The following is a 115,343-nucleotide window of genomic DNA, read 5'->3' as shown; positions in this document are numbered from 1 at the left end:
CCGCCACGGGTCGCAGACCGCCACCCACGGCCGCGTCGGGTGCGCCGCCAAGGTGTGGGCGCGCTCCGGGCCGAGGGCCCACGTCCGCACCGTCGCCCCGGCCGGGTTCCACACGCGGACGGTACCGTTGTTGTCGAGCGACAGCAGGTTGCCGTCGCCGAGGAAGACGACGTGCGCGACCCAGGCGTCGTGGCCGGTGAGTGCCGGCGGCGCGGCGCGGCGTAGGCCGTCGAGGTACTTCCACTCCCACCCGCGGTGCTCGGGCGGGCACTGGTCGAGCAGCTTCCACGCCTGCGGCAGCTGGTTCGACGACACCAGCCGCCCGGCCGACGCGACGCGCTCCAGGTAGAGCGTCTGCTGCTCGCGGGCCAGCGCGTCGGACAGCTTGTACTTGAGGGCGCACTCGCGGAGGTACGCCTCGTGCGTCTCGCGCTCCTTCGCCTGAATCTCGGCGTTGCTGCGGGCCAGGACGCCCACCGCCAGCAGCAGCGCCGCCGCGGTGACGGCGCCCATCGCCGCCACCACCGGGTGCCGCCGCGCCCATCGCCAGCCGTGCTCCCAGCCGGGCGTCGGCCGTGCCAGCACCGGCCGGCCGGTCCGCCACCGCTCCAGGTCGTCCGCGAAGTCCAGCGCCGTCGCGTACCGGCGGGCCGGCTCCTTCTCCAAACACTTCAGGCAGATCGTCTCCAGGTCGCGCGGCACGGCCGGGTTCACCGCCGTCGGCCGCTCGGGAGCCGCGTTCGCCACCAGCTCCAGCGTCGAGAGGGGCGTGGCGCCGACGAACGGCGGCTTGCCCGTGAACTGGTGGTACAGCACGGCGCCCAGCCCGTACACGTCGGCGGCGACGGTCACCTCTTTCGGCGAGCGGGCCTGCTCGGGCGACATGTACGCCGGCGTGCCGACCACCTCCGCGGTGAGCGTGCGCGGGTCGGTCGGGTCGAACCGGCCGGCGAGGCCGAAGTCGGCGACGTGCGGCCAGCCGGCGTCGTCGAGCAAGATGTTCGACGGCTTCAGGTCGCGGTGGAGGATGCCGCGCTGGTGGGCGTGGTGGACGGCCCGCGCGATCACCTCCACGGTGCGGGCCTGTGCCGCGGGGTCGGTGCCGGGGCCGGCGGGGGCCGCGTCGAGGCTGCCGCCGGGGTAATACTTCATGACGAAGAACGGCACCGGGGGCATTCCGGGTACCGTCCACTCGCCGACCTCGTAGACGGGGACGATGTGCGGGTGGTCGAGCGCGGCGATGGCCTCGGCCTCGCGGGCGAAGCGCGCCTTACTGTCCGCCGCGGGGACAGACCCGAGCGTCTTCAGGGCCACCGTGCGGCGGAGGATGAGGTCGTCGGCCTTGTACACGACGCCCATGCCGCCGCGACCGAGCTCGGCGACGACGGCGTAGCCGGGGATGGTGGGCGCGACCGTGAGCGGCTCGGCGGACGGGCCGGCGGGGCGGGTCGGCGAGAGCGGGCCGGGCTTCTTGTGACCGACGAACTCGGACGCGTGCTCGGGGAAGCGGCGCGCGAAGTCGTCGGGCGCGGCCGGCGGGCGGTGCCGGCCGCGGAGGGCGAACTCGGCGCGGATCAGGTCGAGCAGTAGCGCGTCGGCGGCAAGCGCCGGGAAGCGCGGCAGGTAGTCCTCGACGCGGGCGTCGTCGCCGCTGCGGAAGCGGAACTCGAGATCGACGTGGACGAGCTCCAGGAGCAGCTCGGTCGGCGGTGGCGTGTCGGTGGGGAGGAACGCCGCGAGGTCCGGCCGGCCGGCGCGCCAGGCGTTCTCGAACTGGCGGATGACGCCTTCGCCGTCGGAGTGGAGTGCGCTCGACATCGGGGCGGTCCGGGGGCGGGCGATGCTCTCATGTATGCGGCCGCAAGCTCCGGCCGGCGCTCCGAAGGGCACACGCCAAGGCCGCCGGCGACCAGCCTGAATCCGGGCGTCAGACGGCGCCCGTTTGCATCCGTTCGAGCCGCTTGCGGAGCCGCTCGCGCAACCGCCGGACCGAGCGCTCGGCTCGGCCCAACTGCTCCGCCACCTCCGCGGCCGTGAAGCCCTGTAGGCTCAACTCCAGGATGGCCCGCTCGTCGGGGTCGTCGAGGCTGCGGAACAGCTCCTCCACGGTCTCGGCGAGCGCCGCGGCTTCGTCCGGCTGCGGCTCGCGGTCCAGCACCAGGTCGGCCGGCGTCACGCTGTCGTCGGCGTTCGTCACCGTCTCGCGGGCCACGTCGCGCTTCCCCGCACGGTAGTACGCCGCTCGGTCGGCGCACTTGCGGAGCGTGATCATCGTCAGCACGCCCCACAGGCCGTCCCAACTCCCCACGTCCAGGCCGCCGTCGCGCTGGCGGAGGAAGAAGCTCTTGTAGGCCGACTGCACCACGTCTTCCGGGTCCAGCTTCACCGCCAGCCGGCCGCCGAGGTTCTTCCTGGCGAGGCCGACGAGGCGGTGCGTGAACAGCTCGAACACCTCGCGGGCGGCGCCGTCCTCGCCGGAGCGGAGCCGGTCCATCAGGATCGCCACCGAGTCGTTCGCGGCCATGCCCGCCGCCTCAAAAAAATCTTGGCCGGCCCGCGCCCGTTCGCGGATTAGCCCGGTACGCCCGACACGACACCCGCTGTCCGGTCTGTTGTACCCCCTGTACCTGGAGGCCGCCATGCTGCGCGCCCTGTTCCGTGCCCTCCTCCGCGGCTCCGCCCGCCGCTCGTACCGTAGCGGCCGGCCGGTGCGGTTCGCCCCCGCCGTCCACGGCCTCGAGGCCCGCGAGGTGCCGGCCGTGGTTGCCACCTTCTCCGCCGGCGTCCTCAGCGTCTTCGGCGACAATTTCGACAACACCATCACCGTCAGCCGCGACGCGGCCGGGAAGGTGCTCGTCAACGGCGGCGCGGTCGCCGTCACCGGCGGCACCGCGACGGTGGCGAACACGTCGCTCGTCCAGGTGTTCGGCCAGGGCGGCAGCGACACGATCACGCTGAACGAGGCGAACGGCGCCCTGCCGCGGGCCAACCTGTTCGGCGGCGCCGGCAGCGACGTGCTGACCGGCGGCAGCGGCGCCGACATGCTGTTCGGCCAGGCCGGCAACGACATCCTGCTCGGCAAGGGCGGCGCCGACTTCCTGTTCGGCGGCGCCGACAACGACACTCTGACCGGCGGCGACGCCGACGACCAGGTGTTCGGCGAGGCCGGCAACGACCGCATGGTCTGGAACCCGGGTGACGACACCGACCTGAACGAGGGCGGCGCCGGCACCGACACCGTCGAGGTGAACGGCGGAAACGGTGCCGAGGTGTTCACCGTTACCGCCAACGGCACCCGCGTCCGCTTCGACCGGCTCGACCCCGCGCCGTTCAGCATCGACGTGGGCACGTCCGAGGAGCTGGTGCTGAACGCCAGCGGCGGCGACGACCGCTTCTCCGCCACCGGCAACCTCGCGGCGCTGATCGCCATCACCGTGGACGGCGGCACCGGGAACGACACCATCCTCGGCAGCAACGGCGTGGACCTGCTCCTCGGCGGCGACGGAGACGACTTCGTGGACGGCCAGCAGGGGAACGACGTGGTCCTGATGGGGGCCGGCAACGACGTGTTCCAGTGGGACCCGGGCGACGGTAGCGACGTGGTCGAGGGGGAGGCCGGGACCGACCGGCTGCTGTTCAACGGTAGCGCCGGGAGCGAGGCATTCGACCTGTCGGCGAACGGCGGGCGGCTCCGCTTCACGCGGAACCTCGGCAACATCGTCATGGACGTGAACGACGTCGAGGCCGTGGACCTGAACGTGTTCGCCGGCACCGACACGGTGACCGTCGGAAACCTGGCCGCCACCGACGTGACGCAGGTGAACGTGAACCTCGCGGCCCCCGGTGGGGCCGGTGACGCCGCGGCCGACACCGTGACTGTGACCGGCACCGGCGGCGACGACGTCATCGACGTGTTCGGCTCCGGCAGCGCGTATTCCGTGCTCGGGCTCCACGCGGTCGTCAACGTTACCGCCACGGAGGGGGCCAACGACGCGCTCGTCATCAACGCCCTCGGAGGCGACGACGGCGTGACCGCGACGACGCTGCCGGCCGGGGTCGTGAAGCTGACGATCGACGGCGGCGACGGCGGCGACGTGCTCCTCGGCAGCCAGGGGGCCGACACCTTCTTCGCCGGCGCCGGTTACGACTTCGTCTTCGGCGACAACGGCAACGACGTCGCGTTCCTCGGCGCCGGGAACGACGTGTTCCAGTGGAACCCGGGCGACGGCAACGACACCATCGAGGGCCAGGACGGCACCGACCGGCTGCTGTTCTTCGGGGCGAACATCGCCGAGAACATCACCATCGCCGCCAACGGCGGCCGCGTCCTGTTCCTCCGCGACGTGGCGAGCGTGACGATGGACCTGAAGGACACCGAGGCGATCGAGTTCCGGGCGCTCGGCGGCGCCGACAACGTCGTGGTCGGCGACCTGACTGGGACCGACGTGACGCGCATCGACGTGGACCTGCGCGGCCCGAACGGCGGCGGCGACGGCGCGGCCGACACAGTGACCGTGAACGGCACCAACGGGGCGGACGTGTTCGGCGCCGCGGGCGACGCCGGCGGCGTGACCGTGTTCGGCCTGTCGGCGGCGGTCAACGTCTTCTTCCCGGAGGCCGCGAACGACCGGCTGACGCTCAACGGCCAGGGCGGCGACGACGTCATCAACGCCACCTCGCTGGAGGCCGACGGCCTGCAGTTGACGATGAACGGCGGCCTCGGCAACGACCTGCTCGTCGGCAGCGAGGGGAACGACCTCGTCACCGGCGGCGACGGCACCGACACCGCCCTACTCGGCGCCGGCGGCGACGTGTTCGTGTGGAACCCGGGCGACGACAACGACGTGGTCGAGGGGCAGGACGGCCACGACGAGCTGCGGTTCAACGGGGCTAACATCAGCGAACAGATCGGTATCACGGCGAACGGCGGCCGGGTGCTGTTCACCCGTGACGTGGCCGCCGTCGTGATGGACCTCAACGACACCGAGGTCGTCACGTTCAACGCCGTGGGCGGGGCCGACACCATCACGGTGGGCGACCTGACGGGGACGGACGTGACCGAGGTGAACCTGAACCTCGGCGGGGCCGACGGGGCGGCGGACAACGTCATCGTCACCGGCACGAGCGGCGACGACGTGGCACTGCTGGCCGGCGACGCGGCGGGCGTGTCGGTGTTCGGGTTGGCGGCTCAGGTCAACCTGTTCGGGTTCGAGGCCGCCAACGACCGGGTGCGGGTGAACGCCCTGGCCGGCGACGACGTGGTCGAGGCGTCGGGCCTGGCCGCGGGCTCGATCCAGTTGACGGCCGACGGCGGCGACGGCGACGACGTGATCATCGGCGGTGCCGGCAACGACGTGCTGTTGGGAGGCGCCGGCGACGACGTGCTGGTCGGCGGCCCGGGCGCCGACGTGCTCGACGGCGGGCTCGGCGACAACATCCTGATCCAGGACTGACGCCCCCTCTCCCGCGGGGCGGCCCGACACCGGGCCGCCCCGCTTTACCTCTCAGAGGAAGCCGGTCATGCTCCTCCGCGTGCTGGTGCTGGCGTACGGGGTCGCGGGGTACGCCCTGTTCCTGGCCACGTTCGTGTACGCGATCGGGTTCGTCGGCGGGTTCCTCACCCCGACCCGCCTCGACGGCCCGCGCGAGGGCAGCCTCCTCGCCGCGGTCGCGATCGACGTGGGCCTGCTGGCCGTGTTCGCCGTCCAACACAGCGGGATGGCACGGCCCGCGTTCAAGCGTTGGCTGACGAGGTACGTCCCGGAAGCTGCCGAGCGGGCCACCTACTGTGTGCTCTCGTGCGCCGCCCTGCTGCTGATGTTCGCCCTGTGGCGGCCGCTCGGCGGGGTCGTGTGGGATACGGACGGCGCGGCCCGGGTCGCGGTGTACGCGGCGTTCTCAGCCGGGTGGCTGATCGTACTGTGGACGACCTTCCTGATCGACCACTTCGACCTGTTCGGCCTGCGGCAGGTCGTGCTGTTCGCCCGCGGGCGGCCGTACCCGCCGGCCCGGTTCGTGACACCGGGGCCGTACCGGTGGGTCCGTCACCCGCTGTACGTCGGCTGGCTGACCGTCTTCTGGGCCGCCCCGACCATGACCGCAGCCCACCTGTTGTTCGCGGCCGGGACCACGGCTTACATCCTGATCGCCCTCGTGCTCGAGGAGCGCGACCTGACGGCCGCCCACCCGGAGTACGAGGCGTACCGGGCGCGGGTGCCCATGCTCGTTCCTCGCCTCCGCCGGGCGCGGCCGCTGATCGAGACCCGTCGCACCGAGGTGACGCCATGACGACGACGTACGACGCCGCCCGCGCGGAAGCGTTCGCGGGCAAGATGGTCGGCCACCTGAATGGCGCCGCGGTCGCGCTCATGACCTCGCTCGGCCACCGCACCGGGCTGTTCGACGCACTGCGAGACCAACCGCCCCTTACCAGCCCGCAACTCGCCGCGGCCGCGGGCCTCAGCGAGCGCTACGTCCGCGAGTGGCTCGGGGCCATGACTGTCGGCGGAGTCGTCGAGCACGACCCGGCGGTGAACACGTTCACCCTCCCGGCCGAGCACGCGGCGGTGCTGGCCCGCGGCGCAAGCCCGACGAACCTGGCCGCGTCGATGCAGTGGGTCGGCGTGCTCGGCGCCGCCGAGGACGAGGTCGCGGCCGCGTTCCGCCACGGCCGCGGGGTGCCGTACTCTGCGTACCGTCGGTTCCACGAGGTGATGGCCGAGGAGAGCGACCAGACCACGGTGGCGGCGCTGGAGGAGCACATCGTGCCGCTCGTGCCCGGCCTCGCCGCCCGCCTCCGCGCCGGGATCGACGTGCTCGACGTGGGGTGCGGCGTCGGCCGCGCCCTGGCCCGGCTCGCCGAACTGTTCCCGGCCAGCCGGTTCGTCGGGTACGACGCCTCGGTGGAAGCGGTGGAGGCGGCCCGCCAGAATGCCTGGCAACGGGAACTGCGGAACGTTCGGTACGAGGCCCGCGACGCGGCAACGATGTGCGACCGCGCCGCGTTCAATCTGATTACGGCGTTCGACGCGATCCACGACCAGGCGGACCCGGCGGCGGTGCTGCGCAACGTGGCGGCTGCGCTGCGGCCGGGCGGCGTGTTCCTGATGCAGGACATCCGCGCGTGCATCCACGTCGGCGGGAACCACGACCTGCCGCTGGGGCCGTTCGTGTACACGGTGTCGTGCATGCACTGCATGTCGGTGTCGCTGGCGGGCGGCGGCGCGGGCCTGGGCGCGGCGTGGGGGAAGGAACTGGCGCTGGAGATGCTCGCGGCGGCCGGCTTCGGGGACGTGCGCGTCGAGCAACTGCCGCACGACGTGATGAACCTCTACTACGTCGCCGCCCCCGGGTAGACTGACGCGGCTGACACCCCTGGAGGTGCGACCGTGTTCCCCACCCGCCGCCTGCCGTGGCTCGCCGCCGCCCTCCTGCTCGCCGCCCCCGCGCACGCGGCCGGGCCGGGGCTGGTATTCTCCGTCCGCACCTGGGACGGCGAGTACGAGTCCCGCGACGTGCCCGGCGGCGTTGAGGCCACGCCCACGCTCGGCAGCATACACGCCGTTCGCGCCGACGGTACCGGCCTGACGCGCATCGTTGCCCCCGGGCCGGGCGTCGATTACCCGCTCGCCAGCCGCAACGGCCGGTGGGTGTACTACCAGGCCGGGCCGCGCGGCCGGTGCCAGGTGTACCGCTGCCGGTGGGACGGCTCCGGCGCCGCCAGCCTGACCCCGCCCGACGCCCTCACCCGGCAGCTCGGCGACGCCGACCGCTTCGCTGTGAAGGAGGCGTTCGGCTTCGCCTTGTCCGCGGACGACCGGCGGCTCGTGTTCACCGCCCACGACGGCGCTACTGGGCGCGTCGTCGTCGCGGGCGCGGACGGCGGTTCGCCCGCGTTCCTCGCCCCGCACCTCGGCTATACCTACATGGCCGCGCTGAACCCCTCAGGCGACCGCGTCGTCTTCTCCGGCCCGGCCCGCGGCTATCGACTGCAACTCGCGGCGCTCCCCGCCGGCCGGCCGGTCGAACTCACGCCCGAGCACGGCGAGTGCTTTGCCCCACAGTTCACGCCGGACGGCAAAACGGTCGTGTTCGTCCGCCGTGACGGCGACGTGTACCGCGTCGGGGCCGACGGCACGGGGTTGAAGCGGCTGACCGAGGGGAACCGGTACGTCGAGTTTCGCCTGTCGGCGAAGGACCGCCACGGCTCGACCGACGGCCCCGACGTGTCGCCGGACGGCAAGCGCGTCGCGTTCATCGCCCAGGCCGACGGCGTCCCGAACGTGTTCGTCGCGGACCTCGACGGCGGCAACCGCCGGCGGCTGACCACGCGGGCGGCGCCGTGCGGGCGGGTGAAGTGGAGCCCGGACGGGGCGGCGGTTTCGTTCGTGTCGTTCGAGGGGAAGTACCCGCAGTTGTTCGTGGTTCCCGCGGCCGGGGGCGCGGCGCGGCAGCTGACGCGGCTCGACGGCGGAGTGAACTTCGCCCACTGGGTGCCGGAGCTGCCATGACGCGGGGGGCTTGCGGCGGCCCGCGCCGGCGGTCACAATCGGGCCGAAACTCTCCTCCCGGGCCCCGCCATGCGTCGCCGACTCCCCGCGGCCGCCGTCCTCCTCCTGATCGCCGCCCCTGCCGGACCGTCACAACCACCTGCGGCCGCCGACAAGTTCCTGGACCTGTCGCTGCTCGTCGCCGCCGACCACCCCTGCACGTGGCCGACGTTCCCGCCGTTCCAGCTGAACCCGCACCTCCGAATCGGCCCGCGCAGCGCCTACAACTGCGACATCCTCATCATGGACGGCAACACCGGCACGCAGCTCGACGTGCCGACGCACTCCGTCACCCGGCCGGATTCGGGCTTCCCGAATGCCGGCAAGTACGGCGCCGTCACCACCGACAAGGTGCCGGCCTGGCAGTTCGGCGGCGAGGCGTGCGTGATCGACTGCGCCGAGCTGCTCGACAGCGCCCCCGCCGGCCGCAGCGACCTCATCACCAAGTCGCACGTCGCCCGGTGGGAGAAGGAGCACCGGCCGCTCGGCTCCGGCGACGTGGTGCTGTTCCGCAGCGGGTACAGCGACAAGTACTACAAGGCACTGCCGGCGGGGCGGCGGTTCGGCGCCGACCCCGTGGCCGGCAAGGCGCCGGGGTGGCCGGGGCCAGACCCGGCCTGCGTCGAGTACCTGGCGAGCCGCGGCGTGATGACCCTCGGCATCGACAGCACCAGCATGGGGCCGCTCGGCGACCTCGCCGAGCCGACGCACTTCGCCGGCCTGAAGCACGGCATGATCTGGACCGAGAGCGCGACCGGCCTCGGGGCGTTGCCGGCGACCGGCGCGTTCTACTGCGCGATGGGGCCGAAGCACCTCGGCGACCCGTACTCGGAGGCGCGGGCGTTCGCCGTCGTCGGCCCGCTCGCGGGCAAGTTGATCGCGGCGGCGCGGAAGAAGAACGCGGTCGATCTGTCGGTGGGGTTGGCCGACGACCTGCCGGCGACGTGGCCGGGGGCCGGCGTCGGCGACCACCGGCAGGCGTACCAGACGATCACGTTCGGGAAGAACCCGAACACTCGGACGCCGTTCCCGATGCACATGCTCGACAGCCACGCCGGCACGCACCTGGTGCCGCCGGCCTACGCCCTGCCGCCCGGCCCGTTCGACCCCCAGGGGTACGCCGCGGACGTGCGGCAGTGGCTCGCCGAGTACGAGAAGCGGTACGGCCCGCGCGGCACCAGCGACGTGACGGCCGAAAAGGTGCCGATCGGTCAGACGTGTGGCCGCGCCCGGGTCGTGGACGTGCGGCCGCTGCTGGGGACGATTCCGCGCGACCGCTGGCCGGCGTCGCCGGAGGTGACGGTGGCGCACCTCCAGGCGTTCGAGAAGGGCAACGGCCCGTTCGCGGCCGGCGACGTGGTGATCCTGAGGTCGGACTGGTCGGACCGGTTCTACCACCCGCTGCCGAAGGGCGAGGCGTGCCTGGCCGACCCGCTGAAGGGGAAGGCCGAGGGGTGGCCGGCGCCGGGGCCGGAGGCGGTGGCGTACCTGGCGGCGAAGGGCGTGCGCTGCGTGGCGACGGACGCCCCCACGCTCGGCGGCGTGGACCCGAAGCACGCCCTGTGGACGTACTGGGCGCTGGGCAGCCGCGGGATGGCGGGCGTGGAGTTCCTGACGAACTTGGGGGCGCTGCCGGCGGGGTCGTACTTCCTGTTCGCGGCGGGGAAGATTCGCGGCTGCCACGGCGGGCCGGGCCGCGCGATCGCGCTCCACGACTGACAAGGACGACGATGCGCGACGTAGTGCTGGTCACCGGCGGGGCCGGGTTCGTCGGCACGTGGGTGCTGCGCGAGTTGCTCGCGCGCGGTGTCAGCGCCGTGGCGCTCGACGTCGCCGCGAACCCCGACCGGTGGCGGCGCGTCCTCGGCCCGCGCGCCGCCGACGTGCCGTTCGTCGCCGCCAGCCTCCTCGACCACGACGCCCTCCGCCGCACCTGCGACGAGCACCGCGTCACGCACTTCGTCCACCTCGCGGCCGTGCTCACGCCGGCGTGCCAGGCCGACCCGTGCGCCGGCGCCGCGGTAAACGTCCTCGGCGGCGTAACGCTGTTCGAGGAGGCGCGGCGGGTGAACGCCCGCGGCCTGTCTTACGCCAGCAGCCTGGCCGTGTTCGGGCCGCAGCCCGACGACCCGCCGCCGTTCTTGTACGGGGCGTTCAAGAAGGCGCTGGAGCAGGTCGCCGAGCAGTACTGGCGGCACTTCGGCGTCCGCTCCCTCGGCGTGAGGCCGCACGTCGTGTACGGCCCGGAGCGCGACGGCGGGCTCACCGCCGGCCCGTCGCTCGCGGCCCGTGCGGCGGCCCGCGGCGAGCCGTTCGCCGTCGGCTACACCGGCACCGCCGGTTACGACTACGTCGAGGACGTGGCCCGCGCGTTCGTCCGCGCCGCACTGGAGACGCCGCCCGGCGCCGCCGTCGTGGACCTGCTGAGTGAGCCGGCCACGACAGAGGAACTGCTCGCCCTCGTCCGTGCGGAGGTGCCCGGGGCCGCGCTGTCCGCCGCGGGGCCGGTGCTGCCGGTGAACCGCCCGCCGCACCCGTCGCCGATCGAGGCTGTGTTCGCCGACTGGCAGGCGACGCCGCTCGCGGAAGGCGTTCGGCGCACGGTCGCGTTTTACCGGGCGCGAGGCGTCGGGCCGCCCGACTGAAGAACTTCGGCTGTAGGACTATTTGCGGTGTACCAATCGACGGCGGCGCTCTGAAGGGGAAATGCGCCGCCGGCCGAGTCACGCGTGAGTCGGGTGATGAGGCGTGGCGGCTCCGTCAGCCGCCGTGCCACACGAGGAGTTCGCCCTTGCCGGGGACCGCGGCGTCGCCGGCGAACCGGCGGTAGGTGCCGTCGGCGGGGAGCTCGACGCCCAGGGCCGCGAGGTGCTTCGCGTACAGAGGCAGGAACGACGGGCGGTACTCGCAGGCGAACGCGAACGTCGGCAGCAGCCGCAGCGGCTTCAGGCTGATGATGGTGCCGCGCTGCATCCACGCCCCGGTCCGCAGCTCGGCGCCGCTCATCAGCACGATGGTGCCGCCCTTCATCTGAAGGCCGGCGAAGTCGCGGACCGGGCCGCGGACGGCGATGAGCCCGCGCTTCATCCGCATCCCGAGCTCGATCCCGGCCGCGCCGTCGACGACGATGCTGCCGCCGCTCATGCCGGACATGCTGCCGCGGTACGCCGAGCCGAGCTGGCCGCCGGCGTTGCCGCGGACGCGGATGGTGCCGCCGGCCATCTCGCCGCCGACCCAGTCGGAGGCGTTGCCCGTTACCTCGATGCTGCCGCCGGTCATATAGGCACCGAGGTGCATCCCGGCGTTGCCGAGAATACGGACGCGGCCGCGGGTCATCGCGCGGCCGACCCACTTCACGCGGCCGAGGTCGCCGCGCAGCTCGACATCGTCCGAGCCGACGCCGTCCACGTCGAACACGTCGTCGAGCCGCAGTTGGCGCTTGCCGCGCATCACCGGCAGCGCCCGGACTTCGGCGTGCGTCAGCGGCGCGAGCACGTCCGGCGAGAGGCACTCGGCCTCCAGCGGCACCACCGTCGGCTCTCTGAGAGTAAGCGTGAGCATAGGGCGGTGCTTGCCTACGACGAGGATGTGGGCTCAACGACTTCGAGCCCGTGGACGCGCCCCGCGGCCACCGGGTAGTTCTCGAACGACATCGTGTAGTGCTGCTGGAACAGCGGGCGGAGGTAGTCCTCGACCGCCTCATCGTACTGCGGCTTCACCGCGAACTGCCGGCCCTCCGGCGACGCCCGCAGTTCGCCTTCCTCGACGACCAGGATGCCGCCCTTGATGACGTAGCGCGGGTGGGCGAACATCGCCGCCACGTCCGTGTTGTGGTTGTAGATCGCCACGTCGGCGTCCGCCCCGACGCCGAGGTGACCCTTCTGCGGTAGCCCCAGAGTGCGCGCGGGACCGGCCGACGTGATGATGGCGATCTCGTTCAGCGTGTACTCACGCGTCAGGTCCGGCAGCACCATCCGGCTGCGGGCCACCTCGGGGAACTTCGCCAACTGCTCCTTGCGGAAGTCGGCGTTCATCAGGAGTTGCACGATCTCGGGGTAGCGCCAGAACGTCGCGCCGTTGGGGTGGTCGGTGGTCAGGGCGATGCGCCACGGGTCGTCGATGAGCAGCAGGAGTTCCAGCCCCACGGCCCACTGGATCGCGTTGACGAGGTTCTTCTCCTTGTAGACGTACGGCACGACGCCGCAGCCGGTCTCGTTCTCGACGTCCAGGTTCGCCCACTTGCGGCCGGTGAGCTGGTAGAGCAGGTGCTGCCACGGGCCGTCGGCGGTGACGGTGACGGTGGTGCCGAACAGGACCGCCCCGGCGTCGGTGGTGAGGTTCTTGTTCGCGTTGAAGTGCTCGGCAACCTCGGCCGCGGCGGAGCGCATGGAGTGCCAGTCGTCGCCGCCGTAGGCGTGGTACTGGAGGTGCGCCAGGTGCGTCCGGCGGCCCTCCAGCACCTTCATCGTCTCGACGGTGGTGCTGGCGTTGCCGGGGGCGCCGAGGTTGTTGCAGTGGAGGTGGACCGGGTGCGGCAGGTTCAGCTCGTCGGCGATGCGGGCGAGGGCTGCGACGATCTTCGCCGGCGTCACTTTCTTGTAGCCGGGGACCACGTCCGACAGGCCCTTGCAGTCTTTGCCCCACTTCCAGCCGGCGACGCCACCGGGGTTCACGGCCTTGATGCCGTAGGCCTTCGCCGCCCAGACTTGCCACGCCGCCACCTGCTTGGCCCGCTCGAACTCGTCGTTCTCCAGCAGGTCGAGGATGATCTCGTTGTTCGCCATCAGCACGCAGCAGGTCTTGTCGATGATGGGCGTGTCGCGGAGTTCCTCGTGGGTGTGCTTGGCCGAGAGGATCGGAACCGCGGCCTCGTTGGCGGTGGTCCAGCCCATGCCGGCGTAGACGTAGCCGGTGGCGAAGGTGGTGGGCGTGGTGCCGATGATGCCGCCGCGGGTGTGCGGGCTGTGGAAGATCGGCGTGGCCTTGCGGTGCTGCTCGGGGATGAGCCCGCGGGCGAAGTTGAGCGCCGCCCCGCCGATGTGGGTGTGGACGTCCACCCCGCCGGGGAAGACGATCATGCCGGTGGCGTCGATGGTGCGCCCGGTCTGCGCGGAGTCGTCGGCGACGACCTTGCCGCCCGCAATGCAGACGTCGCGCAGCTCGCCGTTGACGCCGTTGGCGGGGTCGTACACCGTGCCGCCGCGAATCCGAAGCATGGGCTTGTTCACCGGTGGGCAACGATCACGTCGTCTGCGGCGCGGTGGTCGGCACCGGGTACCACGGCTTCTTCCGCTCCACCGCGGCGATGATCCGCTTCACCACCTCCTCGTCGGTCGGGTACGGCGACGTCAGCGGCGGGCGGAGCGGCAGCGGGATCTCGTCCATCCGGTAGACCGTGCCGCCGGCGCTGATGCCGGTCGCGGCCGTCGTGATGTGGACGCGCGACAGCCGGCTCGTGTGCGTCACCTTCGGGTCCAGCACGATCGTCGGCGTCCGCTTCAGGTGCTCGATCGCCGGCTTCGGCATCGTCGCCCCGGGGTCGGCGCCCAGCACGAGCGTCGCGTCCACGTCGCCGCGGACGAGCAGGTCGATGGTCGAGTACTCGCCGGGGTTGAACCGCGGGTAGCCGCGGGTCAGGCTGATGCCGAACGGGTACGCCGTCGTGTACCGCAGCACCACGTCCGCCCCGGTCACGTTGCCGTGCCCGCGCATCGGCATCGCCACGAACTTCGTGAACGCGTTCAGCTCCGCCGCCAGCGTCAGCGCCGCGGCGCTGTTCATGTGCTTGCCGCGGGTCATCGACAGGCCCATGCCGAAGAACAGCACGCCGAACTTCGCCGCCTTCATGCGGTCGACGAGGTCCTGAAGCTGCTCCAGTGTCAGCCCGGTTTCGGCGACCGCCGCCGCGTCCACCCGCTGGCCCTTCACCAGCGCCCGCAGGATGGTCAGCACCTCGAAGTCCTTGCCCGGCCGCACCTGGAGGAAGATGTCGGCGGCCTTGGCGCTCATCGTCTCGCGGATGTCTACGAGCACCATCGTGCGGTCCTTGCGGCCGCGCGGCAGGAACTTCCCCTTCGGCGTGAGGGTGTAGCGCGTGAAGTGCCGCGGGTGGCACTCGGCCGGGTTGCCGCCCCAGTAGATGATGAAGTCGGCCCGGTTTTTGACTTCGCCCAGCGTGCAGGTCACCTTTCCGCCCAACTGGGCGGCCACCTCTGTGGGACCGTGTCAGAGCGAGGTGTGGCTGTCGATGACCGCGCCGACGAGCCCGGCGAGCCGGACCGCCTCGCGGGTGGTCTCGCAGGTGACGTTGGAGAGGCCGTAGACCAGCGGCATGTCGGCGGCGTGGAGGAACTCGGCCGCGGCCTCCACCGCCTCGTTCACGGTCGCCTCGCGGCCGTCGATGAGGGCGTCGGGGTAGTGGCGCTCGGCGGTGTGGTTCTTGAACCACGCCTCGCCGAGGATGCAGGCCCGCTTGGTCTCGACGATCCGCTCGGCGTCGGCGTGCAGCTCAATGTCGTCGCACACGCACCCGCAGAAGGTGCAGACCGCGTTCTTCGTCACCGTCAGTTCCATCTCGTCACCCGGGAGAGGGCCGGCGCGCGGCGGGGGCTACTACTTTTGCGAGCCGTCCGGACCGGACGGCGGGACGACGAAGCTTCACCCCAGCACCTGCCCGCGGCAACTGCCGCGGACGCGCCGCGGCATGAACCGCCCCGGCTCGATCTGCTCCCACGCCGCGACCTCGGGCTCGGCGGGTCGATTCACGGCCTGCTCTTGCACGTCGGCGAGTTCGGTGTCGTCGTTCATCGCGTCGGCCTCAAGTACCAGACTCCACGACTTCCACGTCCACGTCCCAGCCCTTCGAGGTAGGCATGCCGGTGCCGTCGGTGTCGCCGCCCATCAGCAGGCAGGTCGGCGGGCCGTAGGGGACGAACAGCAGCCCGCGGGGCACGTTCCCGTCCTTGCACTGGAACGTCGTCTCGCCGTTCTCGGTCCGCACGCGGACGGTCGCCCCGGCCACCGCGCCCAGCTCCTTCATGTCCTCGGGGTGCATCGTCAGCGTGTTCACGATCGCGTCGTAGGCGGCCCCGTCCTTGCCGACGTTGATCTGCACGCCCTGCTTGTTGCTGCGGATCGGGGTCAGGACGAACCGCACGATTGCCTCAAAGTAGTAGGCACACTCCGTGTGCCGTCGCGCGTGACAAGCAGCCGGCACACGGAGTGTGCCTACTACTTTGGAATCGCCAGCATAAGCGGTTGCGGCCGGGGAGGCAAAGGAATACACGATTCCCTACCTCCCTCCGGAGCGCTCTGCCCGTGCTCACCGTCAACGGCGTCGAGATCGAAGACACGTTCGCCGAGGCGTTCCCCATGACCGCCGCGCGGGTCGTGGTCACCGCCGCGACGGCGGCGTGGGCGCGGACCGCCGGGCAGGCCGCCACCGGGTACGCCGCCAGCGTCATCGGCTGCGACGCCGAGGCGGCCATCGAGCGCGAGCTGTCGGCGGACGAGACGCCCGACGGCCGGCCCGGCGTGGCGCTGCTGTTCTTCGGCTTCAGCCGCGACGCGCTGCAGAAGGCCGTGGTCAACCGCGTGGCCCAGTGCGTGCTGACGTGCGCCACCACCGCCTGTTTCAACGGCCTGGCCGGCGACGCCGGCCGGTCGATCAAGGTCGGCGGGGCGCTGCGGTACTTCGGGGACGGCTGGCAGATCAGCAAGCTGCTCGACGGCAAGCGCTACTGGCGGATGCCGACGATGGACGGCGAGTTCCTCTGCGAAGAATCCTTCGGCACGGTGAAGGGCGTCGGCGGCGGCAACTTCCTGATTCTGGGCTATTCGCAGGCGGTGGCGCTGGCGGCGGCCGAGGCGGCGGTCGCGGCGGTGCGGGCGGTGCCGGGCGTCATCCTGCCGTTCCCCGGCGGCGTGGTCCGCAGCGGCAGCAAGGTGGGGAGCAAGTACAAGGCGCTGAAGGCGAGCACGAACGACGCCTACTGCCCCACGCTCCGCGGCTCGGTGGCGTCGGCGCTGCCCGAGGGCGTGAACGCCGTCTACGAACTCGTCTTCGACGGGCTCGACCTGCCGACGGTGGAGGCGGCGACCCGCGCCGGCGTTCGGGCCGCGTGCCTGCCGGGGGTGGTGCGCATCACCGCCGGCAACTACGGCGGCAAGCTCGGCCCGCACCACATTCACCTGCACCGGCTGTTCGATGACACCCGATGAGTTCCGCGCCCACGGCCACCGGCTGATCGACTGGCTCGCCGACTACCGTGCCGGCGTCGCAGCCCGGCCCGTGATCTCGCAGACCGAACCCGGGCAGGTGAAGGCCGCGCTGCCGGCGGAGCCCCCCGCCGAGCCGGAGCCGTTCGACGCCGTCCTCGCCGACCTCGACCGCGTCGTGATGCCCGGCGTCACGCACTGGCAGCACCCGCGCTTCTTCGGCTACTTCCCGTCTAACGCCGCGCTCGCCAGCGTGCTCGGCGATCTCGTCAGCACTGGCCTCGGCGTCATCGGGCTGAACTGGCAGGCCAGCCCCGCGCTCACCGAACTCGAAGAAGTCGTGTGTGGCTGGATGCGGCAGGCGCTCGGTATGTCGCCGGCGTGGAGCGGCGTCATCCAGGACACCGCCTCGACCGGCAGCCTGCTGGCCCTGCTGTGCGCCCGCGAGCGAACCACGAACTTTTCCCTCGCCCGCGGCGGCTTGCAGGCCGAACCCAAACCGCTCACCGTGTACGTCTCGGCCCAGAGTCACAGCTCGGTGGAGAAGGCGGCGCTGCTGGCGGGGTTCGGCCGTGAGAACGTCCGCGCCGTGCCGCACGACGACGCATTCGCCCTGCGCCCCGACGCCCTCGCCGCGATGGTGGCCGCCGACGCCGCGGCCGGGAAGCGGCCGTGCGCCGTGGTCGCCACGACGGGAACGACCGCGTCCACGGCACTCGACCCGATCGCTGGCATTGCCGAGGTCGCGGCCCGGCACCAGCTCTGGCTCCACGTCGACGCCGCGATGGCCGGCTCGGCGATGATCCTGCCCGAGTGCCGCTGGATGTGGGACGGCATCGAGCGCGCCGACACGCTGCTGCTGAACCCGCACAAGTGGCTCGGCGCCGTCTTCGACTGCTCGCTGTTCTACACCCGCGACCCGGACCACCTCATCCGCGTCATGTCCACTAACCCCAGCTACCTCCGCACGGCCGCCGACGGGCGGGTGACGAACTACCGCGACTGGGGCGTCCCCCTGGGCCGTCGCTTCCGGGCGCTGAAGCTGTGGTTCCTCCTCCGTTCGGAAGGGTTGAGCGGCTTGCAGGCGCGGCTGCGGCGCGACCTGGACAACGCGCGGTGGCTCGCGGACCAGGTGCGAGTAACGCCGCACTGGCGCGTGGCCGCGCCGGTGCCGCTGCAAACGGTGTGCGTGGTCCACGAGCCGCCGGGCGTCACCGGCGAGGCGCTCGACGCCCACACCCGCGCCTGGGCCGAGCGCGTCAACCGCTCGGGCCGGGCGTACCTCACGCCGGCGACGCTCGGCGGCCGCTGGGTGGTGCGCGTGTCCGTCGGCGCGGAGCAGACCACCCGCGCGGACGTGGAAGCGCTGTGGGCACTCGTGCGGAGCGCGGCGGCGGGCGACGCCCCCGGGCTCGCGTAGCCCTTGTCAACCGACGGCCACGCCGCCCGTGAACGCCGGGTCGAAGGCGAAGAAGCTGTTGCGGACCCTGCTGGTTGCTCCGTCGATGGCGACGTCGATGAACTGCACGTGCGGCCCGGCCTTCGTCCCCGGGGCGGCCCCGACCAGGACGGCGATGATGCCGTCGTCCAGCCGGATCGCCGCCACGCTCGTTCGCACGCCGCCGGCGAACGACGCGAAGTTGTCCTGCTCGATGTACGGCAGCAGCGGGGCCACCGACCCGAACACCTTCACCCGCCCGGCCAGCCCGGCAACGACCTCGGCGCGCGTGTCGCCGGCCAGGTTCGCCACGCCGACGAACACGCCATCGCGGCTCGTCGGGTCGTCGGCGAAGAAGCTCTGGAGCAGAGACAGGTCGCGGCCGCTGAACACCTTGATGTGCGGCGCCCCGCCCGGGCCGGCGCCGGTGACGATGTCCGCCCGGCCGTCGCCGTCCACGTCCCCGGCCCGGACCGTCAACCCGCCGCGGAGCGAGTCATCGAACGCGAAGAAGCTAAAGACCTCGAGAAGCGTCTGCCCGTCGAACACCTTCACGTGCGGCGACCCGCCGGTGCCGACGCCCGTCACCACGTCGGCGAGGCCGTCGCCGGTCACGTCACCGAGGCCGACGAACACCCCGCCGGCGAAGCCCGCCGCGTACGCGAAGAAGCTGCGGAGCTCGGCCCCGGTCGCGCCGTCGAACAGCTTCACGTGCGGGCCGCCGCCTGCCCCGGCGCCGACCGCCACGTCGTCGATCCCGTCGCCGGTCACGTCCCCGGTGGCAACCGTCGCCCCGCCGGCGAAGTCGCCGAACGGGGCGAGCGTGAACAGCTCCGCGCCGTCCGGCGCGAACACCTTCACCCGCACCGGCGTGCCCGGCCCGGTGGCGACGGCGAAGCGGTCGCCGTTCGGCTTGACCGTCAGGGTGAACGCCTGCGTCGCGTCGGGGCTGGCGCCGTTGGCGGCCGTGATCGTCACCGCGAAGGTGCCGGCTTCCGTCGGCGTGCCGCTCAGCACGCCGGCCGCGCTCAGCGTCACGCCGGCCGGCAGCGCCCCGGCGCTGACCGTGAACGTCGCGGCGGGCGCGCCGGCGGCGGTAACGAGGAACGCACCCGCCGCGCCTTCCGTGAACGTCGTCGCCGCGGCGCTCGTGACGAGCGGGTTAACGGCCTCGACGGCGGCGAACCCGACCGGGCCGCGGTCGCCGAACGTGAAGGCCCCGGACACGCCGGTCGCGCCGGTCGCCGTGGTCAGGCTCGGCGTCGTCGAACCAGCGGTCGGCACGGAGAGCGTGTCGGCCGCGGCGCCGCCGTCCATCTGCGTCACGCTCCCGACTCCGCTCCCGTTGACGGTGAACGTGTCGGTCCCGCCGCCGCCGTTGACGGCGGTGTTGCTCGCCGCCCCGGTCGTGGTGACGGTGATCGTGTCGGCTGCGGTGTCGCCGTTCACGGTGGTCGTGGTCGACGGGCCGGTCGCGGACACGGTCACGGTGTTCTTCCCGCTCGCGGCGTTCAGTACGACCGTCTCGACCGCGGCGAACGTGACATCGGGGATGCCGGGGCGTGTGAGCGCGCCCGCAGCAAGCGCGTAGGTGTTGTTCGACGCGTCGCCGACGTCGTTGAACGTGAGCGTGTCGCCGACCGGCAGCGTGTTCGTGACCCCGCCGGCGGTGAGGCTCGTGGTCGGCGCGGCGGCGTGGCCGCCGCCGTCCACCACGATCGCGCCGCTGATGTTGTCGAGCGAGCCGCCGGGCGCGACGATGTTGACCGCGTCGTTCTCCGCCCCGCCGTTCAGCACGGCGACGCTCGCCGTACCGCTCCCGGAGACCGTGAACGTGTCCGCCCCGGCGTCGCCGTCGAGCCGGGCGTTCGCCCCGGCCCCGACGTTGAGCGTGAACGTGTCGTCCCCCCCGCCGCCGCTGACGACCGTGTTCGCCAGGGCCAGCGCGTCCACCGTGAACGTGTCGCCGCCCGTGCCTGCGTTCAGTCGGATCGTCTCGACCCGGGCGAACCGGGCGGGGGTCTGCCCGTTGCGGATCAGGTCGGTGACCGTCAGGGTGTAGGTGTTGGCCGTGGGGTCGCCGGCGTCGTCGAGGACGATCGTGTCGCCGGTCGGCAGCGTGTTCGGCCCGGCACTGCCGGTCTGGGTGGTGGTCGGGGCGGCGTCGTTCCCGCCGCCGTCCACGTTCACCGCGCCGAGGATCGCGTCGAGCGACGGGCCGCCGACGGTGAACGTGTCGTTCCCGGCCCCGCCGCGTGCGGTGACGGTGATGCCGGCGGGCGCGGCGGGCGCGGCAAAGGTGTCGGCCCCGGCGAAGCCGTTCAGCTGGACGGCGGCCAGGTCGGCGACGCCGGCGAGGGCGTTCACGGCGAACGAGTCGTCGCCGCCGACGCCGTTCACGACCAGCGTCTCGACGGTCCCGATGTCGAGCGAGAACGGGCCGGCCGAGGTGCGGTCGAAGTCGATCCGGGTGCCGTTCGCCCCGACCGTGAACACGTCGTTGCCGGTCACGTTCCCGTTCACCGCCACGGTGTCGGTCCCGGCCCCGCCGTCCATCACGTCCGAGCCGTCGCCGTTGCTCCAGACCATCACGTCGTCGTCCGCCCCGCCGAGGAACGTGTCCCCAGCTCCCGCTCCCGGTCCGCCGACGAGCACATCGTTCCCACCCAGCCCGGACAAGACGTTCGGCACGAAGCTGCCGACGAGGCTGTCGGCGGCCGACCCGCCGGTCACGTTCTCGACGCCGGTGATCCCGCCGGTCCCGGTCGCGGTGCCGGCGGCGAGGTTGAGGTTCCCGGTGGTGAACACCTGCCCGCGGATCAGCGAACCCGCGGCGGCGGTACCTACGCGCAGGTACGTCTGCCCGCCGAGGAACGCCGCTTCATTCGCCGCACCGAGCGCCACGCCGGTGAGCGTGAGTGTGAACCCGGTCCCGGCCGGGACGAGGGCGCCGAGCGCCAGGAGGTCGATCAGTTGTGGGCCGTTCACGCCGACGCCGCCGCTGTGCAAGCTGAGCCCGGTCACGGTCGCCGGGTTGAGGTCGGTCACGGTCAGGGTGAGGTCGAACGTCTTGCTGGTCGCGTTGTAGTTCGAGACCGCCGCCGTGCCGGCCGCGGGCGTGGTCTGGGCCGGGTTCGCCTGGTTGCCGTCCAGCGCGGCGGCGAGGCCGGACGACCCGAACCCGAGGTTCACGACGACCGGGGTGGTGAACGCCGAGTAGTCGAGCGCGTCCACGCCCGCCCCGGCGTCGAGCGTCCCGCCGTTCAGTGTCGCGCCGGCCGCCATGACGACCGTGTCGGCCCCGCCGCCGGTGTTCAGGCTGATCGAAACTCCCGTCCCGCTCGTGGTGACGGTCGCGTCGTTCGCCCCGTCCTCCCGGCGGACGCCGCCCGCGGTGACGGTGTACGTGTCGCCGTCGGCGTCGCCGGCGTCGTTCACCACCACGGCCGTGGTTCCGCCGATCCCGGTCACGGTGATCGGCTGCCCGGCGAACCCGTCCAGGCTGCCGGCGGCCGACCCGACGGTGACTGTGTCGCTCCCGCCGTCGTTGACGACGGCCCGCGGCTCGACCCCGATGCCGATCCCGAGCACGCTGGTCAGGTTGACCGTGTCGTTGCCGGTGCCGGTGTTGAGGGTGATCCCGTCGCCGAACGCCTGGCCGGCGAACGAGACGCCGACGCCGACGGTGGTGACGCCGTTGCTCGCGAAGGTGAACGTCCGGCCGGTGGTGGCGCTTGAGTCGTCCACGAGTACGGCCTGCCCGGCGGCGCCAGCCGTCACGATGAACACCGCGAGCAACTGGCTGGCGGCGGCGGTCTGACCGCCGACCGAGCCGCCGACCCGGACCTCGTCCAGGCTGCTCCCCCCGGTGGTGACGCGCACCTCACTGGCGGCCGACGCGGCGAGGACCTGGTCGCCGGCGACCGTCGAGTCGAAGTCCTGGGCGCTGTTGAACCCGGTGTCGCCGGCGACGAACCGGTTGTGGATCAGGTTCCCGGTCCCGGCGTCACGGCTGAAGGTGAGGATGTCGCCGGTGCCGCCCGTACTACTGCCAGTCCACGTCGAGGTGAACCCGCTGAAGGTCGCGGTGTACGCCGGGGTAACGCGGTCTTCGAGGGGCTCGACCCGGAGGGTCGTGCGGGCCGTGCGTGCCATTGGGGGCTCCGGTGCGGGGAGGGTGTCACCCACCCAGAACGCGGCCCGGCCCGGGAGTCTGACACGAAACTCGCCGGAACCCGAAACGCCCCCGGTCAGGGCGCTTCGCACACGACCCGGAACCCGATCGAACTCCGCCCGGCCTGCGGCAGGAACGCGGCCCGGGCGCCGTAGTGCGACCGCAGGCCGGCGTAGGAGTCGCCGCACGTCAGGCGGATGCCGGCGACGTGGGGTGTGGCGTTCTCGAAGTCCGACGTGCGGCCGGTGGGGACGACCCCGAACCAGTCGCGGCACCACTCCTCGACCCGCCCGCCGGTGCAGACGCCCCACGAGTTCATCCGCCCCGCGGACGCCGCAGACGGCCGCATCGGGCGGGCGGCGATCTGAGGCTGCGGGAACCGGCCGGGGGCGAGTGGCAACCGGTCCGGCAACTCGTCGCCGGCGTCCCCGGCCCGAACGGCCCACGTCCACTCGGCCTCGGTCGGCAGCCGGTACGGGCGCCCGTCGGCGGCCGACAGCCAGCGGCAGAAGGCGGCCGCGTCGTCCCAACTCACCTGCGTCGCCGGGTCGTCGTCGGCCGGGTCGGCGTACCCCGGCGCCCGCCAGCTGTACGCCGGGTTGCGGAGCGACCGGGTGCCGCCGCTCCGGCCGCCGGCGTCCGCCACGAACACGACGTACTCGCCGTTCCGCCGCAGTTCCACGTCGGTGACGTGGCCGGTCGCCGCGACGAACGCCGCGAACTGCCCGCGGGTCACGGCGGTCGTGCCGATCCGGTACGGGCGGGTGACGACGACCCGGGCGTTCGGCGCGAGGTCGAGTTCGCCCGGCGGCACCAGCGCGAAGTCGAGCCCGGCCGGGTGCGTGCGGAACGGCGGCGCGCCCAGGAACTCGGCCCAGTCGAGTTGCAGCGCCCCGGCGGCGTGCGGTGACATCGGCAGCGCCCCCGGTGGCGGTGCGACCCGTGGAGCGGCGACGGCAAGGCCGACCGGAGCGGGCGCGGCCGCGACCGGCGGCGGTGCGGCCGGCGCCGGCGCGGGCACCGGCGGCGGTCGCAGCGCGACCACCAGCGCGCCGACCACACACGCGAGTGCGCCGGCGGCGAGCGGCACCTTCGCCCGCGACCGAGGCGGCCCGCAGTACGGCGCCAGCGCCGCGGACAGGGCCGCCATGTCGGGGAAGCGCTCGGCCGGGTCGGGGGCGAGGAGCTTCCTCCAGAGCGCGGGCGGCAGGCCGCCCGGGAGCGTGCCCGGCGCCGCGAACCCGCCGCCGGGCGGCTCGCCTGCAAGGAGAAACCACAGCGTCGCGCCCAGGCCGTACACGTCGGCGCGGGCGTCCACGGTGTGGGCGTTCCGCCGCTGCTCCGGCGCCATGTACCCGACCGTGCCGACGACGCGGCTCGCCGAAGTGAGGTCCGACCCGCCGGACTCGGAACTCAGCCCCGCGGCGGCGTCGGCCGGCGGGTCGGCGAGCGGGAGCGCGAGGCCGAGGTCGAGCACCTTCACCACGCCGCCGGCCGCGCGGATCAGGTTCGACGGCTTCACGTCGCGGTGGACCAGCCCACACCCGTGGGCGTAGCCGAGCCCGGCGGCGGCCTGGCGGACCAGGGCGCACGCCTCCACCACCGGCCGCGGGCCGTCCCGCCTCACGAGCGCGGACAGCGTCAGCCCTTCGACGAACTCCATGACCAGGAACGGCACCCCGTCGGCGTCGCCGGCGTCGGTCGCCTGGACGACGTGCGGGTGGGCCAGCCGGCCGACGGCCTTCATCTCGCGGGCGAACCGGGCGGCCGCGTCCGGGTCGCCCAGCCGCCGCCCGGTCAGCACCTTCACCGCCACCACCTTGTCGAGCCGGGCGTGGACGGCGCGGAACACCGTTCCCATGCCGCCGCGGCCGACCACCTCGACGAGTTGGTAGTCGCGGAGCGCGTCGCCGGGCGCCGGGAGGCGTGGCCCCGTCGGGTTCAGGCCCGCCGCGCGGGCGACCGCCCGCCGGTAGGCGCTGTGGTCCGGTTCGGGGTCGGACGCCTCCGCCAGCGGGCCGACCGCCACGGCCAGCCGGGCGAGCCGGTCCACGCACGCGAGGCAGACCCCGAGGTGGGCGGCGATGGCGTCGAGTTCGGCCTCGGGCACGCCGCCGCGGTCGAAGGCGCGGAGGCGGTCGTCGGGCGGGCAGGGGGTCATGGCGGGGCCGCGGGCCGGGGCGGGGCGTCACCCGGGTACAACGCCGGGGTCTGACACGAATCGTCGCCGCAGGTCCGGGCGGACGCAACCCCGCGGGCCGTGCCGGGCTGGAACGACCGGCCGCGGCGGGGTATTGTGCGGGCGTGGAACCTACCTCGCCACAAACGCCCCCCTCGTCCGGGGGTACGTCGCCGACGCTGCTGGCCCGGCTCCGCACCGCCGACGCGGGGGCGTGGGAGCGGCTCGTTCACCTGTACAGCCCGCTCGTGTTCGGCTGGTGCCGCCGCACGGGGCTGTCGGCCGAGGACGCGGCCGACGTGATGCAGGACGTGTGGGCCGCCGTCGCCGTCGCCGTACCCCGCTTCGACGCCACCGGCCCCGGGGCCACGTTCCGCGGGTGGCTGTACACCGTGACCCGGAGCAAGCTCGCCGACCACCACCGCCGGCAGGCGGTCCGGCCGCTGGCCGAGGGCGGCAGCACCGCCCGCGACCGGTGGGCCGACCTGCCCGAAGCCGAGCCCGACGACTCGTTGGCCGACCCCGCGACGGGCACCGCCGGCGTGATGCGGCGGGCGCTGGAACTCCTCCGCGGCGACGTGGAGCCGGCAACGTTCCGGGCGTTCTGGGCGACCGCGGTCGAGGGCCGCCCGGCGGCCGAGGTGGCGGCCGAACTCGGGGTGACAGCGGCCGTCGTGTACCAGGCCAAGTCGCGGCTGTTGCGGCGCCTCCGGCTCGAGTACGAAGGGCTCCTCACCGCCGATACGCCTTGAGGCGGCCAGAAACGCCAACCGGCGGCCGTCGGCCGCGCGGGAACGCGGTTCGACGGCCGCCGGCGGCGGGGTGTCGAGTTCGGCACAAACGCGCCCTCCGGACCGCGCCTGTCGGCCAGGGGGATTACAGGCTTGTGACCTGCTGCCGGTCGCCCGGACGACCGGCTCCCCCCGGCGCCCCATTACGGGGACGGACCGCGCGGCACGCGGTTGGGGACTCACGGGTCGAGTGCGGTTGACCAACCCATCCGGTCGCGCTGTCCGGGTCGCGACGTCGTGGGTCTGAACCGCGCCGACACCTCACCCGGCAGCATACGGAACGGGTGTTCAGTATTCAAGGACGGTTGTCGGGATTCCGAAGCTGCTGGTTTTGCGGACGTGGTTGCTGGTCTACATCGGACGTGGTGAACCCCTCACCCCGCGTGCTTCGCCGCGACCCTCTCCCCCGAGGGTGCCATGTCGATCCCTTGGCGGCTCGGGTCTTGAGCCCGTAGGGCGACGGCGTGTAGCCCCGGGTGGAACCCGGGGCGGCGTCGGCGGTGTCACGAGCGGTCGTGCGGCTCGAACTCCGCGGCAGGCCGCCCCGGGTTCCACCCGGGGCTACACGCCGTCGCCCTACGGGCTAACTCACTTCAGTTCCCACAGAGTAATCGTCTTGCTCTTGTCTCCCTCGCCCACCGCGCCCACGGTCGCAAGGAGCTTACTGTCAGGGCTGAATGCGTACGGACGAATCCCCTTGAAGGCAGTGATTTGCTGCACGCCGGGCCACTGGCTCAACTTGAGAGTGCCGCCATCCACGATTGCCAGCCAACGCCCGTCCGGACTGAATGAGATGCCCGACACGTAGCTTTCGGCAGAGCGGTAGTTAGCGGGTTGTTTCCCCTTCGTAAACTCCCAGTGGGATATTGATTGAGGCCGAACATCCCCCGGCCCACCATACCCTCCTGTACCAGAAAAAAACATGAGCTTCGCCGCGTCGGGAGTAAATGCGACGCTTGAAACCGCGTGGCTACCGAAGCCGTGATTTGCCCCCCCGCTGGCAACTTTCTTCTGGGCATCGACATCCCAGACACTGACGCCACCATTCTTGTGACCGCAGGCCAGGAGTTTACCATCGGGACTGAACTTCATCGCACGAAGGCTGAGTGTCGCACCCCCCAGTGCGAGTGAGGCTTGCTCTTTGCCGGTTTCAACATCCCATAATTTGCAGCTTCCGTATAAGCCACCAACCGCCAGCGTGTTGGTCTTCGGGCGGAATGCGATATGCCACACAGTCTCCGCTTTCAGACGGAACCGCTCTTTTCGCGTCTGCACGTCCAAGAGGATGACTTCCTTGCTACCTTCGTGTGCCACAGCGAGGGCTTTGGCATCCGGACTGAAGGCGAGATTGGGGAACCGCTTGTCGAATTTCATTGCCGCCAGTTCCTTGCCGCTCTTCACATCCCACAAAATGACAGTGCCATCGTTAGCCCCCGACGCGAGGATCGTCGCATCAGGGCTGAACGTTACAGACCGAATCGTGTCGGCCCCTTTGAGGACCAAGAGCTCATTCGGTTGTGAGAAGGCGGTAGCGGTAAGGACGAGACCGAGGGTGAAAGCAAGTGCCGCTCGGATAGAGGTGTTCATTTCACATCCTGATCGCGGGGTAGAGACGCTGGTCGTGAGGCTCTTTGCCCAGCCGTATCAGGCACGAACAACACGAGCATTGTACTCCATCGACCCTCCGCGTAGCCTCACAGCCATGCTCACAACGGTCAAGCGAAATCCCGAGCAAACTCTGTCTCCGTTCCACTGCCGCCTCCCAACGCCGCCCGGGCACCTGATCCGCGGAAAGACCCGCTGGTGACAACCCGCCCGGCCGTGATAAGCTCTTATCACCCGTCGGGCCAGTGGCCCGCCCCGCACTGGAACGCTTCGTGTCGTCGCCGACCACGCTCCCCGTCCTCCGCCGCTGCTGGGTGATCGCGCCGCTCCTCGCGCTGGCTTGCACCGTCGCCCCCACCGGCAGCGCCGACGACGCCCCGCCCGCCGACCCTACCTTCGACCGCGACGTGCGGCCGCTCCTCACCCGCTACTGCGTCCGCTGCCACAAGGACGGCAAGGCGGAGTCCGGCGTCCGCGTCGATACCCTCTCCGCGGCCCTCGGTGAACCTCAGTTCAAGTTGTGGGAACACGTCCAGAAGCAACTCGCCGACGGCAGTATGCCGCCGGAAGGGGCCACACAGCCGGGCGCCGACGAGCGGAAGCGGGCCGCCGAGTGGATCGGCAAGGCGCTCGCCGCCGCCCGCGCCCGGCCGGGGCCGAAGAACGGCCTTACCCGCCGGCTCACCGTCGCGCAGTACCGCAATACCCTCCGCGAACTCCTCCGCCTCGACGACGAACTCGCCGACCGGCTGCCGCCGGACGCCGTCTCGAAGGACGGGTTCGTCAATAACAAGGACACGCTCCAGCTGTCGCCGCTGCTGCTGGAGGCGTACTTCGAGGTCGCCGAGGCCGCGCTCGACCGCTGCGTCGTGGACCCGGCCGCGAAGCCGACCATCCAGACGTTCCGCGTGGACCTCGGCCGCGGCATCAACCCCGCCCCGATCAAGGACAACCTCATCCTCGGCGCCGACAGCCTGCTGCTGGAGAACCGCGACTGGATGGTGACGGAGCTGGCGCCGGAGAAGGGGTTCGCGTACACGCCGTTCCGGATGCGGACCAAATACCGCTTCATCGAGGGGTATCAGGGGAACGACACGGTCCGCGGCTGGCGCGATTACGACAGCATTTATCACTCCGTGTTCGCGTGCCTGCGCGGCACCCGCGGCTACCCGAAGGGCCGCGCCTACGACCCCGTCCCGCAGGGGCTGCTACTGCGGCCGGCGATCCCCAGCTCCGAGGTGTTCGGGGCCGACAGCACCTACGGGCCGCGGGCGAACTTCCGCGTCGCGCTGCGCGAGCTGCCTGACCACGGCCGGTTCCGCGTCACTGTCACCGCCGCGAAGTACGACGACGGCCTGCTCCTCGACCCCGGCGCGAAGGCGGGCGAGGGACCGATCGCGCTTGCCGAGGGGAAGGGCAGTCTCACCATCCCCGCGGCCGGCGTCTATCAGGTGGACGTGACCGGCAGCAAGGCCGGCGACCTGACGCTGACGCTCGGCGGCCGCGAGTTCACGGGGTCGCTGAAGCAGCCGGCGTTCGTCGTGGTCCGCCTCCCGGCCGGGCTGCTGGCAGTCGACGCAAAGCTGACCGGCGGCGCGAAGGTGGAGCGGGTGGCGCTCACGCCGCTGCCGGAGGAGAGCGACCTGGCAAAGCGGTTCGCGGCGTTCGAGAAGCGTGCGCCGCGGGTCGGCGTTCACCTGGGCTTCCGCCGCGACTGCGGCAGCACGCTGGCCCCGGTCGGCGCGCCGCAGACGGTGAGTGACACCGGGCTGTCGCGGTTCGTGTTCGAGGGGGCGATTCGGAACTACCCGAGCCCGGACGTGGAGAAGGACAACGTCAACTACCTGGCCGGCGTCCGCGAGATCGGCGTGCGGAGCGAGTACGCCGACGGCCGCGACGTGCCCCGGCTGCTGGTGAAGTCGGTCGAGTTCGAGGGGCCGCTGCACGAGACGTGGCCGCCGCGCGAACACCGGGCGATCTTCACCGACGCCGACGGGCGGAAGCTGATCCGCGACTTCGCCACCCGCGCCTACCGCCGGCCGGTCACGGCGCAGGAGGAAGCGACGCTGGTGGGCGTGTTCGAGAAGTCGCTGGCGTCCGGTCGGGGGTTCCGCGACAGCGTGAAGGACGCGCTGCTGGTGGCGCTCACGTCGCCGCAGTTCCTGTTCCTGGTGGAGACGAGCGCGACGCCCGCCGCCGAGCCGCTCGACGGGTACGAGCTGGCGTCGAAGCTGTCGTACTTCCTGTGGAACGGCCCGCCGGATGACACGACGCTGAAGCTCGCCGCGGCCGGCGAGCTGCGCGGCAAGCTTGACGCCGAGGTGGCGCGGCTGGTGACCGACGCGCGGTTCGGGCGGTTCGTGACCGAGTTCGCGGCACAGTGGCTGGCGCTGGACAAGTTCCAGGTGCTGGAGCCCGACCGGGCCCGGTTCCCGCATCTGACGCGCGACACGCGGGTGCAGCTGCGGCGCGAGCCGGCCGAGTTCCTGCAGCACCTGTTTCGCAACAACCTGCCGGCCCGCGACCTGATCGCGTCCGACTACGTGCTGGCGAACGAGACGGTGGCCGGGTATTACGGACTGGGCGACCGCACCGAGAGCGGCTTCGAGTTCGTCCCGGTGCGGCACGGCCGGCGCGAGCTCGGCGGCGTGCTGACGCAGCCGGCGGTGCTGGCGGGGCTGTCCGACGGCCGCGAGCCGAACCCGGTGAAGCGCGGGGCGTGGCTGGCCCGCCGCATCGTGGCCGAGCCGCCCGACGACCCGCCGCCGAACGTGCCGGCGCTGCAGGACGACACGAAGAAGCTGTCGCTGCGCGAGCGGCTGGAGAAGCACCGCAACGCGCCGGGGTGCGCCGGCTGCCACGCGAAGATCGACCCGTGGGGGCTGCCGTTCGAGGAGTACGACGCCGGCGGGAAGTGGCGCGCGGGCGCGACGGACACGCGCAGCACGCTCCCCGACAAGACCGTGGTGACGGGCTTCACCGACCTGCGCCGCTACCTCGCCGACGACCGGCTGGATCAGGTGGCGTTCAGCGTGCTGAAGCACCTGGCGACCTACGCCGTCGGCCGCACCCTGAGCTATAGCGAGTTGGATTGGCTCCGCCGCGAGGGGCTGAAGCTGAAGCCGACCGGCTACCGGATGCAGGACATGATTCGGCTGGTGGTGACGAGCCCGGCGTTTTTGGAGAAGTAGCCCATGCCCGCGCTGAAACTCGACCGCCGTGCCTTCCTCCGCGGGGCCGGCGGCGCCGCGCTCGCCCTGCCGCTCCTCGACGCGATGGGGGCCGAGGTCACGGCCACGCCGCCGAAGCGGTTCTGTGCCCTCTACACGGCCAACGGCATGTCGCTGCCGCGCGCCGAACACGGCCTCGACGAGTGGAGCTGGTTCCCGCGGGCCGAGAAGGACGGCCGGTTCGTGTTCGGCAAGTCCACCGAGCCGCTCGCGCCGTTCCGCGAGAAGCTCAGCTTCCTCGGCGGGCTGCACCACCCGAGCGGGCCGAAGGCCGACCCGCACGTCTGCTCCGACATGTGGCTCACCGGCGCCCCGCTCCACGAGCCGAAGCCGGGCACCTACAACTCCGTCGGCCTCGATCAGGTCGTGGCGCTGCACACGCGCCAGTTCTGCCGCCAGCCGTCGCTCGTGCTGTCGATCGACGCCGGCACCGGCTTCCTGTCGCGGACGGGCACCATCTCGTACAGCGTCGAAGGCCGGCCGATCCCCGCCGAGAACAACCCGCGCCGCGTGTTCGACCGCCTGTTCCGCGGCGACGGCGCCTCGCTGGCGGCGCAACGGACCGAGTTGCAGCGGCGCATCAAGCTGGTGGACGCGGTGGCCGAGAACGCCCGCGCCCTCGGCCGGCAGCTCGGCCAGTCCGACCGCGAGCGGATGGACCAGTACCTCACGTCGCTGAACGAGGTCGAGGCCCGGCTCATCGCCGCCGAGCGCTGGGCCGACGTGCCGCTGAAGAAGCAGGACAGCAGCCACCTGAACCTGTCCGCGACGAACGAGGGGGAGCCGGCCGAGTACTACCGCAACATGTTCGACCTGATCGCGCTGGCGTTCGACGCCGACATCACCCGGTCGGTGGCGTTCATGCTGAACCGCGAGGACGGGATGGGGATCAGCGACACGTTCCCGCTGAAGCTCGGGCTGTCGCAGACGCACCACTCGCTGTCGCACGCCGGCGACAAGCCGGGGCAGCTGGCGTTCGCGCGGTACGACCTGTTCCTGAGCCAGCAGGTGGCGCACTTCCTCCGCCGGCTGACGGAGTACCGCGACCGGACCGGCCCGGTGCTGGACAACACGATCGTGCTGTTCGGCAGCGGCGCGAGCACGACGCACAACCCGCGCAACCTGCCGACGCTGGTCGCCGGCGGTACCGCGATGGGCCTGCGGCACGGCACCTACTGGCGCGGGACCGACGCGAGGATGTCGAACGCGTACCTCAGCATCCTCCGCGCGATGGGCATCAACGCCGAGTCGTTCGCGGACAGCACCGGCGCGCTGACGGGCTCGATCTTCCGCTCGTAGGGCACCTGGGCCGCGTTAGGCCGGGGCGCGAGCCCCGCCGGGGTTCTCTATCCCGACGGGGCTCGCGCCCCGGCCTAACGGCTTGAGACACCGCCAACGAACGAACACGAGCCCCTACGGCACCCACCCCGGCAGCGCGGCGGCCTGCTTCACCCACGCGGCGAACTGCTCCTCGTCGAGGTCGCCGTCCTCGTGGACGTGCAGGTAGCGGGCGTTCGGGTCCTTGCTGGCGACGGGCGGCAGCGGCCGCAACTTGGCACCGAACAGGAACGCGACCTTCACGTACTTCGTGAAGCAGTGGAAGCCGAGGAACCAGCTGCGGCCGTCGACGCCGTAGAACGGCGTGTTCCACTTCACGGCCTTGAACACGCCGGGCACCGCCGTCTCGATCAAGGCGTCGAGGCGCTTGCCGACCGCGCTCTTCCAATCGGGCATCGCCGCGATGTAGGCCTGCACCGGGGCGTCGCCGTCGGCCTTGGCGATCTGCGGGTTCCCGCCGGACAGCAGCTTCACCGGTGCGGTGTCCGGCGCCGCTGTGGGCTTCGTCGGTTTTCGCTTCGCCATCGCTCGCCCCTGTGGGATGAGGGGATGCTAAGCCCCGACCTGTCGACCGGACTAGCTCGGTTGCCAGCCGCGACCCATTCGGGACAATACGACCTGTCTGACTCCCTCCCCGAGGTTCCCGCCATGCTCCGCCGCCTCCTCCCCGCCCTGCTCGGGCTCGGCGTCGTCGCCGCGTCCGCCGCAGCCCCCGCACAAGAAAAGAAGGACGCGCCCAAGAAGCGCGAGCGCATCGCCATCGCCGAGCCGACGAAGGCCGCGGCCGACCCGGACTTCGCCGTCCAGGGCGAGTACGTCGGCGAGTTGCCCGGCGGCAGGAAGGTCGGCGCGCAGGTCATCGCCAAGGGGCTCGGCGAGTTTACCATCAAGGCGTACCACGGCGGCCTACCCGGCGACGGCGCCGACATGAAAGAGGTGCTCGCCGGCACCGCCGCCACCAAGGACAGCAAGGTGACCGCCACCCTGAAGCACGCGGCCGAGACCTCCACCGTCGAGATCGGGGGCGGCGAGTTCAAGGTGACCGCGGGAGGCAACACGTTCGCGCTCAAGAAGGTGGAGCGGAAGTCGACGACGCTCGGGGCGAAGGCGCCGGCCGGGGCGAAGGTGCTGTTCGGTGCCCCCGGCGACGAGAAGAACTGGAACGGCGGCAAGCTGGTAAAACTCTCCGACGGCGAGTTCCTCGACATGGGCGTGACGAGCAAGGACGCCTTCGGCGCGTTCAAGGCGCACATCGAGTTCCGCCTGCCGTGGATGCCCAACAGCACCGGCCAGGGCCGCGGCAACAGCGGGGTGTACCTCCAGAACCGCTACGAGCTGCAGGTGCTCGACAGCTTCGGCCTCAGCGGCGAGAACAACGAGTGCGGCGGCATCTACACGCAGCACAAGCCGCGGGTGAACATGTGCCTGCCGCCGCTCGTGTGGCAGACCTACGACATCGACTTCACCCCCGCGGCGTTCGGCGAGGACGGCAAGAAGACGGCCAACGCGAAGGCCACGATCCGGCACAACGGGGTGGTGATCCACGACGACGTGGCGTTCCCGAAGGAGTGCCCGGGCGGCCAGCCGGAGCGGCCGTCGCCGGGCGTGTTCCAGTTCCAGAACCACGGCGACCCGGTGGTGTACCGCAACGTGTGGGTCGTCGAAGGGAAGTGATCTTCGTCCGGCTCGGGTCTTCGCCGCTTGCGGCTTGGCGTTGCCCAGCGCCAAGCCGCAAGCGGCGAAGACCCGACCCCATCCCTCCTCTCCCGGTGCCGCCATGACCCGTCTGCTCGCGCTCGCGGCCCTCTTCCTCGCCACCGGCCCGGCCGCGGCGCAGGACAAGATGAACGTCCTGTTCGTCGTCTCCGACGACCTCACCAACACCGCCCTCGGCTGCTACCAGGGCCGCGCCAAAACCCCGAACATCGACAAGCTCGCGGCGAAGGGCGTGCGGTTCGACCGGGCGTACTGCCAGTTCCCGCTGTGCAACCCGAGCCGCGCCAGCCTCCTCACCGGGCTGCGGCCCGACACGCTGCGCGTCTACGAGAACGCCACGCAGTTCCGCCGCAACGTGCCCGACGTGCAGACGCTTCCGCAGACGTTCCGCCGGGCCGGGTACTACGTGGCCCGCGTCGGCAAGCTGTACCACTACGGCGTCCCCGGGCAGATCGGCACCGACGGGCTCGACGACCCGCCGAGCTGGGAGCGCGTCATCAACCCCCGCGGCTTCGACAAGGACGACGAGGACGCGAACCGCATCTTCACTCTGAACCCGAAGGGTAAGGGCTCGGCCCGGTTCGGCGGCACCCTCAGCTGGCTGGCATCGGCCGGCGGCGACGAGACGCACACCGACGGCATGACCGCGACCGAAATCACGAAGCTGCTGGAAGCGAACAAGGACCGACCGTTCTTCCTGGCGTGCGGGTTCTTCCGCCCGCACACGCCCTACGTCGCCCCGCGGGCCTACTTCGACCAGTACCCCGCGGCCGACATCACGCTCGCGAGCGTGCCCGCCGGACACCGCGCCGCGGGGCCGGGGCCGGCGTTCGGCAGCGCCAAGCCCGAGCAGGAGGCGATGACCGACGCCCAGCGCCGCGAGGCGATCCAGGCGTACCTGGCGTCGGTGGCGTTCATGGACGCGCAGGTCGGCCGGGTACTTTCGGCACTGGACCGGCTCGGGCTGGCGAACCGCACCATCGTGGTGTTCCTGAGCGACCACGGCTACCACCTCGGCGAGCACGGGCTGTGGCAGAAGATGAGCCTGTTCGAGAACAGCGCCCGGGTGCCGCTGGTGGTCCACGACCCGCGGGCCAAGGGTAACGGTGGCGTGTGCCGTCGCACCGTGGAACTGACAGACCTGCACGCGACGCTGGCCGACGCGTGCGGCCTGACCGCCCCGCGCACCGACGGCGCGAGTTTGCGCCCGCTGCTGGAGAACCCGGCCGCGGCGTGGGAGCGGCCGGCGGTCACGCAGGTGAGCCGCGGCACCCCCACGACGACGGGCGAGGTGACGGGGAAGAACCCGTTCTTCATGGGCCGGAGCGTGCGGACGGAGCGCTACCGGTACACGACGTGGGACGACGGCAAGCGCGGCGAGCAGCTGTTCGACTACGAGGCGGACCCGGGCGAGCTGCGGAACCTGGCCGCGGACCCGGCGAGCGCCGAAACGGTACGGCGGATGAAGGCGCTGCTGCCGGCGGCGAAGAAGTGAGGGTTTCGCCGCTTGCGGCGTAGCGTTGTGAAGCTACGCCGCAAGCGGCAATTCGGCTTACTCGAACGCGTTATCCCCGAGGCCCACGTTCGGCCGCAGGGCGGTGTAGCTGTGCGCCTCGACCAGCTCGCCGACGGTGGTACCGGGCCGCGGGGCGTCGTAGGCCTCCCACCGCATTGGCAGCTTCGTCTGCGGGTCCACGTACACCAGCATCCGGTAGGCGTACCGGTTGGCGTGCGGGCGGCGGGCCAGAATCTCGTACCGCGTCACCGTCTTGCCGGCGAACTGGAACTCGCCCGAGTGCACCTCCAGGGCGTTGTTCATCGCCTTCTCGGTCGCCGCCACCTTCGCCACGCGGTCGATCACGGCGCCGACGCCGTAGCCGGTCACCGGGTGGAGCCCGTCCAGCTTCGCCTTCGGGTCGTCCTGGCCGACGAGCAGGAACCGGTCGCTCCCCTTTGCGCCGGCCGGCCGCACCTTCACCTGTTCCAGCCGCTTGCCGGTGGCGAACGTCGCCGACGCGCCGGCCACCTCCGCCGGCCGGGCGAACCGGACCGACACGCTGTACGGGCTGGCCCGGTACTTCAGCTCGGCCACCTGCTCCGCGCCGAGGTTGCCGTTCACGCGCTCCTGGCGGGTGAACGTGCAGGCGTAGTCGCGCAGCGCCGCGTGTGCCGACTTCGCCTCCGCGACCATCGCCCCCAGCGGGTCGGCGGCGCGGAGCGGGTCCGCGGCCTTCGCGCCGGTTGCGGGCGCCGGCGGCTGGGCGGCCGCGCCGCCGACCGCCGCCCCGAGCGCTGCCGTCGCCATTAGCTTCCGCCACGTGCGCATCCGTCCTCCGGCCGTTCGGCGAGGGTGAAGATGGGGCGGCTGATAGCGACTCCCCGGCGGCGCGAGAAGAGGAGTTTTCGGCCCCGGCGGCCGCCCCCCGTTACCAACCCGTTACCCACCCCGGACCGCGGACCCGTTAGACTGCCGGCGGGGCGTCGGAAGTGCGCCCCGTTCCCCTCCCGTCGGAGGACTCCGCATGTCCCGCCTGATCCGCCCGCTCCGGGCCGCCGCCGCCGTCGGGCTCGCGGCCACGTTCGCGCTCAACCTCGTCCCCGCGACCGGCCAGCCGCCGGCCGCCGTTCCCACCGCCCCGCCGCCGAGTGAGAAGGCGGCCGAGAAGCTGTCGCCGGTCAAGGTCACGAACGTGAAGGTCGAGATGAAGACGGCCGTGACCCCGCGGCCGCTGTCGGACTCCGTCAAGAAGGGGCTCACCTGGCTCGTGAAGTCGCAGCAGGAGGACGGCGGCTGGAACCAGGGCGGCGGCTGGCGGAACCAGGGGCCGAACGGCGGCCGCGTCGAGGGGAAGACGGTCGAAGACCCGTCGGACGTGGGGAACACGTGCTTCGCGCTGCTGGCCCTGTTCCGCGCCGGCCACACCGCCACCACCGGCGATTACAAGGACGCCGTGGCCAAGGGGCTGCGGTTCGTGCTCGGCCGCGTCGAGCGGGCCGAGGGCGACTCGCTGTACATCACCGACGTCCGCGGCACGCAACTGCAGGGGAAGATCGGGCCGTACGTGGACACCTTCCTGGTGAACCTGGTACTGGCCGAGATGCGCGGCAGCGCCGGCCCGGACGAGGAGCGGTTGGTCGCGGCGCTGACCAAGACGATGAACAAGATCGTGCGCCACCAGGGGGCCGACGGCGGGTTCGCCAACCAGGGCGGGTGGGCACCCACGCTGTCGATGGGGCTGTGCAACAAGAGCGTGGCGCGGGCGCGGCAGAACGGCGTCGAGGTGGATCGCCGGGTGCTGGAGCGGGCGCTGGCCGACGCCAAGACGGCGGCCGAGGGGAAGGCGTTGGCGTCCGGCCCCGCCCCGGCGGCGGTCGCGGCGCTCCCGGCCGGGAAGGCCAAGGCGGGCGACCCGGGGGCCTACGCGGCGCCTCCCGGCGCGTCGGCCGAGGGGGCGTTCTCCGGCCGTAGCGCCGGGTTCGCCGGCGCCGGCGGGGTCGGCGGGGGCGACGCGGGGGTGAAGCTGTACAGCTTCGGCCGCGGCGCCGGCAACACGCAGGACGCGGTGAACGGCCTCCGCGTCGACGGCGCGAAGGCGAAGGAAGTGCTGAAAGACCTGAAGGCGACCGACAAGCAGAAGGAAGAGGCCCGCGAGACGGTAAAGCGACTCGGCGAGGCCGAGCGGGCCAACGACAAGGTCCAGGGGCAACTGGCCGCGACCGTGCGAGACGAGAAGTTCGTGGCCGGGTTCGGCTCCAACGGCGGCGAGGAGTTCCTGAGCTTCATGCACATCAGCGAGTCGCTCGTGCTCAAGGGCGGCAAGGACTGGACCGACTGGGACACCAAGATGCGCACCGGCCTGGAGAAGGCCCAGGACGGCAGCGGCAGCTGGAGCGGCCACCACTGCATCACCGGGCGGACGTTCTGCACGTCGGCGGCGCTGCTCGTGATGACGGCCGACCGGACGCCGTTCCCGGTGGACGTGCTGCGGGCGCAGGCCGAGAAGCGCGACGCGAAGGAGTAAACCATTGCTCACACAGAGCCGCAGAGCCGCAGAGAAGAACAGGACTCTGTCTTCTCTGCGGCTCCGCGCCTCTGCGTGAAAATCTGCTTTTCCTGGGGTATTCCCATGTCCCCGTCCGTCGCGCTGCTCGCGCTCGTCGTCGCACAGCCGCCCGCCCCGCGCGCCGACACCGCCGCGGCCGTCGCCTACCTGGTGAAGCGCCAGTCGCCCGACGGGGCGTGGCGGTCCGACGTGTACGCCGCGTTCAAGGACGGCACCGCCCTCACGCCGCTCGTGCTTGGCGCACTCCAGGACGCCGACGCCGCACCCGCCGCCCGCGAAAAGGCGCTCGCCTTCCTCGACACGTTTGTGAAGGACGGCGAGGTCCGCGAGCCGGACGGCGGCTTCGACTATCCCGTCTACACCGCGGCGCTGGCACTGAAAGCGCTGTGCCACGCCGACGGCGTAACCCGCGCCGCCGCGAAGGCGGCGTGGACGAAGTACCTCCTCGCCCGGCAGCTGACCCACGAGCTGGGTTGGACCGCGGACGACCCGCACTACGGCGGGTGGGGTTACTGCCGTGTCGTACCAAAGAAGCCCGGTGCGACGGGCTTCGCGCCGCTGTTCACCGAGTCGAACCTGTCCGCGACGCTGTTCGCGCTCGAGGCATTGACCTCAGCCGGCGCGCTCACCGACGCCCGCGCCGCTGCGGCGTTCGCGTTCCTGCGGCGCTGCCAAAACGCGGACGGTGGCTTCCACTTCGTCCACGCCGACCCGGTGCGCAACAAGGCGGGGTTGATCGACGGCGTGGGCGTGTCCTACGGCAGCGCCACGGCCGACGGGCTCCGGGCGCTCCTGCTGTGCCGCCGCGGGGCGCACGCCACGGATGTCGACCGCCGCACGACGCGCGCCGCCGATTGGCTGCGGACGAACTTCCAGGCGGAGCGCCACCCGGGGCCGTACCCGGCGGCGCTGGAGCCGAACCGGAACGCGGTGTACTTCTACTACGCGGCGTCGGTGGCGCGGGCGTACCGGGCCGCGAACCTGGGCGAGCCGGCGGGGTTGGCGGCGGCGCTGGCGCGGAAGCAGCGGGCGGACGGCAGCTGGGTGAACGAGGTCGAGCTGGTCCGCGAGAACGACCCGGTGGTGGCGACGAGTCAGGCGCTGAGCGCGCGGGCGGCGGTTCGGGGGCCGGGGCGATAGGATACCCCCACCCCCCGGAGCCGCTCATGGACGCCGACGACGCCCCGCCGCCGATCGACCCCGCCGCCTTCGACCGCCTCCGCGCCGCCCTCGCCGCCGCCGGCCCCGCCGCCGCCGCCGACTCGCTGATCGCCGAACTCCGCGCCGCCGGCGACCTCAACGGCCTCTTCTACGCGCTGCTCCTGAAGAAGCGCGTCGAGCTCGGCGTGTCGCCGTTCCCGACCGGCCCCGCCACCGACCTGCCGGCGCACACCCACGAGCCCTACGAGGAGGCCATCCGCGCCGCCGCCCGCGAGGTGGGCCGGCTCGCCCTCGACCGCGGCGACCTCACCAAGGCCTGGCAGTTCTACCGGCTCATCAACGAGCCCGAGCCGGTGAAGCTGGCCATCGAGAACTTCGAGCCCGGCCCCGAGGCGGACATCTACCCGATCATCGAAATCGCCTGGCAGCAGGGCCTGTACCCGAAGAAGGGGTTCGACCTGATCCTCGACCGGCACGGCGTCTGTTCGGCGATCACCACTGTCAGCGGCTCGGAGCTGAACCAGAACCCGGACCTGCGCGACTACTGCGTCGGCCGGCTCACCCGCGCCCTGCACGCGCAGCTCGCCGACCGCCTCCGCGCCGACCTGAGCGGCCGCGGCGCCCCGGCCCGCGACGGTGCGAGCGTCCGCGAGATGGTCGAGGGGCACCCCGAGCTGTTCGGCGACGACGCCTACCACATCGACACGTCGCACCTGTCGAGCGTGTGCCAGATGGCGCTGTACCTGCCGCCGGGCGAGGAGAACGCCCTGGCCCGCGAGCTGTGCGTGTATGGTGAGCGGCTGTCGCCGAACCTCCGCGGCGGCGGCGGCGACGCCCCGTTCGAGGACGGCTACGCCGACTACCGCGCGTACCTCGACACCGTGGCCGGCGTGGACGTGGAGGCAAACCTGGCGCGGTTCCGCGAGAAGGCGAAGCGCGAGAGCGACGTGGGCGCCAGCTACGCGGCGCAGGTGTACGTGAACCTGCTGGTGAAGCTGAACCGGCTGCCGGAGGCGCTGGCGGCGGCGCGCGAGTTCCTGGCGAACGAGGAGGAGCGCGGCCTGATCTGCCCCAGCGCGTCGGAGCTAGCGCGGCGGCTCAACGACTACGCCGCGCTGGCCGACGCCGCGAAGGCCCGGCACGACGCGGTGCAGTTCCTCGCCGGCCTCATCGCCGGGTCCGGCGTCTACCCGCCGGTGGCGGGATGAGCCTCGCCAACGTCCGCGTCGTGCTGGTGCGGCCGCACTACGCCGGGAACCTCGGCTCGGCCGCCCGGGTGATGCGGAACTTCGGCCTCGCCGACCTCGTCCTCGTCGCCCCGTTCGCGCGCCCCACCGACCTGGAGGCGCGCCGCCTCGCCACCCACGGCCTCCCCGTCCTCGACGCCGCCCGCATCGTGCCCGATCTCGGCGACGCCCTCGCCGACTGTTCGCTCACGCTCGCCACGTCGTCGCTCACGGCCGGCGTCGCACGCCGTGGCATGATCGGCCCCGCCGCCGAGATGATGCCGAAACTCCTCGGCGCCGCCGCGGCCGGGCCGGTCGGGCTCGTTTTCGGGCCTGAGCCGCACGGGCTGTCGAACGACGAGATCGGCCGCTGCAACGGGCTCGTCCACATCCCCGTGGCCCCCGAGTTCCCGTCGCTGAACCTGGCACAGGCGGTGGCCGTCTGCTGCTACGAACTGCGGAAGGCGTACTCGGCCGCGGCCACGGTGGCGAACCCGGCCGACACGCACGCGCCGAAGGTGGCGAGTCACGCCGAACAGGAGCGGATGTTCGAGCATCTGCGGGAGGCGTTCACCGCGGTCGGCTTCCTGTTCGGCGGCAGGGCCGACTCCCTGATGCACGCCGTGCGGCAGTTTCTCGGCCGGGCCAACCCGACGCCGCAGGACGTGAAGCTGATGCACGGCCTCGCACGCCAGCTGCTTTTTGCCGCGGGAAAGACGCCGCACCGCGGCGAGCCGGAGACCTGACTCGAAACCGCCGGCCGGCCCGCGGGCGGAACAGTACCGCGCGCCGGCCTCGCGCCGCGGGGCGGCGGGTCGCCGACCCCGCCGGGCCGCGCCCGCTACTTCTTGTGCAGGATGGCTTCGGCCCGCCCGACGGCCGACATCGCCGCCGCCCGCACGGCCGAGTCGCCGCTGTTCCGCGAGGCGTCGCGGAGCGCCTGCAGCGCCGACGCGCTCGCCACCCGCTCGTCGGCGAGCACGTCGGTCGCGGCGATGCGGACGTTCTGCTCGTACTGCTCGCCCAGGAGCGGCACCGCGGCCCGCTCGGCGACGCCGCCGCCGATCGTCGTCAGCGCCTTGCGGGCGGCCGTCGCTTCGAGGCACGGCCGCTGCTGCATCCGCGTCACCACCGCCGCCGCGACGCGGTCGGTCGGCCACTTCGGCAGCAGCTGCAGCGCCATCATGCGGGCGTCCGGGTTGTCCGAGCGGACGGCGGCCAGGCAGCGGTCGCGGGCCTCGTCGGACGACCCCCAACGGGCGAACGCCGGCAGCGCCTCCACCCGCACCTCGGCGTCCGGGTGGTCGCACAGCGCCTTCGTCTCGGCGCGGAGTTCGTCGCGGTCCTTCGCCTCGGCCGAGTACACGGCGTCGGTCGTTGCCAGTTCGCGGAGCAGCTTGACCAGCACCGGGTAGTTGCGGTTGTCGCGGTGGTACCGCAGTTGGTCCACCTTCCGCCGCGCGGCCACGTCCACCTCCGGCGGCACGTCGACCGCGCCGGCGCCGCCGCCGGCCAGGGTCCGGGTGTGAGGCAGGACGGCGCCCGAAAAGTACGCCACGGCGGCGACGGCCGCCCCGGTGGCGACGAACCGCAGCGGCCGGAGGCGGGCGTACTTCCACTGCCCGAGGTAGTACAGCGTCAGCGGTGGCACCGCGGCCAGCACGCCGCGCACCCAGTCGCGCTTCGCCGTCAGCCACACAATCCACACGTAGCCGACGAACACCTCCGCGCCGCCGACCCAGAGCGCTGCGGCGGCGAAGTCGCGCGGCGTGAACAGGGTCACGGCGAGCAACCCGACGGCGACGCCGGTGGCGAGCAGCCACAGGGCGGTAGACAGGTTGAGGTCGCGGCGCGGCTTCGGCGGCGGCTTCATCCGCGACGCCAGGGCCGCCGACAGTAGCACGACCACGTCCTGCTGCGTGCGGCTGCCGACGACGACGGCGTCGCCCGGGGCGGGGCGGGGCGGGGCCGGCGTGGCGGCGACGAGGCGCGGCCGCGGCGAGCCCTGCGAGGGCGTCTCCCAGTCGGGTTGCGGGTGCCGCCCGGACGGGGACACCTGCGGGGCGAACGGTTGCACCCCGGCCGCCCGTTGCCGCGTCGCGACGGCCGCGGGGGCGACGTCGGGCATGACGCTGGCTCGGCGCGGCAGCGCCCGCGGCGGCGGCGTCGGGAAGCGCGTCCGTTCCGGCGGCGGTGGCGTGGGGGTCGGTTCAGGCTGCTGAGCGACCGTGGAGACAACGACCGGCGGCGGTTCGGGCGGCGTCGCCTCCGGCGGAGGGGTAGGCAGTACGACGGACGCTGGGGCCACCAGTTCGGGGTCGGAGTGCCCGAGGAGCGCGTTCAGGGCCGACGACATGCCCGGCGGCCCGGCCACGTCCAGGTCGAAGATGCCCGAGTGCGGCTGGTCCACGGGCGCGAGCAGATCCCCGGCGACGAGGGCGCCGAGCACGTCGTTATCGGCTTCGGCGCTGGTTGCGGTCGGTGGCGGGGCGGGCGCGGCGAGGGGGGGAGGGGTGCGGATGACGATCGTGGGTGAGGCCAGGAGCGGTTCGCCGCGGTCGTTCAGCCAATCGGCCTTATCCCCCGGGATGGTCAGGGGTTGCGAGCATTTCGAGCAGACCGTCGTCTTACCCGCACGGACTTCCGGCGCCGACAGGAGCTTGGTGCAGTGCGGGCAGCGGTACCGGAACATCGCGGTCTCCGGGCGTGACGGGCGGCTAATTGTCATCGGCCGCCCGGACGGTCGCTCGTCAGCGAAGGTTAGTTCACGCCGTCGGTTGCAATCGTTGCAGCCTACCGGAAACCTCCAAACCGCGTCAACGCACGCCAGCGGCGCAGCGGCGCCGGACACAACCCCGGTCCCAGCGGGTCAGCGACCGCTCAAACGTTCGGCCAACTGGTGGACCGCCGCCTCGGAACCCGCCAGGTCCACGGCCCAGGCGTCGCGGAAGACGGTGAGCTCGTCACCCCCGCGCCGGAAGCGGGTCAGGCCGAGGCCGAGCGGCGAGTCGTGCCAGTTGTCGTCGGCCACCCAGCCGAGTTCGCCCAGCACCGCCTGCAGCCGGTCGATGGCGTCGTGGTCGTCGGACGCGCACACGTCGATCCGCGTCATTCCCATTCGATCGTCGCCGGCGGCTTGCTGCTGATGTCGTAGACCACGCGGTTCACGCCCTTCACGCGGTTGATGATCCCCGTCGCCACCCGCGCCAGCAGGTCCTCCGGCAGCCGCGACCAGTCGGCGGTCATGAAGTCGTCGGTCTGCACGCAGCGGATCGCCACCGTGTTCTCGTACGTGCGGCCGTCGCCCATCACGCCCACCGACTGCACCGGCAGCAGCACCGCGAACGCCTGAGAGGTCTTGCGGTACCAGCCGCTCTTGTGCAACTCGTCGAGGAAGATCGTGTCCGCCTTCCGCAGCGTCGCCAGCTTCTCCTCCGTCACCTCGCCCAGGCACCGCACCGCGAGCCCGGGGCCGGGGAAGGGGTGCCGCCACACCACCTCGTCGGGCAGCCCCAGGTCGGTGCCGAGGCGGCGCACCTCGTCCTTGAACAGGTCGCGCAGCGGCTCGATCAGCTCGAACCCCAGTTCCGCCGGCAGCCCGCCGACGTTGTGGTGCAGCTTGATCGTCGCCGCCGGGCCGTCCTTCGACCCGCCGCTCTCGATCACGTCGGGGTAGAGCGTCCCCTGCGCCAGGAAGTGGGCGTCGGGGATGGCCTTCGCCTCGTGCTTGAACACGTCGATGAACACCCGGCCGATGATCTTCCGCTTCTCCTGCGGGTCGGTGACGCCCTTCAGCTCCGACAGGAAGCGATCGCGGGCGTCCACGGCGTGCAGGTCCGCCTTGAACCAGTCGCGGAACGTGTGCTTCACGACCTCCGTCTCGCCCTCACGCATCAGGCCGTTGTCCACGTAGATGCACGCCACCTGCGGGCCGATCGCCTTCAGCAACAGCGCCGCGCACACGCTCGAATCGACGCCGCCGCTCAGGCCGCAGATGACGCGCTTGTTGCCGACCCGGGCGCGGACTTCTTCGACGGTGCGGTCGATGAACGTCTGCATCTTCCACAGGCCGCGGCAGCCGCAGGCGTCGATGAGGAAGTTCCGCAGCACCAGCCCGCCGTGAACCGTGTGGCTGACTTCGGGGTGGAACTGGATGCCGTAGACCGGCCGCGTGCGGTGCCGCACGGCGGCGTAGGGGCAGGTGTCGGTGGTTGCGAGCGGCACGAAGTCGGCGCTCGCCAGGTTCTGCACCTGATCGCCGTGGCTCATCCACACGGTGGACTCGACGGGGAAGCCACGGAACAGCGTGTCGGCGTCCGACACGGTGAGGGTGGCGCGGCCGTACTCACGCGACTCCGCCCCGCCGACGGTGGCCCCGAGGGCGCGGCAGGCGAGCTGCATCCCGTAGCAGATGCCGAGCACGGGGATGCCGAGGTCGAAGATGGCGGGGTCGATCTGCGGCGCCCCGGGCTCGTACACGCTGGCGGGGCCGCCGCTGAGGATGATCCCCTTGGGGTTCAGCTCGCGGACGCGGGCGGCGGTGATGTCGTGGCGGACGACCTGGCAGAAGACGTTCAGCTCGCGGACGCGCCGGGCAATGAGCTGCCCGAACTGGGAGCCGAAGTCGAGGACCAGGACGAGTTCGTCGGTGGGGTCGGACGGCATTGGTTCCGGGGGGCAGGGGCTCGGGGCTTCACCGCTCGCGGCCTAGCGCTCCCCAGCGCTAAGCCGCAAGCGGTGAAGCCCCGAGCCGAACACAACTATTCCTTCTTGCCGAGTTCGGACGCGCGCCGGGTCGCGGCCTCGACGGCGTCCATCAGCGCCGCCCGCACGCCGGCACGCTCCAGCGCGTGGAGGCCGGCGATCGTCGTGCCGCCGGGGCTCGCCACCGCGTCCTTGAGCGCGCCGGGGTGGCGGCCGGTGTCCAGCACCATCTTCGCGGCGCCGAGCACCGTCTGCGCCGCCAGCTTCTGCGCCACGTCGCGCGGCAGGCCGGCCTTCACGCCGCCGTCGGCCAGCGCCTCGATCATCACGTACACGTAGGCCGGGCCGCTGCCGCTCAACCCCGTCACGGCGTCGAGCTGGCTCTCGCTGACCCGCACCGCCTGACCCACGGCGCCGAACAGCTTGCCGACCACCGCCGCGTCCGGGCCGTCGCCGCGGGTGGCGTAGCCGCTGGCGCTGGCGCCGACTAGGCACGGGGTGTTCGGCATCACCCGTACGATCCGCACGGCGTCACCCAGGCCGGCCGTCAGCTGTGCCAGCGTCACACCGGCGGCGATGGAGATCACGAGGTGCCGCGGCTGCAACGCGGGCCGAATCTCGGCGAGCACGTCGGCGACGTACTGCGGCTTCACCGCGAGAACCAGGATGTCGCAGGCCGTGACGTGGGCGTTCTGCCCCACGGCTTCGACGCCAGTGGCCTTCGAGAACGCGGCTCGGGCTTCGGGGGAGGGGTCGGCGGCGCGGCAGCGCGGCAGGTCGAGCAGGCCGGCCGCGGTCCACCCGCCGGCGAGGGCGGTGGCCATCTGCCCGGCCCCGAGGAACCCGACCGCGAACGGACCGTCCATCGCGCCTCACCCGCGAAGGGAAAACGCCATTGTACCACTTCCGGCCACGGAAACACTGGCACCGCGCCCCCGGCGCGGGTATATCTGGCGGGAACCTCCCGCCGCACCGGACCCATCATGTCTCACACCGCCCCCACGCGCACCGGCTGGGCCAGCCTCCGCGACCTCAACGGCTACCAGTGGTTCGTGTTCATCGTCTGCTGCCTGGCCTGGGACATGGACTGCATGGACCAGCAGCTGTTCGCCCTCGCCCGCCGGCCGGCGATGGTCGAACTCGTCCCCCAGGTGACGGCCGCCGACCCGCGGGTGGCGGCGCTCAAGACCGACCTCGAACGAAAGGCGGCCGAGCAGGGGAAGAAGGCGCCGACGACCGAGGACGCGCGGACGGCCGTCCACGACGCGGACATCGGCAGCGCCGCCGGGTGGGCGACGACGTGGTTCCTCGTCGGCTGGGCGGTCGGCGGCATCGGCTTCGGCATCCTCGGCGACCGGTGGGGTCGCGTGAAAACCCTGATGGCCACCATCCTCCTGTACGCCCTGTTCACCGGGCTCAGCTCGCTGTCGCAGTCCGTCTGGGACTTCCACGCCTACCGGCTCCTCACCGGGCTCGGCGTCGGCGGGGTGTTCGCGGCCGCGGTGACGTTGCTGGCCGAGACCATGCCGGACCACGCCCGGCCGTTCGTCATCGGGCTGTTCCAGGCGTCGTCGGTGCTCGGCAACTGCAGCGCCGCACTCCTGAGCATCGGGTTCGGCAAGATGGTCCTCGACGGCACGTTCGACGGGCAGACGTGGTTCGGCTTCCCGCTCAGCCCGTGGCGGCTCATGTTCCTCGTCGGCATCATCCCGGGGCTCCTGGTCGTCGTCATCCAGGCGCGGCTGAAGGAGCCCGAGAAGTGGACGCAGGCGATGGCCGCGGGCGGGGTGAAAAAGGCCGGGTCGTACACCGAACTGCTCGGCGACAAGCGGTGGCGGGCGAACGCCGTGTTCGGGCTCATCCTGGCCCTGTCCGGCGTCATCGGCCTGTGGGGGATCGGGTTCTTCTCCTACGACCTGCAGCAGTACGTGTTCAAGCCGGTGTACGCCGCGGAGGCCGACGCCCTGGTTCAGGCCGGCGAGCTCGAAGCCGCCCGGCGAGGCGCCTACATCCAGTGGCAGACGACGCTGTGGGCCGGGCTCACGTCGCTGCTGCAGAACACCGGGGCGTTCTTCGGGATGCTGACGTTCAGCTACATCGCCTTCCGGTCGGGCCGGCGGCCGGCGTTCGCGGTGGCGTTCGTGATCGCCGCCGCCAGCACCGCCCTGGTCTTCGGCGTGCTCAGCGAGCGGTGGCACATCTTCGTGCTGATCCCGCTCATGGGCTTCTGCCTGCTGTCGCTGTTCGGCGGGTACGCGATCTACTTCCCGGAGTTGTTCCCGACTCGGCTGCGGAGTACCGGCACGAGTTTCTGCTACAACGTCGGCCGGCTGCTGTCGGCGCCGGGGCCGGCGATGCTGGGGTTCCTCACCAGTACGGTGTTCGCCAGCTACCCGGCCCCGTTGCCGCTCCGCTACGCGGGGATGGCCATGTGCAGTATCTTCGCGCTGGGGCTGTGCGTGCTGCCGTTCCTCCCCGAGACGAAGGACCGTCCGCTGCCGGAGTGACCAACGGGTTCCACACGGCCGCTAGCCCCTTGACTCGACGCCCGCGTCGGTGACAATCGCCCTCACACCGACCGGCACAACGGAGGCGGCGATGCAGTACGCCACGGGCTTGCTCCTCCTCACCGCCCCGGCCGTCGCGGCCCAACCGCCCGCGACACCGGCGCCGGCCGTCCGCGTCGTCGTCCCGGCGACGGGCACGCTCGTCGTGCCCACGACGCCCACCCCGCTCCCCCCGCTCCGCGGCCCCTTCCGCGTCCGCGCCGCCACGGTGATGACGCACGTCGTCACCGACATGACCGTGCAGATGTTCGAGGCGATCCCGCGGGCCGTGGCCGAGTCCGTGAAGCGCGGCGACTTCCGGGTCGAGTTCGGCTTGTCGGTCACGCCGCCCGCGCCGCCTGCGCCCGACGCCGCGCCGCCGGCGCCGAACCCGCCGGTCCGCGGCCTGCTCCGCCGGCTCGCCGCACCTCGCCCTTGACGCCGCCGCCCGCAGCCGGCATACAGCCGGGTCATGCGCCCCGCGCCCGCCCTCGCCGCAGCCCTCGCCCTCTTCGCCGCGGCCGGCTGCGCCAGCCTCCCGCTCGGCGCCGTCGAGAACCGGATCGTCTTCTTCCCGCACCCGTACCCCATCGGCGACTGGACCCCCGACCCGCGCGTGCGCGACGTGACCATCGACTCCGCGGACGGCGTCCGCCTCCACGGCTGGCTCGCCGAGCCCGACAGCGGCCCGCCGCGTGAAGTCGTGCTGTTCTGCCACGGCAACGGCCGCAACGTCACCACCCGCCGGCACGTGCTGAGCCTGTTCCGCGACCGCCTGGGCTGTTCCGTCCTCGTGTTCGACTACCGCGGCTACGGCAAGAGCACCGGCCGGCCGTCCGAGGCCGGGGTACTGGCCGACGCCCGCGCCGCCCGCCGCTGGCTCGCCGACCACGCGGGCGTGCCGGAAGGCGACGTCGTGGTCGTCGGCCACTCGCTCGGCGGCGGCGTCGCGGTGGACTTGGCGGCGACCGACGGGGCGCGGGCGCTCGTGCTGGAAGGGACGTTCACGAACCTGCCGGACGTGGCCGAGTCGCACGTGCCGTGCCTGCCGGTGCGGGCGGCGATGCGGGCCGGGCTCAACTCCGTCGGCAAGATTCCGGCGTACCGCGGGCCGCTGCTGCAGGTCCACGGCGACGCCGACGAGGTCGTGCCGTACCGCCTCGGCCGCGAGTTGCACGCGGCGGCGAACGAGCCGAAGCGGTTCGTGACGGTGCCGGGCGGTAACCACAACGACCTGTACACGCCGGAGTACGTCGCGGAGTTGGACCGGTTCCTGGGCGCGCTCCCCCCGCGAGCGGCGGGTGGGCTCGCCCCCCGAACCCCGGCGGCTGTGGGAGCGTCCGTCCCGTGAAATTTGGGCGCGGGTGATGGCTTCCGGCCCGAGAACCGTCTATACTCCGGGAAAGTTTGCGCCCCAGCCGTTCCCCACGACGGCCCGCGCAAGCCGCCCGCCTGGCCCCGTTCCCCCGCACCGACGCGGACGGCCGACCATGACGGGCTCCGCCGCGACGTGCCACGGTGACGGATGACCGACCGGGAACGGTCCGCCGCGCCCAGCGCCCCGGGTGTCATCACCCCGCCCCCCGACCGCGCCGACCGAGTCAGTTCCCCGAGCACCGACCAGCGAGACGATCCCGCGTCCATGTCGTCCATCCTGTCGCTCCGACCCCCCGGTCGTGTCATCGCCGAACCCGCCCCGCCGCGCCCCTGGCTGGCCCGCGTCCTCGTCGGCGAGTGTGAACTCCCGCCGTTCCTGCCCGTGCCGCTCCCCGCGTTCCCGCGCAGCGCCGCCGAAGCCGACGCCGTGTCGCGGGCGCTGGCGTGCCCCGACTTGTTCGTGCTCGACGCGCCGGACCGGGCCGCACGGGAGCGGATCGTTGCCGACCTGGCGCGGTGTGCGGCACTGCGCGGGGAGCGCGTCCTGGTGCTGTCGCCGGACCCGGTCGCGGCCGACCGGCTCGTCGAGATGGCGGCGAGCGACGCGGCGGTGAAGGCGATCCGCGCCCTGGCCGACGACGAGAACCCGCACCGCCCGAGCCCCGTCGCGAACCGCCTGACCACCGCCGCCGCCGGCCGGGGGCGCGTGGACGGCGTCCGCCGCACCGCCGAAAACGAGTTCCGCGCCGCCGCCGCCGAGCTGGCCGCGGCCGAGGCGGTGGCGACGGTCGCCGCTGCTCTGAAGGCACTGGCCGACCGCTTCGCCGCCCTCGAGGCGACGCGCGCCGAGCTGACCGCCGCCCGCGAAGCCCCCCCGACCGCCGAGCCGGGAACGCCGTTCGCCGCGGACCTGGCCCGGCTCGCCGCCGCGGCCGACGCCGCCCGCCAGCCTCTACTCGCCGAGCGGACCGCGGCGACTGCCCGCCGCGCCGCCGCGGACGCGGCGCTCGCCGCCGCGAAGCAGTACCGCAGCGACGCGACCGACCCCGCGAAGAAGTCGGGCTTCTTCGCCCGGTTGCTGCACAAGCCGAAGCCCCCGGCCGACCCCGCCGAACTCGACCGAATGGTGGCTGACGCCGAGCACGCCGCGAAGGACGCCGCCGGCCGTGAGGCGGCGGCGCAGGCCGACGTGGACGCCGTCGACCGCCGGCACGCGGCCGAGGTCGAGCAGCGGTCCGCGGCGGAAGCGGCGGCCCGGCGGCCCGACTTCGACGCGAAGCTCGCCGCACTGGCCGCGGAGCGCGACGAGGTGGCCGGTCGGTTCGTGCTGACGGGGAAGGAACTGACCCGCGCCGGCGTTCCCACCCCGGTGCAGCTCACGCCCGACGCCGCCGGCCGCGTCGCCGCCGAGACGGACGCCAAACGCGCCGCCGCGGCGGCGCGTCGGACTGCGGCGCGGGCGCGGCTCGACGACCTGACCGCGGCCGGGAGCGAGCTCTCAGGGCGGACGCTGGCGGAGGCGCGGGTGGTGGTCGGCACGCCCGGGAGTTTGGCGGCCGACCCGGTGTTCGTCGGCCCCGCGAGCGAGCCCCCGTTCGCGCTACTGATTCTCGATCACGCCGAGGACGTGGGCGAGGCCGACTTCGCCCGGCTGTCGCCGCTGGCCGGTCGGTGGGTGCTGGCCGGCGACCCGATGGGCGGCAGCGAGCGGAACGGCCGCCGCGGCGGGGCGCTGCTGGCCCGGCTGGCGAAGCGGCTCGACCGCGACGGCTGGGGCCGCGACGGCGACCGGCTGGTGGTGCGGCTACTGCCCGATTCGCCCGTGACGGCGCGGGAGCCGCTTCTGGATCACCCGGACGTGGAGCTGCGGTTCGCGGCGGGCGGGGCGCTCGCGGCGATCGCGTTCCCGGCGCGGCTGCCGGCGGCGGACGCGCACCGCTTCCTGGCCGACCAGCTCGGCGAGTGCCGCCCGCGGCCGTGCGGCCCGGTGGTGTGGCACGACGCCGACGGCGTGCTGACCGCGTGCTGGCCGGCGGCCGAGACGACGGCCGGCGACTGGGCCGACGTGGGCGACGGCGTGCGGCTGCGGACGGCCGGCGGGTTCACCGCGGCGGTGGCGTTCGACGCGTCGGCCGGTTGGGACCGCGCCGCGGCGGAGGCGTGGCTGGCGGCACGGGTGCCGCCGCCGGGCCGCGTCGCGGTCGTGCGCTGAAGGCGTGCACTTCTGTTCTCGCGAGGCCACGTGTCGTCTCGCGCCGTTCGGCGATCAAGGCCCGGGTGCCGGCTGCAGGAAGACGGCCGCTGTGAACATGTCGGGCCCGAACACGAACCGCAACCGGCCGTACGTCAGTACCCGATTCTCGTCGCGGGACGTCGGCTCGCCGAACTCCCGCTCCAGGGTTCGCGGGTGGACGGGCTCGTTCCCCGGGCCGATGAACACCTCTGCCCCAGTTCCGCCGGCCGGTCGGCGGCGGTGGTCGCGGAGGTAGGCGGTGTCGAGGAGGAGGCGGAGCTCGACCTCGTCGGTGGTACGGGACGTGGCTGGCCACGCGGCTGTGGCCGTCGCGAGGTGCGCGAGTGCCGCGTCGAAGCGCTTCGCCTGGGCCGGAGTCAGGTCGCGGGCCGCCTTGTCGCGCACCCCGGCGAGCTTGGAACGGATGGCGGGGTCGTCGCCGTACCTTAGTGCCAGCGAGTACGTCGCCTCCGCGGGGCCGAAGTCGCCGGCGTCGGCGAGGGAGTCGGCCCGTGCCACCAGCCGGGCCAACAGTGACTCCCGTTCGTCGGCTCGGTCCTTCGTGCCGACAGCGGGTTTGGGCGGGTCGGGCCGGCCGCACCCGCACGCGGCGACCACAGCCGCCAAGGCCACAGCCCGGATTCGGGACGCGCGGGACATGCGTGTTCTCCACACGCCGCGGGGCGCAGGAACAACGGGCACTCGGTACACAGCCGGTCGCCGGTCCGGATCGCCGCGGCGAGCCGCCATCGTGACGCGCCGCGCGCGTCACAACTTCCGGCGGTGGGGCAAGGTTCGGGTCACTTCTTGACGCGATTGTGGACGACGAGCGTCCGGGTGCCGGCGTCGGCCTTGAACGCCGTGGGCCGTTCCTTCCCCTCGGGGTCGAAGCAGACGGTGAGCCTGTCGCCGCGGATCTCGTAGATGCCGAGGAGGACCGCACCCTTGTTCGGGCCGGCGGTCACCTTCGAGTCGAGAGTCTTCGGCGACTTCGACGGGTCGAGTGCCTGCGTGGCCGCCTCGATCACGGTGTCGCCCGTCTTCACCGAGTACGAGTCGCCGTCGAACGTGACCAGCATGCCGCGGAGCAACTCCTCAGGCAGCTTGCGGCCGCCGACCTCGACGGATTCGAACGTTCACGTGCCCTGGAACGCCTTGCGGTCGGTCGCGACGGCCTTGTCGTCCGGCCGCGCGCTCGCCCCGGCGACCGCAAGAGCGGAGAGCAGCGCCAGAAGTGCGACTCGCATCCGGGGTTTCTCCAACGATGGCGTGGTGGCCGCGCCCGCCGCCGGCGGCTCAGGCTAACCGAAACCGGAGCGACGGTCAAACCGCACGGGTTGCCGCGGGCGGCGGAGTCGTACAATACCCGTCTTAGACCCGAAGCCGACGAGTGGAGACCGCCGTGGGGATTCAGCACAAGCGGAAGGAACTGCGGACCGCCAACAAGCGCCGCCGGAAGAAGAAGAAGCACGAAGCCCGCTCCACCAAGAAGTACAAGGCGTAAGCCCGCCGGCCGGGCACGCTCGTTGCACCGACCGATCGTCGCCCGACACCCGGAGAGGAATTCCGTGATGCGCACCGCCGCCCTGTCGATCGCCGCCCTGGCCGCCGTCGCGGCCGGCGCCGGCGATGCCGACGCCCAGTACATCGTCCGCCGCGGTGTGGTTTACGCCGCCCCGTACCCCGGCTACTATCTCGCCCCCGGCAGCTACGTCGCCCCCGGCGCCTTTTTCGCCCCCGGCAGCTACGTCGTGCCCGGTGGGTACGTGGCGCCCGCGGCCGCTGTGGCCCCGGTGCCGACCGTGATGTACGCGGCGCCGGCCGCGGTCGTCGCCCCGGCTCCGGTGGTTAGCTACGGCTACTACCCGGTTTACCGGGCCGGCTGGCGCGGCTGGCGCTGAGCCGCATGCGGGCAGGTAGCGCGAACGCCCGGGGGAAGCACCCCCGGGCGTTTCACTTTGACGACTCTGGTCGTCACCCCTTCGGCCTGAAATCCCCTGGTGCGGCCGGCTCACACGTCACCTCGGGCGGTGCTACGTCGTCGGCAGCGCCACAGCAACTCTGGCCGGCGGCGATCCACTCTTCCAACGTGATCTCGCGCGACGGCGGCGGAATCGGCGGGTCGGTCGGCATCGGGCTCCCCGTCAACGAGAAAGCCCGGGGGCACAGGCCCCCGGGCTTGCGGTCCGCCCGCCGCGGTCAGTCCGCGGCGCCCTGGTTCCGCTTGTACAGCGGCAGGTGGCGGTAGTACACCTCGAGCGTCAGCAGCGTCAGGCACGTCGTGCCCACCCGCCCGCAGTGGCTGCCGATCGTCCCCGGGTCGGGGTTCCAGCTGCCGCTGTCGTTGCCGTTCTTGCTCTGCGTCTTCACGAGCCAGTCGCGCATGCCGCCGAGCCGCTTGCCGGTGGCGTCCTTCGGCCCCTCGTTCCACTCCTGCCACTCGGGGCCGCCGTAGAAGTGGACCACCTGCGTGGCGTAGTAGTAGTAGTACATCTCGGGCGTGCCCGGGTTCGCCTTCACCTGCTCCAGCGTCCGCGGGGCGCGGATGCGGTCCGTCTTCGTCACCGTGTTCACGGCGTCGGCCTTGGTGTTGCCGAACAGGCCGATCGAGCCCTCGGCCATGCCGGCGTTGTTCGGCCCCCACCCGTCCACGTAGTAGCGGCAGAGTAGGCCCACGGCCGTCAGCGCCGTGCCGGCCCGGCCGTTCGGCTGGGTGTACCCGTAGGCCGACTTCAGCGAGCCCGACGACACCCGGTTCAGGAACTCGACGGCCCGTTTCACCGACGCCTCGGGCACGGTGATGTCCTTCGTCAGCTGCGCGGCCCGCAGCGCCTGAACCTGCCAGCCGACGATCGACGTGTCGCCGGTGGTGCCGGCCTGGTAGCCCCAGCTGCCGTCGGCCCCCTGGGCGCGGACGATGTAGTTGATCGCGGCCTGGGCGTGCGTAAGCAGGCCGCGGTCCTTGGTCATGCCGTACGCCTCGCACAGGGCCATCGTGGAGATGGCGTGGCCGTACATGTACTGCGGGCTGCCGTGGTTGAACCGGCCGGTCGAGATGTTGAGGTCGTTCTTCAGCCAGGTCAGGCCGTCGGACAGCTGCTTGGTGTACTTGCCGCCGGAGCGGTGCGTCTGGCCGGCGGCCAGGAACGGCAGCAGCGCCAGGCCGGTGGACGTGGCCCAGTCCTTGGTCTTCATCTTCGGGTCGCGCGGGTCGAACTCCCAGTACCCGCCCGGCTTCTGCTGGTTGGCGAGCCACTTCAGCCCGGCGGCCACGGCCGCCTCGCTCTCGGAGTTGCCGCCGCCCTCCTTCAGCAGCCGGCTCTTGGTGCCGCCGCTGCGGCCGGCGAACTCGGCCTGTGCCAGGCCGTTCGCACCGCCGGTGCCGCCGACCGCCATGCCGGCGTCGCCGGTGGCCCCGGGCGTCGTCAGGTCCGACGACGGCAGGCCGATCGCCGACAGCGCGTTGGAGTCGTTCGTCTTGGCGTCCGGCACGCCGACCGGGTCGTCGGTCACGACGCCGACGGAGGTCTTCTCCGCCTCGCGCTCGATGTCGGGGATGGCGGCCTCGTGCGGCTCGAAGCCGATGTCCTCGATCGTGAGGTCCTTGGTGCTCTCGTCCGTCTCTTCCTTCTCGACGGTGGTCGCCAGGATCTTGTCGACCTGCTTCTTCTCCGGGCCGCGGAAGCCGAAGATGAGGAAGGCCAGGGCAATGATGCCGAGGTGGACGAGGCCGCTGACGACCCACGCCGGCAGGTGGCGGTTGACGAGCCGGTCGTGCAGCGTCTCCTCGACGCCGCCGACGCGGCGGATCACGGCCGGGCCGCCCGCCGGCTTCGGCGGCGGCGCGGGTCGGTTGTTCGCGGGCGGGGTGGCGTTCGGCATGCTCACGGTCGTCTCCCTCGGGCGGGCGGTGACGGTTGAACTAATGTATCACACGACTCCGAGCGAGTCACGGACTTACTCGGTGAACGGGTTCTTCACCCGGGCATTCTCGAACTCGGCCCGGGCGCGATCGTCGCCGGCGCGAAACCACCGGCTCAGCAGGAACGCTGACAGGGCCAGCGACACCACCCCGCCGACGATCACCGGGATGAACCACTTCACCCACTCGCGGGGGCCGTCGGTCGGGTCGGTGGTCACCAGCGACACGCCGCGGGCCAGGATCAGCGGCGCCTTCTTCCACTTGTGCCGGGCCGGGTCGTCGCCCGCGGGCTCGGCCGACTCGTAGTGGAACAGCTTGAAGAAGTAGCCGGCCACGACCACGTTAAAGTTCATGAGGTTCGCCGGCGCCACGCCGTCGGGCAACTCGGTGAGTACGACGCAGACCGGGTTGCCGCGCGGCTCGTCGTGCGGCACCACCCACGCCTCGTACAGGTTCGGCACGCCGGCCTCGACCAGCCGCTTGCTCCGCTCCACCGCCTTCACGCGGATGAGCCGGCCCTTGATCTGCACCAGCTTGAACTGATAATCCTCGCGGCCGGTCTGGAACAGGTCGGCGAACGACAGCTTCGGATTCGCGGCGGCCTGGAGGGCGTCGAGCTCGAACTTCCGCACGTGTAGCAGCGTGCGGTTCCACGCCGCCGTCTCCTCCCAGTGCATCGGGTCGCGGCTGATCGGGGCGTCGTCGCGGACCAGGCGGAAGACCCGGTAGCGGGTCGCCAGCGCCAGGTCGGTGGCCTCCGGGGGCGGGCCGGGGAGCGGCGTCACCGACTTGCCGACGACCACCGGCGCCTGCGGCTCGCTGGCCAGCTTGAAGAAGAAGCCGGCGAACGCGACCCAGCGCTCGGCGGCGAGCCACTCGCCGGCGGGGGCGCCCGCGGCCGGGGCCGGCGGAACCGGGAAGCCGGTCGGCAACTCGGTGAACACCACCCGCACCGGGTTCGCCGGCGACTCGTCCACCGGCACCAGCCAGCCCTCGTAGACGGCCGTGATGCCCACGTCGGCGAGCGCCTTCACGGGCGTGACGCGGCGGAACTTCGTGAGCGTGCCGTCGAACCGGACGAGCTCCAGGCGGAAGTAGCGTCGCTGCGGCTGAGTCAGGTCGTCGGGCGTGAGGTCGGTTGCGGCGTACTTCTCCAGGTCGGCGGCGGCGAGGCCGTGGGCGTGAACCACCACCTCGACCCAGGCCGCGGCTTCGTCGGCGTTCTGCTTCTCGGACGCCAGCGGCCGGTCGTCCTCGATGCCGCCGGTCACGGTCTTCAGCTTGGCGTCGAGCCGGCCGCGGAAGATGGCCCGGTCGGGGTTGGGGACGGCGAGTGCCCCGCCCTTCGGCCGCCATTTCGTCTCGTTGAACCGCTTGAGCTCCTGCGGCGGGAGCGGCGGCTCCTCGTCGAGTTTCTCGGGTTGGGCGCGAACGCCGGCTGCGCAGGCGAGAGCCAGACCGGCCGCAAGGGCAAACCGGGAACCAACTTGAGCGGCGGAATGGCTCCGGCCGAATGACATGCGAGCAACCCCTCCACAGCATTGGACGGTCGATTGTGCCGGAAGTTCCCGCGCCGCAATCGCTTTCTGGCAACCGCGTGTCCGCCGGTGGTCACGGGCCGACCTGGATGGGATACCACCGGTGCCGGTTTGAGCCCCGAAGGGGCGGCAGCCAACAGCCCAGAGCAAAGGCCCTGGGAGCGTCTAGCGGCTCTTGGGGTTGGCCGGGATGGGGGCGATGTCCTCGAACTCGGCCTGGCGGGCCACGTCGAGCAGGCGCACCACGTATTCGTGCAGGATGCCGTCGCCGATCTCCAGCGTCAGCTTACTCGGACGGCCCTTCAGGTCGGCGCGGCGCTTCCGCAACTCGGCCCCGTAGCGGTCGAAGCTGGCCCCGATGGCGTCGCCGCCGGGGGGGCCGTCCTTCTCGCGGATGGTCATGTTGCCGACGGTGCCGTTCGGGCCGCTGTCCACGGTGACGACGAACGTCACCGGCTTGTCGTCGGTGGCGCTGGGGACGGCGTCGCCGCCGCCCTCCTCCTTCGGCAGCGACATGGCGATCTGCCCCTCGCTCGGGGCCGGCCGGAACGTGAAGATGAAGAACGCCATGAGCTGGAAACTCATGTCCAGCATGGGCGTGATCGGCAGCTCGACCGTCACATCCTCGGTCACGTTCTTGTGCTTGGCGGACATCGGGGGGGACCGTGGGACCGTGGGACCGTGGGACCGTGGGACCGTGGGTTTCGCAGTGGCGGGACGCTTTTGGTCCCGGAGTCCCACCGTCCCCCGGTCCCGAAGTTCCCTACTGTGCCGTATTGCCGCCGAAGCGGATGGCGCGGAGCTGGGAGCGATCGTACCCGGCCGAGCGGCACGCCTTCATCACCCCGTACACCTTCTCGAACTGGGCCTCCTTGTCGGCCCGAATGATGACCAGCGACGGCACCGGCCCGGCCTGCCCGTCCTTCGGCTTCCGCTTCATGTCCATGTCGTGCCGCCGCTTCATGTACGACATGACCTGCTGCGGGTTCGTCAGCGTGTTGTCCTTCGCGTCGTCGCTGAGGGCGTCGAGGCCGGCCAGGATCACCTTCCCCTCCTTGTCCACGTTCAGGAAGATGACGAACTCGTCGGCCTTCTCGATCGGCTTGGCGACGACCGCCTCCGGCAGCTTGATCGCCTCGCTCACCTGCTCCATCACGAAGTTCGCGCACACCATGAAGAACATGACCAGCTGCAGGACCAGGTCCAGCAGCGGGATCAGGTTCGGCTCGCACTTGTCGCCGCCGCTGCTGCCGTGACTCATTGGGGAGGCCAGTGGTCAGGGGACACAAGTCCGGGAACGGAAGACAGGAGGCCGGGAACAGGCGGTGTCGGGTGTTACCTGTTCCCGGCGTACGCTCCACTGGTTACTACCGCGGCGGCATCGGCGCCCCGGGCGCGGCCGGCCCCGGCGGGGCGCCCGGCACCGGCGCCCCCGGGGCGCCCGGCGCGGGCGGGCCCTTCTTCGAGTTGTGGTACATCTGCGTCAGCAGGTCCTCGGCGATGTGCGCCGTGTCCATCGTGATCTTCGTGATCCGGTTCTTGAAGAAGGCGTTGAAGAAGATGGCCGGCACCGACACGCCGATGCCGAACAGCGTCACCACGAGGGCGTGCGAAATGCCCTCGGCCAGGGCGCTGGCGTTCGGCGTGCCGGTGCTGCTGCCGAGCACCATGAAGCTCTCGATCATGCCGTACACCGTGCCGACCAGCCCGAGCATCGGCCCGAGCGACGCGATCACGGCCGTGTAGTTGTTCTTCTGGTCCTTGTCGCTCTTGATCGCCTCCAGGGCGTTCATCGCCGTCTCGCGGGCGTCCTCGATGCCGTACTGCAACCGGCCCATGCCGGCGGTCAGCACGCGGCCCAGGAACGACGGGTCGTTCCGCGCCAGGTCGAAGGCTTCCTTGAACTTCCGCTTGTTGACGGTGTCGGTGAACTCGTCCACGAACCCGGGCGGGATGGCGTTCTGCATCCGCAGGTCGAGGATGAGGAGCACGCACAGGGCGACGAGGATGATCGACAGGCTCAGCAGCAGCGGCCCGAACACCCACCCGACCGACTTGATCATGTGGAAGACGATGTTGTCCTTCGGCTTTTCCTCCTGGGCGGAGGCGATTTCCGGGAACAGCGCGAGGGCCAGCACGGCGAGGCCGGCAACGAGGACGAACCGGCCGGGGGGGAGCAGGCGGGTCAGGGGCATCGGCGAGTCCTGGGTGAGAGCGGTCGCAACGTCCGGGCCGACGGGATTCCGGTTCGACGCCCCGCCGGGCCGACGGGTTCCCGAATCGGGCGCGGGTAGGGCACGCGAGGCGGGTGCGGGGCCGTTCCTTATTAGGATGGGCTGTAGCCACCGTCGTCAAGGAGATTTTCGGCCGCCGGGCGACGGTTGTGCGAAATTCCGTGAGCCGGTCCGTGCGCCGACTGCGCATAACACCCCGGACACCTGCGGGGGACGCCCGTGACGGAAGAAACCCTGTTCGCCGCCGCCCTGGACCGCGCCGACCCGGCCGAGCGGTCCGCGTTCCTGAACGCCCACTGCCCCGACCCCGAGGCGCGGCGCCGCGTCGAGGAGCTGCTCGCCGCCCACGCCGCGGCCGGCAGCTTCCTGAACCACCCGGCCGTCGGGGCCGACGCGACCGCAACGCTCCCGCCGACCGACCCGGACTCGACCCAGACCCGGGCCGGGCACGAGCCGGGGGGCGCGGCCACGGGCCACGCCGGGGGGCGGGCCGCCGATCCCACGGAAGTGCTGGCGTTCCTCTCGCCGCCGACGCGGCCCGGCTCGCTCGGCCGGCTGGCGCACTACGAGGTGCACGAGGTCCTGGGCGTGGGCGGGTTCGGCACTGTGCTCAAGGCGTTCGACGACCGTCTCCACCGGGTCGTGGCGGTGAAGGTGCTCGCCCCGCAGCTGGCCGCCAGCGGCGCCGCCCGCGCCCGCTTCCTCCGCGAGGCCCGCACCGCCGCCGCCGTCCGCGACGAGCACGTCGTCAACGTCTTCGCCGTGTCCGACGACGACGCCCCGGTGCCGTTCCTGGTGATGGAACTCGTTGCCGGGCAGACGCTGCAACAGAAGCTCGACAAGGCCGGCCCGCTGCCGCCGAAGGAGGTGCTGCGGATCGGGGCGCAGATCGCCCGCGGGCTGGCCGCGGCTCACCGACAGGGGCTCATCCACCGCGACATCAAGCCGGCGAACATCCTCCTGGAGAACGGCGTCGAGCGGGTGAAGGTGACCGACTTCGGCCTGGCCCGCGCCGCCGACGACGCCAGCATCTCGCAGTCGGGCGTGGTGGCCGGCACGCCGATGTACATGAGCCCCGAGCAGGCCCGCGGCGACACCCTCGACACGCGGAGCGATCTGTTCAGCCTCGGCAGCGTGCTGTACGTGCTGTGCACCGGCCGCCCGCCGTTCCGCGCCGAGAACACGCTGGCGGTGCTGAAGCGCGTCGTGGAGGACGACCCGCGGCCGGTGCGCGACGTGAACCCCGAGGTGCCGCGCTGGCTGGCCGACGTGGTGGCGAAGCTCCACGCCAAGATCCCGGCCGACCGCTTCCAGACGGCCGAGGAGGTGGCCGACCTTCTGTCCGGCTACCTGTCCGAGTTGCAACAGCAGGGGACCGTGGTGTCGCGGGTGGCGCCGAAGCCGGCCCCGCCGCTGCGGCCGGCGAAGAAGCGGCGGCGGTGGCCGTGGGTGGCGGCGGGCTGCCTGTTGCTGGTGCTGCTGACGCCGGTACTGCTGGTGCTGCTCGGGATCGGCCTGCCGGCCGTGCAGAAGCTGATGAACGACGACCGCGGCGAGGTGATCGTGGTTCGGGCGGCGGGGCTGGAGTCGGTCCGCGCCCTCCGCGACGGCGACTCCCCCGGCGACTGGCAGGACGTGAGCAACGGCCAGACGCTGCGGCTGCCGCCGGGGCACTACACGCTGGAACCGCGGTTCGCCGCCGGGCTCACGACGAAGCAGTGGGACGTGACGGCCACCCAGGGGCGGTTCGGGGGCGGCAGCGTCTCGATCGGCAGTACGCAGGTCTCGCGGTCGGCGCGGTTCGAGGTCGTCCCCGGCGGTCGCGTCACCGCGCGGGTCGAGGTGACCCGGACCTCCCCGGGCTCCGCCCCCCCCCCGCCCGCGGTCGCCCCGTTCGACCCGGCAATGGCCGAGTTGCAACAGAAGGGATGGGCTGCACACCTCGGCGTCCCGGTCGAGTTCACCCACCCGTCCGGCGTCGCCTTCCGCCTGATCCCGCCGGGTGAGTTCGGGATGGGCTATACCGACGTCGAACTGGCCGCCGTCCGGTCGAGTCTCAAGTCGCTGCCGAACGTCGGCGACTACCAGCGGTTCGCGGCCGAGTCGAGCGGGCCGCGGCACACCGTCCGCATCACCCGGCCGTTCTACCTCGCCAAGTACGAGACCACCGCCGGCCAGTTCCGCCGGTTCGTCGAGGCCGCCAAGCACGCCCCGACCGGGACGATCGACTGGACCGGGTTCGTCACCCCCGGGCAGGAGGACCGGCAGCCGGTCGTCGGGGTGAGCTGGGCGGACGCCGAGGCCTTCTGCCGCTGGCTCGGGCCGGGGTACGAGCTGCCGACCGAGGCCCAGTGGGAGTACGCCGCCCGGGGCGGGGCGCCCGGGATTTGGTCGTTCGGCAACGTCCCGACGAAGCTGCTCGACCACGCCGTCTTCGGCCAGGCCTGGCCGAAGCCGGGGCCGGTCGGGCTGAAGGCGCCCAACCCGTTCGGCCTGTTCGACGTCCACGGCGGGGCCGACGAGTGGTGCCGCGACTGGCACGTCGCCGACTTCTACCGCCGGTCCCCGATCGACGACCCGGCGAACCTCGACCCGCCGACCCAACCGAACACCGGGCGGGCGTCGCGGGGTGGGTCGTGGAACGCGGCCGCGGTGTACACGGAGGTCGCCTTCCGCTCGTTCGACAACCCGACCCGGCCGGCCCTGCCGAAGGGCTTCCGGGTCGCCCTGACCGGCGACCTCAAGGCCGCCGTCGGTGCCGCTACGGGGGCCGGCGGGGCGTGGGTGTCGCTGTTCAACGGGAAGGACCTGACCGGGTGGAAGACCGTCCCCGGATCTCCGGCCAACTGGACGGTCGTCGATGGCGTCTTGACGGGCCGCGGGCCGGTCCAGAACTACCTTTACTCGGCCCGCGGGGACTACCGCGACTTCCACCTCCGGGCCGAGTGCCGGGTCAACGACCTGGGCAACAGCGGGGTCCACTTCCGGGTGACCGTGCCGACTGCGGAGGTGATGGGGGCGCCGCCGGGGTACGAGGTGCAGGTGGCGGGGCCGGCGGCCGACCAGAACGCCACCGGCAGCCTGATGATCTTTCCGGCCCACGAGTACATGCTGGCCCGGGTGACGACCCCACCCGTCCCGGCCAACGTGTGGTTCACCCTGGAGGTGATCGCCCGCGGGCGGCGGGTCGTCGTCCGGGTGAACGACAAGGTGCTCGTCGACCACGAGCACGCCGGCCCGGAGGTCGGGCACCTGGCCCTCCAGGCGTTCCCCGGGACGACGGCCGAGTTCCGCAAGGTCGAGGTCAAGGAATTGACGCCCGAGCCGGCCGCCCCACCGCCGGACGTGCCCCCAGTCTCGGCCGCGGAGGCGAAGGCGCACCAGGAGGCGTGGGCGGCGCGCCTCGGGGTGAAGGTCGAGTTCGAGAACAGCGTCGGGATGAAGATGCGCCTCATCCCGCCGGGCGAGTTTACGGCCGGCACCACGGACGCCGAAAGGGCCCAGGTGCTGGCCGACCTCCGGGCCGGCTCGGCCCCGCAGTTCGTCCTCGACGAGGTCGCGGCCGAACCCCCCCCGGCCCGCGTCCGTGTGTCCGACCCGTTCTACGCCGCCGCCCACGAGGTCACCGTCGGCCAGTTCCGCCGGTTCGTGGCCGCGACGGGTTATCAAACGGACGGCGAGAAGGCCAAGGACGGGGGGTGGGCGCACCGCGACGGCCGGTGGCAGCGGCACCCGGCCCACCAGTGGCGGACGCCCGGAAATTGGACCCCGGGGGACGACGAGCCGGTGACGCAGGTGAGCTGGAACGACGCCCGGGCGTTCTGCGCCTGGCTCGGGAAGGAGGACGGCCGGGCGTACGCCCTGCCGACCGGCGTGCAGTGGGAGTACGCGGCCCGCGCCGGGTCGGCGGGCCGGCACGGCGCCGCCGACGGCGTGGCCGCGCTGGACGCGGCGGCCTGGTTCGCCGGCAACCTCCCCGCCGCCCGCCCGGAGCGGCCGCAGCCGGTGGGCGGGAAGCAGGCCAACCCGTTCGGCCTGTACGACACCCTCGGGAACGTGTGGGAGTGGTGTGCCGACGCCTCCCCCCTGCGGCCCGGCGGCCGCGTGACCCGGGGCGGCGGCTGGAACTCCGGCCCGGCCTCCGCCCGGGTGAACATCCGCGGGGCGGGCGAGCCCGATCGGGCGTGGGACGCCGGGACCGGGTTTCGGGTCGTCGTCACCGGCGACCTCCGCGCGCCGGTCGCGCCACCCGCCGTCGCCCCGCCGCCCGGCACCCTTGTGCTGCCGCTGCCCGAGCCGTGGTCGGCCGCGGTGTACGCCGCCATCATCCAGGCGCGGCGGGAACGGGTGGCGGCGGCGGAGAAGGGGCTAGCCGCGGCGAAGGCCCGGTTCGACGCCGGCCTTAACACCCGCCGCGAGGTCGCGGAGGCCGAGATCGGAGTGTTCGAGGCGCAACTCGACGGCGCGCCCGCCGCCGGGGCGGTTCGGCTCCTCGAACAGATCGTCGAGCGGCACGAGACGCGCCGGGCCGTCGCCGCCGCGCGGGTGGAGGCCGGCGTCCTCACCCCCGACGCCCTCAACCCGATCGACGCCGACATCGCCCGCGCGAGATCGCGGCTCGCCGATGCCCGACTCGCCGTGCCGCAGTCCAGGAAGGATTAACCCCGGGTCTACAGGTACTTCCGCGGCAACTCCGCACCGGCGACGAACGCCAGCTTGCCGAGCTTGCACATCTGGTACACGTTGATGCGGAAGTCCGGGCACGTCGTCACCAGGCAGTAGGCGTCGGTCGGCGTGTAGCCGTGCTCGGTGATGAGCCAGTCCATCAGGTTCACCGTCGCCGCCTCAACCGCCCCCTCCAGCGGCCGCTCCGCGTACACCGACACCACCGACGCCGGCTTCTCGATCCGCATCCACGGGATGCGCTTCTGCTTGATGATGTCCAGGCGCAGCCGCACGGTCGCCATCGTCTCGGCGGCGGTGCCGGTGAACTCGGTGTCGCCCTGACTGGCGTGAACGTCGCCGAGGTACAGCAGCGCCCCGGGGTGGAACACCGGCAGCAGAATGCGGTTGCCGGGGGCCACGTCGCGGATGTCGAGGTTGCCGCCCCACGGCCCCTGGCCGTCGTTGCTGGTCGTCACCTCGCGGTCCGGGGCGACGCCGATCGTGCCGACGAACGGCGTGATCGGCCAGCTGATGCGGTCGCTGAAGTGGAGGGTGCCGTCGCGGGTCGTGCTGCTCGGGCCGGGCGTGTGGCGGAAGATTTTCGTGGTGTACCCGCCGGACAGCTCCGGCCAGCGGGTGGACTCGCCGAGCGGGCCGCGGCGCGGGCCGGCGGCCGTCCACGAGTACGCCTCCACCTCGATCTCGTCGATGGTGATGACGAGCACGTCGCCGCGCTCGGCACCGTCGAGGAACACCGGGCCGGCGATGGGGTTGACCATCGGCGGGATGCGGTCGAAGCCGGGCCGCTTGGCGGGGTTGGCGTGGTCGGCGGGCGTCTTGAAGTAGCCGGTGCTGGCGTCGTAGGTTTCGACGGCGAACGGCTCGCCCGGGGCGACGCGCAGCAGCGGCTCGTCGCGCCAGTCGAACGCGTACTTCTTCGCCTGCTCGCGGCGGATGGTCTGCACAGCCGGGCCTCCGAAAAACTCTGATCGAATATCAGTCGCGCACCCGCGCGCCGGGCGTCGCCAGGTCGTTGAATCGGTCCACCGGCTCGCGGGCCGCCCAGGCGATGCCGCGCAACAACAGCACCCGGAATAGCGGGTCGTCGAACGTCCACGCGAAGTGGCCGGGGATCGACACCACTACCCGCCCCTTCGCCGGCTCCAGCGTCCAGAACAGCGGCCGGTCGGCGCCGTCTTCCTTGCCCGACGCCAGCAGCGTGATCCGCTTCGGGTCGCCGGTCATCTGCCAGTAACTCTCGTCGTGCAGCTTCAGCTTGTCGAAGTTCCGGCCGACCGGGTGTCGCGCACCCGTGTCGAAGCCCAGCTCCAGCGGCCCGTGGCGGAACCGCAGCCCGGCCGCGTTCGACGCCAGACCGATCCGCTGCGCGAACGCCGGCGCCTCCGGCCCGCCCTCGACCGCCCAGTGGACGTACACCGCCCCGCCGCCGCGCGCCAGGAAGGCGTCCATGTCCTTCGCCCGTTCGGCCGTCCACGAGCCGCGCTGGTAAAAGACCAGCACGTCGGCCGCCTTCAGCTGCGCGGCGGTCGGCCACTCCTCGGCCGTGTCCACGGTCGTCTTCTCGGCGACGCCCAGGAGTTCCTTCCACGCCTTCGCCCACGCCGGGTAGTCGTGCTCGCCGGGGCCGTGGTCCTTCTTGCCGCTGACGAGCACGACGGTGATCGGCCGCGTCGGCAGTGGCGGGACGGGGGCGCCGGCCAGCACCGCGGCCACGTCGGCGCGGGTGCGCGGCTCGGGCGGGCGGGTCGGGCCATAGTCGGGCATCCGCGGCGGCGGCGTCAGCAGGAACGTCATCAGGTCGCGCATCCGGTCGGGGCCGAGCTGCTTCGGCAGCCCCTCGGGCATGATCGACTTCGGCGCCGCCGTCAACTTCTCCACGTCGGCCTTGGCCACCTCCGTGATCGTGCCTTTCTCGTCGCCGACGCGGAGCTTGTCGCCCGCGGTGCGGACGACGCCGGTGAGTGTGCGGCCGTCCGTCAGCTGCACCACGGACGCGATGTGGTCGGGGTTTACCGCGAAGCTGGGGTTCTCGATGTCGCGCAGCACGGAGGCGTAGTCGCGGTGGACGAGGTTCGACAGGTCCGGCCCGAGGTCGCCGCCGCGGCCCTGGACGGCGTGGCACTTGGCGCACGCCGCCTGCTCGCCGAAGAACTCGGCCCGGCCGCGCGCCCAGCTGCCGCCGTCGAGTTCGGGCGCTCGCGCGGCGACGACTTCGCGGCCGAGCGCCTTCGAGTCGGTGTTGGCCCACGGCAGGATAAATCGGTGGAGTTGCAGCGGGCGGGGCTGCGGGCTCTGCTTCGTGCTCTGCTTCGTGGTGAAGTGGATGCCCGTTGAGATGTTGCCGCCCACTTCGAGATCAAACGGTACGGGTGCCGTCGGTCCGACGTAAAGTGTCTTCAAGCCGCGATGGGTGGCAACTGTTACTTCTTCCGGCGGCGGCTCGTGGTCGAGCTGCGAACCCGGCTGCACGGCCGGCCGCAGCATGTCGGCGAGATCGAGTTTTGCCTTGAGCGTCAGTACGCCGGTTTTCGCAGTCTGCGCCCACAGCACGTCGTGCGGCGCGCTTCCGGCGGTCAACGACTGCGAAACCTGAAGGTCGGGGTGCGGCAGCCAGCCCCTCCATCTCGTACCGACGCTCGGTGTGAACGTCGCCTCGCAGCCGCAGAGGTCGAAGCCGAGGTCGATCGCCGGCAGCTGCCGCAGAGTGCCCTTCGGCGGCTCGGCGGGGCGGCCCATCCCCGGCAGCGTCAGCGCGTAGTGGACCGCCGCGGGTAGCGCGTCCGTCGCTAGTACCAGGGTGCGGCGGTCGGGCGTCAGCTGCGCCGACCGCACCGGGATGTCTACGCGCGGCGCGGCCTTCTGCATGTGAACGACCGCGTAGCCCGGCCACATCGACTCGAACCGGTCGCCGGCGCGGACGTACCGGCCGGCGGTCAGTGTCGTCCCCTTCAACACGTCGCGCAGCAGTGCCGGATCGACGGGCCGGTCGAACTCGACGCGCACCTCGCGCGGGCCGGCCGGCCACACGAGCACCGGTTGCGGGTGGTCGCGGTCGGTGTAGCTGATCTTGAACAGCTTCCCCTTGCCGGTCGGGCCGCTCCCCCAGTCGGGGCCACCGCCGTGGCAGGCCACCACCAGCGAGCCGTCCGGCGCCACGCAGCAATCGACCACGAGCATGTTCAGCGCCGCGATCAGCTGCGTGCCGGCGACGTAGCCGCTCGGCGTCTTCACCAGTTTCGTGCGGTACAGCTTGCCGCGCGACTCGCCCGTCACGATGGCGTCGCCGGCCCAGTGCTTCGGGCCGAACGTCGGGCCGCCGGCCGTCACCGGCTCGTTGAAGCAGAACCCGCACGTGGACTGGTGCTGCGGGCCGTAGTCGAACGTGCTCGGCTCGTCGGTCACGGCCGGCAGGTGTTTGGGGTGCCGCGACGGGAAGCCGTAGTGGCGGCCCTTCTGGATGTGGAGCAGTTCGTCGAGCGGGTTGCCGTTCGGCGCCCACGTCGCGCCTTCCTGGTCGGTGGCGAACAGGTCGCCGAGCTTGTTGAAGCGCAGCGCCACCGGGAAGCGGACGCCCGTCGCCACGATCTCGCGCGTTTTGAAGTCCGGGCTCAGCCGCTGGATCGTGCCCGTCTCGTCGGTCAGCTTGTACGCCGCCTTGCCGGCCTTGTCGCGCTGGTACGGGTCGGTGAAGTTGGCGCAGCCGCGGCCGAAGTAGACGGCCCCGTCACGCGGGTCGACCGCCACGCCGAGCGTGTCCACGGCGGGGAAGATTTCGGGCCAGCCGCTGGCGATCGTCGTGGCCTTGCCGTCGTCGGTGACGAGCGTCAGCCGGCCCTTCGAGGGGACGAGCGTGCCGCGGCCGTTCGGCAAGAAGGCGATGCCGAGCGGGCCGCGGAGCGAACCCTTCGCATCCCAGATCAGCTCGGCGCGCTCCTCGACGCCGTCGCCGTCCGCGTCGCGGAGCGCGTACAAGTTGCCGTTGTAGCCGAGCGCGATCAGTGAGCCGTCGGGCCGGTACAGCACGTTGTTGATGTTGGTCAGGTCCACCGGCAACTCGCGGACCGTGAAGCCCGGCAGGAACATCTGCACCGGCGGCGGGTCTTTCACCAACACGAGTGGGGCCCCGCCCGAGCCGTCGGGCGGTAACTGCTGCTTCAGCGCGGCGTGCTTCGCGCTCAGGTAGTCGCGCACGGCCTTCGCCTCGGCGGCGGGCAGCACGCGGTTGTAGACGAGCACCTCGGCCACGTCCCAGCGGCCGAGGCTATCTACCTTCTGCGGGCCGGGGCCGTTCGTGTAGTAGCGGGCGCCCACGGTGATCTCGTCGAGGCTGACGGGGGCGCCGTCGCGCGGCCGGGCGCCGGCGGGGGTGCCGTTCACCGTCAGCCGCAGGGCCTTCGCCTCGCCGGTCACTTCGAGCGTGGTCAACTCGCCGAGCGGTTGTTCGCCCTTGAGCAAGTTCTTCCACCCGCCGAAACCGCGGCCCTCGACGTTCAGCGAGTTGAATTTGACGGACGGGTTCGGGCCGTGGTCGAGGCACAGGCCGCTCTCGTAGTCGCGCTGGTTCGCATTGTTGAACGCCAGCACGCCGCGAAAGCCGCCGGGGTTCGCCCGCGGGGCGGCGACCACGAAGACGGTAAACGTGTCCAACTCGGCTGCCTGCTTCACGGCGCGGAGGTGGTCGTCGAGCCCGTCGAAGCGGACGACGGCGGCGCCGCCGGCGGGCAAGCGTGTGGGCCGGGCGTCGGCGACGGGCTGTCGGAGGTGGCGACCCTTGCCGGAGGCGTCGTACCAGGTTTCGAGCTTGCCGTCGTGCGGTGGCGGTGTGGAGGCGCTCGCACGGGCGGCGTCGAGCCACAGTTCGAGGCCGCCGGCGACGGGGAGTTTGGCGTCGGCCCACGGCTCGGCCGCGGCGACAGGGCCGGAGGCGAGCGCGGCGACCAGTAGGGCAAGCCACCGGCGGGCGGGGGTCATACGCGCCTCGGGAGAGTGTGCGGAGATGGTATAGCGGCTCGCGGCACTATTTTTCCTCGATCGCTGTCGAGTTTCTCGACAACGATTGGGATCCGTGAGCTCCCATCAGCGACTACTACTTGTCAGACTTAAGTGATTATCAAGTATCGCCTTACGGCGGTTAATCATCCAGTGAAATGCATCCGCCCCGACTGATCCATCCTGTTGAAGCGGCGGGAGTCAGTGTGTTTACCCAATCTTCCTGAACGGTTTAACTTGTTAGTCCCGTGCAACTGGTGTAAAGGTATTCGCAGTCTGAATCGTACCCGGGGAACAACCGCCCCGCACCGACCGAGCCGCCGGTTCCGTCTTGGTCCTGGCATGGCGTTGGTGTGGCCCCGGTTTCATAGTCGGTCGTACGGACCTGAGCCGCTGTTGGGGTCGTCACCCCGATAGCTGTTGGTCGCCCCAGGCGGACGAACGCGCCCCCCGGAATTCCCGGCACCCGCGACTCGCACCGGCTCAGGCCGGCGGCGGGTGCCGTCGGCGCGACCCACCGCCCCCGGCGGGAGGGGCCGGCTAGCGGCCGGCGCCCCCTCCTCGCCCCGACGGCTCGCCCCCCGGCCAGCCCGGACACGCTTTACCCCGCCCCGGCGCTCGCCCGAGGCGACCGACCCTCCTTCGCCCGTCCCGACGGTCGGCCAGTGCCACGTCCGCGACGGCGCGATCAACGTGAATCCCCACCGGGTGCCTCCGTATGTCGTCGAAGAAGTCGCTCGCGGCCCGCCTCCTGACCCGCGCCTTCCGCCCCCGCCCGGCTACCCCACACGTCCGGCCCACCGGCCCCGTCGGCGGTCGGATCGAGGAACTGGAAGACCGCAGCGTCCCAGCGCTGCTGAGCCTCTACCCGGCCGACGGGAACGCGACCGACGTGGTCGGCGGCCGGAATGGCGTGCTCGGCACCACTGGGTTCGCCGCCGGCCAGTTCGGCCAGGCGTTCTCGTTCGACGGCACGCTCACCAGCCAGGTCACGGTCGCCCCGGACGCCGCGTTCGACTTCACCACCGGGACGGTCGCGGGCTGGATCAACGCCCCCGCTGACTCGGACAACGACGCGATCTTCTCGATGCGGACGTCCGTGGGGACGACGGGCACCCGCTGGAGCATCCACGTCAACGAGGCCGCGGACACGATCGGCATCTGGAACGGGACGAGCTTCCAGACGCGCCCGGCCACCATCGTCCCGGGCACCTGGTATCACATCGCCGCGGTGATGACCACGACCTCGACCCAGTTCTACGTCAACGGCACGTCCATCGGGACGGTCGCGGCGGGCATCAACACGATCGCCGCGGGCCGGCCGTTCGTCATCGGCAGCCCGAACGACGACCCGGGGTTCACGCACGAGCGGTTCCGCGGGTTGATCGACGACGTGCGGGTCTACAACGGGGCGATCTCCGCGGCCGAGATCGCCATCCTCGGCCAGGGCGGGCAGACGGTCTTCGCCGACTTCGCCACCGGCGTGCCGGCGTTCCTCGAGCAGCAAGGCCCGGCGGCGACCGTGGTCGGCGGGACGGCGCAGTTCAACGGGGGGAACGACGGGTTTCGGACCTACCTGCGGACCACCGACGCGAGCTACTACACCCGCAGCTTCGTGGCCGAGATGGACCTGGTCTCGACGGGCACCGCGATCTCGTTCGCCGGTCTCGGTCAGGGCGTGCCGGTTCCCGGCCTCACCTTCGAGCCGGGCGTCCCGTCGATCCACTACCGGAATCACGCGCCCAGCATCGGGATCGGGCAGATCGACGCCCGCGACGCGGACGCCGGCAACGGCGGGACCAACACACAGTTCGGGACGAACCCTAACACCGGCCCGCATCGCCTGCGGTACCAGTGGGACGCGACCACCAAGCTCGCCATCCTGGAGGTGGACTTCAACCCGACGAGCGGGACGTTCGTGGCGGACGCGTCGAGCGGTCCGATCAACGGGGCCGACAACGGGTTCACCGCCGCGAACGGCCGCATCTTCTTCGGCGGCGCTCAAGGGGCCGTATTCGACAACCTGCTGATTACGGCTGCCCCCGCCGCCCCGACCGGCACCCTGACCGCGTCCCTGGCCGGCACCACCCTGACTCTCGCGGACACCGCGGGCGTCGTCAACACGCTAACCGCGACCGTGAGTGGCACGAACCTCGTGGTCACCGACACCACCGAGCAGTTCCAGTCGGCCCCGGCCGGCGGCGTGCTGTCCAACGGCAACAAGACGCTCACCATCCCGCTCGCGTCCGTCACGAGCCTCGTCCTCAACCTCGCCGGCGGGGACGACACCGCCACCCTGAATTACGCCGGTGGGGCGCTGCCGCCCGTCGCCTTCAACGGCGGCGCGGGCGGGAACGACGTCCTCGTCCTCCAGGGCGGGACCGCGACCACCCAGACATTCAACTACACCAACGCCACCGACGGGAGCGTCGTCCTGGGCGGGCTGGGTAGCGTGACCTACACCGGCCTCGACCCGATTACCTCGAGCATCGCCGCCGCCGCCGTCGTGCTGAACTACAGCACCACCGGCGAGACGATCACCGTCACGGCCGCCGGGGCGGGCCAGACCACCGTGACCTCGACGGCCGGGGAGACGACCACGTTCGCCAACCCGACGGCGTCGCTGGCGATCAACGCCGGAGATGTCGGCAACGACACGATCACCGTCACGTCGCTCGGGTCCGGGTTCGTGGCCGCCCTGTCGATCGACGGCGGCACCGGGACCGACGCGATCACGATCACCCCGGCGCTGAACCTGTCGGCCGCCGGCGCAGGCCTGACGCTCGCGGCCGAGGCGATCGCCCTGAACGGCGGGTCGGTCACGACGAGCGGCAGCCAGAGCTACACCGGGGCCGTCACCCTCGGGGCGAACACGACCACGACCGGCGCCAATGTGGCGTTCAACGGGACCGTGAACAGCGCGGGCACCGGGGGCAGCACCCAACTGTTGACGAACGGAAACTTCGAGACGGGGTCCCTGACTGGGTGGACCACACTCACACCGCAGGGCAACGGCGCCTACTTCGCCAGCGCCCCGGGGGCGAGCACACCTACTAGCGGCCGCCCAACGGTCGGGAACCCCTCGGGCGGTACGACCTACGCCGTCTCCGACGAGTCCGGCCCGAGCGTTCACGGCCTGCTGCAGACGTTTACCGTCCCGGCGACGGCCACGCAGGTCGTCCTGTCCTACCAGATGTTCGTAAACGACTACAACGGAGCCGGCGCGATCGTGAACCCGGCCGGCCTGACCACCTCGGCCGGGGCTAACCAACACGCACGGGTGGACCTGTTGCGCGCCGTCTCGGCCCCATTCTCGACCGCCCCGGCTGACGTCCTCCAGAATTTCTACCTCGGCACGGACCCGCCGGCCGGGGCCAACCCGCACGCCTACCTCAACTACTCGTTCGACATCACCGCATTCGTCGTCCCGGGTCAGACCTACCAAGTCCGGTTCGCCGACGTCGAGACGCAGTTCTTCCTCAACGTCGGTGTCGATAACGTCAGCGTCCTGGCCACGTCACCGAGCGCCCGCAGCTTGACGGTCAACACGCCGGGCGCGACCACGTTCGGTGCGGCTGTCGGCGGGACGGCCCCACTGAGCACCCTGAGCGTCACCACCGGCACCCTCACGGCCGGGGCGATCGCCACCACCGGCGGCGTGACTGTCACGAACGGCGGGGCGGCGAGCATCACCGGCACCGTCTCCGGGGCCACCTCGACGTTGACCAAGGCGGGCGCTGGCACCCTCGCGCTGTCCGCCACCAACACCTACGGCGGCGTGACGACCGTGAACGCCGGCGTACTGGCCCTCGCCAACCCGGCGGTGAACAACACCACCGTGCAGGGCACGTCGATCGTAGTAAACGCCCCGGGCACGCTGCGGCTGGACCTGCCGAATCAGCTCATCGACGCGATCGCGCTCACGCTGAACGGGGGCACCTGGGACGTGGGGAGTTTGGTCGCGCCCCCGAGCCGCGAGTTCATCGGCGGCCTGACGCTGAGCAACAACGCCCTGGTGACCGGGACCGGATGGTTCATCGTGAACGGCACGTCCCCCGGCGACATCACCACCAGCGGGTCGGGGGTCGCGGGGACGATCGCCGCGAACATGTCGCTGGCGAACACGAACGGCACCTTCACCGGGAACCGGACGCAGACGTTTAACGTGATCGGCGGGACCACCCTCACGGTCACCGGCGGGATGGCCAACTTCCTCGAAGGTGGCCCGGTCGTCGGAAGCCTCGCCAAGACCGGCCTGGGTACCCTCACCCTGTCCGGCACCAACACCTACACCGGCACCACCACCGTCAGTGCCGGGCGGCTGAACGTCAACGGCTCGACCGCCGCCGGCAGCGCTGTCACCGTGAACGGCGGCACCCTCGGCGGCACCGGGACGGTCAACGGCACCGTGGCGATGAGCAGCGGCACCGTGGCCACGGGCACATCGCCGGGCATCCTCAACAGCGGCAGCGTCACCTTCACCGGCGGCACGTTCCAGGCCGAGGTGAACGGCACGACTGTCGGCACACAGTACGACCAACTCAACGTCACCGGCGCCGTCGCCCTCGGGGCCGGCACCACCGCCCTGAGCCTGCCGACACCCACCATCACCGCCGGCGCCACCTACACGCTCATCAACAACGACGGCACCGACAACGTCAGCGGCTTCTTCACCGGCCTGCCCGAGGGCGCCTTCGTCGGCAACTTCGGCGGCACGAACGTGTACATCACCTACGCCGGCGGCAGCAACAACAACGACGTGCAACTCCTCACCACGCCGACCGTCAACGGCACGGCCGGGGGCGATCAGTTCGTGCTCCGCCAGAAGGCCGCGACCCCGGGCTCCTACCAGCTTAGCATCGACAACGGCGCCACCTTCGCCGACCTCGGGGCGATCGCCACGCTCACCATCAACGGCCTCGGTGGGAACGACACGCTCACGATCGACGGCGTGAACGGCAACCCGTTCCCGGCCGGCGGCGTGGCGTACAACGGCGGCACCCAGGCATCCACTCCCGGCGACCAACTCCGCGTTGTCAACGGCGCGTACACGGTCATCACCCACAACTTCACGACCGCGAGCAGCGGCAACGTGGCGTTCAACGACGGGTCGTCCACTCGCACCGTTTCTTACACCGGGCTGGAGCCGGTGCTGGTGAACGTGGGCTCGGTGACGGACGTGATCTTCAACCTGCCGGCCGCGGCGAGCGCCGCCGTGCTCGAGGACGACGGCACCGGCTCCAACGGCCTGTCCCGGCTCCGCAGCACGAACGGCACGTTCGAGGTGACGACGTTCAACAACCCGACGGGCAGCGTCACCGTCAACCGCGGCACCGCGGCCGACACGCTGGCCGTGACCGCGCTGCCGGACCTCACCAGCACGCTGACGGTCGGGACCGGGGCTCAGCCGTTCCAGGCCGTGAGCGTGACCGGGGCCGTGACCCTGGCCGCGACGAAGGACCTGACCGCCTTCGCCACGCAGATCGTCGTCACGGGCGCGATCTCGGCCGACGACGTCACACTCGATGCTGACACCGGCGCCCAGGTGGCGGGCACGTTCGTCGGGGCCGACATCCGGGCCAACGTGACCGGCACCGGGGTCGTCTCGGTCGAGGGCCGCGGCGGGGCTACCGGGGACTTCCAGGCCGGAGTCTATGTGAGGAGCGGGGCGGTCGTGTCGGGCGGGGCCGGGCCCGGCGTGACCACCCTCGTCACCGGCCGCGGCGGCGCCACGACCGGCGACTTTGACTTCGGCGTGAGAGTGTTCGGAGTCGGTTCGCGCGTCGAGTCGGCCGGAGGGAGCGTGTCCGTGCTCGGGTTCGGCGGCGGCACCGCCGCCTCCGGGTTCAGCCGCGGCGTCGCGATCCAGGCGGGCGGCCTGGTCACCGCGGGAGGGTCCGGGAACGTATCCGTGACCGGGACCGGCGGGGGCGGCACCGGCGGGATCGCGATCGGCGTCGAGGTCGCCGCCACGCCCGGGATCACCTCGTCCGGCGGGAGTGTGACCGTAACCGGGACCGGCGGCGGGGGCGGCGCCAGCGGTCAGAACTACGGCGTCTACGTCGCGACCGGGCAGATCACCGCCGGCGGGACCGGGGCGATCAGCGTCTCGGGCACAGGCGGGGGCGGCACCGGCGGGCCGAACACGGGGGTGCTGATCGACACGGACGGGGCGGTCGACGCGCCGGCCGGGCTGGGCGTGACCGGCACCGCCGGGACGGGGCCGGGCAGCATCGGAATCGACGTCCCGGACGGGACGATCACCGCCGTCGGAGTCGCGACCCTGAACGGCCCGGCGGCGTCCGACATCTCGGTCGCGGCCGCCTCTACGGCAAACTTCGGCTCCCTCACCGTCAGCGCCGCCGGCGCCACGGTGACGATCTTCGAGGACAGCACAACGGCGGTGAACACGATCGCCGCGACGACCATCAACCTGACCTCGGCCGGGTCGATCACCGACAACAACGCCGGGGCGAACAACCTCACCGGCACCACGGCCACCCTCGCCGCGGCCGGCGGCATCGACCTCGACACCACCCTCGGCAGCCTCACCGCAACCACCAGCGCCGCCGGCGCCATCCTGATCGACGAGCTGGACGCCATCACGCTCACGAACGTGATCACCACGAACGGTGACATCACGATCACCGCCGGCGGCACCGTGTCGGCCGTGAACGTGGTGGACCTCCTCGACGCCGCCCACGTCGTGTCCATCACCACCACCGCCGGCGACATCCTCGTCGGCAACGTGGTCGCCACCGGCGACACCGTCGCGCTGGGCGCGGCAGGGGCGATCGAGGAACTGACGCCGCTCGACGGCACCGCCGACGTGACGGCCGACGTGGTCAACATGACCGCCGTGACCGGCATCGGGGCGGCCGGCACCGTCGAGATCAACACGATCACGACGCTCAACCGCGGACTGACGGCGAGCGTGACCGGCACCGGCCCGATCGACCTGGCCGACACCACCGGCGGCCTCCGCGTCCGCTCGGCGACAACCGCCAACGGGTCGGTCACAATCGCCGCGCTCGGCGGGGACATGATCGTGGAGACGCTCACGGCCGGCACGCTGTCGGCGGTCAACCTGAGCACCACGTCTAGCGGCAGCATCCTCGACGACGACGTGAACGCGACTCTTGTGACCGGCGGCGCGCTGACGCTGACCGCGAACAACGGGGCGATCGGGGCGGCCGGGGCGACCGGCCAGCTCGACACGACCGCGGTCAGCATCTCCGCGTCGTCCGCCACCGGCATCTGGATCACCGAGACCGACGCGGTCACGATTACCAGCGCGACCACCACGAACGGCGTGATCGAACTCCAGGCGAACGGGACGATGACCGTGACCGCCGTGACCGCCGGCGGCGCGAGCGACGCCCGGCTCACCACCACGGCCGGCGACGTCGCCCTGACCGGGGCGGCCACGACCGTGACCGCGGCCGGCGACCGGGTGCTGATCCAGGCCTTCAACGGGGCAATCACCGACGGGAACGGGGCGGGGAATAACGTCGCCGCGGCCTCACTGATCCTCGCCGCCGCGACCGGGATCGACGCCGACACCACCGTCTCGATCCTGGCGGGCGGCAACACCACGAGTGGGGCGGTGGACGTCGCCAACACCGGGAACCTGACGATCACGTCGATCCTGAGCCTGTTCGGGTTCGGGGCGGTCGGGTTCTTCAACAACGGTACCACAACGAGCGTCAGCACCGGGAACGGCACGTCGAACGCCCTGTTTACGGTCGCCCAGCCGGTCAACGGCGTCGGGAGCGTGGCCCTCACGTCGGACCAGGACTTCACCATCGACGCCGGCATCACGGTCGCCAGCTCCGGCGGCACGGTGGAGGTCAACGCCGACGTCGCCGCGGACGCCGACACCACCGGCGCCGCGGTGACCGTGAACGGCCCGATCACCTCGGGCCTGACGACGGCGAACGCGGTGACGATCAACACCGGCGGCGACGCCGACGTTATCACCGTGACGCAGACCGGCACCTCGAACCTCGACGTGTACGGCGGCGGGATCATCGCCCCGGCCGTCGGGTTCGATCAGGTGACGGTCGTGATCGGCAGCCTCGGCGCCGGGTTCGTCCGGCTCAACAACAGCGGCAGCGACAACTACCACGCCACCGTGGACGGCGCCGCCCAGGCCACCCCGCTGACGTTCCACGCGAACACCCTGCTGAACGAGGTGAACGCCCCGCTGCCGAGTCTGGCCAGCGGCGTCCGCCGCGTCAGCGTGAACGCCGCGACGGTGCTCGACTACCTCCCGGCCGGCGCCAGCCTCACGGTGTTGAGCCTGCTCGGCGGCACAGTCGCGGACACGTATTACGTCCAGTTCACCGACCCCGCCGCGGGCCTGTCGCTGCTCCCGCCGCTGGTGAACGTCGCCGCCGCCGGCGCATCCGACGCGGCGTTCGTGTACGGTACCAACGGCGCCGACACGGTGGACGTGAACATCGGCGACAACGACCGCGTCACGTCGGCCGGCGTTAGCGTCCGGTACGACGGCAACCTCGAAGCCCTGACCGTGTACGGGAAGGACGAGGCCGGCCAACCGGGCGACACGTTCGCCGTCCGGCCCGACCAGCAGACCGCGACCACCATCCACGGCGGCACGCCGGTCGTCTACCCCGGCGACACCCTCGAACTCGACGTGATCGGCCTCGTCACGCTGAACCCGACGCTCAGCGACCCGGCGCTGCCGGCCGGCAACTTCTCGCTGACCGGCTACCCGCTGCTCTCATGGACGTCGATCGAGAACTTCCCGGTGCCGCGGGGGCTGGGCGGGTCGTTCGACTTCGGGACCGCCACCAGTCCGGTGCAGTTCGGGTTCACCCAGGTGCTGCCCACGAGCACCTACCCGGCGGCCGCGACCGCCGGCACCGGGTGGTTCGGGTGGGCCACCACCCCGCTGTACGGCAACCAGGCGTACCAGGAGCCGAACCTCCCGCCGGCCGTCGCCGCGTCGCCGATCGCGGCGCTGCTCCAGGACTTCGCCTACGGCTTCCAGGGCGACCCGAGCAACGGCGTGTTCTGCGTCGACGTGGCCCCGAACAAGCCGGTGCAGCTGACGGCCCTGGTCGGCGTCCCGGTCGGCGGCCGCGACGGGCTGGTGGTCGAGTGGGGCGTCGCCAACAGCCCCACCGGCCTGCCGACGACGTGGACCGCCATCACCCCGGCCGGCGGGCTGTTCACCACCGGCGGCGAGATGACCACCGTGTCGGCGGCGCTGGCCGCGGCGGACGTCGGCAACAACCTCAGCCTGTTCGTCCGGTTCCGCGACGTCGTCGGCGAGCCGAACTGGTCGATCTCGGCCCTCGACGTGCGGCCGACGAACCCGACCCCGCCGGTCGGCCAGCTCATCCCGGCCGGGCTGGTCGCGCCGCTGCCGCTGCGGCGCGAGTTCTCCACCGACGGCAGCGTCGCCGCCCCCGGCGGCTACGCCGACCAGCACGCGTTCGCCGCGGTCGCCGCCGACGGGCTGACCGTCGACTACTTCCGCGGCAAGGACGCCATCCCCGGCTCGCTCGTCACCATTACCGTGTCGAACGGCACGCCGGTGGACGCCGCCTTCACGGCGGGTGACATGGCCCTGGCGACGCGGCTCCTGAACCCGGACGCGGCCGGCTACCTCCAGCAGTTCCAGGTGCAGGCCGACGCCGCCGGCGAGTTCACGTTCGGCGTCCGCCGGCCGACCGGCACCGCCCCCGCGACGGTGACCGCGGCCGACGCCACCGGGTTCCGGGCCGGGGCGTACACCCAGCCGTTCGTGCTCCCGAACGCCCGGCGGCTCGACTTCGGGCCGCTGCCGGCGGCGTCCACGAGCGACTACGGGAACGGCGGCACGGTCGGCGCGGGGTACGTCCCGTTCGCCGCCGCGACGTACACGGACGCGGCGACCAACGCCCTGGGGTGGACCGGGGCGAACCTGCCGGTGCCGTTCGCCTTCGGCGGCACCGGCACCGCGGTCCAGCGGGACGCGGTGTTCGGCGGGTACGCCCCGAGCGAGTTCGTGCTCGACATGCCGGCCGGCGACTACGTGGTGACGGCGACGCTCGGCGACCAGGGCGCCCGGCGGGACGACATGTTCGTCGAGGTGTGGAACGGCTCCGCCTGGGTGGTCGCCCGGGGGTTCAACCCGGCCACGAACGCCTACGACACCGACCTGAACGGCCTGACGTCGCCGCCCGGGGTGGCCCCGGACGCCGGCCAGTCGCTGGTCCGGTCGTTCCTGGCGACGACGGCCGGCGGGCAGATCCGGGTGCGGTTCGGGAACGTGACCGGCAACCCGAACTGGACGCTGGCAGCCCTGGAGGTGCGGCCGGCGCAGGCGGCGCTGACGATCACCCGCGCGGGCGGGGCGCTGACGGCCGACGGGTCCACCGTGACCGCGTACACGGTCACCGGGGCGGCGCCCGGCACGGTGCTGACGGTCCGCACGGCCCTCGGGTCGCCGGCCGGGGCGGACGCGAACACCACGTACGACGGCTTCCAGGTCGTGGTGCCGGCGTCCGGGCCGACGTTCTCCGTGAAGGCGCCGTACTCGACGACGGGGGTGTCGTCGGTGATCGAGGCGGAGTCGGTGTCGGGCGGCGAGCGCGGCACGGGCATCGAGGTCTACCTGCCGACAGCGGTGCCGACCGTGCCGGCGGTGCGGCGGTTCGACTTCAACGGCGCGTCGGACGACACGAACCCGAACATGGTGGGCGTCCGCGGCAACCAGCTGTGGACGGCCGGGGCCGACTACGGGTGGCTGACGGCCGTGAACGAGTTCGAGCGGGCGACGACGTCGCTGCCGGCGTCGATGACGGCGGCGCAGAAGGCGCTGTTCCGGGACGGGGCGACGCTGGGCGGGCCGGCCGGGACGTTCCGGGTGAAGGTGGACGCGGGGGCCGACTACGCGGTCCGGTACTACGTGGGCGACTCGTACAAGAAGTGGCCGTGGATCCGGCTGCAGGTCGAGGGCGGGACGGCGAGCGGGCAGCTGGCGACGAACGTCAACCAGTACTGGTCGTACGTCATGTTCGGGAAGGACGCCGACGGCGACGGGTACCTGGACGTGAAGGTGTACGGGACGGCGACGTGGGTGCTGAACGCCGTCGACGTGGCCAAGGGGACGACGGCGGCGGCGCTGCCGCCGAGCCTGCTGGCGGCGAGCCCGCAGCTGGCCGGGTTCGCGGTGACGAGCGGCACCGCCCCGGCGCTGACGGCGGCGGAGCTGGCGCCGATCGTCGTCGAGGCGACGCGGCGGCTGGTCGCGGCCGGGGCCGACCCCGGGCGGCTGGCGGCCGTCACCGTGTCGATCCTCGACCTGAACGACGCGGGCCGGCTCGGCGAGCACGTGCCGGGCTCCGTCCACATCGACGACGACGCGGGCGGGGCGGGGTGGTTCGTGGACCCGACGCCGGCCGACGACGCCGAGTTCGGGTCGTCGGTGGCGTTCGGCCTGGGCGCGACCGACGGCGCGGCCGCGCGGGGGGTGGACCTGCTGACGGTGGTGATGCACGAGCTGAGCCACGAGCTGGGGCTCGCCGACCTGGACCCGACGGCGAACCCGGCCGACCTGATGGCCGAGGCGCTGGACGTGGGCGTGCGGCGGCTCCCGGCCGGGCTCGCGTCGGCGGAGCTGCCGGCGCCGGTGGACGTGACGACGACGCGACCGACGACGGCGGAGAAGCCGTCCGCGGGGACGGTGCTCCGGCCGGCACCGGCGCTGTGGCTGGAAGTGGCCGAGACGGTGTTCGCACCCGGGCTGCCGGTGGTGGCGACCGACGACCGGGTGCGGGCGACCGTGGCCCCGATCGAGCCGGTGCGGATCGACCCGGTGGCGGCGACGCCCCTGGCCCCGTCCCTGGCCGCGACCCCGGCCTGGCCCGACGCCGACAGCCTGTTCGACCTCGACGGCGTGTACGTCGGGTGACCGCCGGGCTCGATCTTGTAGGTCGGGTCGAGGCCTTGCGAGACCCCGACGCGGGGCGCCAACAATGAACGATGAAACCCCGCGGCGCCGACGCCGCGGGGTTTCGTGTTGACGCACCCGTCTCCCGCGTCGGGCCTCGACCCGACCTCCAACACCGTGGTTCAGAACAGAGTCGCCGCCGGGCCGGTGAGGCCGCGGACGTACTCGTGGTAGCCGGCGAGCTTGAACTTGCGGGCGGTGTTCTCGCTCGACATGTACCGCACGTTGCCGAATACGGGCCGCTCCGGCGGCCACGGCCGGTCGAACAGGCCGAAGCACCACAGGATGCCCGTGTACGAGTTCGGGTCGCGGCCGTCGAGCGCGTACTTGTTGTTCAGGTGCTCCAGCACACGGTACGCCTCGGCCGGCGTCTCCGACCACTCCAGCACCTTCTTCCCCCACAGCATCCGCAGATAATTGTGCATCCGCCCGGTGCGCACGAGCTCTGTCTGGGCGGCGTTCCACAGCGGGTCGTGCGTATCGGCCGCCTCGAACTGCTCGGGTGTGTACAGGTGCTCGCGGCGGTCGCCGGCGTGCTTCCGCAGCGTCTCCTGCGCCCACGCCGGCAGCACGTCGGGGAAAGGCGGGGTGCTGTCGGCGGAGTGCGGCACGACCGTGCCCGCCCCCGCGAAGAAGAACTGCCGCCCCACGTCGCGCCACGTGATTGCCTCGTCGAGGAAGCCGTTCACGCTCGCGTCGCGGCTGTAGAAGTCGTCGCGTTTCCCCTTCGCCGTCGGGTTGATCTCAGCCGGCGACCAGTCGCCGAGGGTGCCGAACACGGCGTCTATCACGTCCTCGATGGCGACGTGGCCGAACCGCAGGTACGGGCTCAGCCGGCTGGCCGCGCCGCGGGCCGGGTCGTCCGGCTGGTTGCGGCCCTCGGCGTAGCGCGGCAGCTTCTTCGCCACGAACTCCGCCAGCACGGCGCGGCCTGCGACCGTTCCGCCGACTACGCCCGGCACCGGCGGCACCGTCTGATCGATCGGCAGTTGCCGCACGAACGCCGCCATGTCCTTCGGCACACGCCACGGCTCGAACGGCGGCGCGAGTTGGGACTTCGCCACCTTCGGCACGTCGGGCTCGGCGGCGGCGCGGTTCGCCCACGCCTCCGGGAACTGGGCGTGGATTCGCGGCCGGAGGTGCGCCGCCGCCGACACCGGCTTGTCACCTAGCAGCTTCAGAGGGGCGACGCCGTTGCCGTCCACGAGGTACACCGCGACCGGCGACTTGGCCGCCACCGCCCGGTTGTGCGCCGGTACGACGAAGCACGGCGAGTCGTCGGTGACGACGGCGCAGCTGTCGGTGGCGAGGCGGACGACGAGACCGCGGCCGGGCTGGTCGGGCGTCTCGACGAACGGCCAGTGCGCGACGCCGAGCCGGGCCGCGTCGGCGGCGGTGTCTCGCGTCCCTTCCAGCATAAAGGTGTGGTTGCGGGCGTTGGCCCACGGGTAGCCGAGCTTCAGCCCCTCGTACACGACCAGCGGCTTCTTGTAGTGCCGGCACAGGTGGAGGGCGTAGTCGAGGGCGTGGCTCGAATGGAGGCGGCGGGTGGTCTGGAGCCACAGGAGGACGTACCGCCCGGCGGGGTTCGCGGGGCGGGAGTTGGCGGCGCGGACGCGGGCGTCGTTGTAGGTGGTCATCGGAGGCATTCATAGGCGGCCCGGCGGCGCCGCGGCGAAGGTGGGCTTTACACGCCCACATTCCGCCGGCATAAGCCGCCCACTCAGCCGCGCGTCACACCGTCCGAGCGACCGCGCCGGCCCCCGGGGGATGGGGACCGGCCGACCGACCGCGGCCCGAGGGGGGAAGCCATGCACCGATACCGCGCCTGGGGGCTCGCCGCCCTCACCGCCGCCGCCGGGGCGACGGCGGCCGCGGCCGCCGACCCGCCGCCGCGGGCCGCACGTCCCACGCAGACCACTGTCGTGGACAAGCTGTTCGGCAAAGCCAAGGCGAAGGCCGAACCCGCGCCGGCCCCGAAGGCCGACGCCCCGCCGGGCCTGGCGCCGGAGGTGAAGGCTGCCGCCCTACGTGACGAGCAGGACGCCTACGAGCGGCGGATGGCCGTGTGCCTGAAGCTCCGCGAGGTGGCCGAGCAGCGCGGCGACGACAACCTCCACCGCCAGGTGGACGAACTGGAACGCCAGGCCGGCGCCCTGTACCACGCCCGCACCGCCGCCCTCGGCCTGCCGAAGGCTCGCCCCGCGGACGTGCTCGACCGCCAGCTCGGCACCGGCGTCGCGGTCACGCCGCTGACGGCCCCGGCCCCGCCGGTGCCCGCCGGCCCTGCCACCGCCGCCGCCCGCGCCACCGCCCCGACCTCCGACCGCGACGTGCGGGAGGTGCGGCCATGACGCGTCTCCTGCTTCTGACGGTGTTCGCCGCGTCAGCCGTCGGCTGCACCGGCCTGCCGACCTCCGGTTCGGTGGCGAAGTCGGACGCCCCGCCCGAGAAGGACGCGGTGGCGGCCGGCCGCCCGGTGCCGCCCGCGATCCTGATCACGCCCGGCGAGGTGGCAGCGGACAACCCCGCCGCGGCGCTGACGAAGCTCGGCAACGAGCTGGACTACGACCTGAAGAACACGCCGCCGGCGCCGAAGACGCCGATCGTGACGCGGTACAAGAACGGCGAGAAGGTCGAGTAGAAGTCGGCGAACGCGGCGAGCCGAGGGCCGTCGGGCCCCGGGTGTTTCGGCTGAGGTGAAACACCCGGGGCCCGACGGCCCTCGGCTCGCCGCGTCAGCGAATCTCGATCATCCGGCACTCGGCTAGCGGCACCTCGGCGTCGCCGGCCAGCAGCAGTTTCCCACCCACGCAGCGGATCGGGCCGTCGTCCGGGCACACGCGGTCGGTCTCAAGGCCGGCCGCGAACGCTCCGTCGGCCGCGTGCGAGCCAGGGTACACCAGCGGCAGGTGGACCCGGTGGACGCTGCCGTCGCGCAGCTTTACCTCGGCGGGGCGGAACAGCCGGTCCAACGCGAACCGCGGCAACTCCACCTTCACCCGCCGCAGCGCCTCCCACGGGAACCACACCCACCGCCCGCCGACGACCCCCTCCAGCACCGACGCGAACCGGTCGTCGGCGTCGCGGAGGCTGTCGAACTCCTGACCGTCGAGGAAGCCCTCGACCTCGGGGGTGGCGGCGTCGGCGTGGTCGGTCCAGCGCACGGCGCCGGCCGGGTCGCCGTCGCGGAGTCGCTTCACCGCCAGCCAGCGCCGCTTGGCGTGCGCCGGTGCCGTCGGCAGCACCGTCGGCCGGCGCGCCGTGACAGTGCGTTGTCGCTCGGCGCGGAGCAGGCGGCGGAACGCGCGCGCCGCCGCGGGCCACGCGGGGTCGCCGGAGCGGACCGCGGCGAGGTGCGCTTCCGCGTCGTCGAGCCGACCTGCGAACGCCAGCAACTCGACGAGGAACAACCGGGCTGTGGCGTCGTCCGGGTGCGCGGCGGCGGCCGCCTCCTGGAGCGACACCGCCTCCGCGAGCCGGCCGTCGGCGAAGGCCTCGTGCGGGCTCATCGCTTCAGCCCGAGCGTGAGGCCGTCCGCGAACGGGAGGAAGCACAGGTCGATCCGCGTGTCGGCGTGCAGCTTCGCGTTCAGCGCCCGGATCGCGGCCGTGTCCGCGTCGGTGATCGCGTCGTCGGCCGGCTTGCCGTCCCACAGCGTGTTGTCGATCGCCACCAGACCGCCCGGCCGCAGCAGCGCCAGCGCGGCCTCGAAGTAGGCGTCGTAGTTCGACTTGTCGGCGTCGATGAATGCGAAGTCGAAGGTGCCGTCCGCACCCCCTGCGCGGAGCCGGGTGAGGGTGTCGAGGGCCGGAGCCAGGCGGAGCTCGATACGGTCGGCGAGGCCGGCCGCGGCCCAGTGCCGGCGGGCGATTTCGGCGTAGGTCGGGTTCACGTCGCAGCACACGACCTGTCCGCCGGCCGGCAGCGCCGACGCCACCCACAGCGCCGAGTAGCCGGTGAAGGTGCCCACTTCCAGACACTTCGTCGCGCCCATCAACTTCACCAGCAGCGCGAGGAGCGGCCCCTGTTCGGGGGCGATCTGCCACTCGCCCTCGGCCAGCCGGCCGGTCTCCTCGCGGAGCGCGCGGAGGGCGTCGGGCTCACGCAGGCCGACCGTCAGGGCGTACTCGTAGACGCGGTCGGTGAGTGGCGTCGGGCGGACGAAGTTGAGCATCCGCGGTCCCTTCGTGCGGCGGGGCGACCGGAGTGGTATACGGGTCGGCTGCGTCACACGCCCAGCGCCCGCCGCACCTGCGCCACGATCACCCCCGGCGGGTCGGCCACGTCCACGCGGATCGCGTCCGCCGGCGGCTCCAGCGTCTGGAACTGGCTGTGTAGCAGCGACGGGCTCATGAAGTGCCCCGTCCGCGCCGCCAGTCGCTCGCGGATCAAGGCCTCGGGGCCGTGTAGCCACACGAGGTGGATGTGTGCCGGGTCGTGCGCTTCGAGGTAGTCCTGGTAGGCGTGCTTCAGCGCCGAGCAGGCCAGCACCACGTTTTCGCCGCGGGCAAGGGCGGCGTCCATGCGGTCGCGCAGGGCCGCGAGCCACGGGCCTCGGTCGGCGTCGGTGAGCGCGACGCCGGCCTTCATCTTCTCGACGTTCGCGGCCGGGTGATAGTCGTCGCCCTCGACGAACGACCAGCCCAACTCGTCGGCGAGGAGCTTGCCGACGGTGCTCTTGCCGGTTCCGGATACGCCCATCATCACGACGATCACGGTGGTAGCCTCCGCGCGGGCTACCCACATCGTACTCGGTGACGGAAGCGGAGCGGCCGAACCGTTACCCTCTGAGCGCGGGAACGAGGGGCTACCGAATCTTGAGCAGTAGGCTTCACACGTCTCGCCGGGCGAAGCCGACCACGCCGACCGCCGCGGCGAGCGTGCTCAGCACCGCAGCCCCGAGCACCAGGTTCGACAGGCCCGCCGTTTGGTACTCGCCCTTCAGCACGAACCGCAACCGGGCGAGATACCGGTCCGGGCTCGGCCACGGCTCCGGCAGCCACGACAGCGCGAACCCCGCACCGTACAGCACCACCCAGAACACCGTGATGCCCAGCACCGTGCCGTTCGTCAGTGCCCCGATCGTTACACCCCAAGACACGATCACCGCCAGCACCGCGGCCACCATCACGACGGCCATCAGCCCGCCGCCGGCGGTCAGGTCGCTCTCGGCGTCGGACTTGAACAGCAGGTAGCTCGCCACAAGCACGCCGATGCCGAGCGCCGCGAACGTACACACGACGACGACGAGGCGCGCGTGCCACTTCGCCAGGAAGTACTGGTGCCGGCTGATGCCGCGGCTGAGCACCGAGTCGGCGACGGTGCCGCGCTCGGCCCCGACCGCCGAGACGGAGAGCACCACCACCAGCGCCAGGCTGCCGAGAACGACGAGGCGGAACAGGTCGCCGGACTGGGCGGCGGCCGAGCGGAACATGCCGGCCTCGTTGTGAACGCCGACGCGGTACAGGATGAAGCCGGCCGCAGCGAGGACGGTGACGAGCACCCACAGGCGGTACGTCCATCCGCGGAGCGTCTGCCGCATGTCGGTCTGGAATACCGCCCAGTACGGCAGGAACCGATTGAACCGGACGGTGACGACGGGGGGGGTCTGTTCCATGTGTGCCTCGGTGGGGCCGCTCGCCTACGCCGCCTCGTCCTTGTACAGCCGGGCGAACCCGCGGCTCTCCTCGCGCTCGACCAGGTCCAGGTACGCCTGCTCCGTCTGCATCCCGAGCGTCCGCACCGAGATGACCGTCACCTTGTTCTCGCCGAGGAGGTGGAACAGCTGCGCCAGGAGTGCCGCGTTCGGCACCTCGTCCGTCAGCTTGATCTCGAGCCGCCGCTGCCGCAACAGCACCTGCTTGAAGTCGGCCAGGTTCCGCAGCGCGGCCACGCACTTCGTGATCGCCTTCTGCTCTCCGTCGATGTCGAGCTCGTAGTGGTTGCGGCGGATGCGGCCCTTCAGGTCTTGCAGCGTGCCGTGGAAGATCAGCTGCCCCTTGTTCAGCACCGCGGCGTGGTTGCACACCTCGTCCACGTCCGTGAGGTTGTGGCTGCTGAGGATGAGCGTCTTCTCCGCGGCCAGCGTCTTGATTAGTTCCAGCATCGACCGGCGGGCCTCGATGTCGAGTCCGTGCGTCGGTTCGTCCCAGATGAGGAGGTCGGGGTCGTTCAGCAGGCTGGCGGCGACGGCAAGGCGGGCGGTCATGCCGGCGCTGAAGTGGGCGATCGAATCGCCCGAGTGTGGCAGCAAATCGACGGCGCGGATGAGGGTGGCGAGCTTCGGCTTCCGCACGTCGGCGGGCAGCCCGAACAGCCTGGCGATGTAGTCCAGGTACGTGATCGGCGTCATCCCCTTCGGGAACTGCGGGTTCGTGGGGATGTAGCCGATGCGGCGCCGCAGGTCGGCGGCGTTGGGCGTCATGACGCGGCCGAACACCTTGGCCCACCCGGCGGTGGGCCGGTGGAGGCCGAGGATGAGGCGGAGGAAGGTGGTCTTTCCGGCGCCGTTGGGGCCGAGCAGGCCGAGGACGCAGCCGGGCTCCACGGTGAGCGTGGCGTCGTTCAGGGCGATCTGCCGGTTCTGGTAGATCTTCGTCAGGTGCTGGGTCTCGACGACCAGCTCCGCGTCGTCCGCCACGGCCGGTCCTCCCCGCACATCCCGCGCGAATGACGGGGCGTATACCGGGGCGGGGTTACCAGGTCTACCCGAGTTTCCGAGTCGGGGCTCGGGGCTTCGCGGCTCGCGGCTTCGCGCGGGGCGACGCGAAGCCGCAAGCGGCGAAATCCGTCACCGCTGCACCCGGGCGCTGCCCCCCTTGGCGAACGCCTCCACCTCCTCCACCCGCGCCATCGTCACGTCGCCGTGGAACGTGGTCAGTAGGGCCCCGTGCGCCCACCCCAGCCGCAGCGACTCGTCCGCCGACCGGCCCGACAGCAGCCCGTAGATACACCCGGCCGCGAAGCCGTCGCCGCCGCCGATGCGGTCGATCACGTCCAACTCGCACGTCGGGCTCACGTGCCGCGCGCCCTCCAGCCACAACACCGCCGCCCAGTCGTGCCGGTTCGTGTGGTGGACCTCGCGCAGCGTCGTAGCCACGAGCTTGATGTTCGGGAACTCCTGCACCGTGTTCTCGATCATGCCGAAGAACACCTCGGGGTCCAGCTTCGACTCGGTCTTCGCCGTCACCTCCGGCCCCTTCACGCCGAGCCCCTTCTGCATGTCCTCCTCGTTGCCGATCAGGCAGTCGACGTGGCTCACGATGCGGCGCAGCGTCTCGACCGCCCGGCCGTCGCCGCCGGCCGCCTTCCACAACTTCGCCCGGTAATTCAAGTCGAACGACACGACGGCACCCTGGGCCTTCGCTGCCTTCATCCCTTCGATGATGAGCTCCGGCGTCGTCTCCGAGAGCGCCGCGAAGATGCCGCCGGAGTGGAACCACTTCAGGCCGCCGGCGAACACCTTCGCCCAGTCGAAGTCGCCGGGCTTCAGTCGGGCCGCGGCCTCGTTCGAGCGGTTGTAGAAGACGACCGGTGCGCGGACGCCGTGGCCGCGGTCGCTGTACACCGTGGCGAGGTTCGGGCCGCGGACGCCGTCGTGCTCGAAGTGCTTGTAGAACGGCGTCACGCCCATCGCCCGCACCTGCGCCTGGATCAGCTCGCCGATCGGGTAGTCCACCATCGCGGTGGCGACGGCGGTGCGGAGGCCGAAGCAGTCGGACAGGTTGGCCGCGACGTTGTACTCGCCGCCGGACACGTGGATGTCGAACGCCTTCGCCTTGCGGAACGGCACGACGCCGGGGTCGAGGCGGTGGACGAGGGCGCCGAGGCTGACGAGGTCGAGGGCGGCGTCCGGGCGGATGGAGAGCGGCATCGTAGGTGGTGGGTTGTGGGGGGTCGTGGTAGTGGTATGCTCGGGACTTCGCCGCTCGCGGCGGCGCGGTCACCGCTTCAGCATCCCGACCTTCTCGGCGTACGGGAACAGCCCGCCGGCCTCGATGATCGGCGCCACCTCACCCAGCGGCAGCAACTGCCACGTGTCGCCGGTCGTCTTGTTGGTCAGCGTGCCGGCAGTCAGGTCGATCGCCAACTCGTCGCCGGTGCAGACCTGATCGACCAGCCGGGCCTGGGTTTCGATCGGGACGAGGTAGCCGCCGTTGACGGAGTTTCGATAGAAAATCCGGGCGTAGAACTCGGCCACGACGGCCTTGATGCCGGCGGCGGCGAGGGCGATCGGGGCGTGCTCGCGGCTCGACCCGCAGCCGAAGTTCTTGCCGCCGATGATAATGCTGTACGCCGACACGAATCCGTCTCCGCCCGGCGGGTGGAACGGGACGTGGCCCTTCGGCAGCCCGGCCTGGTCGTCCGGCACGCCGCTGAGGGCGTACTTGCCGAACATCCGGTACTCCTCCGGGATGGAGGGGTTGTACGTCAGGTACTGGGCCGGGATGATCTGGTCGGTGTCGATGTTGTCGCCCAGGACGTACGCCCGACCTTCAATTTGATTTTGCATCGTTTTTCGCCCATCGGAACCGGCACAACCGTCGTCTTCGGTGTGTGCCACGTGAAGTCGCGGGGAGGGTACAATACCCCCGCGGTCGCCCCCCGGTAAGCCGCTAAACGGGCCGCCCGCCGGGATTTCCGCGTGCTAAAGTTGGCTGTTAGTTTCGGCCCGCACGGCCGCCGGACGGCGGCCGCCTGGGGCCGCCCGCAAGCCCTACGGGCGGCCCGGTTTGGAGCGACCGGCGTTATGCGAGCCCGACTCACCTCCGAGGCCGGCGACTGCCTGCCCGCCTCGGTCGACCTCTCCCCGGGTACCACCGTCACCCTCGGCCGCAGCCGCGACAACACCCTGGTGCTGCGCGACGAGTTGGCCAGCCGGCTGCACGCCAAGGTGTACTTCGAGGACGGCAAGTGGCACGTCCGCGACTTCGGCCTCAACGGCACACGAGTCGAGGGGCAGAAGATCACCGGGGCCGTCGAGATCGCGGACGGCGAGGTCATCAAGATCGGCGAGGTGGTGCTCCGCTTCACGGCCGGCCCCCGCCTCGCCGCCAAGACGCAGTTGAAGCCTGCCGCCCCGGTCACGCTCCCGATCGGCCGGGCGACCGTCGGCAGCTACCACGGCTCCACGAAGGTCCACGAGTTGCCCGCCGAGCGCACCCTCCCGGGCGACCCGCCGCCCGAAGAGTCCGCGAACCGCCTCCGCATGGACGAACTGACCGCGCTGTGCAAGTTCATGACGTCCGCCGTCGAGGCCCGCACGCCGCACGAACTCATCGTGATGGCCCTGCGTTCGATACTCCACCAAACCACCGCCAAGCTCGCCGGCTACCTCAGCGTCGACGCCGACGACCCGGCCCCGAAGGTCGTGCTGCCCGAGACTGCGGCGGTGGACATGCCGCTCTCCCGCCGCCTGACTCAGCAGGCTCACCAGACCGGCCGCACCGTCTGGCTATTCCCCGAACTGACTGCCGCCCACCCGCCGACCGACAGCCTCTCGTCGTTCGCCGACGCCATCTGCATCCCGCTGAAAACGAGCAGCGGCGACTCGTTCGCGGCCCTGCACGTGTACCGCTCCGGCCGGGCGTTCGACGAGCGCGACGTGCGGTTCATCGAGGCCGTGGCCGGGTACCTGGCGCACGGGCTGGAGATCCACCGCCAGCGCCGCCGGCTCGAGGCCGAGAACAGCCGCCTGCGGACGCACACGCCGACCGCCGACGACATCATCGGCGAGAGTTCCGCGGTCATCGCGCTGCGGCAGCAGATCTTTCGCGCGGCCCCGCAGGCGTACACGGTGCTGGTGCAGGGCGAGAGCGGCAGCGGCAAGGAACTCGTGGCACTGGCCATTCACCGCAACAGCAAGCGCGTCGGCGGCCCGCTGGTCGTGGTCAACTGCGCGGCCATCGCCCCGACGCTGCTCGAGGCCGAGCTGTTCGGCTACAAGAAGGGGGCGTTCAGCGGGGCCGACCGCGACCACCCCGGCCTGTTCCAGCAGGCGGACGAAGGCACGCTCTTCCTGGACGAGATCGGCGAACTGTCGCTGGACTGCCAGGCCCGGCTGCTGCGCGTCATCGAGGGGAAGGCGTTCCGCCCTGTGGGTGCGACGTCCGACATCAAGGTCGACGTGCGGATCGTGGCGGCGACGCACCGGAACCTGGACCAGGAAGTGAAGTCCGGCCGGTTCCGGCAGGACCTGTGCTACCGGCTGAAGGTCATCCAGATTCGCGTGCCGGCGCTGCGGGAGCACCCGGAGGACATTCCGGAGTTGGCGGCGTTCTTCCTGGCGCGGGTGTCGGGCGAGTGCCGGCGCAGCTTCCGCCTCACGCCGGCGGCGATGCGGAAGTTGCAGGCGTACACCTGGCCCGGCAACGTCCGCCAGTTGCGGGCCGTCCTGGAGAGCGCCGCGGTGATGAGCGAGGCCGACCTGTTGGACGCCGAGTCGCTGCCGCTGGGCGGGGTGTCGGAGCTTGCGTCGGCGGCGGCGGTGGCGGCCGCGGACCTGCCGCCGAGCCTGGACATGGACGAGATCGAGACGTGGGCCATCCGCCGGGCCTTGAAGCAGACCGGCGGCAACGTGAGCCACGCGGCGAAGGTGCTGGGCATGAGCCGCGACACCCTCCACACGAAGATCAAGAAGAAGGGAATCGAGCGCGTGGTGGTGGTGGAGAGCCCCGAGCCGCCGGTGCTGCCGGCGGCGGCGGAGTCCGACTGGACGCCCACGGGGGCGATGCGGTGATTCCCCTCCGCCGCTCGCGGCGGAGCCCTTTGCACTTCGCACGGCGGTTCGGTAGGCTACCCCCACCATGCCCACCGACCAAACCGTCGTCGAGTTCGACGTCCGCACCGACGAGATGCTCGTCAACATGGGGCCGCAGCACCCCAGCACGCACGGCGTGCTGCGGCTCGTCCTGCGGACCGACGGCGAGATCGTCTCCGAAGTCACCCCGCACCTCGGCTACCTCCACCGCTGCGCCGAGAAGATCGGCGAGAACGTCACGCCGATCCAGTTCATCCCGTACACGGACCGGATGGACTACCTCGCCGCGATGAACATGAACCTGGGGTTCAGCCTCGCCGTCGAGAAGCTCGCCGGCCTGAAGATACCCGAGAAGGCGCAAGTCATCCGCGTGCTGATCGGCGAGCTGAACCGCGTCGCGTCGCACCTCGTCGGCATGGGCGCGTACGGCCTCGACCTCGGCAGCTTCAGCCCGTTCCTGTACGCCTTCCGCGAGCGCGAGCACATCCTCGACCTGTTCGAGGACGTGTGCGGCGCCCGGCTGACGTACAGCTACCTGACCGTCGGCGGCGCCCACGACGACCTGCCGGCCGGCTGGACCGACCGCTGCCGCCGCTTCCTCGACTACTTCGAGCCGCGCATCCCCGAGTACCACGCGCTGCTGACCGACAACCACATCTTCGTCAAGCGCACCGCGGGCATCGGCGTGCTGTCGAAAGAGATGGCGCTGACCTACGGCTGCACCGGCCCGATGCTGCGGGCGTCGCTCGACCGCGCGAAGGGCGACCCCGACTGGGACCTGCGCAAGACCGAACCCTACAGCGGTTACGAGGGCTACACCTTCGACGTGATCGTGCCGCCGTTCAAGGAGGCGCCGCCCGGCGCGGTCGTGGGCGACTGCTGGCACCGCTTCTACGTGCGGATGCGCGAGGTGGCCGAGGCGGTGAAGATCACCCGCCAGGCGCTCGACAGGTACGACGCCCTCCACGCCGAGGCCGAGAAGGTGAAGGCCGAGTTCGCCGCCCGCCGGGCCACGCTCACGCCCGAGGAGGCGAAGGCGGACGACGCTAAGCTGGCGGAGTTGCAGCGGACGAAGTACAGCCACCGGGTGGAGCCGCCGAAGCACCTCCCCTCGGGCGAGGTGTACGTGGAGACGGAGTGCCCGCGCGGGCAGATGGGGTTCGGCGTGGCCGGCCGGCCGGCGAAGGAGAACGTGCCGCTGCGGGTGCGGGCGCGGTCGAGCAGCTTCTGTAACCTGAGTGTCACGGGCGAGCTGTGCCGGGGCTGCCTCGTCGCCGACATCCCGGCTATCATCGGCAGTGTCGACGTGGTCATGGGCGAGATCGACCGCTGACGCGGGCCTCTCCCGGCCAGTATTCTGGTGAGCCCATTCCCCCGCGGAGCCGAACCGTGAAGCACGCCGCCGCCTTTCTCGTGGCCCTCGTCGCCGTGTGCGCCGCCCGTGCCGACCTGGCCGTGCCGCCGCCGGCCGGCAAGAAGTTCGTCACCGTCGACCACGTCGTCACCACCGACAAGACGTACCCCGAGCACGAGTTCTACCTCGTGACCGGCTTCATGGGTGACGCGAAGCTGGTGCCGTTCGGGCCCGACACGCCGGTGAAGATCGACGGCGCACGCCGCAAGGGGCCGTACGGCCAGGTGACGTTCGCTGCCGTGCCGAAGGGCGCGGGTGAGAAGTTCGCCGGCATGAAGGAATTCGGCGCCGCTCTCCGAAAGGGCACGGTCCCCGGCCAGGCCACTGCTAAGCACGCCTTCCCGAGCTCGACCACGATCGACGCCAAGGACACCCGCACGGTCATCACCGAGACGCTGGCCGTGGAGAAAATCGACGCCAAGGCCGGCATCGTGCTGAAGGCGCTGAAGAAGAACGAGTCCGGGAACGCGCCCCCGCCGCGCGGCGAGTCGCCGTCGGACGACGAGACCGCCGTCGGCGACTCGCCGCGCGGCGGCAGCGTGGTCGCCGGGCTGGCGGCGGCGCTGGCGATGGCGTTCGCGGGGTTGCGGCTGGCGCGGCGGAAGCACGTGTAGCTCGGTTGCCGGTTGCGGCGTCGCGCTGCGCGGCGCGAGCCGCAACCGGCTCCGTTATTCGCGATTCATGTGCCCGGTGAACGTCGTCCCTTCCACGAGCGGCCCGTACATCTCCGGCCGCCGCCAGTTCACCCGGTCGATCTCGTACACGCCGTGGCAGTGGACCTGCCGCTTCTGCCGCGCCGCGGCCGGGTCCACCTCGATCGTGAACACGTCCTCCGCCCCCACCGGCGAGCGGTGCAGCACGTTTCCGAAGTAGTCCGCCGCCGAGCTGTAGCCGAGGTACGTGAACCCCGCCTCGTCGCCGACGCGGTTCACCGCCAGGTAGTAGACGTGGTTCTCCCAGCCGCGCGCCGGCGACACCAACTCCGCCATCATGCGGGCGTTCGTGGCCCAGTTCGTCGGCAGCACGATCAGGTCGGCGCCGAGCAGCGTCAGGACGCGCGCCGACTCGGGGAAGCTGCCGTCGAAGCAGATGTTCATGCCGAGCTTGAGGCCGCCGAGGTCGTGAACGGCGAACGGCCGGTCGCCGGGGTCGGTGAACCGGTCGGCGCCGAGGCACGGCAGGTGGAGCTTGCGGTAGCTCGCGACAAGCCCGTCGGGGCCGACCAGGGCGCAGGCGTTGAACAGCTTGCCGGTGGCGTGGTCGTGCTCGATCAGGCCGAACACCGCCCAGACGCCGCGGCGGGCGCACGCCTTCGCAACCTCATCCGTCGCGGGGCCGGGGATGGTTTGCGCCGCGGCCCGCACGGCGTCGCGCGAGTCGAAGCCGTAGCCGGTGACGACGCACTCGGGGAACACGACGAGCCGGGCGCTGCGGTCGGCGGCTCTGTTCAGGCGCGCGACGATGGCGGCGACGTTCTCGGCGGGGTCGGCCAGGCGGCAGTCCATCTGCACGCCGGCCACGGTCCAGGTGTCGGCCATCGCGGCGCTCCGAATCAGGAAAGAGTTTAGACAGGATAACAGGATGAAGCAGGATGCCGATCCAAAACATTGCTTTGCTCGGCATCCTGCTTCATCCTGTTATCCTGTCTAAACTGTCTTTCTGAACCACCCACGAGGCACCTTTCCATGCGCCGGTTCCTCCCCGCCGTCGTCGTGCTCCTCACCGCGGCCGCGCCCGCCTCCGCCCAGAAGGAGTTCGGGTTCGACAACCGCAAGGCGTCCGGCCAGCCGTACCTCTCGCCCGACGAGACGGCCGCGCGGATGAAGGTGCTCCCCGAGTTCGAGGCCAAGCTGTTCGCCGGCGAGCCGCAACTCGCCAACCCCATCGCCTTCACCATCGACGAGAAGGGCCGCGTCTGGTGCGTCGAGTGCTTCGAGTACCCGTCGAAGGCCGGCAAGCGCACCCCGCGCGACCGCATCGTCATCCTCGAAGACACCGACGGCGACGGCCGCGCCGACAAGCGCACCGTCTTCTGCGAAGGCAAGGACTTCCCCGTGACCGACGAGCGGAAGAAGGCCGGGCTCGGCGCGTTCGACATGGCGAGCGGCATCGAGGTCGGCCACGGCGGCGTGTTCGTCGGGGCACCGCCGTACCTGTGGTTCATCGAGAACAAGAACGACAAGCCCGGCAAGTTCGACGTGCTGCTGAGCGGCTTCGGCAGCCAGGACACGCACGAGACGCTGAACACCTTCCAGTGGGGGCCGGACGGCTGGCTGTACGGCCTGCACGGCGTCTTCACCCAGAGCAACGTGAAGGCCGCCGACGGCCCCGAGGTGCGGATGAACGCCGCCGTCTGGCGTTACCACCCGACGCGCAAGACGTTCGAAATCTTCAGCGAGGGCACGTCAAACCCGTGGGGCATGGACTGGCGCAACACCGACGGGCAGTTTATCCTGGCGTGCTGCGTGATCCCGCACCTGTACCACATGGTGCCGGGCGGCACGTACAAGCGGCAGGCGGGGGCGAGCTTCAACCCGCACGCCTTCGGCCAGATCAATGAGATCTCGGACCACACGTTCCACAAGAAGAGCGGCTGGGCGCACGCCGGCCTCATCTCGCTGGACGTGCCGCACATGCCGGAAAAGTACCGCAACAGCGTCGTGTTCGGCAGCATCCACGGGTGCAGTTTCAAGCAGAACGTGTTGAAGGCGAACGGCAGCAGCTTCGTGGCGTCGGAGGGCGACGACTTCCTGGTGAGCGGCGACAAGAACTTCCGGCCGATTAACATGCGGTGGGGTCCGAACGGCGACATCTATGTGATCGACTGGCACGACCAGAACCCGTGTCACCAGGCGAAGGCCGAGGACTGGGACTACGAGCGCGGCCGTGTCTACCGCATCCAGCTCAGGGGGACGCAGACGAAGAAGGCCGACGATCTGGGGAGCAAGTCGAGCGCGGAACTCGCGAAGTCGGTGCTCGCAAGTACGAACCCTTGGGAGTATCGAACCGCACTTCGGCTGCTCCAAGAAAGGCCCGACGCGAAGGAGGTGACGGCTGCCCAGGACACCTTGCGGATGAGGGTACTGCCGGGAGACGGGGCTGCTGTCAGGGCCGCGTGGCTCTCCGACGCGACACGTAACGCACCAGACCATTTCAACCACCCGAACCCTGTTGTCCGTAGCTGGTCGATCCGGCTCCACGACGGGACGGGGGCGGTTCGCTTCGCCGACCGCGCCGGCCAGGAGGCGAATCCGGTCGTTCGGCGGGAGTGGGCGTCGTTCGCGGCCCGGCGGATGGACGCCAACAAGGAGGACGGGCTTGCGATCATTCGCAACCTGATGAAGCGAGCCGAGGACGCGAACGACCCGCAGATTCCGCACCTACTGTGGCTCGCCTACGAGAAGACCATTGGCAAGCGCGAGGGGGCCGCGTCGCCGGCCGACGCCGAGTTGGCGTGGCTCGCCGAGCAGGCGCCGACCAACATCCTCGTGCGCGACCAGATCGTCCCGCGCGTCATGCGCCGCCTCGTCGCCACCGGGCATCCCGACGACCTGGATCGCTGCGTCCGCTTCGTCGCGTCGCTGCGCGACGTGAACAGCCGCGAGAAGGCGCTCGACGGGCTCGCCGTCGGGCTCGCCGGCCGAACTGCGGTCCCCCCGCCGTCGTGGGCCAGGCTGCTCGCCGAAATCGCTCTCGACAACAACCCGAGGCACGTCCCGCTGGTGAACAAGCTGGCCGTCAGCTTTCGCGACCCTGCCGCGATCCGCCGCGCGCTCGACACCGCCAAGGACGCCGCGAAGGACGTTGCCACCCGCGCCGAGGCCGTCCGCCAGCTCGGTACGCTGCGGCCGCCCGAGGCCGCGCCGCTGCTGCTGGAGCTGGTGAAGGGCGCCGAACCCGTGCCGCTCCGCGCCGAGGCCGCGCGGGCGCTCGCCGGCTTCGACAACCCCAAGCTCCCCGACGACCTGCTCGCCGGCTGGAAGGGGTACCCGCGAGAGGTGCGGGCCGACGTGGTGACGACGCTGGCGAGCCGCAAGGAGGGGGCGAAGGCGCTGCTCGGGGGCATGTCCGGCGGGAAGGTGGACCGCGCTGCCGTGACCGACAACACCATCCTCCGCATCCAGGCGTTCAACGACCGCGAGCTGAACGCCCTCATCGAGAAGGCGTGGGGCCGCACCCGGCCGACGCCCGTCGAGCTGAACGCCACCATCGACAAGACGCGCGCGTCGTTCGTCGACGAACAGGCGTCGTTCGCCCGCGGCCGGGCGGTGTTCGAGGCCAACTGCGCGAAGTGCCACAAGTTCGACGGCAAGGGTGCCGAGGTGGGGCCGCCGCTGGAGGGCGCCGCCCGCGACATCGAGTACATCCTCACGAACGTGATCGACCCCAACCGCGTCATCGGCGCCCCGTACTTCCTGCGCACGGCCCGGCTACTCGACGGCACCGTGTCCCAGGGCGTGCTGCACGCCGAGGACGAGAAGTCGGTGACGCTGAAGCTCGAACAGGGCGTGCTGAAGACCATCGCCAAGGCGGACCTGGACGGCCCGTTGCAGACGGTGGAGCGGTCGCTGATGCCGGAGGGGCTGGGGTACAACATGACCCCGCAGGACTTCCGCGACCTCGTCCGCTACCTGATGGCGAATCCGTTCCTGACGAGCGCGACGGTGAACGGCACCGCGGCGCGCGTGGGCGTGGACGGCCGCATTCCACTGCCGGACACGAAGGGTGCGCCCGCCGTCGTGGAGGCCCGCGTGACAGCACCCGAGAACCTGAAGCTGACGTTGCTGGTCGGCGCGAGTTCCGACTTCGAGGTGCGCATCGACGGCAAGGCCGCCGGCGTCGGAAAGGGGAGCGGCGAGCGGGTGCGGCCGGACGAGGTGGCGATCGAGGTGACGCTGGCGCCCGGCGAGCACACGGTGACGATCGCGGCGCGGGCGGGCGGCGGCGCGGTGTACGCGCGCTTCGCGGACCCGGACCGGAAGCTGCGCTACCCGGACGCGGGCGAGAAGAAGTAGCCGCGTCCTGGCGAACCGGCGGCGTCAGCCGCCGGGTGGCGGGAGTAGACCGCTTTCCACGGCAGTCGTCTGCAATCTCCACCCGGCGGCTGACGCTGCCGGTTCGCCAGTGAGTTCACACGAACGCCGCCGCCACCGCGTTCGACAGATGCACCAGCCGCCACGGCTGCTTCTCGCGCAGCGCGTTCGTCAGCAGCACCGCGAACCCGCCGGTCCGCGGGTCGGCCCACGTCATCGTGCCTGTCGCGCCGGTGTGGCCGAACACGTCGCGCCCCAGCAAATCGCTCCAGCTCCCCGGCGTGCCCGGGTGGTTCAGCCGCCAGCCGAGGCCCCACGGCTGCGTCCGCCGCAACGGCTCCGGCAAGTCGGGGTAGTCGTCCAGGCGGTTCGTCGTCAACATCCGCACCGACGCCGGCGACAGCAGGCGCACGCCGCCGACCGCACCACCGCTCAGCAACAGGTGCAGCACCACCGCGAAGTCGGCCGGCGTGCTGAACATGCCGCCCCACGGCGCCCCCAGGTTCTGCCAGTACGGGGTGTTCCAGTGGAAGTCGCTCCCCACCATGTAGTCTTGAAGCTGAACGCGCACCACGCGGTCGCGGTCGAGCCCGCCGAGTCCGAGCCGCGTGCTCGCCATCCCGAGCGGGTCGAAGATTTCGCGCTTCACGAACTCCGCGACCGGCATCCCGCTTAGCCGCTCGACGATGTCCGCGACGACGATGGTGCCGCAGCTCTGGTAGCTGACGTTCGTGCCGGGTGGGAACAGGAGTGCCGTCTCCTTCGCGGCCGCAGCGTAAAAGGCTTTCAGGTCGGCGTGCTTCCGCCGCAGCTCGGCGTTCCCCGGCGGCATGTCCGGCAGCCCGGACGTGTGCGTGAACAGGTGCGACACCAGCACCGCCCCCTTGCCGTGCGCCGCGAACTCGGGGACGTAACGCGTCACCGGGTCGGTGAGGTTCAGCTTGCCGCGCTCGACCAGGATCATCGCCGCCATGTAGACGACGGGCTTGGTGATCGACGCCATCAGGAACAGGCCGTCGGCGCGGATCGGTCCGGCGTCGGGCTCTGGCCCTTGTCGGCCGAAGACGCGCGGGGCGAGCGTCTTCCCGTGCCGGCCGACGAGGATCGCGCCGCCGGGGACGGGGGCGGTGGGGCCGCGGGTCCACTCGTCGAGGCGGTCGTAGGCGTGCTGGAGGCGGCGCGGGTCGATGCCGAGGTCGGCGGGGGCGGCGGTCGGCAGCGCGGCGACGGGCACCGGCGCGAGCGCGGCGGCCCCGGCGGCGAGGAGTTGGCGGCGGGTCGGCGTCATGGCCGGTATGCTACCCGCATGGTGACGCTCACGCCACACCTGGACGGCGTTCTGATGAGCATCCGCGCCCAGCCCGGGGCGCGCAAGAACGCCGTCGTCGGCGAGCACGGCGGCGCGCTCAAGGTGGCCGTGACGGCGCCGCCCGAGGACGGCCGCGCCAACGCCGCCATCGTGGAACTGCTCCGTGACTGGATTGGGCTGAAGCGCTCGGAAATCGAGCTGGCGACCGGGCCGACAAACCGGAACAAGCAGGTGCTTATCCGCGGGCGGTCGCCCGAGGAGCTGGCGACGCTACTGGCGTCGAAGCTCGGGCCGTAACCACGCCCGCCGCGGCGCGTGAGGATCGTCCCACCCACTCCAGCGCGGCCACCGCCAGCGCGTACGGCCCCAGCCCACAGGCGATGCCGAAGGCGATCGCGCCCCACGTCGCATCCGCGGGTGGCGTCACCGCCCACACTGCCGTCGGCAGCAGCGCCGCCAGCAGCGGCCGCAACCACGCCCCACGCAGGTACGCCACCGCACTCACCTGTAGCACCCACGCCGCGGTGCCAATCGTCGCCGCGCAGAACAACAGGTTCGGAGCCGCCACCGCGACGGCCACGCCTTCCAACCCGTAAGGACCCACGAGTACCAGGCTCATGCCCAGGTTCAGCGCCGCCTCCACGAGCGCCAGCCGGGCGAACAGCCGCAGCTTCCCCATGCCGTACAGGATGCGAGACGCCGCCGACTGAGCCACGCCGATCGTCAGTGTCGCGGACAGGATCGCGGCCGCGGGGAAGCAGTTGACGGCGTAGTCGGCTCCGACCCACCGCTCCAGGAACGGCCGGCCGAACGCCAGGACGCCCAGGTGGACCGGCAGCACCAGGTACAACACCCACCGCGTGCCGACGAGGAACACCGCGCGCACGCCGGCCAGGTCGCCGGTCGCCTCGCGCTCGCTGACGGCCGGCGTGAGCGTGGTCGTTACCGAGCGCAGCAGCCCCTTCGCCGTCTCGACGAGGCGCGCCGCCACGGCGTAGTGCGCCGCCGCAACGACGCCGGCGAACCCGCCGACGACGATCGCCCCGGTCTGTACCGTGACGCGGCCGGCGAGCATGGCGAGGAACGAGTCGAGGCTGTAACCCTTCACGCGGTGCAGTGTCGCGCGGTCGATGAGCCGGCGGCTGATGCGCAGGCCCGGCAGGTACCGGTAAGCCAGCCACGCGGTCGCGGCGTGCTCCAGCAGGTTCGTTACGGTAAAGACCACTCCGAGCGCGAGCAGGCCGGGCCGCGTCTCCATCACGACCACGATGCCGCCGACGCGCAGGGCCAAGAAGATCAGCCGGACCGCGCTCTTGGCGCCGAAGCGTTGCAGGCCGTCGAGAATGGTGGGGAAGACACTCAGAGGCAACGTCGCGGCGACGTTCAGGAGCATCAGCAGCATGAACAGTGAAACGTCACCCGGCTCGCCGAGTCGTCGTTCGAGCCCGGGGCCGACGAACGGCACGAGTGCCGCCCCGGCCACGAGCACCACGCCCGCCGCGGCCACGAAGACGGCCAGGCAGGCGGACACGAGGCGGTTCAGCTCGTCGCGCTCGCCGGCGGCGTGGTGACGGGCGACGAACCGCACCAGGCACGCGGCCACGCCCAGGTCGAGGAGCGTGAAGTACGCCAGGACGTTCTCGACGACGCACCACACGCCGTAGCGGGCGTCGCCGAGACCGCGGATGAGGTACGGGGCCATCAAGAACGAGACGGCCATCGCGCAGGCGAACGCCGCCCAGTTGGTGGCGGCGGCGACGGCCAGGGAGCGGGACGCGGGCAAGTGTGCGGCCTCCGGGGGTACGGAGGGTAGCACCGATCGATGTGGCTGAACAAGTTGAGTTGCCGCTTGCGGCGAAGCGCGCGTGAACGCCGCTACGCCGCAGGCGGCGAAAACAAGTCACTTCTTCTTCGCCGCCTCGGCGATGTACTTCTCGGGCGTCTCGTTGAAGGCGTCGCGGCAGCCCGAGCAGCACACGAAGTACTGCTTGCCGCCGAACGCCACCGGGATCGACGCGGCCCCGCCGGTGACGATGCACTCGGCCTTCTTCGCGGCGCCGGCCAGCGACTCGCCGCTGCGGTTGCCGGACATGCCGAACGACGACAGGAACAGCCCCTTGCCGCCCTCCTGCTTCTCCACCTTCAGTTGCATCCGCACGCCGTCGGCCAGCGTGTTCACCGAGATGCGGTACGCGTCGCCGTTGGCGTCCTTCCGCTCCACCTTGAGCACGCCGACCTTCAGGTCGCCGACGAACTCGCTCACCTTCTTGTCCGCGCCGGTGACGGCCAGCTTGTACTTCTTCGTGGCCACGTCGTAGGTCAGCTCACCACTGGTGAAGAATTTACCCTTCCCCTCGCCGAACACGAGCTTGATCGTCGGGTCGGTGGTGCGAAACTTCCAGCTCCAGTCCACCTGCTCTTTCCAGATGGTCTCCTTGCCGGCGACCTTCTGCGAGCCTTCGAGGTTCCACACGCCGAGGAACTCTTCGAGCTTCTTCAGCTCGTTCTTGGCCTTGGTCTGCTCGGGGGTGAGCTTCGGCGGCTGGGCCGCCCCGCCGAGGGCGACCAGTAGCGCCGCCGCCACCGCCAGCCCGAACGCCCGTCGAAACATGGATGAACCCTGTGGAAGGATCGGTGTGAGGGCGCCCGCTGTCAGCGCGACTTCTTCGGCTTCCCCTCGCCGGGCTTCTTGCCGGCGGCGAGCACCTGGGGGGCGGTCGGGCAGTCGGCCTTCAGCGGGCAGTGCGGGCAGTCGGGGGTGCCGTCCACGCACAACTCCTTGGCGTGGACGCTCATCAGGTCGGTGAACTCCGGCCCTTTCGCCTTCGGGATCACGTGCTCGACGCTGCCGCGCAAGGCCTCCAGGCTTTCCGGCTCGCCCGGCTCCACCACGCCGAGCCGGCGCAGCACCCGAAGCGTCGGGTTGTCCAGCGGGATGGCGTGGCCGCCGAGCCGGCGCTGCACCACCCACGCGACGGCGTAGTCGTGCATGGTTTCCAGCCGCGCCGCCTGCTTGGCGGCCTGCCGCAGGCCGAGCTTCTCCAGGTCCTTCGGGTCGAAGTACCGGGCCAGCTGCTTCGCGGCCTGCTTCAGCCCCTTCTTCTCCAACTCGTCCAGGTCGTAGGAGTAGGTCATCTCGAAGACGGCCTGCAACAGCGCGATGATCCACCCGGCCTTGAGCCCGGCCGAGGGGAGGGGCCGGAGGCTGTCCGCGACCTCTTGGACGGTGCTGACGCGGACTTCGTTCCAGTCGACGAAGGTTTTCCGCAGGGCGTCGTAGGCGCGGTCGGCGTCGGCGGGGGTGGTGCCCTCGCGGCAGACGGCGTAAACGAGTTCCTCCAGCACCGGCCGCGGCTCGTCGGGGGCGGCGGACGGCAGCGGGTAGCGCTTTTTCAGTGCGGCGTGGGCTGCGCTGAGGAGCTGCTGCTTGTTGGTGATCGCCGGCATGGCGGGCGCTCGCTTTCCGGTCGTGGTCAGCCGGCCCGGTCCGTCGGTCCGTCGGCGGGGGGCGGGGGCTGGTCGGCGTCGTCTTCGGTGTCGGTCTCGTCCGCGTCGTCCGCGTCGTCCGCGTCGTCGTCCGCCGGGGGCGGCTCGGCGGGCGCCATCAGCGCCTTCTCGGCGGCGAGGATCTGGGCGATGGCGAGGCTCTTCTTGATCCCCTCGTCGAACACGAAGGTGACGTGCGGGACGTGGCGGGTGGTGAGTCGCTCGGCGATCTTGGTCTGGACGAACCCGGCGGCGCTGGCGAGGCCGTACATGGTGAGCTTCTGCTCCTTCTCGGAGCCCATGACGGACACGTACACTTTGGCGTGCTGCAGGTCGGCGGACACCTCGGCGCGCGTGACCGTCACCCCTTTAACGCGGGGGTCCTTGAGCTGGAAGAGGACCGCGTTGGCGGCCGTCTCCCGGATCACTTCGTTCACGCGGGCCAGGCGGTGGGACTTCATTCGTTGTCGTTCGTGTGTGGCGGGCGACGGTGGGTCGAACAGGAGCCGGCCCCGGTCAGGGGTCGGAGCATCCGACGCGCGGTAGGCTCCGACCCCTGACCGGGGCCGGCTCCGAGGGACGACTCACACCACCTCGTGGCCGACGGTCAGGTCGCCGCCGAGGTACTCGGCGACCGGGTGGCGGCGCAGCGCCTCGGCCAGCTTCTGCAACACCCCGCGCACCATCGCCGCCTCGGGGCCGACCGCCGCGAACGCTAGTTCCGCCACCTTCACATCGTCGAGGCTGCCGACCTCGGCCGCGGCCACGTCGAACCCGGCACGCGCCTTGTCCAGGATCGACCGCACCACCTGCCGCTTGTCCTTGAGCGTCCGGCTGTCGCGGACCAGCAGGCGGGCGGTGAGGGAGCCAATAACCATTGATGATCGGCGATTAATGATTGATGACGCCCGACGACGCGCGGCGGCTTCTGGTTTGGTCATTCATCAATCATAAATCCCCGATCATCAAGCGTCACAGGGTCCGCTGCTTGATCTCGATCTTGAACGCCTCGATCACGTCGCCGGCCTTCACGTCGTCGAAGCCGGTGATCCGCATGCCGCACTCGAAGCCCTCGCGGACCTCCTTGGCGTCGTCCTTGAACCGCTTCAGGCTGTCCAGCCCCACCACCTTGTCGGCCGGCGGGAACACCACCACGCCCTCGCGGATCACGCGGACCCGGGCGTTCCGCTCGATGACGCCGCTGGTCACGTAGCACCCGGCGATCGTCCCCACCTTCGTGATGCGGAACGTGTCGCGGATCACGGCGCGGCCCAGGTGGACCACCTCCTCGATCGGCTTCAGCCGGCCCTCGAGCGCCGCCTTCACGTCGTCCACGAGGTTGTAGATGATCTGGTACTCGCGGACCTTCACCCCGCGGGCCTCGGCCAGCTTCATCGCCGCGTCGTCGGACGTGACGTTGAACCCGACGATCAGCGTGTCCTCGGGGCTGGTCAGGGCCAGCTGCACGTCGCTCTCGGTGATGGCCCCGATGCCGGCGTGCAGCACGCGCGTCCGCACCTCTTCGTGGACCAGCTTCTCCAGCTCCTTGCGGATGGCCTCGACCGAGCCGCGGGCCTCGGCCTTCAGAATCACCTTCAGCTCGCTGATCTTGATCTTCGACTTGGCCTCGGTGAGGGTGGCGAGCGACACCGGGGCGAACCGGTTGAGGGCGCTCTCGCGGTCCTTCACCCGCCGCAGGTCGGCGATCTCCTGGGCCTTGGTCAGCTCGTCGACGACGAAGAACGGGTCGTCGGCGTTCGGCACCTCGCTCAGGCCGGTGATGCGGACGGGGGTGCTGGGGCCGGCGTCCTTGATGGCCCGGCCCATGTCCGAGTACATGGCCCGGATGCGGCCGAAGGTGCTGCCGCACAGCACGATGTCGCCGCGCTTCAGCGTCCCCTGCTGCACCAGGAACGTGGCCATGACGCCCTCGTCGGCGCTCATGTACGCTTCCAGGCAGGTGCCGGTGGCCGGGCGGTCCGGGTCGGCCTGCAGCTCGTCGGCGAGGTTGAGTTCGGCTTCCAGCAGGATGGCCGTCAGCAGGTCGTCGATGCCCTGGCCGGTGGCGGCGCTGGTCTCGACGAACTGGGTGTCGCCGCCCATGTCGTCGGGCAGCAGGTTGAGGCTGTAGAGCTGCCGGCGCGTCTTCTCGATGTCGGCGTTCGGCATGTCGATCTTGTTAATCGCCACGATGATCCGCACGTCGGCCGCGCGGGCGTGGTTGATGGCCTCTTCCGTCTGCTGGCGGACGCCGTCGGTGGCGGCAACGACGATGACGGCGATGTCGGTGACGTTCGCCCCGCGGGCGCGCATCTTGGTGAACGCCTCGTGGCCGGGGGTGTCGAGGAACGTGATCGGCCGCTCGATCACCTTCTCGCCGGTCTCGGGGTCTTCGACCTTGTGCTTCACGGACCACGCGCGGATCACCTGCGTGATGCCGCCGACCTCGGTGTCGACCACCTTCGACACGCGAATCTTGTCGAGGAGCGACGTCTTGCCGTGGTCGACGTGGCCCATGATGGTGACGATCGGCGGCCGCGGGCGGAGCTTCTCGGGGTCCACCGCGTCGGCGGCCTCCTCGAACTCGCGGAGCAGCTTTTCTTCGGCCGTCTCCTGCTTCTTGAGGATCAGCTCGATGTTCTTCTCGACGGCGATCAGGGCGGCGGTGTCGAACTCGATGGCCGAGTTGACGCCGTACAGCTGGCCGGTCTCCTTCAGGAGCCGCTTCGACAGCTCGCCGGCCTTCATGCCGATGGCCTCGGACAGCGAGCGGACGGTGATCGGCGGGCTGATGGTGACCGGCCCGGTGATCTCCGTCTTCTGCTGCGTGCGGCGACTCTTGCGGAACAGCGCGGCGCGCGGCCCGCGGCGCGAGCCCCACTGCTGCTCGACGATCTCGACTTGCCCGTTCGGGCCGACGACGACCGCCGGCTGACCGCCGCCGGGGCCGCGGTCGCGGCCGGCGCCGGGGCGCCCGGGCTGGCGGGTGTTGCCGCGGGCGGGGAGACCGCCGGGGCCCTTCTTCTTGTCCTCGTCTTCGCCGTCACCCTCGCGGGCCGGGCCCTGGTGGCCGACGCGCGGGCTGCCGGGGCGGGGCGGGACCTCTCCGGGGCGGGGCGGCACGGCGCCGGGCGGGGTGCGCTGGAGCTCGCGCACCTCGATCTTCTGCCCGCGCTGGGCGGCCTTCCGGAGCCGGTCCAGCATCTCGGGCGTGAGGCGCACGGAGTTGGCGCCGGGGCCCCCCGGCGGGCGGGGGCCGGGGCCGCCCGGGGGGCCGCCGACGCCCGGCGGGCGCGGCGGGCCGCCGGCGGGCGGCTGGCCGGGGCGGTACACGGGGCTGCCGCCGCCGGGGCCGCTGGTCCGCTGGGTGGCGCCGGGCGGCAGCGACTGGTTGGCGCTAGTCCGGGGGCCGGCGATGATCCCCTGCCGCGGCGGCGGCACGACCGGCGGCTTGAGGAAGCCGGGCTTCGGTGCGCCGGACGGGCCGCCGACCGAGGGGACCGGGCCGGACGGGCGCGGCGGAACCGGGCCGACCGGGCGCGGTGGGCCGCCGGCCGGCGGAAACGTGCCGGGCCGTGGCGGCTGACCGCCGGCCGGCGGGGTGCCGGGGCGCGGGCCGGCGGCGATCGGCGGCGCGGGCTGAGCCGGGGCCGGCGGCGGCGACACCGGCGGCGTCGGGCGGGCCGCCGGCGCGACGTCAGTCGGCGGCGTGACCGGCGCCGCGGGCGGGCTGACGGGGCGGGGCGGGGCGGTGGCGGCCGGGCGCGGCGGGGCGTTCAGGTTGCGGACGCCGCCGCCGAGGTTGCGGACGCCGCCGCCCGTGACGGTCGGGATGATGTTCGCCGGCGGGGTCGGGGACGATTGCGGCGCTACGGACGCGGGAGTTTCGGCGACAACGTCGGGAACTTCGGGTTCCGGGGCCGGCGCGGGTTCGGCCTCGGGGGTCGGCTCGGGAGCGGGCGCCTCGACGACGGGGGCCGGCGCCGCCTCCGCGACGGGTGCGGGCTTCGGCTTGGCGACGGGCGGGGCGGGCTTCGGGGCGACGGCCTTGGGCAGCGTCTTGACGGACGTGTCGAGCTTGGCGGCCGGCGGGATGGCGGGCTTGGTCGGGGCGGGGGCGGCGCCGGCGGCCTTCGGCGGGCCTTTCTTGGCGCGCTCCTTCAGTGCGTCGATCTGCTCGGGCTCCAGGGTGTTCAGCTGGTTTTTCAACCCGCCGTACCCGAGCTCCTGCGCCATCGCGATCAGGTCCTTGCTGGGGACGCTGAGGTCCTTGGCCAGCTCGAACACGCGAACTTTTTTGTCCTTCGCCACCGGATTCGGCTGCAAGCGATGCTCCTGGAGGGATGCCCTGTACACCCCGTGCCCGTCCGCGGACGTCCCCGCGAGCCCGACGGAACGGTCGGTCCGACCCGAATAGGCTTATTCTAAGCCGGGAGGCCCGCGCGAAAAGGGCAATCGGCGGGACCGACAAGAACGGGGCGACCCTCGTGAGAGAGGGAAGCGCGGTCGGGAGGTTCGGGAGGGCTGTCCTGTCACCCCGGGCGGGCGGTGGTCGGGACGGGGGATTATACCCGTAGTGCCGGCGGATTGTGTGGGCTTCCGCAGACGGGCGGCCGGCCGGGCGCGACACTGCCGGGGAGGGTGGGGAGGGACGCACATGCGGGGAGCGATTGCGGTTCTGGTGCTGATCGGCGGCGTGGCCGCGGCCCAGGATCGGCCGGCCGACTGGGAAGGCGAGCTGGTCGTCGGGAAGAAATACGCCAAGGACATCACCTTCGGCAAGTGGGTCAACGACAAGTACGAGCAGTACACGTTCCGGGGCATGTACCTGATTCAGGTACGGGAGGACAAAAACGGCTGGATCCGCGTCTTCGACGGCCATCGCGAGGCGTGGGCCAAGAAAGACGAGTTCGTGCTGTCGAAGGACGCCCCGGCCTACTTCACCGACCGCATCCGGGCGGACCCGAAGGACACGTTCGCGCTCTGGCGGCGGGGGATTGGCTGGGTGGACCGCGGAGAGTACGACCACGCGATTAAAGACTTCGACGAGGTCATCCGGCTCGACCCGCGACGGGCGGACCTGTTCAACGCCCGCGGCGTGTGCTGGCGCCTCAAGGAGGACTGGGACCGGGCGCTCGCGGACTTCGACGAGGCGATCCGACTCGCCCCGGCAGGTGCCGTGGTACTCAACAACCGTGCGTTCGTTCTGCGCGTGACGGGAGAACTGGATCGGGCGTTGAAGGACTACGACGAGGCCGTTCGCCTCGACCCGCGGAGCGGAGATGCGGTGTTGGGGCGTGCCGTCGCGCTACTTCTGGCCCGCCGCGCCGGAGCGGCCGGAGAATTCCGACGGGCTTTCGACCTGGACGGGTAATCCCAGGCTGTTCGGCCAACAGCCGTCATCATCGGCAACCTCGCGGCCCGGCGGGAGAAGGACGACGCGGCGGCGAAGTGGTTCCTGGCCGGCGCCGACAAGCTCAAGGCCGGGTGGCAGCAACCCGTCGTCCGGTTCCTCCGCGGCGACCTGGACGAGCCAGGGCTGCTGAAGCTCGCCACCGACAAGGGCAAGGAAACCGAGGCACGGGCCTACCTGGGGCTCGACCACCTGATTCGCGGGAATCGGGACGCGGCTCGGGCACACTTCCGCTGGGTGAAGGATGAGGGCGAGAAGGCGCGGGTGCCGTACACGCTCGCGGTGACCGAGCTGGCGCGGCTGGAGAAGGGCGAGACGCCGAAGCGGTGACGGCCGGGCGACCGCAGGCCGCACCTGCGGCCGGGGGGATCATGCCAGAGCGATGCGCAGTGTGCGGCGGTACGGGGCGGGCGACCGTCTTCCTGGCCGGCGGAGGGGTGATCGAGGAGGCGTGTCGGCGGTGCGGCGGGACCGGACGCGGATGGCCGGTCGTCCCGACAACGCGGCCGGACCGTCCGCCGCGCGACGGGTCCGTCGGCTTCTTCGAACTGACCCCCGGGCGGCGTGTGTTCCTCGGGGCGGTCGTAACCGCGCTCGGGCTGGTCGGCTTGCTCCTGAGCCGGGTCGGCCGGCCGCCCTGGGCCGACCGCGACCGAACCGAGCCGCCGGCGAAGTGAGCGACGGGTCACGCCGACTCGTCGCTCACGGCCCGACAGACCTCAGGCCGTCGGCTGTGGTTCCGCTTCCTTCGCCGGCTCCTCAGTGGTCGGCTCCTCCGCCGGGGCTTCTTCGCTCGCCTCGGCCGGCGCCTCCGCGACCTCGGTCGTAGCCTCGCCCTCGGCCGGCACCTCCGCCGTCTCGCCCGCCTCGGCGCCCTCTGGCGGCGCCTCGCCCTCGGCCGGGGCCGCCGCGGCGGCGGCTTCCGCGGCCGCGGCTTCGGCTGCGGCCGCTTCCGCCTCGGCCTGCTCGTCGGCGAGCCGCTGCGCCTCGGCCGCCTCGCGCGCCTCCAACTGCGCCTGCTCTTCGGCCGCGCGCCGCTCTTCCTCGACCGACCGCTCCATGACGTCCGTGTACTCCTCCGCGTACATCACGATCTCGTCAGCCTGCTCCTCCGGCAGGCCCGAGATTTCGGCCAACTCGGCGCCGTCGATCATGCTCAGGTCGTTGTAACTGAGGAAGCCCTGGTCGATCATCGCGTTCGTCAGGTCCGGGCTGGCGTGCGGTAGCTGCCCGAACCAGCGCTCGGCCCGCTCCAGCGACTCGGCCAGCTCGTCGTGCGTCATGATCTCGATGTCCCAGCCCACCAGCTTCGACGCCAGCCGGACGTTCTGCCCGCGCCGGCCGATCGCCAGCGACAGCTGGTCGTCCGTCACCAGCACGATCGCCCGGCCGAGCCGCTGGTAGGTGAATACTTCCGAAATCTGCGCCGGCTGCAGCGCGTTCGGGATGAGCACTTGAAGCGAGTCGTTCCACCGCACGATGTCGATGCGCTCGCCGTTCAGCTCCTCGATCACGTTCTTGATGCGGCTGCCGCGCACGCCGACGCACGCGCCCACGGCGTCCACCTTCAGGTCGATGCTGGTGACGGCCACCTTCGAGCGGTACCCCGCCTCGCGGGCCACGGCGCGGATGTCGATGATCCGCTCGTCGATCTCGGGGATTTCTTCCTCGAACAGCGTGCGGACGAAGTCCGGGTGGCAGCGGCTGAGCACGATCTTGACCCGGTGCCCCTGCCGCCGCACTTCGAGGATCACGGCCTTGACGCGCTCGCCGACGTGGTGCGTCTCGCCGGGGATCTGCTCGCTGCGGGGCAGCAGCGCCTCGCTCTTGCCGAGCGAGACGATGGCGGTGCCGGCGTCCACGCGGGTGACGGTGCCGATGAGGAGTTCGCCCTTCTTGCCGGTGAACTCGTTGTAGACGGTGTCGCTCTCGGCCTCGCGGATCTTCTGGATCATCACCTGCTTGGCGGACTGGGCCGCGATGCGGCCGAGCGTCTCGGGGTCGAGTTCCTGCTCGCCGTACCGGGCGGTGATGTGCCCGGTGGCCTGGTCGATGCTGACGAGCACGCCCTCTTCCACCTGGAAGTGGCGCTCGGCGGCCAGCTTGATGGCCTGTTCGATGCCGACGAAGATCGTCTCGCGGGCGATCTTCTTCTCCTCGTGCATCTTCTCGACGAGTTCGAGGACGGCCTTGCCGGGGTCCTTCTTGGTGGTCATGTCGGCGTCCTCTCTGGTGGCAGAAACACAAACACCCGGCGCGGCGGGCCGGAGGGGCCGCACCGACCGGGTGGTCAGAGCGCGAGACCGGCCGCAGTGCCCGAAGGGCCGCGGCCGACCTCCGGAGTGGTCGCCGTCCGCCGCGGCCCGGATACGCGAACACCGGCCGAAGGGCCGGTGCGTCCGTGGGGCCGCAGGTGACACGGGTATTGTTGGCGCTAGCCGCCCCGGGTGCAAGAGGGTTCGCGAGAAGTTTTCGCGTCCGTGTCGTGAACGTGGGCGGGTGGCGCGGCCGAGGGTTCGTGGTCCACGTCGTCGCCGTGGCAGCCGTGGCCGACCAGGGGCAGCGTCAGAACCCACAACAGGGTGAAGGCGGGGAACCAGGAAGTAGCCCGACCGCTTGCGGCGTGGCACCGCGGTGCCACGCCGCAAGCGGCGGCATAACCGCCCCTCATCGCATCCCCTTCAGGTGCCGGTCGAGGAAGCGCACTGTCGCCGTCATCCCGGCGGCCGCCTGCTCCGCCCGCCACGGGCCGTGCCCGTTCCCCGGCACCCGCACCAACTCCGCCTCGGCCCCCGCCGCGACCAACTTCTCGTGCAATTTCTCGGAGTGGACGATCGGCACGATCAGGTCGGCCGTCCCGTGGACGAGCAGCACCGGCGGCACGCCCTTCGCGGCGAAGGCGACCGGCGACGCCCGCCTGTACACCTCCGGGTCGGTCTTGCACGCCTTCCCCAAGAAGGGCACCATGAAGGCGTCTTCGAGGTCGGGGTCTTTCGAGTACAGCGTCAGGTCCGTGGGGCCGAAGAAATCGACGACGCACCTCGCGCCCAGCGGCTGACCCGCCGGCGGGTCGAAGGCCGCCAGCATCGCCAGGTGGGCGCCGGCGGAGAAGCCGCCGACGGCGAACTTGTCGGGGTCCGCGCCGTACGTCTTGGCGTTGGCGCGGACGAACCGCACGGCCGACCGCACGTCGTGGAGTTGGTCGGGCAGCAGGTGCTTCGGCGCCAGCCGGTAACTGGCCGACGCCGCGACGTACCCCTTGGCGGCGAGCGCCTCGATGACCCAGCTGAGCTGCGCCCGCGTGCCGAACCGCCACGCCCCGCCGTGGAATAGCACGACCGCCGGGTGTGGCCCGACGGTCGCCGGCGTGGCGACGTCTAACTGTAACGTCTCCCCGCCGGCAGTGGCGTAGGTGACGGCGCGGGTTACCTTCACCGCGGGGTCGGGCCGCGCGGCCGCCGGGACGGCGGCGAGCGCGACGGCGGCGGCGAGGGCCAGCGCGGCACGGGAAAGCATCCGGCGGCTCCGGGAGCGGGGGCTCGGGTATTCTACGTCACCGGCGGGGTGGCCGTCATGGACTTCTGCATCGTCAACGCCGCGAAGCTGATGCACGGGCAGCACGCCACCACCATGCTGGTCAACGACCACGTCAACGCCCGCCTCAGTAACTACGGCTCGGCGGTGAAGGACGTGTGCGTCGAACTCGTCTACCCGTCGCGGGGCAAGCCGGCTGGCACGTCGCGCTTCGAGACGGAAATCTACCGGCTGGCGGCAAGCTGCCCGCGTGTCACGTTCCGGAGAGAGCAGCGGCGGATCGACGTGCGCGTCCTCTGCCGCGGCGTCGGGGTGCGGCGCATCTGCGGCGACGGTCACCTGACGCGGGCCGAGACGGCGGTGCTGGCGGGGACGGTGTCGGCGGCGCTCGAGCTGATCCGCCCGCGGATCAAACCGGCCGACAAGTTCGACGTGGAGGCCTTCCTGACGGACGCCCGGGACGCGCTCACGGGCAGCGCCTCGGCGCTGCGGCGCTACCTGGCGTGAACTGGTTAGGCGTCCGGCGAGTCGAATCCTACCCATCGGTTCAGCTTCCGCCGGCGAGTCGGGTTGGGGATGATAGCGGCCACCCGCCATTCCCCCCGAGCCCCGAGTCATGGACGACTCCACCGACCCGACCGACCGCCTCCTGCAACGGGCCGCCGACCGCCTGACCGGGCACCCCAAGCGGCTGTTCCAGGCCGAGGTCGCCGTCGCCCTGTGCGGCGGCAGCGCCCGCCGGGCCGAGCGGCGGTTCGGGTGGGGCCGGGACGCCGTGCGCACCGGCCTTCACGAGCTGGCGTCCGGCATCCGGTGCGTCGACAACTTCCCGGCCCGGGGGCGGGTGCGGACGGAGGACGCCGACACGTCCCTCGCCGCCGACATCCGGGACCTGGTCGAGCCCCGGACCCACGCCGACCCGGAACTCAAGACCGACCGCCGGTACACCGACCTGGCCGCCCGGGAGGTCCTCGCCCGGCTCCGCGCCAGCGGGTACGCGGACGCCGACCTGCCGGCCGAGCGGACGATGCGGGACATCCTCAACCGGATGGGGTACCGGCTGGCCCGGGTGCGGAAGGGGCGGCCGCTGAAGAAGACGGCCGACACCGACCTCATCTTCGCCAACGTCGTGGCCGCCCGGGCGGCGGCCGCGGCCGACCCGGGGAGTCTGGAAATCTCGGTCGATACCAAGGCGAAGGTGGCCGAGGGTGCATACGTCCGCGGGGGGAAAAACCCGGACGGCCGGTGACGGGTCGTCCGCCAAGGGGTTGGACCACGACCCGCCGCCGGCCCGGAAGTGGACCCCGCTGGGCATCCTGATGGTCGCGACCGGGGCGCTGTCCTTGTTCTTCGGCCCGCGGGAGACGAGCGACCTGTGGGCGGACGGGCTGGGGCGGTGGTGGGACCGGGTGAAGGGCGGGCTCGGGCACGTCCGCCGGCTGGTCGTGTACCTCGACAACGGGCCGAACTGCTCGGGCTCCCGGACCCAGTTCCTCAAGCGGATGGTGGCGTTCGCCGACGCCTCCGGGCTGGTCGTCCGGCTCGTCTACTACCCGCCGTACCACAGCAAGTACAACCCGGTCGAGCGGTGCTGGTCGGCGCTGGAGCGGAAGTGGCGGGGCGGGCTGCTGACGAGCCTGGCGGTCATCCTCGGGTACGCCCGGCGAATGACCTGGCAGGGGGAGGCGCCGGCGGTGGACACCCTGTCGGGCGGGTACCCCAGCGGTGTGACGCTGACGAAGGCCGAGATGCGGCCGGTCGAAGCCCGGCTGGAGCGGTCGAAGACGCTACCCAAGTACGACATCACCATCCGCCCCCGGAAGCCGAGGGGTAGGTAGCGTTTCACCTGCCGGACGCCTTACTGCCCGCCGGCGGTGGCCGGGGTCGTGTCCAGGCCGGCGAGGACGTGGGTGGCGCGGTCGGCCCGGTAGTAGTCGAACTCGGCCCCGTACACCGACGCGCCGACCTCGTGAAGGTAGACGCCGGTGGTGCCCCACTTCCCCTCCACCAGCACCGGCATTCCGGAGGTGACGTAGCGGACCACGCCGGTGTGCGTGACCACGCCCGCCGTGCGGTACACGACCAGGTCGCCCGGCTGCGGCACGGTTACCTGGGCGTAACCGTTGTCGTCGAGAATCTGATCCACCTCGACCCCGCTGACCCAGTACCGGCCGCCGGTGAAGACCCAGCCGTGGCAGTTCGACCGGTCGTCGGCCGGTTGCCGGCGGATCACCCGGTTGCGGACCGAGTCGCTGTCCAGGAAGCGGTCCTCGATGGCGGCCATCTCGGCCCGGGCACGCGGGTCGGTCGCCTCCAGCACCTGAACGACGGTGCCGCGGTCGGTCGCCACGCGCGTGGCGATCGGGCGCGTCGCCGGCTTCTCCGTTAGCGCCGACAAACTTTCCAGTGCCCGGTCGGCGGCGGCCTCGTAGTGGTACTCGAAGCACGCCACCGACCCGACCGCGACGAGGAACCCGGTGCCGGCGAGCGCCCCCCAGCGGGTGCCCGGCCGTCGGGCGATGACGAAGGCGAGGGTCGGTCCGACGCCCGCGATCACCATGCCGGTAGCTGCGGCGCCGGCCGCCAGCCACCCGGAGCTGTCCGTCCCGGCGACGACCCATGCCCCGACCCCGGTGACGACACACGTCCCGGCCGCCGCGGCGACGCGAGCCGTGATGCCGAACCGGCCGAAGACGAGGTTGGCGGCGCCGCCGAGGAGCATCCCGAGACCGGCAGCAAAGACGGTGACGAGCACGGTGAAGTCGGGCTGGGCGAAGTCGTTACTGTGCATGTCGGTCATCCCCGCGGCGGGGCACCCTTCCGAAGACGCTACGGCACCCTATCTCTAACACCCGACCCGTGAGGCGGTAGTGAACGGCGTCTGAGAAGATTCTGAGGACGACGGGTGCGGGTCGGGGCTCCTGCCTCAGTAACGCCCGCGGCCCCGTGGGATTCCACGTACATGCTCTCGTGGGGTGGTTATGGCGCGTGCACTGTGGGCATGGGTGCGGCGGGCCGACGCCTACGTCCTGGCGGCGGTCGTACTGGCCGCGGCGGGGGTGTGGGTCTTCCTGGCCGTGGCCCACAACGTGGCCGCGGGGGACACTCTGCCGTTCGACGAGCGGCTGATGCTGGCCCTGCGCGAGCCGGTCGACCCGGCCGACCCGGTCGGGCCGGCGTGGGTCGAGGAGGGCGCCCGCGACCTGACCGCCCTCGGCGGGTACGCCGTTCTGACGCTGCTGGTGGCGTCGGTGCTCGGCTACCTCGTGGCGGGCCGGCACTACCCGGCGGCGCTGCTGGTGTTCGCGGCGACGGCCGGCGGCGCGGTGGTGAGCCTGGTGCTGAAAGAGTTCTTCTCCCGCCCGAGGCCGCAGCTGGTGCCGCACCTGTCGTACTCGCTCACGTCGAGCTTCCCGAGCGGTCACTCGATGCTGGCCGCGGTGACGTACCTGACGCTGGGGTCGCTGTTGGCGCGCCTGGTGAGGTCGGGCTGGGCGAAGCTGTATTTCGTGGCTGTGGCGGCGGTGCTGGCAGGGCTGGTGGGGGCGAGCCGGGTGTACCTGGGCGTCCACTACCCGACGGACGTGCTGGCCGGCTGGTCGGCGGGGTTGGCGTGGGCGGTGGGGTGCTGGCTGGCGGCGCGCTACCTCCAGCGCCACGGCGTCGTCGAGGAGACGGCGGACTGAAGCGGGTGTAGAGGCGTCGGCGAACGGGCCGTCGCGCGCGGCGCGGGGCGCTCGGGTATCACTCCACCAGCACGAGTTGCGCCGGTGCCGTGACCTCGATGCGGGCGCTGCCGCTGACCACCTGCACGGTGCCGCTGGCGCGGATCGTCTTGTTCAGGAACGTCGCCCCGGTGGCGTCGGCCCACGGGCCGGCCTTCGCGGCCGCCGTCAACGCAACCGCGAAGTTGTCCTTCGCCCGGAAGTCGCGGGCCGAGTTCAGGTACAGGTTCGTCTGCCCGCCCGTGGACGCCACCGGGAACTGCACCGTCACCTTCTGGCCGACCTTTGCCGCCGCCTCGGCCGGGGTCAGCACGCCGTCCGGCAGTTTCGGCCGCGGACCCGCCGCCACGCCCGTCGGCTTCAGCGTCGAGAGCCGCACCTTCACGGCGCTCATCACGTCGCCGTCCTCGTCGCGCAGTTGCAGCGTCAGCCGCGGGTTGTCGGTCGACCAGTCGATGAGGACCATGCCGAAGTTGTCGCCGTAGGGCATCGCCGCGACGCGGTGCTTGTTCGGCTCCGGCTCACGCCACGCCTTCGCCCCCTGGTTCAGGCCGCTGCTCGTCACGTCGTACAGCGGGTAGCCGGCGGTGCTGCTGTCGAGTGAGATTTCGCCGAGGTGCCGGTCGCCGCTGAGGACCACGACGCCGGTGGCGTTCGTCTTGCGCACCAGCTCGTAGAAGCGCTCGCGTTCCTTGGGGAAGTTGCTCCACTTCTCGAAGCGGTGCTCGTCGGCGACGAGCTGGATGCTGGAGCCGATGAGCCGCACCTCCGCGGGCTGCTTCAGC

At 71.7% G+C, this 115,343-nt stretch carries 81 protein-coding genes and 2 pseudogenes (2 of these 83 cut by a window edge); 37 read left to right on the top strand and 46 right to left on the bottom strand.

Annotation, left to right across the window (positions count from 1 at the left end):
* Both ETAA1_RS23755 and ETAA1_RS23750 read right to left on the bottom strand, forming a co-directional pair.
* A protein-coding gene (locus ETAA1_RS23755) for a serine/threonine-protein kinase (RefSeq protein ID WP_145242958.1) crosses the window boundary here: on the bottom strand, positions 1 to 1,818 show its 5' portion. It extends 1,521 nt beyond the left edge of the window; only the first 1,818 of its 3,339 coding nucleotides appear in the window; its start codon is at positions 1,816 to 1,818; its stop codon lies beyond the left edge, outside the window.
* Between the two features lie 109 nt (positions 1,819 to 1,927).
* Positions 1,928 to 2,524 carry an RNA polymerase sigma factor gene (locus ETAA1_RS23750; RefSeq protein ID WP_202920366.1) on the bottom strand — a complete coding sequence of 199 codons (597 nt, stop codon included), beginning with the start codon at positions 2,522 to 2,524 and terminating at the stop codon, positions 1,928 to 1,930.
* Positions 2,525 to 2,639: 115 nt separating this feature from the next.
* Between ETAA1_RS23750 and ETAA1_RS23745 the strand changes: the two genes are divergently transcribed.
* The 6 genes from ETAA1_RS23745 to ETAA1_RS23720 all read left to right on the top strand — a co-directional run bounded on the left by ETAA1_RS23745 (position 2,640) and on the right by ETAA1_RS23720 (position 11,194).
* Positions 2,640 to 5,453: a beta strand repeat-containing protein gene (locus tag ETAA1_RS23745; RefSeq protein WP_145242955.1), complete on the top strand. Its 2,814-nt coding sequence runs from the start codon at positions 2,640 to 2,642 to the stop codon at positions 5,451 to 5,453.
* 67 nt (positions 5,454 to 5,520) lie between these two features.
* Complete coding sequence (gene mddA, locus ETAA1_RS23740) at positions 5,521 to 6,288, top strand: methanethiol S-methyltransferase (RefSeq protein WP_145242953.1); 768 nt, start codon at positions 5,521 to 5,523, stop codon at positions 6,286 to 6,288.
* Positions 6,285 to 7,355: a class I SAM-dependent methyltransferase gene (locus ETAA1_RS23735; protein WP_145242951.1), complete on the top strand. Its 1,071-nt coding sequence runs from the start codon at positions 6,285 to 6,287 to the stop codon at positions 7,353 to 7,355. The genes mddA and ETAA1_RS23735 overlap by 4 nt, the downstream gene beginning before the upstream one ends.
* Positions 7,356 to 7,388: 33 nt before the next feature.
* Complete coding sequence (locus ETAA1_RS23730) at positions 7,389 to 8,510, top strand: TolB family protein (RefSeq protein WP_145242949.1); 1,122 nt, start codon at positions 7,389 to 7,391, stop codon at positions 8,508 to 8,510.
* A 69-nt stretch (positions 8,511 to 8,579) separates the two neighbouring features.
* Positions 8,580 to 10,268: a cyclase family protein gene (locus tag ETAA1_RS23725; RefSeq protein ID WP_145242947.1), complete on the top strand. Its 1,689-nt coding sequence runs from the start codon at positions 8,580 to 8,582 to the stop codon at positions 10,266 to 10,268.
* Positions 10,269 to 10,279: 11 nt separating this feature from the next.
* Positions 10,280 to 11,194 (top strand): NAD-dependent epimerase/dehydratase family protein, encoded by a 915-nt coding sequence (locus ETAA1_RS23720; RefSeq protein ID WP_145242945.1) that lies wholly within the window; start codon positions 10,280 to 10,282, stop codon positions 11,192 to 11,194.
* A 115-nt stretch (positions 11,195 to 11,309) separates the two neighbouring features.
* Here the strand turns inward: ETAA1_RS23720 and ETAA1_RS23715 are convergent, their stop codons facing one another.
* From ETAA1_RS23715 to ETAA1_RS23695, 6 genes and pseudogenes are all read right to left on the bottom strand, one after another.
* Entirely contained in the window at positions 11,310 to 12,110 is an 801-nt protein-coding gene (locus ETAA1_RS23715; protein WP_145242942.1) for a formylmethanofuran dehydrogenase subunit C, read from the bottom strand.
* 14 nt (positions 12,111 to 12,124) lie between these two features.
* A complete protein-coding gene (locus ETAA1_RS23710) occupies positions 12,125 to 13,765 on the bottom strand; it encodes a formylmethanofuran dehydrogenase subunit A (protein ID WP_145242940.1) in 1,641 nt (546 codons plus the stop codon).
* A gap of 25 nt (positions 13,766 to 13,790) precedes the next feature.
* Positions 13,791 to 14,762, bottom strand: a pseudogene (locus ETAA1_RS23705) (formylmethanofuran dehydrogenase subunit B); the annotation flags it as partial.
* Between the two features lie 12 nt (positions 14,763 to 14,774).
* Positions 14,775 to 15,122, bottom strand: a complete 348-nt coding sequence (locus ETAA1_RS23700) for a molybdopterin-binding domain-containing protein (protein WP_145242936.1) — start codon at positions 15,120 to 15,122, stop codon at positions 14,775 to 14,777.
* An 84-nt stretch (positions 15,123 to 15,206) separates the two neighbouring features.
* Positions 15,207 to 15,356, bottom strand: a complete 150-nt coding sequence (locus ETAA1_RS32340) for a hypothetical protein (RefSeq protein WP_202920364.1) — start codon at positions 15,354 to 15,356, stop codon at positions 15,207 to 15,209.
* 10 nt (positions 15,357 to 15,366) lie between these two features.
* The gene (locus tag ETAA1_RS23695) at positions 15,367 to 15,705 is read right to left on the bottom strand and encodes a molybdopterin dinucleotide binding domain-containing protein (RefSeq protein ID WP_145242934.1); all 339 of its coding nucleotides are present in this window, start codon (positions 15,703 to 15,705) and stop codon (positions 15,367 to 15,369) included.
* A gap of 161 nt (positions 15,706 to 15,866) precedes the next feature.
* Here ETAA1_RS23695 and fhcD point away from each other — a divergent pair, with 161 nt between their 5' ends.
* Positions 15,867 to 16,769 (top strand): formylmethanofuran--tetrahydromethanopterin N-formyltransferase, encoded by a 903-nt coding sequence (gene fhcD, locus ETAA1_RS23690; RefSeq protein WP_145242931.1) that lies wholly within the window; start codon positions 15,867 to 15,869, stop codon positions 16,767 to 16,769.
* The gene (locus ETAA1_RS23685) at positions 16,756 to 18,186 is read left to right on the top strand and encodes a pyridoxal phosphate-dependent decarboxylase family protein (RefSeq protein WP_145242929.1); all 1,431 of its coding nucleotides are present in this window, start codon (positions 16,756 to 16,758) and stop codon (positions 18,184 to 18,186) included. The genes fhcD and ETAA1_RS23685 overlap by 14 nt, the downstream gene beginning before the upstream one ends.
* Positions 18,187 to 18,192: 6 nt before the next feature.
* Here the strand turns inward: ETAA1_RS23685 and ETAA1_RS23680 are convergent, their stop codons facing one another.
* Positions 18,193 to 22,359 carry a beta strand repeat-containing protein gene (locus ETAA1_RS23680; RefSeq protein WP_145242927.1) on the bottom strand — a complete coding sequence of 1,389 codons (4,167 nt, stop codon included), beginning with the start codon at positions 22,357 to 22,359 and terminating at the stop codon, positions 18,193 to 18,195.
* Between the two features lie 95 nt (positions 22,360 to 22,454).
* On the bottom strand, positions 22,455 to 24,539 hold the full coding sequence (locus tag ETAA1_RS23675; protein WP_145242925.1) for a bifunctional serine/threonine-protein kinase/formylglycine-generating enzyme family protein: 2,085 nt from the start codon (positions 24,537 to 24,539) through the stop codon (positions 22,455 to 22,457).
* Positions 24,540 to 24,682: 143 nt separating this feature from the next.
* Here ETAA1_RS23675 and ETAA1_RS32335 point away from each other — a divergent pair, with 143 nt between their 5' ends.
* On the top strand, positions 24,683 to 25,309 hold the full coding sequence (locus ETAA1_RS32335; protein WP_202920363.1) for an RNA polymerase sigma factor: 627 nt from the start codon (positions 24,683 to 24,685) through the stop codon (positions 25,307 to 25,309).
* A gap of 627 nt (positions 25,310 to 25,936) precedes the next feature.
* Here the strand turns inward: ETAA1_RS32335 and ETAA1_RS23665 are convergent.
* On the bottom strand, positions 25,937 to 26,935 hold the full coding sequence (locus ETAA1_RS23665) for a WD40 repeat domain-containing protein (protein WP_145242923.1): 999 nt from the start codon (positions 26,933 to 26,935) through the stop codon (positions 25,937 to 25,939).
* A 290-nt stretch (positions 26,936 to 27,225) separates the two neighbouring features.
* Here ETAA1_RS23665 and ETAA1_RS23660 point away from each other — a divergent pair, with 290 nt between their 5' ends.
* Entirely contained in the window at positions 27,226 to 30,144 is a 2,919-nt protein-coding gene (locus ETAA1_RS23660; protein WP_238389292.1) for a DUF1592 domain-containing protein, read from the top strand.
* A 3-nt stretch (positions 30,145 to 30,147) separates the two neighbouring features.
* Entirely contained in the window at positions 30,148 to 31,482 is a 1,335-nt protein-coding gene (locus ETAA1_RS23655) for a DUF1552 domain-containing protein (protein WP_145242921.1), read from the top strand.
* Between the two features lie 114 nt (positions 31,483 to 31,596).
* Here ETAA1_RS23655 and ETAA1_RS23650 read toward each other — a convergent pair whose 3' ends face one another.
* Positions 31,597 to 32,046, bottom strand: coding sequence for a DUF1801 domain-containing protein (locus ETAA1_RS23650; RefSeq protein WP_145242919.1), 450 nt, complete (start codon positions 32,044 to 32,046; stop codon positions 31,597 to 31,599).
* 123 nt (positions 32,047 to 32,169) lie between these two features.
* On the opposite strand from ETAA1_RS23650, the gene ETAA1_RS23645 reads away from it, so the two are divergent.
* Both ETAA1_RS23645 and ETAA1_RS23640 read left to right on the top strand, forming a co-directional pair.
* Complete coding sequence (locus tag ETAA1_RS23645) at positions 32,170 to 33,195, top strand: 3-keto-disaccharide hydrolase (RefSeq protein WP_145242917.1); 1,026 nt, start codon at positions 32,170 to 32,172, stop codon at positions 33,193 to 33,195.
* A 103-nt stretch (positions 33,196 to 33,298) separates the two neighbouring features.
* Positions 33,299 to 34,732 carry a sulfatase gene (locus tag ETAA1_RS23640; RefSeq protein WP_145242915.1) on the top strand — a complete coding sequence of 478 codons (1,434 nt, stop codon included), beginning with the start codon at positions 33,299 to 33,301 and terminating at the stop codon, positions 34,730 to 34,732.
* Between the two features lie 57 nt (positions 34,733 to 34,789).
* On the opposite strand, the gene ETAA1_RS23635 is transcribed toward ETAA1_RS23640, so the two are convergent.
* Positions 34,790 to 35,563 (bottom strand): DUF1571 domain-containing protein, encoded by a 774-nt coding sequence (locus ETAA1_RS23635; protein ID WP_145242913.1) that lies wholly within the window; start codon positions 35,561 to 35,563, stop codon positions 34,790 to 34,792.
* Between the two features lie 196 nt (positions 35,564 to 35,759).
* Here ETAA1_RS23635 and ETAA1_RS33530 point away from each other — a divergent pair, with 196 nt between their 5' ends.
* The 4 genes from ETAA1_RS33530 (at position 35,760) to ETAA1_RS23620 (ending at position 40,434) form a co-directional block, all read left to right on the top strand.
* A complete protein-coding gene (locus ETAA1_RS33530) occupies positions 35,760 to 37,259 on the top strand; it encodes a prenyltransferase/squalene oxidase repeat-containing protein (RefSeq protein ID WP_145242911.1) in 1,500 nt (499 codons plus the stop codon).
* 105 nt (positions 37,260 to 37,364) lie between these two features.
* Positions 37,365 to 38,441 carry a prenyltransferase/squalene oxidase repeat-containing protein gene (locus tag ETAA1_RS23625; protein ID WP_145242909.1) on the top strand — a complete coding sequence of 359 codons (1,077 nt, stop codon included), beginning with the start codon at positions 37,365 to 37,367 and terminating at the stop codon, positions 38,439 to 38,441.
* A 26-nt stretch (positions 38,442 to 38,467) separates the two neighbouring features.
* Entirely contained in the window at positions 38,468 to 39,670 is a 1,203-nt protein-coding gene (locus ETAA1_RS32330) for a hypothetical protein (protein ID WP_202920362.1), read from the top strand.
* Positions 39,667 to 40,434, top strand: coding sequence for an RNA methyltransferase (locus ETAA1_RS23620; RefSeq protein ID WP_145242906.1), 768 nt, complete (start codon positions 39,667 to 39,669; stop codon positions 40,432 to 40,434). Before ETAA1_RS32330 ends, ETAA1_RS23620 begins: the two co-directional genes overlap by 4 nt.
* Positions 40,435 to 40,529: 95 nt before the next feature.
* Here the strand turns inward: ETAA1_RS23620 and ETAA1_RS23615 are convergent, their stop codons facing one another.
* From ETAA1_RS23615 to proC, 4 genes are all read right to left on the bottom strand, one after another.
* Positions 40,530 to 42,380, bottom strand: coding sequence for a hypothetical protein (locus ETAA1_RS23615; RefSeq protein ID WP_145242904.1), 1,851 nt, complete (start codon positions 42,378 to 42,380; stop codon positions 40,530 to 40,532).
* A 177-nt stretch (positions 42,381 to 42,557) separates the two neighbouring features.
* Positions 42,558 to 42,800: a hypothetical protein gene (locus ETAA1_RS23610; protein ID WP_145242902.1), complete on the bottom strand. Its 243-nt coding sequence runs from the start codon at positions 42,798 to 42,800 to the stop codon at positions 42,558 to 42,560.
* Entirely contained in the window at positions 42,797 to 44,353 is a 1,557-nt protein-coding gene (gene guaA, locus ETAA1_RS23605) for a glutamine-hydrolyzing GMP synthase (RefSeq protein WP_145242900.1), read from the bottom strand. Before guaA ends, ETAA1_RS23610 begins: the two co-directional genes overlap by 4 nt.
* Before the next feature lie 95 nt (positions 44,354 to 44,448).
* Positions 44,449 to 45,258: a pyrroline-5-carboxylate reductase gene (gene proC, locus ETAA1_RS23600; protein WP_145242898.1), complete on the bottom strand. Its 810-nt coding sequence runs from the start codon at positions 45,256 to 45,258 to the stop codon at positions 44,449 to 44,451.
* Between the two features lie 117 nt (positions 45,259 to 45,375).
* Here proC and ETAA1_RS23595 point away from each other — a divergent pair, with 117 nt between their 5' ends.
* The 4 genes from ETAA1_RS23595 (at position 45,376) to ETAA1_RS23580 (ending at position 50,527) form a co-directional block, all read left to right on the top strand.
* Positions 45,376 to 46,899 carry an MFS transporter gene (locus tag ETAA1_RS23595; protein WP_145242895.1) on the top strand — a complete coding sequence of 508 codons (1,524 nt, stop codon included), beginning with the start codon at positions 45,376 to 45,378 and terminating at the stop codon, positions 46,897 to 46,899.
* Between the two features lie 91 nt (positions 46,900 to 46,990).
* Complete coding sequence (locus ETAA1_RS23590) at positions 46,991 to 47,377, top strand: hypothetical protein (protein ID WP_145242893.1); 387 nt, start codon at positions 46,991 to 46,993, stop codon at positions 47,375 to 47,377.
* 33 nt (positions 47,378 to 47,410) lie between these two features.
* Positions 47,411 to 48,289 (top strand): alpha/beta hydrolase, encoded by an 879-nt coding sequence (locus ETAA1_RS23585; protein WP_145242891.1) that lies wholly within the window; start codon positions 47,411 to 47,413, stop codon positions 48,287 to 48,289.
* Between the two features lie 291 nt (positions 48,290 to 48,580).
* Positions 48,581 to 50,527, top strand: a complete 1,947-nt coding sequence (locus ETAA1_RS23580) for a hypothetical protein (protein ID WP_145242889.1) — start codon at positions 48,581 to 48,583, stop codon at positions 50,525 to 50,527.
* Positions 50,528 to 50,581: 54 nt separating this feature from the next.
* Here ETAA1_RS23580 and ETAA1_RS23575 read toward each other — a convergent pair whose 3' ends face one another.
* Together ETAA1_RS23575 and ETAA1_RS23570 are read right to left on the bottom strand one after the other, a co-directional pair.
* Positions 50,582 to 51,208 carry a hypothetical protein gene (locus tag ETAA1_RS23575; RefSeq protein WP_145242887.1) on the bottom strand — a complete coding sequence of 209 codons (627 nt, stop codon included), beginning with the start codon at positions 51,206 to 51,208 and terminating at the stop codon, positions 50,582 to 50,584.
* A gap of 140 nt (positions 51,209 to 51,348) precedes the next feature.
* Positions 51,349 to 51,666: pseudogene (locus tag ETAA1_RS23570) on the bottom strand (TIGR03067 domain-containing protein); the annotation flags it as partial.
* Between the two features lie 453 nt (positions 51,667 to 52,119).
* On the opposite strand from ETAA1_RS23570, the gene ETAA1_RS23565 reads away from it, so the two are divergent.
* Positions 52,120 to 52,449, top strand: coding sequence for a hypothetical protein (locus ETAA1_RS23565; protein WP_145242883.1), 330 nt, complete (start codon positions 52,120 to 52,122; stop codon positions 52,447 to 52,449).
* Positions 52,450 to 52,747: 298 nt separating this feature from the next.
* Here the strand turns inward: ETAA1_RS23565 and ETAA1_RS23560 are convergent, their stop codons facing one another.
* The 5 genes from ETAA1_RS23560 to ETAA1_RS23540 form a co-directional block, all read right to left on the bottom strand.
* Positions 52,748 to 54,430 (bottom strand): prenyltransferase/squalene oxidase repeat-containing protein, encoded by a 1,683-nt coding sequence (locus tag ETAA1_RS23560; RefSeq protein ID WP_145242881.1) that lies wholly within the window; start codon positions 54,428 to 54,430, stop codon positions 52,748 to 52,750.
* A gap of 75 nt (positions 54,431 to 54,505) precedes the next feature.
* Positions 54,506 to 55,990: a hypothetical protein gene (locus ETAA1_RS23555; protein ID WP_145242879.1), complete on the bottom strand. Its 1,485-nt coding sequence runs from the start codon at positions 55,988 to 55,990 to the stop codon at positions 54,506 to 54,508.
* A gap of 183 nt (positions 55,991 to 56,173) precedes the next feature.
* Positions 56,174 to 56,662, bottom strand: coding sequence for an ExbD/TolR family protein (locus ETAA1_RS23550; protein WP_145242877.1), 489 nt, complete (start codon positions 56,660 to 56,662; stop codon positions 56,174 to 56,176).
* A 109-nt stretch (positions 56,663 to 56,771) separates the two neighbouring features.
* Positions 56,772 to 57,269 (bottom strand): ExbD/TolR family protein, encoded by a 498-nt coding sequence (locus tag ETAA1_RS23545; RefSeq protein WP_145242876.1) that lies wholly within the window; start codon positions 57,267 to 57,269, stop codon positions 56,772 to 56,774.
* A gap of 106 nt (positions 57,270 to 57,375) precedes the next feature.
* Positions 57,376 to 58,203: a MotA/TolQ/ExbB proton channel family protein gene (locus ETAA1_RS23540; RefSeq protein ID WP_145242873.1), complete on the bottom strand. Its 828-nt coding sequence runs from the start codon at positions 58,201 to 58,203 to the stop codon at positions 57,376 to 57,378.
* A 258-nt stretch (positions 58,204 to 58,461) separates the two neighbouring features.
* Here ETAA1_RS23540 and ETAA1_RS23535 point away from each other — a divergent pair, with 258 nt between their 5' ends.
* On the top strand, positions 58,462 to 62,904 hold the full coding sequence (locus ETAA1_RS23535) for an SUMF1/EgtB/PvdO family nonheme iron enzyme (RefSeq protein WP_145242871.1): 4,443 nt from the start codon (positions 58,462 to 58,464) through the stop codon (positions 62,902 to 62,904).
* Between the two features lie 8 nt (positions 62,905 to 62,912).
* Here ETAA1_RS23535 and ETAA1_RS23530 read toward each other — a convergent pair whose 3' ends face one another.
* Positions 62,913 to 63,872 carry an acetamidase/formamidase family protein gene (locus ETAA1_RS23530; RefSeq protein ID WP_145242869.1) on the bottom strand — a complete coding sequence of 320 codons (960 nt, stop codon included), beginning with the start codon at positions 63,870 to 63,872 and terminating at the stop codon, positions 62,913 to 62,915.
* Between the two features lie 31 nt (positions 63,873 to 63,903).
* On the bottom strand, positions 63,904 to 67,899 hold the full coding sequence (locus ETAA1_RS23525) for a ThuA domain-containing protein (RefSeq protein ID WP_145242867.1): 3,996 nt from the start codon (positions 67,897 to 67,899) through the stop codon (positions 63,904 to 63,906).
* A 736-nt stretch (positions 67,900 to 68,635) separates the two neighbouring features.
* Here ETAA1_RS23525 and ETAA1_RS23520 point away from each other — a divergent pair.
* A complete protein-coding gene (locus ETAA1_RS23520; RefSeq protein WP_145242865.1) occupies positions 68,636 to 79,843 on the top strand; it encodes a LamG-like jellyroll fold domain-containing protein in 11,208 nt (3,735 codons plus the stop codon).
* Positions 79,844 to 80,004: 161 nt separating this feature from the next.
* On the opposite strand, the gene ETAA1_RS23515 is transcribed toward ETAA1_RS23520, so the two are convergent.
* Entirely contained in the window at positions 80,005 to 81,522 is a 1,518-nt protein-coding gene (locus tag ETAA1_RS23515) for a cryptochrome/DNA photolyase family protein (RefSeq protein WP_145242863.1), read from the bottom strand.
* 171 nt (positions 81,523 to 81,693) lie between these two features.
* On the opposite strand from ETAA1_RS23515, the gene ETAA1_RS23510 reads away from it, so the two are divergent.
* Both ETAA1_RS23510 and ETAA1_RS23505 read left to right on the top strand, forming a co-directional pair.
* On the top strand, positions 81,694 to 82,236 hold the full coding sequence (locus ETAA1_RS23510; protein ID WP_145242861.1) for a hypothetical protein: 543 nt from the start codon (positions 81,694 to 81,696) through the stop codon (positions 82,234 to 82,236).
* A complete protein-coding gene (locus ETAA1_RS23505) occupies positions 82,233 to 82,526 on the top strand; it encodes a hypothetical protein (protein ID WP_145242859.1) in 294 nt (97 codons plus the stop codon). Before ETAA1_RS23510 ends, ETAA1_RS23505 begins: the two co-directional genes overlap by 4 nt.
* A 94-nt stretch (positions 82,527 to 82,620) precedes the next feature.
* On the opposite strand, the gene ETAA1_RS23500 is transcribed toward ETAA1_RS23505, so the two are convergent.
* The 7 genes from ETAA1_RS23500 to ETAA1_RS23470 form a co-directional block, all read right to left on the bottom strand.
* Complete coding sequence (locus tag ETAA1_RS23500; protein ID WP_145242857.1) at positions 82,621 to 83,394, bottom strand: type VI secretion system accessory protein TagJ; 774 nt, start codon at positions 83,392 to 83,394, stop codon at positions 82,621 to 82,623.
* Positions 83,391 to 84,059, bottom strand: coding sequence for an O-methyltransferase (locus tag ETAA1_RS23495; RefSeq protein ID WP_145242855.1), 669 nt, complete (start codon positions 84,057 to 84,059; stop codon positions 83,391 to 83,393). The genes ETAA1_RS23500 and ETAA1_RS23495 overlap by 4 nt, the downstream gene beginning before the upstream one ends.
* 53 nt (positions 84,060 to 84,112) lie before the next feature.
* Complete coding sequence (locus tag ETAA1_RS23490) at positions 84,113 to 84,601, bottom strand: gluconokinase (RefSeq protein ID WP_145242853.1); 489 nt, start codon at positions 84,599 to 84,601, stop codon at positions 84,113 to 84,115.
* A gap of 115 nt (positions 84,602 to 84,716) precedes the next feature.
* Entirely contained in the window at positions 84,717 to 85,502 is a 786-nt protein-coding gene (locus ETAA1_RS23485) for an ABC transporter permease (RefSeq protein ID WP_145242851.1), read from the bottom strand.
* A gap of 24 nt (positions 85,503 to 85,526) precedes the next feature.
* Complete coding sequence (locus tag ETAA1_RS23480; RefSeq protein WP_145242849.1) at positions 85,527 to 86,525, bottom strand: ABC transporter ATP-binding protein; 999 nt, start codon at positions 86,523 to 86,525, stop codon at positions 85,527 to 85,529.
* Positions 86,526 to 86,675: 150 nt separating this feature from the next.
* Positions 86,676 to 87,758 (bottom strand): sugar kinase, encoded by a 1,083-nt coding sequence (locus ETAA1_RS23475; RefSeq protein WP_145242846.1) that lies wholly within the window; start codon positions 87,756 to 87,758, stop codon positions 86,676 to 86,678.
* Between the two features lie 69 nt (positions 87,759 to 87,827).
* Positions 87,828 to 88,397 carry a 3-isopropylmalate dehydratase gene (locus tag ETAA1_RS23470; RefSeq protein WP_145242844.1) on the bottom strand — a complete coding sequence of 190 codons (570 nt, stop codon included), beginning with the start codon at positions 88,395 to 88,397 and terminating at the stop codon, positions 87,828 to 87,830.
* A 237-nt stretch (positions 88,398 to 88,634) separates the two neighbouring features.
* Here ETAA1_RS23470 and ETAA1_RS23465 point away from each other — a divergent pair, with 237 nt between their 5' ends.
* The 3 genes from ETAA1_RS23465 to ETAA1_RS23455 all read left to right on the top strand — a co-directional run bounded on the left by ETAA1_RS23465 (position 88,635) and on the right by ETAA1_RS23455 (position 92,672).
* The gene (locus ETAA1_RS23465) at positions 88,635 to 90,623 is read left to right on the top strand and encodes a sigma 54-interacting transcriptional regulator (protein WP_145242842.1); all 1,989 of its coding nucleotides are present in this window, start codon (positions 88,635 to 88,637) and stop codon (positions 90,621 to 90,623) included.
* Between the two features lie 67 nt (positions 90,624 to 90,690).
* Positions 90,691 to 91,977, top strand: coding sequence for an NADH-quinone oxidoreductase subunit D (locus ETAA1_RS23460; protein WP_145242840.1), 1,287 nt, complete (start codon positions 90,691 to 90,693; stop codon positions 91,975 to 91,977).
* A 56-nt stretch (positions 91,978 to 92,033) separates the two neighbouring features.
* Positions 92,034 to 92,672 carry a hypothetical protein gene (locus tag ETAA1_RS23455; RefSeq protein ID WP_145242838.1) on the top strand — a complete coding sequence of 213 codons (639 nt, stop codon included), beginning with the start codon at positions 92,034 to 92,036 and terminating at the stop codon, positions 92,670 to 92,672.
* Between the two features lie 54 nt (positions 92,673 to 92,726).
* Here ETAA1_RS23455 and ETAA1_RS23450 read toward each other — a convergent pair whose 3' ends face one another.
* The gene (locus ETAA1_RS23450) at positions 92,727 to 93,596 is read right to left on the bottom strand and encodes a carbon-nitrogen hydrolase family protein (RefSeq protein ID WP_145242836.1); all 870 of its coding nucleotides are present in this window, start codon (positions 93,594 to 93,596) and stop codon (positions 92,727 to 92,729) included.
* Positions 93,597 to 93,743: 147 nt separating this feature from the next.
* Between ETAA1_RS23450 and ETAA1_RS23445 the strand changes: the two genes are divergently transcribed.
* On the top strand, positions 93,744 to 97,073 hold the full coding sequence (locus ETAA1_RS23445; protein ID WP_145242833.1) for a PVC-type heme-binding CxxCH protein: 3,330 nt from the start codon (positions 93,744 to 93,746) through the stop codon (positions 97,071 to 97,073).
* A gap of 115 nt (positions 97,074 to 97,188) precedes the next feature.
* Here the strand turns inward: ETAA1_RS23445 and ETAA1_RS23440 are convergent, their stop codons facing one another.
* Complete coding sequence (locus ETAA1_RS23440; protein ID WP_145242831.1) at positions 97,189 to 98,379, bottom strand: serine hydrolase domain-containing protein; 1,191 nt, start codon at positions 98,377 to 98,379, stop codon at positions 97,189 to 97,191.
* An 18-nt stretch (positions 98,380 to 98,397) separates the two neighbouring features.
* Between ETAA1_RS23440 and ETAA1_RS23435 the strand changes: the two genes are divergently transcribed.
* Complete coding sequence (locus ETAA1_RS23435) at positions 98,398 to 98,697, top strand: DUF167 domain-containing protein (protein ID WP_145242829.1); 300 nt, start codon at positions 98,398 to 98,400, stop codon at positions 98,695 to 98,697.
* Here the strand turns inward: ETAA1_RS23435 and ETAA1_RS23430 are convergent.
* The 6 genes from ETAA1_RS23430 to infB all read right to left on the bottom strand — a co-directional run bounded on the left by ETAA1_RS23430 (position 98,636) and on the right by infB (position 106,212).
* Entirely contained in the window at positions 98,636 to 100,183 is a 1,548-nt protein-coding gene (locus ETAA1_RS23430) for an oligosaccharide flippase family protein (protein WP_145242827.1), read from the bottom strand. The genes ETAA1_RS23435 and ETAA1_RS23430 overlap by 62 nt on opposite strands.
* Before the next feature lie 117 nt (positions 100,184 to 100,300).
* On the bottom strand, positions 100,301 to 101,011 hold the full coding sequence (locus tag ETAA1_RS23425) for a hypothetical protein (protein WP_145242825.1): 711 nt from the start codon (positions 101,009 to 101,011) through the stop codon (positions 100,301 to 100,303).
* Between the two features lie 41 nt (positions 101,012 to 101,052).
* Entirely contained in the window at positions 101,053 to 101,847 is a 795-nt protein-coding gene (locus ETAA1_RS23420) for an endonuclease III domain-containing protein (RefSeq protein ID WP_145242823.1), read from the bottom strand.
* A 26-nt stretch (positions 101,848 to 101,873) separates the two neighbouring features.
* Entirely contained in the window at positions 101,874 to 102,347 is a 474-nt protein-coding gene (rbfA, locus tag ETAA1_RS23415; RefSeq protein ID WP_145242821.1) for a 30S ribosome-binding factor RbfA, read from the bottom strand.
* A 123-nt stretch (positions 102,348 to 102,470) separates the two neighbouring features.
* Positions 102,471 to 102,764, bottom strand: coding sequence for a DUF503 domain-containing protein (locus tag ETAA1_RS23410; RefSeq protein ID WP_145242819.1), 294 nt, complete (start codon positions 102,762 to 102,764; stop codon positions 102,471 to 102,473).
* A 94-nt stretch (positions 102,765 to 102,858) separates the two neighbouring features.
* The gene (gene infB / locus ETAA1_RS23405) at positions 102,859 to 106,212 is read right to left on the bottom strand and encodes a translation initiation factor IF-2 (RefSeq protein WP_202920360.1); all 3,354 of its coding nucleotides are present in this window, start codon (positions 106,210 to 106,212) and stop codon (positions 102,859 to 102,861) included.
* A gap of 331 nt (positions 106,213 to 106,543) precedes the next feature.
* Here infB and ETAA1_RS23400 point away from each other — a divergent pair, with 331 nt between their 5' ends.
* Entirely contained in the window at positions 106,544 to 107,260 is a 717-nt protein-coding gene (locus tag ETAA1_RS23400; RefSeq protein WP_145242818.1) for a tetratricopeptide repeat protein, read from the top strand.
* 410 nt (positions 107,261 to 107,670) lie between these two features.
* Positions 107,671 to 107,976, top strand: coding sequence for a zinc finger-like domain-containing protein (locus ETAA1_RS23395; protein WP_145242816.1), 306 nt, complete (start codon positions 107,671 to 107,673; stop codon positions 107,974 to 107,976).
* Positions 107,977 to 108,018: 42 nt separating this feature from the next.
* Here the strand turns inward: ETAA1_RS23395 and nusA are convergent, their stop codons facing one another.
* Together nusA and ETAA1_RS23385 are read right to left on the bottom strand one after the other, a co-directional pair.
* A complete protein-coding gene (gene nusA, locus ETAA1_RS23390; RefSeq protein WP_145242814.1) occupies positions 108,019 to 109,515 on the bottom strand; it encodes a transcription termination factor NusA in 1,497 nt (498 codons plus the stop codon).
* A gap of 451 nt (positions 109,516 to 109,966) precedes the next feature.
* Positions 109,967 to 110,815: an alpha/beta hydrolase gene (locus ETAA1_RS23385; RefSeq protein ID WP_145242812.1), complete on the bottom strand. Its 849-nt coding sequence runs from the start codon at positions 110,813 to 110,815 to the stop codon at positions 109,967 to 109,969.
* A 57-nt stretch (positions 110,816 to 110,872) separates the two neighbouring features.
* On the opposite strand from ETAA1_RS23385, the gene ETAA1_RS23380 reads away from it, so the two are divergent.
* The 3 genes from ETAA1_RS23380 to ETAA1_RS33520 all read left to right on the top strand — a co-directional run bounded on the left by ETAA1_RS23380 (position 110,873) and on the right by ETAA1_RS33520 (position 112,671).
* A complete protein-coding gene (locus ETAA1_RS23380) occupies positions 110,873 to 111,340 on the top strand; it encodes a hypothetical protein (RefSeq protein WP_145242810.1) in 468 nt (155 codons plus the stop codon).
* A gap of 109 nt (positions 111,341 to 111,449) precedes the next feature.
* Positions 111,450 to 112,082: an ISAzo13-like element transposase-related protein gene (locus ETAA1_RS33525; RefSeq protein ID WP_145242808.1), complete on the top strand. Its 633-nt coding sequence runs from the start codon at positions 111,450 to 111,452 to the stop codon at positions 112,080 to 112,082.
* Entirely contained in the window at positions 112,042 to 112,671 is a 630-nt protein-coding gene (locus tag ETAA1_RS33520) for an ISAzo13-like element transposase-related protein (protein ID WP_261341993.1), read from the top strand. The genes ETAA1_RS33525 and ETAA1_RS33520 overlap by 41 nt, the downstream gene beginning before the upstream one ends.
* Positions 112,672 to 112,691: 20 nt before the next feature.
* Here ETAA1_RS33520 and ETAA1_RS23365 read toward each other — a convergent pair whose 3' ends face one another.
* Positions 112,692 to 113,624 carry an MFS transporter gene (locus tag ETAA1_RS23365; protein WP_145242804.1) on the bottom strand — a complete coding sequence of 311 codons (933 nt, stop codon included), beginning with the start codon at positions 113,622 to 113,624 and terminating at the stop codon, positions 112,692 to 112,694.
* A 190-nt stretch (positions 113,625 to 113,814) separates the two neighbouring features.
* On the opposite strand from ETAA1_RS23365, the gene ETAA1_RS23360 reads away from it, so the two are divergent.
* On the top strand, positions 113,815 to 114,519 hold the full coding sequence (locus ETAA1_RS23360; RefSeq protein ID WP_145242802.1) for a phosphatase PAP2 family protein: 705 nt from the start codon (positions 113,815 to 113,817) through the stop codon (positions 114,517 to 114,519).
* 58 nt (positions 114,520 to 114,577) lie between these two features.
* Here the strand turns inward: ETAA1_RS23360 and ETAA1_RS23355 are convergent, their stop codons facing one another.
* Positions 114,578 to 115,343: the 3' portion of an alkaline phosphatase D family protein gene (locus ETAA1_RS23355; RefSeq protein WP_145242800.1), read on the bottom strand. 650 nt of this gene lie beyond the right edge of the window; the window shows 766 of its 1,416 coding nt (coding positions 651-1,416); the start codon falls outside the window, past its right edge; it ends in the stop codon at positions 114,578 to 114,580.

The organism is Urbifossiella limnaea (assembly GCF_007747215.1).
In the GTDB taxonomy this organism is placed as follows: Bacteria; Planctomycetota; Planctomycetia; order Gemmatales; family Gemmataceae; genus Urbifossiella; species Urbifossiella limnaea.
The sequence above is the reverse complement of the archived record's forward strand: the minus strand, read 5'-3'. Positions and strand labels throughout refer to the sequence as shown.

Bases quoted from the DNA above. Each gene is read 5' to 3' on its own strand.
- ETAA1_RS23750 (WP_202920366.1), bottom strand. From the start codon at position 2,524: ATGGCCGCGAACGACTCGGTGGCGATCCTGATGGACCGGCTCCGCTCC.
- ETAA1_RS23745 (WP_145242955.1), top strand. From the start codon at position 2,640: ATGCTGCGCGCCCTGTTCCGTGCCCTCCTCCGCGGCTCCGCCCGCCGC.
- mddA (WP_145242953.1), top strand. From the start codon at position 5,521: ATGCTCCTCCGCGTGCTGGTGCTGGCGTACGGGGTCGCGGGGTACGCC.
- ETAA1_RS23735 (WP_145242951.1), top strand. From the start codon at position 6,285: ATGACGACGACGTACGACGCCGCCCGCGCGGAAGCGTTCGCGGGCAAG.
- ETAA1_RS23725 (WP_145242947.1), top strand. From the start codon at position 8,580: ATGCGTCGCCGACTCCCCGCGGCCGCCGTCCTCCTCCTGATCGCCGCC.
- ETAA1_RS23720 (WP_145242945.1), top strand. From the start codon at position 10,280: ATGCGCGACGTAGTGCTGGTCACCGGCGGGGCCGGGTTCGTCGGCACG.
- ETAA1_RS23715 (WP_145242942.1), bottom strand. From the start codon at position 12,110: ATGCTCACGCTTACTCTCAGAGAGCCGACGGTGGTGCCGCTGGAGGCC.
- ETAA1_RS23710 (WP_145242940.1), bottom strand. From the start codon at position 13,765: ATGCTTCGGATTCGCGGCGGCACGGTGTACGACCCCGCCAACGGCGTC.
- ETAA1_RS23700 (WP_145242936.1), bottom strand. From the start codon at position 15,122: ATGGAACTGACGGTGACGAAGAACGCGGTCTGCACCTTCTGCGGGTGC.
- ETAA1_RS32340 (WP_202920364.1), bottom strand. From the start codon at position 15,356: ATGAACGACGACACCGAACTCGCCGACGTGCAAGAGCAGGCCGTGAAT.
- ETAA1_RS23685 (WP_145242929.1), top strand. From the start codon at position 16,756: ATGACACCCGATGAGTTCCGCGCCCACGGCCACCGGCTGATCGACTGG.
- ETAA1_RS23680 (WP_145242927.1), bottom strand. From the start codon at position 22,359: ATGGCACGCACGGCCCGCACGACCCTCCGGGTCGAGCCCCTCGAAGAC.
- ETAA1_RS23675 (WP_145242925.1), bottom strand. From the start codon at position 24,539: ATGACCCCCTGCCCGCCCGACGACCGCCTCCGCGCCTTCGACCGCGGC.
- ETAA1_RS23665 (WP_145242923.1), bottom strand. From the start codon at position 26,935: ATGAACACCTCTATCCGAGCGGCACTTGCTTTCACCCTCGGTCTCGTC.
- ETAA1_RS23655 (WP_145242921.1), top strand. From the start codon at position 30,148: ATGCCCGCGCTGAAACTCGACCGCCGTGCCTTCCTCCGCGGGGCCGGC.
- ETAA1_RS23650 (WP_145242919.1), bottom strand. From the start codon at position 32,046: ATGGCGAAGCGAAAACCGACGAAGCCCACAGCGGCGCCGGACACCGCA.
- ETAA1_RS23645 (WP_145242917.1), top strand. From the start codon at position 32,170: ATGCTCCGCCGCCTCCTCCCCGCCCTGCTCGGGCTCGGCGTCGTCGCC.
- ETAA1_RS23640 (WP_145242915.1), top strand. From the start codon at position 33,299: ATGACCCGTCTGCTCGCGCTCGCGGCCCTCTTCCTCGCCACCGGCCCG.
- ETAA1_RS23635 (WP_145242913.1), bottom strand. From the start codon at position 35,563: ATGCGCACGTGGCGGAAGCTAATGGCGACGGCAGCGCTCGGGGCGGCG.
- ETAA1_RS33530 (WP_145242911.1), top strand. From the start codon at position 35,760: ATGTCCCGCCTGATCCGCCCGCTCCGGGCCGCCGCCGCCGTCGGGCTC.
- ETAA1_RS23625 (WP_145242909.1), top strand. From the start codon at position 37,365: ATGTCCCCGTCCGTCGCGCTGCTCGCGCTCGTCGTCGCACAGCCGCCC.
- ETAA1_RS32330 (WP_202920362.1), top strand. From the start codon at position 38,468: ATGGACGCCGACGACGCCCCGCCGCCGATCGACCCCGCCGCCTTCGAC.
- ETAA1_RS23620 (WP_145242906.1), top strand. From the start codon at position 39,667: ATGAGCCTCGCCAACGTCCGCGTCGTGCTGGTGCGGCCGCACTACGCC.
- ETAA1_RS23615 (WP_145242904.1), bottom strand. From the start codon at position 42,380: ATGTTCCGGTACCGCTGCCCGCACTGCACCAAGCTCCTGTCGGCGCCG.
- ETAA1_RS23610 (WP_145242902.1), bottom strand. From the start codon at position 42,800: ATGACGCGGATCGACGTGTGCGCGTCCGACGACCACGACGCCATCGAC.
- guaA (WP_145242900.1), bottom strand. From the start codon at position 44,353: ATGCCGTCCGACCCCACCGACGAACTCGTCCTGGTCCTCGACTTCGGC.
- proC (WP_145242898.1), bottom strand. From the start codon at position 45,258: ATGGACGGTCCGTTCGCGGTCGGGTTCCTCGGGGCCGGGCAGATGGCC.
- ETAA1_RS23595 (WP_145242895.1), top strand. From the start codon at position 45,376: ATGTCTCACACCGCCCCCACGCGCACCGGCTGGGCCAGCCTCCGCGAC.
- ETAA1_RS23590 (WP_145242893.1), top strand. From the start codon at position 46,991: ATGCAGTACGCCACGGGCTTGCTCCTCCTCACCGCCCCGGCCGTCGCG.
- ETAA1_RS23585 (WP_145242891.1), top strand. From the start codon at position 47,411: ATGCGCCCCGCGCCCGCCCTCGCCGCAGCCCTCGCCCTCTTCGCCGCG.
- ETAA1_RS23580 (WP_145242889.1), top strand. From the start codon at position 48,581: ATGTCGTCCATCCTGTCGCTCCGACCCCCCGGTCGTGTCATCGCCGAA.
- ETAA1_RS23575 (WP_145242887.1), bottom strand. From the start codon at position 51,208: ATGTCCCGCGCGTCCCGAATCCGGGCTGTGGCCTTGGCGGCTGTGGTC.
- ETAA1_RS23565 (WP_145242883.1), top strand. From the start codon at position 52,120: ATGCGCACCGCCGCCCTGTCGATCGCCGCCCTGGCCGCCGTCGCGGCC.
- ETAA1_RS23560 (WP_145242881.1), bottom strand. From the start codon at position 54,430: ATGCCGAACGCCACCCCGCCCGCGAACAACCGACCCGCGCCGCCGCCG.
- ETAA1_RS23555 (WP_145242879.1), bottom strand. From the start codon at position 55,990: ATGTCATTCGGCCGGAGCCATTCCGCCGCTCAAGTTGGTTCCCGGTTT.
- ETAA1_RS23550 (WP_145242877.1), bottom strand. From the start codon at position 56,662: ATGTCCGCCAAGCACAAGAACGTGACCGAGGATGTGACGGTCGAGCTG.
- ETAA1_RS23545 (WP_145242876.1), bottom strand. From the start codon at position 57,269: ATGAGTCACGGCAGCAGCGGCGGCGACAAGTGCGAGCCGAACCTGATC.
- ETAA1_RS23540 (WP_145242873.1), bottom strand. From the start codon at position 58,203: ATGCCCCTGACCCGCCTGCTCCCCCCCGGCCGGTTCGTCCTCGTTGCC.
- ETAA1_RS23525 (WP_145242867.1), bottom strand. From the start codon at position 67,899: ATGACCCCCGCCCGCCGGTGGCTTGCCCTACTGGTCGCCGCGCTCGCC.
- ETAA1_RS23520 (WP_145242865.1), top strand. From the start codon at position 68,636: ATGTCGTCGAAGAAGTCGCTCGCGGCCCGCCTCCTGACCCGCGCCTTC.
- ETAA1_RS23515 (WP_145242863.1), bottom strand. From the start codon at position 81,522: ATGACCACCTACAACGACGCCCGCGTCCGCGCCGCCAACTCCCGCCCC.
- ETAA1_RS23510 (WP_145242861.1), top strand. From the start codon at position 81,694: ATGCACCGATACCGCGCCTGGGGGCTCGCCGCCCTCACCGCCGCCGCC.
- ETAA1_RS23505 (WP_145242859.1), top strand. From the start codon at position 82,233: ATGACGCGTCTCCTGCTTCTGACGGTGTTCGCCGCGTCAGCCGTCGGC.
- ETAA1_RS23500 (WP_145242857.1), bottom strand. From the start codon at position 83,394: ATGAGCCCGCACGAGGCCTTCGCCGACGGCCGGCTCGCGGAGGCGGTG.
- ETAA1_RS23495 (WP_145242855.1), bottom strand. From the start codon at position 84,059: ATGCTCAACTTCGTCCGCCCGACGCCACTCACCGACCGCGTCTACGAG.
- ETAA1_RS23485 (WP_145242851.1), bottom strand. From the start codon at position 85,502: ATGGAACAGACCCCCCCCGTCGTCACCGTCCGGTTCAATCGGTTCCTG.
- ETAA1_RS23475 (WP_145242846.1), bottom strand. From the start codon at position 87,758: ATGCCGCTCTCCATCCGCCCGGACGCCGCCCTCGACCTCGTCAGCCTC.
- ETAA1_RS23470 (WP_145242844.1), bottom strand. From the start codon at position 88,397: ATGCAAAATCAAATTGAAGGTCGGGCGTACGTCCTGGGCGACAACATC.
- ETAA1_RS23465 (WP_145242842.1), top strand. From the start codon at position 88,635: ATGCGAGCCCGACTCACCTCCGAGGCCGGCGACTGCCTGCCCGCCTCG.
- ETAA1_RS23460 (WP_145242840.1), top strand. From the start codon at position 90,691: ATGCCCACCGACCAAACCGTCGTCGAGTTCGACGTCCGCACCGACGAG.
- ETAA1_RS23450 (WP_145242836.1), bottom strand. From the start codon at position 93,596: ATGGCCGACACCTGGACCGTGGCCGGCGTGCAGATGGACTGCCGCCTG.
- ETAA1_RS23445 (WP_145242833.1), top strand. From the start codon at position 93,744: ATGCGCCGGTTCCTCCCCGCCGTCGTCGTGCTCCTCACCGCGGCCGCG.
- ETAA1_RS23440 (WP_145242831.1), bottom strand. From the start codon at position 98,379: ATGACGCCGACCCGCCGCCAACTCCTCGCCGCCGGGGCCGCCGCGCTC.
- ETAA1_RS23435 (WP_145242829.1), top strand. From the start codon at position 98,398: ATGGTGACGCTCACGCCACACCTGGACGGCGTTCTGATGAGCATCCGC.
- ETAA1_RS23425 (WP_145242825.1), bottom strand. From the start codon at position 101,011: ATGTTTCGACGGGCGTTCGGGCTGGCGGTGGCGGCGGCGCTACTGGTC.
- ETAA1_RS23420 (WP_145242823.1), bottom strand. From the start codon at position 101,847: ATGCCGGCGATCACCAACAAGCAGCAGCTCCTCAGCGCAGCCCACGCC.
- rbfA (WP_145242821.1), bottom strand. From the start codon at position 102,347: ATGAAGTCCCACCGCCTGGCCCGCGTGAACGAAGTGATCCGGGAGACG.
- ETAA1_RS23410 (WP_145242819.1), bottom strand. From the start codon at position 102,764: ATGGTTATTGGCTCCCTCACCGCCCGCCTGCTGGTCCGCGACAGCCGG.
- ETAA1_RS23400 (WP_145242818.1), top strand. From the start codon at position 106,544: ATGCGGGGAGCGATTGCGGTTCTGGTGCTGATCGGCGGCGTGGCCGCG.
- ETAA1_RS23395 (WP_145242816.1), top strand. From the start codon at position 107,671: ATGCCAGAGCGATGCGCAGTGTGCGGCGGTACGGGGCGGGCGACCGTC.
- nusA (WP_145242814.1), bottom strand. From the start codon at position 109,515: ATGACCACCAAGAAGGACCCCGGCAAGGCCGTCCTCGAACTCGTCGAG.
- ETAA1_RS23385 (WP_145242812.1), bottom strand. From the start codon at position 110,815: ATGCTTTCCCGTGCCGCGCTGGCCCTCGCCGCCGCCGTCGCGCTCGCC.
- ETAA1_RS23380 (WP_145242810.1), top strand. From the start codon at position 110,873: ATGGACTTCTGCATCGTCAACGCCGCGAAGCTGATGCACGGGCAGCAC.
- ETAA1_RS33525 (WP_145242808.1), top strand. From the start codon at position 111,450: ATGGACGACTCCACCGACCCGACCGACCGCCTCCTGCAACGGGCCGCC.
- ETAA1_RS23365 (WP_145242804.1), bottom strand. From the start codon at position 113,624: ATGCACAGTAACGACTTCGCCCAGCCCGACTTCACCGTGCTCGTCACC.
- ETAA1_RS23360 (WP_145242802.1), top strand. From the start codon at position 113,815: ATGGCGCGTGCACTGTGGGCATGGGTGCGGCGGGCCGACGCCTACGTC.